Below are 113,718 nucleotides of genomic sequence, written 5' to 3' on the forward strand. Positions count from 1 at the left end.
CCAGCGACTGCTCGAACCCATCGGATATATACCGCCGGCAGAGGCTGAGGCAAACTACTATCGGCAACTAGCCAGTCAGGCTTCCAAGGTGGCGGCTTGACTTAAACCAAACAGCCTCCGCGAAACCCGGGGCGGTTCAAACCGCCTATGCCACCTAGATTCATGCCAATGACCTTGTGCTCGACCACGCCAGCGGCTCGCGCCACCCGCTCGGCCGCCTGCAGCTCGGCGCGGTGACGCTGACCATAATCAAAACTCATGGTGTAGCACCGCAGCCCCTGCGCCTGAGCCATTGCCAGCACCGTCGCCGAATCCAGGCCGCCGGACAACAGCACAACAGCGGCAGGCGCTTCTGACGCAGGATTGGCATTACTCATGAAACCTCCGGGCAGAAATGCAAAAGCGCCCACGGGGCGCTTTTGCACAGACATATCGACGGGCCAGCGACCGCATCATCAGTTGAGCGTATTCAGCTCACGACCGGCCAACTGGGCCGCCGACGAATCGGGGTACTTGCTGATGACCTGCTGAAACAGATCACGCGCCTTGTCGTTATTGCCAAGCCGACGCTCGACGTCGCCCAGCTTGTACATCGCATCCGACTCCTTGCGGTGATTCGGATAGCGGCTGATTACCTGGGCAAACGCCTTGCCGGCGGACTCCAGGTCAGACTGAACCAGATAGACCTCACCCAACCAGTACTGTGCATTGCCTGCATACTGACTGTTCGGATAACGCCTGAGGAAAGCATTGAAGGCCTGTGCAGCCTTGTCAAAATCCCGCGCCTTGACCAGGTCAAAGGACGCGTCATACAGCAGTTTTTCCTGCTCGGGATCAGCCGGAGCGGCGCTCGCCGCTGGCGCATCGGCAGGCGCTGCTGCGCTATCACGGTCAGTCGAGGCGCCACCAGCAGCGGCGGGAGCCGGAGCGGAGGTCATGCCGGACAGACGGCGATCAAGATCCTGGTAACGATCAAGCTGGTCCTGCTCCATCTGCTTGATCTTGTAATTCTGCTCTTCGAGCATGCCCCGCAGCAGAGTGACTTCCTGCTGGAGCTGATACAGCTGTTGAAACAGCTGGCCTTCACTTGAAAGGCCAGCCGGGGCCTGTTGGGCCACAGAGGAACCCCCGTAACTGGCAGACGACGCATTGCTCGAACTACCTTCCATTACCGGAACCTGGGCAACTGCCGCCAGCGGCGACAGTGCCAAGGCCATTACGATGCCTCTATAACCCTTCATAAGACCTCTTTTATTACTTGCGCAGCTCTACACGACGGTTCTGAGCCATGGCTTCTTCAGTAGAACCCATCGCTGCAGGCTTTTCTTCGCCGTAGGATACCAGTTCCAGCTGAGCCGGAGACACGCCCTGCAGAACCAGGTAACGCTGTACGGAGGCCGCACGACGCTCGCCCAGAGCCATGTTGTACTCGCGAGTACCACGCTCGTCAGTGTGGCCTTCCAGAACAACGCGGTTGCCAGCAGCTTTCAGGTCCTTGGCGTGAACGTCCAGAGCGCGCATGGCTTCCGGCTTCAGCTCGGAGCTGTCGTACTCGAAGTAGAAAGTGGTGATGGCGCGCAGAGCAGCTTCTTCGCTGTTCATGCCGTTGTCCATACCAGCGCCGTTGCTGCCTGCACCGTAGCCAGCGTTCGGATCAACTGCGCCAGAGGTGTCACCACCCTTGGAGGAACAGCCAACAACAACGCCGAAAGCAACAACCAGAGCAGCAGCTTTGCCAAACTTGATAACTTGCATCATGAACTCCTATTAACCCCATATGGTTTAGTGTTGGTGCGCCCTATGGCAGGTATGGGGACCATGATGGTACGCGCAGGTCGTTGAACTGAGTCGGTATCACCGACCGTGCACGCCCGTTTGTTGATACCAGCATGAGTACACCCCGCCCCTGTTGACGGGTAGCATAAATTAACATAACGCCGTTGGGTGAGACCGTCGGGGACTCATCCAGTGACGTTTCTGTTAAAACTCTCAGGTTGCCGCGCTCAAGATCCTGCGTGGCAATCTGAAAATTACGGTAGCCCTCCTGACGGTGCACCATCACCATGGTGCGGCCATCCACGGACAGCTTGGCGTTGGCGTTGTAGTTGCCAACGAAGGTCAAACGCTCGGTATTACCCGAACTCAAATTCTGCTTGTAAATCTGCGGGCGCCCGCCGCGATCGGAGGTAAACACCAGCGTATCGTTACCCATCCAGGTCGGCTCGGTATCGATCGCGAAGTGGTTGGTTACCCGACGCAGCTGCTTGCTCGCCAGATCCATCACATAGATTTCCGGATTGCCGTCACGCGACAGCACGAAAGCCAGACGCGAGCCATCCGGCGACCAGGACGGCGCCCCGTTCAAGCCTTCAAAGCTGCTGATCCGTTCACGACGACCGGTACGAATATAGTGGATATAAATCTCCGGGCGACGCGACTCGAACGATACATAGGCAATCCGTTCACCGTCGGGCGAATAGCTCGGGCTCAGAATCGGCTCGCGCGACTGCAACAGCGTCACCGCACGCGCGCCATCGTAATCGCTGCGCTGCAGGGTGTAACGGGTGTTGTCGACCGAGAATCGCTCGGCCGCCACGTACAGCAGCTTGGTGTTGAAAGCGCCCTGAATACCGGTCAGCTCCTTGAACACCTCATCACTGAGATGGTGAGCGATATCCCGCAGCTGCGTGCGAGTACCACTGATCGAACGCGTCAGCACGACCTGCTCACGCACCACATTGTACAAACTGTAGGTCAGCGAAAACGCATCTGCCCCTGTGGCAGACACCTGCCCCACCACCACGTAGTCAGCCCCGATCATGCGCCAGTCGCGGGCATTGATTTCGCTGTCGCGGGTTGGATAGCTGAGCATGTTGCCGCGCGGAATCGGCGCAAACATACCCGAGTTGCGCAAATCGTTGGCGGTGATGTCCGCCATGTCTTCCGGCAATGGCGCACTGCCCTGCCAGCCGAACGGCACCACGGCAATCGGGGTGGCCTTGTCAGTACCACGGGTAATCTCGATGGCGCCCTGGGCCAGCAGAAGCTGGGTAAAACACAGGGCAACCAGGCCCACCAGTACGTGCGTCAGTCTCTTCATCAGAATGCCAGATCCTCTGGTTTGAAGCGCAGCGTACGCTGTCGATACATGCGATCGAACGCTGCGGGATTGTCACGTGACAGTGTCTGCATTTCCGGGATGCGTCCCACATTTCTGACCGCCTGTACGGCGGACTGATCAAAACCGGCGTCCCCACTGGAACGCGTGACCACCACATCGGTGATCTGCCCTGTCGGCAGCATACTCAGCTGCACCTCAACAACCATGCCATTACGCGCGGTCGGCGGGCGGCGCCACTGCTGGCTGACATAGCGACGAATAACATCGTCGTAGCTGGCCGCAACCTGATCACCACTGCGATCAGCCTGGGCCATCTGGTACTGCGTATCTTCTGCCAGCAACTCGCTCAGGGCGCGGGCCTTGGCCTCTTCCTGGGCACGGCGCTCATTGGCCTGACGCTCCTGCTCGCGACGACGCTGCTCCGCTGCCTCCGCAGCCTTGCGCTCGGCTTCGGCTTCAGCCTTGCGACGAGCCTCTTCCTGCGCCTTGCGCCTTGCCTCTTCTTCGGCGCGCTTGCGCTCCGCCTCGGCACGCCGGGCTGCTTCAGCTTCTGCGGCCTTTTTCGCCTCTTCAACCTTGCGTCGCTCGGCGGCAGCAGCCGCCTCTGCCGCCTTGCGATCGGCCTCTGCCTGAGCCTGACGTTCCGCCGCTGCAGCGGCTGCCTGCGCTTGCTCCCTGGCCTTTTCGGCTGCGGCAGCGCGGGCAGCTTCGGCCGCTTGCTGCTGCTGACGCTGGGCTTCCATAGCCTCTTCTTCATGACGCGGTGCAGCTGTCTTCTGCGCCTCGCCGGCAATCTTCTGGTCAGTCTGCGTCACAGCCGGACTCATTGAATCCAGCTGCACCAGCGTGGCTTGCACAATCGGCTTGGCCGGCTCGAACTCAGGCGCACTGCTGAATGAAGCGAACAGCAGAATCGCCACCGCCAAATGCAGCCCTGCGGCCTTCAAAAACGGCGTCGAGTAGCGCTCGGACGCCGTAGGCCGATGTTGATATCGCGTGCTCACGGCGCCTCGGTAATCAGACCCACGTTGGGGACGCCTGCCTGCTGCAAGGCCCCCATGGCGGTCACAACCACGCCATAGTTGGCGTTCTTGTCACCCCGAATGTAGACCAGCGTGTCCGGTTTGGCGGTCATGATCTTGGTGACACCTTCGGTCATTTCGGCCAGCGATACGACGCTGTCGGAATGATTTTCGGTATCCACGCTCTCACCCAGGTTCCAGTAGTAGGTACCATCAGCCAGCACCGACAGAGTCAACACCTGCTGATTACTGTCAGACGGCAGAACCTCACTGGATACCTGCGGCAGATCGACCTTTACACCCTGGTTGAGCATGGGCGCGGTTACCATAAAGATGACCAGCAGCACCAGCATCACGTCGATGTACGGCACCACGTTCATTTCCGCGACGGGTTTGCGCTTCTGTCGCCGCCCCTGCATGTGCATGCCCATAACGACTCCGCTTACTCCTCGCGTGCGTGAACGCGACGGTGCAGAATGCTGGAAAACTCTTCTGCGAAGGTGTAGTAGCGGCCGATCAGCATTTCCGAACGGGCGGAGAAGCGGTTGTACGCAACCACCGCGGGGATCGCCGCAAACAGGCCGATGGCAGTCGCCACCAGCGCTTCGGCGATACCCGGAGCAACGGTCGCCAGTGTCGCCTGCTGCACGGTCGCCAGCCCGCGAAAGGAGTTCATGATCCCCCAAACGGTACCAAACAGGCCCACATACGGACTGGTTGAGCCGACGGTCGCGAGGAACGGCAGATGCTGCTCAAGCTTTTCCTCTTCGCGCGAAATGGCAACACGCATGGCGCGCTGCACTGCGTCCATCACCGCATCAGGATCTACTCCCGACTGCTGACGCATGCGTGAAAATTCCTTGAAGCCGGCACGAAAGATCTGCTCCAGACCCGAGTTCTCATCCGGGGAGCCGGTGACCTGACGGTACAGCTGGGACAAATCGACACCGGACCAGAAGCGGTCTTCAAAATCGTCCAGTGCACTCTTGGCGCCGCGCATGACGCTGCCGCGCTGAAAAATGAGCACCCACGACATCACCGATGCCGCCAGCAGCGACAACATTACCAGTTGCACCAGCACACTGGCGCCGGACACCAGGTGCCATATCGACATTTGGTCAGCCTGCACGCTCAGCTACTCCTCGCTTGTCCATCAAATTTCTGACTCATTACCCGTTGATCTCGGCCCGGGCGGTGTTCTCGAATGCCGTACGCATGGCTTCGGGAATCGCTCTCGGGCGATAGCGGTCGGCGCTGACGCAGGCGACCAGCACCTCACCTTCACACAACAACTCTCCCGCCCGAGTCACGCTCTGGCGGAAGCGAATACTTGCTCGCTTGGTTTCCAAGACAGTCGCAGTTACGACAAGTTCATCATCCAATCGTGCGGGCGCGTGATAACGCGCCGTGACAGAGTGCACAACAAAAATGACGTTTTCTCTCTGCAGAGCGCTTTGATCAAAGCCCAGAGTACGGACCAGCTCCGTCCGCGCACGCTCCATAAACTTCAGGTAATTGACGTAGTAGACGATGCCACCGGCATCGGTATCTTCAAAGTAGACGCGGGCTTTCAGCTCGAACGGCGGCCCAGAACGTTCAACGCGCATAATGTAGAGCCAAGCAAGGGTTTTGCATAGTGGGTCTCCTGGCAAAATGCAAAATATTTTTTCAGGACGCGTCCGGCGCCGCCGGATCGTCAAACAGATCGGCTGCCGCCCCGGCCATCCGGGGCGGCAGTCTCAGACCAAAGTGCTGATAGGCGTGCCGCGTGACGACTCGACCACGGGGCGTGCGCATGATGAACCCCTGCTGGATCAGGTAGGGCTCCAGCACATCCTCAATGGTGTGTCGTTCCTCGCCGATAGACGCCGACAGATTGTCCAGCCCGACCGGCCCGCCATCGAACTTGTCGATCATGGTGAGCAGCAGACGGCGGTCCATGTGATCAAAACCCTGCTCGTCCACATCCAGCAGGTTCAGAGCCTGATCCGCCACGTCCTGGCTGATGACACCGGCACCGCGCACTTCGGCAAAGTCCCGTACCCGGCGCAGCAGACGGTTGGCGATTCGGGGGGTACCGCGGGAGCGGCGGGCGATCTCACGCGCGCCGCCGTCATCCATCTGCAAACCAAGAATGGCGGCAGAACGCGCCACGATAGTTGCCAGGTCGGCAACCGAATAGAATTCCAGCCGCTGCACAATGCCGAAGCGGTCGCGCAGCGGGTTGGTCAGCATTCCGGCTCGGGTGGTGGCCCCGACCAGGGTAAAGGGCGGCAGATCCAGCTTGATCGAACGGGCAGCCGGGCCTTCGCCGATCATGATGTCGAGCTGATAATCTTCCATCGCCGGATACAGAATCTCTTCGACGACCGGAGACAGGCGATGAATCTCGTCAACAAAGAGCACATCGCCCGCTTCCAGATTGGTCAGCAGTGCAGCCAGGTCACCGGCGCGCTCCAGCACCGGTCCGGAGGTGCTCTTGATCTTGGCACCCATCTCCTGGGCGATGATATTGGCCAGCGTGGTCTTGCCGAGACCGGGCGGCCCGAAGATCAGCACATGATCCAGCGCCTCGCCACGGCCCTTGGCCGCCTTGATGAACAATTCCATCTGCTCACGCACGGTCGGCTGGCCGATATATTCCGCCAGCTTGAGCGGCCGAATCGCGCGGTCAATGACTTCTTCCTGCTGCCTGGGCGTTGCCGCGATCAGGCGATCTTCTTCCAGCATGTCTTATCCATTCAAAGGGAACGCAACCAGTTCTGCACCGGATCTGCGCTACACCATGCCCCTGAGCGCACGGCGAATCAACTCTTCACTGCTCAGCCCGTCTTCCTCGACCGCCGCAACCGCCTTGCTGGCCTCCTGCGGCTTGTAGCCCAGGGCAATCAGCGCACTGACCGCGTCGGCACTTGGCTTGACCGGCGCATTGGCGATACCCGACGGGGCCGCCAGAGACACTGCACCCGGCAGCGCGTCCCAGGCCTTGAAGCGATCACGCAACTCGATCAACAGTCGCTCGGCAGTCTTCTTGCCAACCCCCGGAACCCTCACCAGGGCACTGACATCCTGATGCTGCACGGCCATCACCAACTCATCAACTTCCATGCCCGACATCAGCGCCAGCGCCAGCTTCGGACCCACGCCATTGAGCCGGATCAGTTCGCGAAACAGCTCTCGCCCGCGCTTGTCAGCGAAGGCATAGAGCAACTGCGCATCCTCACGCACAACCATATGGGTATGCAGGGTTACCTTCTCGCCAAGCGCCGGCAATTGATAAAACGTGCTCATCGGCGCATCCAGCTCGTAACCAACCCCTTGCACATCCAGCAAAATATGTGGCGGCTGTTTTTCCAGCAAAATCCCGCTCAAACGCCCTATCACCAGTGCTACTCCCTGAAAGTCAGATCAACGACGGCGCACACGGCCGGCGTGCATCGCCAGCGCGGCATTGCCCAGCTGCTGCTGCACACCGCTCATGTGGGCATGACAGAGGGCAATCGCAAGCGCATCGGCAGCATCGGCCTGCGGTGTACCGCCCAGGCCCAGCAATTGGGTAACCATGTGCTGCACCTGCTTCTTGTCAGCCGCCCCGGTGCCGACTACCGCCTGCTTGACCTGGCGCGCACTGTACTCGTGCACCGCCAACCCGGCATTGACCGCAGCAACGATAGCCGCCCCCCGCGCCTGACCCAGCTTGAGGGCAGAATCCGGATTACGCGCCATGAACACCTGCTCGATGCTGACCACATCAGGCTGGTATTGACCAATCAGCTCCGACAGATAGTGAAAAATTTTCTGCAGGCGCTCCGGGAAGGCACCATCGCCCACCCGGATACAACCGGACGTCACATACTCCTGACGGCCAGCCGCGTGGCGGACAATACCGAAACCGGTTATCCGGGAGCCGGGGTCAATCCCCAGTATCAGCGCCATGTGTTATCCGTCAGCATGCGGGCCATAGAAAAAAGGGAGGCCCGCGCCTCCCTTACCTGCATCAGTATGCGCCGGCTCAACCCAGCTGTTCCATGATGTCATCGGAGATCGATGCATTGGAATAGACATTCTGCACATCGTCCAGATCTTCCAGCATATCGATCAGCCTGACCACCTTCTGCGCCGTATCCAGATCCAGCTCGGCCTGGGTCGACGGCACCATGGTGACCTCCGCCGATTCCGGGGCAAAGCCCGCCGCCTCAAGGGCATCGCGCACCGCACCAAACTCCTCGAAGCTGGTGAACACGTCAAAGGAGCCGTCATCGTTGGTGACGAAATCTTCCGCGCCCGACTCCAGCGCCGCTTCCATCAGCGACTCTTCATCCGCATCGGCAGAAAACGTCAACTGACCGCGCCGGGTAAACAGATACGCAACAGAGCCATCGGTTCCCAGATTGCCGCCGCACTTGCTGAACGCATGACGCACTTCGCTGACCGTGCGGTTGCGATTGTCCGTCATCGCCTCGACCAGCACTGCCACGCCACCGGCACCGTAACCCTCGTAAGTCAGCTCTTCCATGTTGTCGGCATCGTTGCTGCCGGCACCACGAGCAATGGCGCGATCGATGGTGTCACGGGTCATGTTGGCGCCCAGCGCCTTGTCGACCGCCGCGCGCAAACGCGGGTTGTCAGCCGGGTTACCGCCGCCGACCTTGGCGGAAACGGTCAGCTCACGAATCAGCTTGGTAAAGATCTTGCCCCGCTTGGCATCCTGAGCCGCCTTGCGGTGCTTGATATTGGCCCATTTTGAATGACCGGCCATAAAACCAACTCCAGATAGCAGAATCCCCGCCGAGCCAACGGCACTGCGGGGACAAGGAACTTACTCAGCCTTGGGCTGTTCACGCAGACGAATGTGCAGCTCACGCAGCGACTTGTTATCCACCTCACCCGGCGCCTGGGTCATGACACAGGCAGCGCTCTGGGTTTTCGGGAAGGCAATCACTTCACGAATCGACTGCGCGCCGGTCATCAGCATGACCAGACGATCCAGACCAAAGGCCAGACCACCGTGCGGCGGCGCGCCGTACTTCAGCGCATCCAGCAGGAAGCCGAACTTCTCCTGCTGCTCGTCTTCGCTGATGCCCAGCACACGGAATACGGTCTGCTGCATGGTCTTGTCGTGGATACGAATGGAACCACCGCCCAGCTCGGTACCGTTCAGCACCATGTCGTAGGCACGCGACAGCGCAGCAGCCGGATTGGCTTCCAGCTCGGCAGGTGTGCACTTGGGCGCGGTGAACGGGTGGTGCATCGCGGTCAGGCTGCCGTCGTCGTTCTCTTCGAACATCGGGAAGTCGACCACCCACAGCGGCGCCCATTCGCAGGTGAACAGATTCAGATCGTGACCGAGCTTGATACGCAGCGCGCCCAGTGCCTCGGATACGATACGCGCCTTGTCTGCGCCAAAGAACACGATGTCGCCATCAACCGCGCCAACGCGATCCAGAATCACATTGATGTTGTCCAGCGGGATGTTCTTGACGATCGGCGACTGCAAGCCTTCTACACCTGCTGCGCGCTCGTTGACCTTGATGTACGCCAGGCCCTTGGCACCATAGATGCCGACGAACTTGGTGTAGTCGTCGATCTGCTTGCGCGGCATGCTCGCACCGCCCGGAACGCGCAGCGCGGTCACGCGGCACTTGGGATCATTGGCCGGGCCTGCAAACACCTTGAACTCGACGTCCTTGAGCTGATCTTCAACATCCACCAGCTCCAGCGGGATACGCAGGTCGGGCTTGTCGGAGCCGAAACGGCGCATGGCTTCGGCCAGTGACATGTGCGGCAGCTCGCCAAACTCGACATCCAGCACTTCCTTGAACAGGTTGCGCACCATGGTCTCGGTGATATCCATGATGTCTTTTTCATCGAGGAAGCTGGTCTCGATGTCGATCTGGGTGAATTCCGGCTGACGGTCTGCGCGCAGATCTTCGTCGCGGAAGCACTTGGCGATCTGGTAGTAACGGTCGAACCCGGCAACCATCAGCAACTGCTTGAACAGCTGCGGCGACTGCGGCAGGGCGAAGAAGCTGCCCGCATGGGTGCGGCTCGGCACCAGGTAGTCACGCGCACCTTCCGGGGTGGCACGAGTCAGAATCGGGGTTTCCACATCGAGGAAACCATTGTCATCCAGGTAACGGCGAATGCTGGAGGTGATGCGCGAACGCAGCTTCAACTTCTCGGCCATTTCAGGGCGACGCAGGTCGATAAAGCGGTAGCGCAGGCGGGTTTCCTCGCCCACGTCGGTATATTCGTTGAGCGGGAACGGCGGCGTCTCGGCCTCGTTCAGCACCTCAAGCTCGTAGCCCAGTACCTCGATGGCGCCCGACGCCATGTTGGCGTTGCGTGCACCTTCCGGACGCAGGCGCACCTTGCCGGTTACCTTGACCACATATTCGCTGCGCACACGGTCAGCCTTGGCAAAGGTTTCAGCGCGGTCCGGATCAAACACCACCTGGGCCAGGCCTTCGCGATCACGGATATCAAGGAAGATGACCCCACCATGGTCACGGCGACGGTGAACCCAGCCGCAAAGAGTTACTTCCTGATCCGCCAGCGATTCGTTCAGCTGGCCGCAATAGTGGCTACGCATCATGGTATGGTGCTTCCTGTGGTCGGCAAATTCGTTGCGATAGGATGCGTTGCGGCGGTACACGCGCAAGGCACCCAAACAAAACGCCATACTATACCGGAAACTTGCCCCGCTAGGGAGTCCGCCCCGGCATGCTCACAGCACCGGGGAACCTCTGGCGATGGTGGACATCGGAGTAAAGAGATATACCGCAGCGACGACACATCCAGCAGCGCCGCAGCGGTACAAACAGCAATACAAGCAAGGAGCCAAAATGAAAATCGATATCGGCATTACCGAAACTGATCGCGCGCAAATCGCTGAAGGCCTGTCACGCCTGCTGGCAGACACCTACACCCTGTACCTGAAAACCCACAATTTTCACTGGAACGTCAAAGGCCCGATGTTCCAGACCCTGCACCTGATGTTCGAAACCCACTACACCGAACTGGCACTGGCAGTCGACGAAATTGCCGAGCGCATTCGCACACTGGGCTTCCCGGCGCCGGGTACCTATCGCCAGTTCGTCGAATTGAGCAGCATCAAGGAAGAAGAAGGAGTACCGGAAGCGAAGGAAATGATTCGCCTGCTGGTCGAAGGTCACGAAGCCTGCGTACGCACCGCGCGCAGTATTTTTCCGCAATGTGACGAGGCCCATGACGAACCCACGGCCGATCTGCTGACCCAGCGCATGCAAACCCACGAAAAAACTGCCTGGATGCTGCGCAGCCTGCTGGAAAGCTGATCAGGTCGACAGCCCCGGCAACCGGACGCCCGACTCCGTTTGGAGGCCGGGCGTTTTCAGGTTAGAGTGCCCCGGCGGCTCAAGCTATGAGCCGCACCAAGCAGCATGATCACAATACCAACAGCACTCTATTTACGGTGAGCCTCTTGAAGACCCTTCGTTATTTGCACCTTTTCATCGGTGCTGCCGCCCTGCTGGCCGGCCTGTTCGCCAGCGTCCCGTTCCTGACCCCGTCAGCACCGATCAGCTACCCTGGCCTGCAGGCCATTCTGACCGGCCTGATCAACCTGCAGCAATTCGCCCAGCAGCGAACAGCAGACCGCGGCATGGCCGGCGGCGTTGCCCTTGTCGGCTCGGCCCTGCTGATCGTCTCCGCGTGCATCCCGTTCGGCGCGTTGCTGATCCACCCGCTGTTTGCCGACTGGAGCATCTGGGCACTCAGCGCCGCCATTACCGGCGTCTGCCTGCATACCCTGATCGTACTGGTGCAGGAACTGGCTGCCATTCAACGCGCCCCGCGACCGGCCAAAAAGACAGCCAAGCCCAAAGCATCCAGCAACGGTGGCAGCGGACGAGAAAACGGCACTGTCAAATGGTTCAACACCAGCAAGGGTTTCGGCTTTATTACCCGCGATGACGGCGGCGATGTCTTTGTCCACTTCCGGTCGATTCAGGGCGAAGGTCATCGAGCCCTGCAGGAGGGCCAGCGCGTGTCCTACGTGGTTGCCAATCGCGACAAGGGCCTGCAGGCCGAGGATGTCACCATCCTCAACGAGCGCAAGCGCTGAACACTTCGCCTCAGTAATGGGGCGGCGGTGCTTCCTCCCCGGCGTCGCCGGGGATCTGCGCCGCCAGATCAGCCTGCCGCTTGGCCACCAGCTCCAGCGAGCGGCGCAGGCGATCCAGCTCAAACTGCTGCGCCGCCAGCGCATCGTTCAACGCCTGAATGGTGTCATCCTGAAACGCCAGTCGCGTTTCCAGCTCATCCACCCTTGCCACCAATTGATCCTGCGTCATTTTTCCTCCTCAACGAACCCGCATTCGCCGCGCAGAGCAATCCTCACCTTATCCAGAACTGCTTGCAGCGCCGCGGCTTCATAAGGCTTGGCAGGCAACTTGCCCCACACCGGGGCCGGCCATGCCGGATCCGTTTGATATCGCACAATGTGATGAACATGCAGCTGCGGCACCATATTACCCAAGGCAGCAATATTCAGTTTGTCTGCTGCAAAGTTATCCGCCAGCAATGCGGCAAACCGATCGGATTCCCGATGAAACTGAGCCCGATCATCGTCGGCAAGTTCAAAAACCTCACGCATCTGCGCCCGCCGCGGCACCAGAATAAACCAGGGATATTGACTGTCGTTCAACAGCAACACACGACAGAGCGTAAAGTCTCCAACAACCACACAGTCCTTCTGCAGCTGTGCATGCAATTCAAACATCCGAATCCGCCTCAGAATCAATAAACTTTAAAAACGTCTCAAACAGGGATAAATCAAACGCTTTTCCGGTATTTACGCACACTGCGTATAAAAAAATGCACACAAGGTATCGCCATTTGTGGCGCAATATTTTATAAACATTCCCCGACAAAACGCTGTTTTTTAAGGCGCTTGCTTTCGCCTTTGGCACATCGGTGCTTAAATATAGAGCGAAAACAAGAAACCAGGCCGCTAGAGCCTAAAGGATTTCTTTATATCAAAGGAGCACACCAATGAAGAACGCAGTTAAATAGAGTACGCTCGCACTGGCAGTTGCCGCTGGCAACGGCCTGATTGCAAGCCAGGCAATGGCAGAGGGCGAAGGCTTCGTGGAAGGCGCTTCCGCCACCCTGAGCAACCGCACTGTTTACTTCAACCGCGATTTTCGTGACAACACTGCCGGCCAGAGCAAGGCAGACGAGACCGCTACCGGCTTCCTGCTGAACTTCCAGTCCGGCTTCACCCAGGGCCCGATCGGCTTCGGTGCCGACGTTCTTGCCATGCAGGGCATCAAGCTGGACAGCGGTCGCGGCCGTTCCGGCACACGCCTGCTTGAGCTGGACGATGACGGTTCAGCCAAGGATGAATATTCGGAAATCCGCGGCGCTGTGAAAGTCGCCATTCTGGAAGACACCGTTGTACGCTATGGCGTCCATCTGCCGGAAAACCCGGTTGCCTACTACGACGACGCCCGTCTGCTGCCGAACCACTACCAAGGCTACAGCATCACCAACAGCTCCATCGACGGTCTGTTCGTCGAAGCCGGTCGCCTGACTGATCGCAGCGAGATGAACGACTCCAGCGAAACCGATGGCGCGCTGCGTGAAGACGAGAACCTGACCTACGCTGGCGGTACCTACAGCTTCAACGACAACCTCAGCGTCTCGCTGTACGGTGCAGAAGCCGAAGACTTCTATGATCGCTACTTCGTGGGCGCCGACTGGACCCTGCCGCTGAGCGAAGGCACCAGCCTGAGCACCAGCCTGGCGTACTATGACACCTGCGACGAAGACAGTACCGACGGCGATGAAGTAGACAACCAGGCCGCGTCCCTGTCGGTTACCCTGAACACCGGCTACCATGCGTTCGGCGTTGCCTACCAGCAGATGCGCGGTGATGCTGGCTACTACTGCACCGATGGCGACATCTATCTGGCCAACTCCATCCAGTACCTTGACTTCAACGCCAAGGACGAGAAGTCGTATCAGGCTCGCTATGACTACGACTTCGCCGGCATGGGCATCCCGGGCCTGAGCTTCATGACCCGTTACATCACCAGCAGCAGCATCGATACCGACTATGTCGGCATTGATCGCGACTCCCGCTGGGAGCGTAACACCGAGCTGCAATACACCGTACAGAACGGCTTCCTGGAAGGTCTGAATGTGCGCTGGCGTAACGCCACCATCCGTCAGGATGCCAACCTCGACGGCGGCGACGTCGACGAGAACCGCCTGATTGTTGGTTACACCTGGACTCTGCTGTAAGCCTCCAGGTACTTGGGAAAACCCGGCTCCGGCCGGGTTTTCTGTTTCTGCGTCTCTCACCCACCGCACTGCCGCGCGGGCTGTACGGCTTACCGGCACAATCGTACAATACCGCCCAAATTGCCCGTCACATCAGGACACCTGTTTCCCATGCGTACCAGTCAATATCTGATTTCTACCCTCAAGGAGACACCCTCCGACGCCACCGTCATCAGCCACCAGTTGATGCTGCGTGCAGGCATGATCCGCAAAATCGCCTCCGGCCTGTACACCTGGCTGCCGATGGGGCTGCGAGTGCTGCGCAAGGTAGAAGCTGTAGTGCGTGAGGAGATGGACAAGGCCGGCGCGCTGGAAGTGCTGATGCCAGCCATCCAGCCAGCAGAGCTGTGGCAGGAATCCGGTCGTTGGGAGCAATACGGCCCGGAGCTGCTGCGCCTGAAGGATCGCCACGACCGCGACTTTTGCGTAGGCCCGACCCACGAGGAAGTGATCACCGACCTGGCCCGTAACGAGATCACCAGCTACAAGCAGCTGCCGATCAACATGTACCAGATCCAGACCAAATTCCGTGACGAAATTCGTCCACGTTTTGGCCTGATGCGCGGCCGTGAATTTCTGATGAAGGATGCCTACTCCTTCCATCTGACCCAGGAGTCGCTGCAGCAGACTTACGACGGCATGTACCAGGCCTACTGCAACATCTTCAGCCGCCTGGGCCTGGAATTCCGCCCGGTAGTCGCCGACAACGGCTCTATCGGCGGTGAAGGCTCGCACGAATTCCACGTGCTGGCAGACTCTGGCGAAGACGCGATCATCTTCTCCGACACCGGCAGCTACGCCGCCAACATGGAGAAGGCCACCGCTCAACTGCCGCAGGGCGAACGCCCCGCCGCCAGCCAGCCGATGACACTGGTCGATACCCCGGACCAGCTGACCATCGCTGCGGTCAGCGAATTTCTCAAGGTGCCGGCCGAGCAGTCGGTCAAGACCCTGATCGTGCTTGGCAGCGAAGAGGAAGGCAAACCCCAGCCGCTGGTGGCGCTGGTACTGCGCGGCGATCACGAGCTGAACGAGATCAAGGCAGAACATCTGCCCGAAGTGCACGCGCCGCTGACCTTCGCCAGCGAAGCGCAAATTGTTTCTACCATTGGCTGCAAGCCCGGCTCCATTGGCCCGGTCAAGCTGCCGATCACCGTCATTGCCGACCACAGCGCAGCTCATCTGGCGGACTTCGTCTGCGGTGCCAACGTCGACGGCAAGCACTACACCGGCGTGAACTGGGAGCGTGATGCCCAGTACACCCGAGTTGCCGACCTGCGCAACGTCGTCGAGGGTGATATCAGCCCGGACGGCAACGGCACGCTGGTGATCAAGCGCGGCATCGAAGTGGGCCACATCTTCCAGCTGGGCCAGAAGTACAGCCAGGCAATGAACTGCACCGTGCTCAACGAGCAGGGCAAGAGCCAGACCCTGATCATGGGTTGCTACGGTATTGGCGTTTCCCGCGTGGTTGCCGCCGCTATCGAACAGAACTACGACGACCGCGGCATTCTCTGGCCGGACGCCCTGGCGCCGTTCCAGGTTGCCCTGATCCCGATGAAAATGGAAAGCTCCGAAGCCGTACAGCAGGCGACCATGGCGCTCTACGAAGGCCTGCAGGCCGCCGGCGTTGAGGTGCTGCTGGATGACCGCGACAAGAAAACCAGCCCCGGCGTCAAGTTTGCCGACATGGATTTGATCGGCATTCCGCACCGCGTGGTCATCAGCGACCGCGGCCTGGCTGAAGGCCAGCTAGAGTACAAGTATCGTCGCGATCAGGACGCCACCAGCGTGGCTGCCGATCAGATGCTGAACTATCTGCTGGAGCGCATTAAGGGAAAATGATGCCGCGCCGACTGGATGCCCTTACCGGCAGTCGCCTGCTGTGGGCCAGCGCCTTGCTGGCCACACTGCAAGCCTGCAGCGTAAACGAACCCCAAGAACCCGCGTCCGGCCATATCGAACGCGAGCTGCTCAGCCACACCCTGCATATCGAGACCGGCGAGCCCCGGGTACTCGACACGCCACATCGCAGCATTCGCATCAGCGAAAACCGGCTGTTCCGGGTCAGCCAGTACGATGCCGGTGGCACCCTGCTGGACCAGCACCGTCAGTATCAGAGTCTGCCCTGGGCGAACCGCACGGTGGATATCCAGCTCGGTGAGCTGCAGGTCCAGCGCGAGACAGACAGCGAAGGCACGTTCCGTCTCAACCTGCTTGATGAAGACATCGTACCCGTCGACTTCGATCAGCTCCGCACCATTGAGTTCGACGCGCGCGCCAGCGCAGAAGTCCACGCCGAAGCAGTGCTGCTGGTTGACCGCGAGTTACGCACGGTACTGCATGAAGCCTCGGAGCTGATCTACGACAACCTTGAGGAAGACGACGTAGAGCAGTGGGTCAAGCGCATTCACCGGTTAAGCGAGCTGGGACTCAAGGAAGAAGCCAGTCAGCTGGAGAACATGCTGATTCTGCTGACCACCGGCGACCCGCACCTTCAGGGCGAGTTCATCCAGGCCCTCGACAACAGTCTGCAGCATCAGGAGTAAGGCATGCGCCCAGGGATGGTGCTGTTTCTCCTGAGCTGGCTGGCGTGCAGTCAGCTCCAGGCGTCGACCGAACCGACACCGGTAGACCCCGAGCTGCGCGCCGAGCTGATGCGTACCATTGCCAGTGCCGACAGTTTCCAGGATCGCTTTGACGCCGAAGTCTGGCTACTCGACATGTCGACCCGCATGGCCCCCTTCATCCCCGACGAGCAGGCACGGCTGCGACTGCTGCGACTGGCTCACCAGGCCGCCAAGCGCGCCGGGCTAAAGCCGGATCTGGTGATTGCCGTGATGCACGCCGAAAGCCTGTTCGATCCCTATGCGCTGTCGTCCGTTGGGGCCCAGGGCGTCATGCAGGTCATGCCGTTCTGGAAAGCGGAGATTGGTCGGCCGGACGATAACCTGATTGATCTGGCGACCAATCTGCAATACGGCTGCACCATCCTCAAGTTCTATCTGGACAAGGAGAATGGCAACCTGCGTCGCGCGCTGGCGCGCTACAACGGCAGCCTGGGAAGCAACCGCTACCCCGACCGCGTACTCGATTACTGGTACAGCTACTGGTACGTCAAGGACTGAATCAGAGCTGAACAAAGCCGGCTATGTCCTGCCAGACGCAGGCTTCCAGCTCGACACGCTCAACCTCTGCGCGCGCCGGGCCGCGCTGCAGCCAGCCGGACATCGCTTCCAGCGCATCCTCGGCACCACACAGCAGCACCGCGACGCTGCCGTCCGACTGATTACGCACCCAGCCACTGATCCCCAGGCGTGAGGCCTCGCGCACCGTCGCCTGACGAAAGCCGACTCCCTGCACCTTGCCCACTACCCGCCCTTGCAGACAGATATCACTCATCGCTCACTCCCCCGCTTCGGTTGCCATCAACGGCTTCAAGTCATCGTAATGCTGCGGCCCCTGCAATGTAGCCAGGATCGCGCCCTCGCCATCCAGCAGGTAGGTTGTCGGCAGCACCTGTGGGCGCGGCAGACCGTAGGCACTGGCAAACTCGGCTCCCAGCACCGGAAAGCGAATATCCATTCGCGTGACAACCGCCTGCAACTGCTCACCAGTGGCGCCATCATAATCAATGCCGATAACCCCCCCGCGCGGCAACTCGGCGGCCAGACGATTTAGCTCCGGCAGTTCATCCCGGCATGGTGCACACCACTCGGCCCAGAAATTGACCAGCACGCGCTGGCCCTGCAGCTGCTCCCGGTCCAGCGCCACGCCCTGATGATCAAGCCAGCCAACCGAACGATCACAGCCGCTCAGCAGCAGCGCGGCGCTGAGCAACAGCATCAATCTGCACAGTGTCATGTGATCTCCTTCTTCGCCGAAACAGCGGCCGGCACAGCGGCCGAAAGGGAGTCGCCCAGCAGCCACTGCCGTACACTCCCCTGCAGCCGCGCCCTGCGCGCCTGATCCGCCTCCGCCAGCGCTTCACTGAAAGCCGGATACCAGTCCTCGCCAGCCGGCAGCGCCGCTGGCAGCTCCTCATGGGTAACCGGGGGCACCGGCATACGCTCCAGAAGCCGGTTCAGCTCCAGCGTGTCCGGATCCCGGCAGAGTACAAAGCTGCCATTCTGAGTTCGAGTCACGACCTGCTCACCCTCCAGCCAATCGGTCAGCTGCAGCCACAACTCCTCGTGCATCACCCAGCCGGCGGCGTTGACCCGTGCCTGGTCCACCTGCTCCCCGCGCTGCTGGGCGATGAGAAAAACCCGCAACAGCACCAGCAGATTGATCATCCACGGATACTCCGGGCGACGCCAGGCATGACCATTACCCAGATTACTGACCAGCTCGGCGCCCAGCAGGATGATCAGCCAGCTGACATAAATCCACAGCAGAAACAGTGGCACTGCGGCAAAGGCACCGTAAATCAGCTGATAACCGGGGAACAGTTTGACGTAGACCCCAAAGCAGGCCTTGGCCGCCTCGAACAGCAGCGCAACAAACACGCCACCGACCAGACCATAGCGCAGAGGCACGCGGGTGTTGGGCACCGCAACAAAGATCAGCGTAAAGGCAGCGATGCTGAGCAGGATTGGCAGCAACAGCAGGACCTGACTCCAGACCGACCCCAAGAGAGCGCCCTGCTGAAACAGCGAGATGGAAGCGATATAGGTACTGACGACAAAACCGGCACCGAGCAACAACGGCCCGATACTCAACACCGCCCAATAGAGCAGAAAGCTCGACAGGCCCCGGCGTGGCTGGCGAATCCGCCAGATGGCGTTAAACGCCTTTTCGATGTTCACCAGCATCAGCAACGCGGTAATCATCAACAGCGCAACACCCACACCGGTCAGCTGCCGGGCCTGGGTCGAAAACTCACTCAAATGGCGCTGCAACGCTTCGCCACTGGCAGGCAAAAAATTCTTGAAGATGAACGCTTCAACCTGCCCGCCCACCTGATCGAACGCCGGAATGGCCGCCAGCATGGCGTAGGCCACCGTCATGACCGGCACCACCGCAAACAGCGTGGTATAGGTCAACGCGGCCGCATTCTTGATGCAATTGTCTTCGAGAAAGCGGCGCACCAGATAACGAACGAAGTGCAGAAACAGATTCAGTTGGCGCGGCATTCCATCTCCCTGACAGCCCGAGGCATTAACGCTTAGAATACCCCCCAACCCTGACTCAGGCCACCGTCACACGGAGCACCTCCCGATGACCACTACCATCTTTCACAATCCGCGCTGTTCCAAATCCCGTCAGGCACTGGAACTGCTCGAGCAGCGTGGTACCGAGATCGACATTGTTCGCTATCTGGAAACCCCGCCGGACGCCGCCACCCTGGTTGACCTGCTCGAACGCCTGGGGCTCAGCGCCCGCGAACTGATGCGCAAGGGCGAAGATCCGTATAAGGAACTGAATCTGGACAACCCCGAGCTGAGCGAAGCGCAGCTTGTGCAGGCCATGGTCGACTACCCGAAGCTGATCGAACGTCCGATCGTCATCCATGACGGCAAGGCGGTTATCGGACGCCCGCCCGAGCGCGTGCTGGAGCTGTTCGCATGAGCCAGTCCGGGTACGTTCTAGTGCTGTATTACAGCCGTCATGGCGCAACCGCCGAGATGGCGCGACTGATTGCCGAGGGTGTCGAGCAGAGCGGTATCGAGGCGCGGGTTCGCACGGTGCCGCCGGTTGCGCCCGAGACCACAGCCAGCCTGCCACTGGTGCCGGAAGATGGCGCCATATATTGCACCAGCGACGACCTCAAGCACTGCTCGGCACTGATTCTTGGCAGCCCGACCCGCTTCGGCAACATGGCTGCCCCGCTCAAGCATTTTATTGATGGCACCAGCAGCCTGTGGCTGGCCGGCAACCTGAACGGCAAACCGGCTGCGGTATTCACCTCCACCGCCAGCCTGCATGGCGGCCAGGAAGCCACGCTGCTGTCGATGCAGTTGCCGTTGCTGCACCACGGCATGCTGCTGGTCGGATTGCCGTACAGCGAAAGTGCGCTGACCGAAACCCGCGGCGGCGGCACGCCCTACGGTGCCAGCCACCATGCCGGCGCACAGGGCGAACGCCGTCTGGACAACCACGAAAGCCAGCTGTGCCGCGCACTCGGCAAACGGGTCGGCAGCATCACCCGCCAGTTGGCAGCAGGAGCACAGATCGGTGGCTAGAGAGAAAAAACCCCTGCCGTCGCTGGCCTACCTGCAACCGCGCTGCCGCGTCAGCCGGCTGATCGCGCTGGTCGGCTATGCCGGACTGGTGCTTGGCATGCTCGGCTACAACCTGCTGGTGGCCGATCTGCACGGCGCCAATCCGGTGATTATCATTGGCGTTCAGCTGCTGCCACTGCTGATCTTCCTGCCCGGCATTATCACCGGCCACGTGCGCACCCACGCCTGGCTCAGTTTTGCCATCAACCTGTATTTCATTCAGGGCGTGCTGATCTGCTTTCAGCCCGGACGCCTGGGCTACGGGCTGTTCATGGCCGGGTTCAGCGTGCTGTATTTCGTTGCGGCGCTGTACTACATCCGCTGGAGCTTTCAGGCGCAACGCGTCGAGCGAGGGGAAACCTGAGCGGAGCCGCCCGGGCAGATACGCGGTAGCTGCGGCTACCAGCCCATCTCCCGCTTGACGAAGGGAATGGTCAGACGGTGCTGATCGCGCAGCGATGCCTGATCCAGCGTCTCTAGCGCAGCAAACAGCTCACCCATGCCGCGGGCACCCCGACTGAGAATGTAGCGAGCAACATCGTCGCCCAGTTGCAGGCCGCGCTGGGCCGCACGCAACTTGAGCACCTCCTGCTTGCCCTCATCGTCCAGCGGCTGCAGCTGGAATACCAGCCCCCACCCCAGTCGCGACTCGAGATCGGGCAGCTTCAGCCCCAGCGCTCTGGGTGCAGCCGCAGCAGCCACCAGCAGTCGACCGCCCTGCTCACGCAGGCGGTTGTAGAGATGGAACAGCGCCTCTTCCCAGTCAGGCCTGCCGACCACTGCCTCCAGCTTGTCCAGACACAGCAAGTCGACCGACTCCATCCCTTCCAGCAGCAGCGGACCTTCGTCAGCCAGCTCATCGAGCGGCAGATACATGGCCAATCCGCCCTCGTCTGCCAGCGCATGACACGCCGCCTGCAGCAAGTGGGTGCGACCGGTACCCTCGGTTCCCCAAAGAAACAGGCAACACTCAGGCACCGCCGACTGCAACGAAGCGAACGCGCGGGTTGCAGCCAGCACGGTGGCATTGGGCCCCGGGTAGTAGCTGGCGAAGGTCGCCTCGTCCCTCAGTTTAATCCCCAGGGGCAGTTGAACGGGTTGTCCTGCAGACATCAGCGCTGCTCTTCCTCATCTAGTTCGACACGCACGGTGTCGACTTCATAATTTTCCGCCAACGGTTCGCCATAGGCGGCCGAGGCGCGATAGTGCCGATAGGCATGGCGCAGCAGCACCATGACAACCGCCGCAATCGGCAGCGCCAGCAGGATACCGACAAAACCGAACAACTGCCCGCCGGCAAGGATGGCAAAGATAACGGCGACCGGGTGCAACCCAATACGATCACCCACCAGCAGCGGCGTCAGCACCATCCCTTCAATCATCTGGCCGACACTGAACACCGCTACCACTGCGACCAGATGGAACAGGTCACCAAACTGGAATACCGCAGCGATCAGCGCCGCACAAATACCGACAAAAAAGCCCAGGTAGGGCACGATACTGGCCAGACCGGCGAGCATCCCGATCAGCAGCGCCAGATCCAGACCGACCAGCCAGAGGCCAAGCCAGTAGATAACGCCCAGACAGGTCATAACCAGCAACTGGCCGCGAATGAACGCGCCGAGCACCTCGTCGCACTCTCCCAGCAGCTTGACGATCAGCGGCTCCTGACGACGGGGCAACATCTCCCGGCACCGGGCGACGATCACATCCCAGTCGCGCAGCAGGTAAAACCCGACGACCGGAATCATCACCAGATTGGCCGTCCAGATGACCAGCGCCATGGTCGAACGGGTGGCCTGCGCAATTACCGTCGCCAGCACGCCACCGGTTTTGCCGAGATTGTCGGCAAGACTCTCGCGCACGCTATCGAGCCTGAAGTCAGACACCTGCACACCAAGCCGTGCCTCAACCCAGGGCAAGGCGGCGCTGTGAAACCAGTCGATCATCGCTGGCACATTCGAGCGCAGGGTGGCGATCTGGTGCCCCAGCAGGGGAATCAGTATCAGCAGCGCCGCGATCAATATGCCCGTCACCACAGCAAAGACCACAACCACGCCGAGGGTGCGGGACAACCCGCGCGCTTCCAGTCGATCAACCAGCGGGTCACCCAGGTAGGCCAGCAGCATGCCAATCAGAAAGGGCGCCAGAATGGGCTGCAGAAAATAGATCAGTGCCAGCAGTGCCGCGAGGCCAGCGGCCCAGTACCAGCGATAGTCCGAGGTCATGGTGTCGTCCTTAAAAGCCTCTGGATAGGCCGACCAAGCGCGACCTGCGCTCAGCGCCAGCGATAATACAGGGTATCGCCCTGCTCTGCCGCCTCCGCTGAAGACGGCGCCGTTTCAGCCAGCGACTCCGTCGGCGCCGTTTCGACCTCGGGAGCATCAACCTCGACAAGGCGCTGGTCCAGCAGCAACATGCGCTCAAGCTGGGCACGGTCGCCGGCAAAGTCGACGCGGAAACGCACCTGATCGTCCTGCACCGACAACAGACTTGGCAGCGTCTCCATGCCCAACTGCTGCAAGGTGCGCTGCAGATCGGCAAAGGCATCAATACTGTTGATGCCGCTGACCTCCAGCACCCAGCCCGCTACCGGCGCAGCGCTGGCTAGGCCGCCCACCGCATACTGCTGATGTACCTCGGCGGCTACTGCCCGCATCAGTTCGTCGGCCACGGCCAGCGGATCCGGACTCTCAGCCTTGCCGGTCAGCTTGCGATCGTTGAGCCAGAAGGTCCAGCTCAGCGCCCAGCTGTCGTCCTCCCGAGCGACTGTCAGCGCCAGCACGCCCTCGCTGGCGTAACGCTGGCTGGCCTCTGCCAGCGCCGCCTGATCGGCATCAAGCACATCCTGTTCGCTGACACCGGTACGATCCTGCAGATCGGCCAGCGGTTGAGTCAGCACCACGCCCCGATACCGGGCCGCAGTCTTCAATGCCTGCCCCATTTCACCTGAGGCAGCCAAAAAATCCTGACTGTAAGCGTCGCCTTCTACCGCCCAGACCAGTATGCCGGGCCGATTGCGACCCAGTACCGGCACCTTCGCCTTGCCCAGCGCGTCGCGCAGCAGAAGCGGGTCAAACTCGACACGCAGCGCCCCATCCTCACCCAGCGAGCCAATCTGTCTGGTCACCTGGCCAGGCTGCGCCAGAATCTCGGCCAGCGGGCCGCTGTCGACTTTGGCGTTTGCACCGGCAAGCCGCTCCAGCATCACCTGCGCGGCCACCTGCAATTGGGCAGCCTGATCAGCCTCTGCGCGCGGCGGCACATCAACCTGGTACAAGGATTCAACGACTGCAGCCTGCGACAGCAGGGGCAGACAGAGAGAGAAAAGGCCAATACAGGCGTTGCGCAACAGAGGCATGAACACTTCCGTCAGGGTAGCTGGGCGTTCTCACAGCCATGACGCTGCGAAGGTTTTGACCCGCTACATTAAACAAGCCTTGCAGGCGCGGCAACCGGCTTGCCGCAGGCCAGCGCCGCGCAAGGCACGCAGCACGTCGGCAGACCGCGTTCGGCATGGCTCTGCCGGGCATGACTTGGTAGACTATGCCGCTATTCGAAAGCGCCTGCCCGCACAGCAACCAAGGCGTGTCGAGACCTATCCTTTTTTTCACAGTTCGAGATCCGCTCATGAGCAGCCAGACGCCTTCCAAACCCTCGATCAGCTACAAAGACGCCGGTGTGGACATCGCCGCCGGTAACGCCCTGGTCGACCGTATCAAGCACGTTGCCAAGCGCACCGCGCGTCCGGAAGTAATGGGCGGCCTGGGTGGTTTCGGCGCCCTGTGTGAAATTCCCGAAGGCTACCGCCAGCCGGTACTGGTTTCCGGCACAGACGGCGTCGGCACCAAGCTGCGTCTGGCCATGGACCTGAACATGCATGACCGGATCGGCATCGACCTGGTTGCCATGTGCGTCAATGACCTGGTGGTCTGTGGCGCCGAGCCGCTGTTCTTCCTCGACTACTACGCCACCGGCAAGTTGAACGTGGACGTTGCCGCCCAGGTTGTAACCGGCATCGGCGCCGGCTGCGAACTCGCCGGCTGTGCTCTGGTTGGCGGCGAAACCGCCGAGATGCCCGGCATGTACGAAGGCGAAGACTACGATCTGGCCGGTTTCTGCGTTGGTGTGGTCGAAAAGGCCGACATCATCGACGGCAGCAAGGTCATCGACGGCGACACCCTGATCGCCCTGCCGTCTTCCGGCCCGCACTCCAACGGTTACTCGCTGATCCGCAAGATCATCGAAGTCGCCGGTATCGACATCCACAGCACCCAGCTCGACGGCAAGCCACTGAGCGAACTGCTGATGGCGCCGACCCGCATCTACGTCAAGGCCCTGCTGCAACTGATCAAGCAGACTGGCGCCGTGAAAGCCATGGCCCACATCACCGGTGGTGGCCTGCTGGAGAACATTCCGCGCGTTCTGCCGGAAGGCTCGCAAGCAATCATTGATCTGGCCAGCTGGCAGCGTCCGGCCGTGTTCAACTGGCTGCAGGAGCAGGGCAATGTTGACGAAACCGAAATGCACCGCGTGCTGAACTGCGGCGTGGGCATGGTCATCTGTGTGGCTGCGGAACAGGCCCAAGCCGCTCTGCAAAGCCTGCGCGACGCTGGCGAGCAGCCCTGGGTGATTGGCCGTATCGCCAGTGGCGCGGACGGCGCCGAAGCGGTTGTTCTGCAGCACGGCAACTAATAGCGTGCGCAGCCGTATTGTTGTCCTGATCTCCGGGTCAGGCACCAACCTGCAGGCACTGATCGACGATCTCGCCGGCGCCGACGCGCCAGCCGAGATCGTCGCAGTCATTTCCAACAAGGCCGAGGCCTTTGGACTGGTACGCGCCAGCAACGCCGGTATCCAGACCCGTGCCCTCGACCACCGCGAGTTTGCCGATCGGGCAGCCTTTGATCGGGCGCTGATCGCTGAAATTGACGCCTTTCAGCCGGATCTGGTGCTGCTCGCCGGCTTCATGCGCATTCTCACTGCCGACTTTGTGACACATTACCGTGGCAGGCTGCTCAACATTCACCCCTCGCTACTGCCCCGCCACAAGGGCCTGCAGACCCATCAGCGGGCACTGGATGCGGGTGATGAAGAGCACGGGGCCAGTATTCATTTCGTCACCGAAGAACTTGATGGCGGTCCGGTAGTCATACAGGGACGCGTAACCGTTCATCCTGACGACGATGCCGCCAGTCTGGCGTCCCGCGTACAGGTAAAGGAACACGCTTTGTACCCGCTCGCGGCGCGCTGGTTTGCAACCGGGCGCCTGCGCCTGGAAGGGGATCAGGCATGCCTCGATGGCACGCCCATTCCGCCCAGCGGGTTAAGACTGGAAGACATCGAATCCGGCAGATGAGAAAAGACCAGATGCATGCCAACACGACTATTAAAAAGATAGCGCACAATCGATTCATCAAGCCCCTCGCGGCCCTGCTCCTCGGCTTGAGTGCCAGTGCCGCCGGCGCTATCGAGCTGCAGCCGTTCAGCGCCAGCTACGCCGCCGACATGAAAAACATTCCGGTCAACGGCGAAGCCATTCACAGCCTGCAAGCCAATGATGACGGCAGCTGGAACCTGTCTTTCAGTGCCAGCATGTTTGTTGCCCGGCTGACCGAGCAAAGCACGCTGCGGGTAGCCGACGACCGGATTCAACCACTGACGTATCACTACGAGCGTCGCGGCCTGGGCCGGGGCAAGGAAATCCTGCAGCACTTCGACTGGCCCCAGGCGCAGGTGACCGGCACCTACAAGGGTGAATCGTTCAGCCTGCCAACCGAACCCGGCCTGCTTGACAAGACTACCTACCAGCTTGCGCTGCAGGCGGATCTGGCCGCCGGCAAGACAGACATGACCTACCGCGTAGTCGACGGCGATGAAGTGGAAGAATACGCGTTCCGAGTGGTTGGCGAAGAACGGGTCACCACCAAAGCCGGACAGTTTGATGCGGTAGAGGTTGAACGGGTACGCGAGCCCGACGCCCGCCGCGAAACCACTCTGTGGTTTGCCAAGGACTGGAACTACCTGCTGGTGCGCCTGAGCCAGATCGAAACCGACGGCCAGCACTATCAGATCATGCTCAAGGAAGCGACCGTCAACGGCCAGACCGTGACCGGCATACCGGTGAGCCACAAGTAACAAGGCGACGCCTGATCGGCGGACACCTGTGTTGGCCTGATGCCGCTCTGATGGACACGCCTTCGGCTTAGTCCACCCTACGCTAGGGCGCCAGCCCGCAGGGCGAACCAAGCGCAGCGTGTCCGCCGTTGTCCCGCCAGCCCGCTCGACCTCTGTGAAAAATCAAAAAAAACCGCGACAGCGCAAGCTGCCGCGGTTTTTTTAATCAGCTCGATCAGGCCTTGGTGAAGCGACCACCAGCTTCGGCCAGCTTGACCAGACCGGCAGCGGGCTTCCAGAACTCGCCACGCTCGGCTTCCAGCGCGCGGATTTCGGCCAGCACCTTGTCCAGACCCAGGCTGTCGGCGTACGCCATCGGACCTACGCGGTCAGCCGGGAAGCCGTAACCAAAGCGGTAAACGCGGTCGATGTCTTCAGCGGATTCGGCGAAGCCTTCGTCCAGAATGCGCGCACCTTCGTTGACCAGCGCCAGGATGCAACGGGTCACGATTTCCTCGGCGGATACGTCACGGGCGGTGTAGCCGGCTTCTTCAGCCACTTCACGGGCCATCATGTCGGTTTCCGGATCGTGGATCGCCTGACGGCTGCCTGCTTCGTACTTGTAGAAGCCGTGGCCGCTCTTCTGACCGAAACGCTCCATTTCACACAGCTTGTTGTCCAGCCACACGATCGGCTCGCCGCGACCGATGCCAGCCAGCTGACGGGAACGCCAGCCCAGGTCAACACCCACAACGTCGTACATGCGGTAGGGGCCCATCGCCATGCCGAAGCCCTGCAGCGCCTGGTCGACTTCCCACGGGGTGGAACCTTCCAGTACCACTTCGCGGGACTGGCGGGAGTATTTTTCCAGCATGCGGTTGCCGATAAAGCCGTGGCAGTTGCCGGCCAGGACTGCTTCCTTGCCGATCTTCTTGCCAACAGCCAGGCAGGCGTCCATCACGTCCTGGGCAGTAGCCTTGCCACGAACGACTTCCAGCAGCTTCATGATGTGCGCCGGGCTGAAGAAGTGCAGACCCAGAACCTGGGTCGGACGCTGGGTCGCGGACGCGATTTCGTCGATATCCAGATAGGAGGTGTTGGTGGCCAGAATCGCGGACGGCTTAACCGCCTTGTCCAGCTCGGCGAAGATCTTCTTCTTCAGATCCATGTTTTCATAGACGGCTTCAACAACTAGGTCCATGTCGGCCAGATCTGCGTAGTCCTGGGTGGTGCTGATACGGGCAACACGCGCCTGCGCTTCGGCATCGTCAAAACGCTCCTGGGCAACCGAGCGCTTGTAGACCGCGGCGATCTCGACCAGGCCCTTCTCCAGCATCTCGCCATTGACGTCCAGCCAGGTGACCGGGTAACCGGCGTTGACGAAGTTCATCACGATGCCGCGACCCATGGTGCCAGCGCCGATAACGCCAACTTTCTTGATATCTTCAAACGCAGCCATGTCAGCTACCTCCGGATAATGTGAGCAAGATGAAGTGCAAAGACTGTTCGGTGTGCAAAGGCGGCCCACCGGCCGTTCTGCGGGGACCGATACAGTACGCAAATTGCGTCCGGATTGGACCCCCGCCAAACTGATAAAACTTATTCACGGCATGAATAAGACAACGATAGTGCTCAGAGTGAGGGCAGCGCCTCACCGACCGTCCATTCGGCGGCAGCACGCCGGGCCGTCTTGAGCTGGCTGGCGCTCAGTTCATCGGCCATCACGTCACGCGCCTCGCGCGCTCCCTCAAGCCCCTGCCCGGCACTGAGCGCAAACAGCATGTAGGCCATCGCATTGTTGGTAGGAATTCCCTCGCCGTTCATATACATGATGGCCAGATTGAACATGGCGCTTGCCTCGCCCTGACTGGCGGCAGCGGTGTACCACCTGATGGCCTGCGCATTGTCTTCCGGGGTGCCTTCACCCTCGTCGTACATGATCGCCAGATTGTACTGGGCATTACGCTCACCCTGCTCGGCGGCAGCGGTGTACCACCTGATAGCTGCCTGATTGTCCTCGGCGGTGCCTTCCCCTTCGTCGTACATCAGCGCCAGGTTGTACTGGGCCTTGGCATGCCCCTGCTCGGCGGCGAAGGTATACCAGTTGATGGCCTCGGCATCGTCCACCTTGGTGCCTTCACCCTCGTCGTACATCAGCGCCAGGTTGTACTGAGCATCCTTGTGCCCCTGTTCGGCGGCCTTGCGGTACCACCCGATAGCACGCCGATCATCCACCGGCACGCCTTCGCCCTCGTCGTACATGATCGCCAGGTTGTATTGCGCGGCGGCGTCGCCTTGCTCGGCGGCGGCGGTGTACCAGCGAATGGCCTCGCGGTCATCCAGCGGCACGCCCTCGCCAAGGTCGTACAGCAGCGCCAGATTGTACTGGGCATCGGCGTGACCCTGCTGCGCCGCCATCAGGTAATACTCGGCGGCCTTGCTGTCATTGACCGGCACACCTTCACCTTCGTCGTACATGAGTGCCAGATTGTATTGCGCGTCGGCGTGGCCCTGCTCTGCCGCGCGCAGGTACCACTCAATGGCGGCGAGGTCATCCACCGGCACACCCTCGCCCTCGTCGTACATCAGCGCCAGGTTGAACTGGGCAGCCGCGTTACCCTGCTCGGCGGCCAGGGTGTAGTACTCGATGGCCTTGAGGTCATCCAGCTCGACGCCCTCACCCATGTCGTACATGTAGGCTACGGAGAACTGGGCCTCGGCATCACCCTGGGCTGCAGCTTCGCTGTAGAGTTCGAAGGCCTTGGCATAATCCTGCTCGACGCCTTCACCATCGTAGTAACGCTGCGCCAGTTCCCGCTGGGCTTGGGCATCACCGTTGAGAGCCTGATTGATCCACTGGGTGATCTGCGTGCGCAGGTCGCCTTTCTTGTCGTACTCGGTTACCGCCTGCAACGGCGCAGACAGCAAGGCACCGGTCAGACCCAGCGCAAGCAGTGAGGTAGCTTTCATTGATTAACCATCCCTGTGACTGTGAGGTGGCCGCGCAGCACGCGGAGCTTTGGCAAATGATACCCAAGTAAACGCCGATGCCCACCCCGAACAGGCGAAATCGTGCGCCAGTCAGGCCTCGCCGACCAACTGACGCACATAGTCATCAGCGCCGGGCCCGGCCTGCACTTCGACCTCCCAGGCCTTGAGCGGGCGATTATCGGCCGATAATACCTCCGCTCCCCGAATGGGCTGACCGCTCGCCTTTTCCAGCAGCAACATGCGGTCACCCTTGCCGTTAGGGCGCCACTTCTCACCCCACTGCATCAGGCCAATAATGATCGGATAGAGGTCCATGCCAGCGGGCGTCAGACGGTACTCGAACGAGCGCCCGTCAGCCGCCGATGGCACTTTCTGCAGCACGCCCGCCTCGGTGAGCTTTTTCAACCGGGCGCTGAGTACGCTGCTGGAGATGTCCAGCTGGCGCTGGAAAGCATCGAAGGTACGCATGCCATGAAAGGCATTGCGCAGAATAAGCAGCGACCACCACTCGCCGATGATCTCGGCGGTTTTCACAACACTGCAGTCGATGTGGGTGGTCGGCATAGCAACGTCCTGACAGGGACGCCGCCCGGCACCATGCCAGGCGGCAATCCGATTACAGCATCGACACCAGACGGGCGCGAATGATGTCTTCGGCCTGCTTCATGATGCGTTCGATCAGGTCTTCACAGCTCGGAATGTCATGAATCAGACCGGCAACCATACCGCAGGACCAGGCGCCCAGATCCATTTCACCGTTCTGCATGATGCGCGGATAGACACCGGCAACTTCATCGATGATATCGGCGAAGGTCAGCTTGTCGCCCAGTGCCTTCTCTTTCTCGACGATACGCTCAACAGCCGCGTTGTTGAGAACGCGCTCGGTGTTGCGCAGCGGGCGCATGACCAGACGGGTATCCAGCTCGGAAGCGGCGACGATGGCCTGCTTGACGTTCTCGTGAACCGGCGCTTCCTTGGTGGCGATGAAACGTGTACCCATGTTCATGCCTTCAGCGCCCAGCGCCATGGCCGAAACCAGCGAGCGGCCGTCAGCCATACCGCCGGAAGCAACAAACGGGATTTCCAGCTCGTCGGCAGCGCGCGGCAGCAGGATCATATTCGGGATATCGTCTTCACCCGGGTGGCCGCCACACTCGAAGCCGTCAACCGAGACCGCGTCGCAGCCGATGGACTGGGCTTTGAGCGAATGGCGAACCGAGGTGCACTTGTGGATGACCTTGATGCCGGCGTCTTTCAGCAGCGGCATGTATTCCTGCGGGCTGCGGCCTGCGGTTTCAACGATCTTGACGCCGCCCTTGACGATGGCATCGATGTAGCCCGGGTAGTCCGGCGCATTGACGGTCGGCAGGAAGGTCAGGTTAACGGCGAACGGCTTGCTGGTCAGTTCCCGGCATTTGGCGATTTCGTTGGCCAGATCTGCCGGGGTCTTCTGGGTCAGACCAGTAATGGTACCCAGACCGCCAGCGTTGGAAACGGCAGCCGCCAGTTCGGCAAAACCAACCCAGTGCATGCCGCCCTGGAGGATCGGGTGCTGAATGCCGAACAGTTCTGTAATACGTGTTTTCACTTTATTCTCGCCTCTTGCTGGGACATGACGGGTCGGTCGCGCCGACCAGTGATTTAGCTTCGGATCCAGAAGCTAAATCCTTCACCAGCAAAAAGCAAGGCACCTCCTGCCCAACGGCAGACCTGAAATATCAGCCAACAAACCGGGTGAATAAAGCACCGCGATTACAGACCGAACCAGCTATGGGCATGGCAGTACATGCGCTGCCGCTCCCCTGCCACCCGGTTGCCGTTACCGCAACGCTCCCCCAGCCAGGCCTTCGCGCCCTTGCGACAGGTGCGGTAGTCAATCGAGCCGCGGCGATAGTTGCTGCAGAAGCTGGCCGTATCGATCAGGCTGTTGCGATAGCTGTAGGCGGTTTGCCAGCGGCTGCGCCGACCACGGGCATCCTCCCAGTAGAAGGTGGCAGTCCCCGTGCCGTTCAGACCACGCTGACGCGGCTGTTCAATGCGTCGCGGCTGTGATTGCGCATACTGGCGAACATGACTCGACTCCATCACATTCACCAGCGGCCGGGGCACATAGTTGTCGTCATTGAAGGACGTCTGGCGCCCGCCGGGTGCCTCGGCCCGGACGACCGGGGCAACCTGCTGCCCCGCAGCGGTCTGCGAGTCTGCCAGCGGCGGCGTCTCGGCGGGGGCCTGTTTGGCAGGAGCCTCCTCGGGAGTATGAGTTACCGACACCTGCGCAGGCACCAGCGAAAGCGCGGCGACAAGCTGGTCACGCGCAGCGGGCAGCCAGTCCGGGCGGCCAACATGCACCAGCAACAATACCACCCCAATCCACAACAGCCGGCTCGCCACCCGGCCAATCGACGCGCCCGCCCCGCCCGAACGACGCGGACGATCCTCCTGATCTGCTCGCATGCAACGCTCCCTGTTCTCTCACTGCTCATCCCGAGCCGGCCTGTTTACCGTTTATTCATGCTAGCGCCCGAGTACAGTGCTGCAGGCACCAGCCATCGCAGACGTGATCCAGCGCAAACATGCGGTGCCAATCAGCCATTAAACACCGGCCAGCGCTCGACGATCCGCCCGCCGCGCACCGCCAGCAGATCCCCAAATTGCAACAGTACCGCTTCGCTCTGGCGAGGTCGCAGGAATACCAGCTCATCAAGCTGCGGCGCCGCAGTGGTGGGTGCCAGCAACAACTGCTGATTGGAGCTGCTGCCATAAAGTGCACTCGGCGCCAGACCGCCAGGCGAGACCGGGTCGGCCAGCCAGTTGCCACCGTAGACAAACATCGCCTCGCGGCCCCGACCAGACATACGAGACAGCAGCCGGGGCAAACGACCAAGCCCGGGCAGGCTCAGCGAAGGCGCACGTTTGAGCACCGGCGTAGCGATAAACAGCGCCGGCAAGTGATCGGCCAGACTCGGCAGATCAAAATGCGCAGGCTTGAGCAGCCCGCTGCCGAGCGCCAGCTCGTTGCTGAGCTGCTCCTGATCGTGCAGTCGATAGGTAGGACTGCCCGCGGTGTTCAACGTCAGCGGCGGCTGTCCGCCCGCTGCCAACGCCCGAGCCCAGAGGGCCGGCGCCTCCCGCTGCACCTGCTCCACCCGCGCCTGATAGGTCGCCATCGCCTGCGCCAGCAACCGGGCCGGCGATCCGAACAGGCGCGGCACCATCGCCACATGCGGCTCGTAACCCATAAAACCGGTAAAGGCCAGGTGCTGCGGGTACTGTTCGATCGTCCGCAAAATCTCACCCAACATCCTTGCACCGACCTCCCCCTCGGGAATGCCGCCGCGATGCAGGCCCACATCCAGCTCGAGATTCACGTTCAGACGAATCCCGCGCCGCTGCGCCAGCGCCAGATACTGCTGCAGCCGCTCAGGCGCATCGATCAACCATTGCAGTTGCCGCTGCGGATCAAACCCACCCTGATGCAGCTGATAGAAACGTTCGGCCAGCGCCGCCGGCAGCGGCTTGCCAAGCAGGATGTCGGCATCCGGCCAGTGCTGCGCGTCGAGATTGAGAAAGGGTTGGTGAAACGACATTAACCGCCGGGTACCCGCTCGCCGGGCAATATAATCAAGCAGTTGGAACGACGGCAGCGACTTTTCCACCAGCCGCAACGCCTTGCCGGCCTGCGCGGCAAAGGCCACCGCCTGATCAATGTTGTGATCCAGCCGATCCAGATCGACGATCAGCCGCGGCAGCAGCTCACCCTCCGCCTGCAGCGCAGCCTGAAGCCTGCTGAAATAGGCATCATGCGTACTCATGGCAGCACCAGCAGCTTGCGCAAATGGGCGTTGAGCATACGACCTTGCGGGTCCAGACGCTCACGGACTCGCCTCGCGTCATCCCAACGCGGATACAGCTCGGCCAGTCGCACCGCATCCAGCGAATGCAGCTTGCCCCAGTGGGGACGCCCGCCGTACTTCCAGAAAATCGGCTCCACCAGGTTGAACAGTGGGCGGTAATCCGTGCAGACATGCTGGTGAATCGAGATGGACGCGCTGTCACGCCCGTAGAACGGCGAGAGCCAGGCCTCATCTGCCGCCACCGTGCGGTACTCCAGCGGAAACAACGTACGCAAGGATGAACGCTTGACCGTCGCCAGCACCTCTTCCACGCATTCCAGTCCGCGTGCCAACGGCAGCTCGTATTCCATTTCATTAAAGCGCGACGCCCGCGGGCTGGGGAAAATCTGGTAGGAGCGCCCGACTCGGCGCACCTCCGAGTGCAGCGCGGTCAACAGCCGCTGCATCAACGCATCTGCGCCTGCCACGCCATGGGCAATCCGTGAGGTGATATCGAGCACCCTGTCGACGGGCAGATTGAAACGGGGCTTTGCAGTCGGCGGCTCGGTTGACTCGTTCAGCACCTTCACAACAGCCCTGTCGGTGCGGAAAAACGCCCAAAACTCGGCGTGGCGGTTATCCTGCGCAAGCCCCTCAAAACAGCTCAGCACCTCAGTCAGCGGCAGCAGGTACTCACGCTCGGCCAGGTGATAACTGGAGCGGTTTTGCAGAGTAATCCGGGTGATCACGCCCAGCGCACCAAGCGAGGTTGCCCCCGCCTGCAGAATGTCCGCATTGTGCGAGGAGTCAGCGTCGATCACCTCACCGCTCGGCGTCACCAGCCGCAATCCACGCACCAGTGCAGAGAACGACCCCAGGCCCAACCCGGTACCGTGGGTAGAGGTGCCGCACGCCCCTGCCAACGACTGCGCATCAATATCGCCCTGATTGATCAGCCCCTGCCCGAGCGGCCAGAGCAAAGAGCCCAATTCATGCAACGGCGTGCCCGCCATCGCGGTGGCGGTCAGACGTTCAGCGTTGTGGGAGACCAGCCCGTTCAGATGCTCAAGGGAAACCAGATTCCCTGCCGTTTTGCACAGCGCACTGAACGAATGCCCCGCCCCGGTCACCCGAACCTCACCGCTCGAGCTCTGCAACAGCGCAACCAGCTGGTCCTCGCTGCCCGGACGCCACCAGCGCCCGGGCATCGCACGCTGCGACCCTGACCAGTTGCGCCATTCACCCTGCGAACTCACAACCGCCGCCATACCCACTCCTTGTCATTGGACCCGGATCAATCCGGGGGCGCGGTACACTGCCGCGCCAAGCTGATCATTACCCGAGATGGCAACGGGAACAAGGTTGGAAATCAGGACAGAAGCGTCGGTGAAGGTGGCTGACCTGATGCGCTGCAAAGGGGCGGCGAAGGGCAAACAGCACACAACGAACAGCGGCCTTGGCGCTAACCGACGCCTTCACTGCAGCGATGCGACGACAGGCTCGTCAGCCGATCCGCGTCCCGGCGCTGCCACGCAGAATGCCGGACGCATCCTCCAGCCGGCCGATGGCGGCGATCTTGCCGGTGCCGGCAAACTGCGCGGCAGCCTTTGCCTTCGGCAACATCGAGCCCGCCGGCAGGTTGATGCCGTCGAGGTCAGCTACGCTCAGCGCACTCACCCGCCGGGCCTGCGGAGTACCGAAATCGCGATAGATCGCATCAACATCGGTCAGCAAAAGCAGCGCATCGGCGTCTATCTGCTCTGCAAGCAAGGCACTGGCCGCGTCCTTGTCAATCACCGCCTCCACGCCAACAAGGCTGCCGTCGGGCCGGCGCACCACCGGAATACCACCGCCGCCCGCACAGATGACAATCACCTCGTTGCGCAGCAGGATTTTCAGCACCGACAGGTCGGGAATCTCAAGCGGCGCCGGCGACGGCACCACGCGGCGCCACTTGTCACCATCCTGCGCAATCGACCAGTTGGCAGCCGCCGCCCTGCGCTCGGCCTCGGCTTTGTCGTATACCGGCCCGACAAACTTGGTAGGCTTTTGAAATGCCGGGTCAGCCAGATCCACCACCACCTGGGTCAGCAGCGTCGCGACCGGCTTCTGATGGTCGATGGCATTTTCCAGCTCCTGCTCGATCATGTAGCCGATCATGCCTTCGGTCTCGGCGCCCAGCACATCCAGCGGGTCGGCACCATCGGGGCGGTAGGCTGCGCCCTGCAGGGCCAGCAGGCCAACCTGCGGCCCATTGCCATGGGTAATCACCAGTTGATGCCCCTCACTGACCAGTTCCGCCAGCGCGGCAGCAGCCGTGCTCACATTGGCCCGCTGAGTTTCGGCAGTCATGGCCTCCCCGCGCTTGAGCAGGGCATTGCCACCCAGGGCGACGACGATCAGCATGCTAGCCTCCGAGGGTGGCGACCAGAACCGCCTTGATGGTGTGCATGCGGTTTTCCGCCTGATCGAACACGATGGATGCCGGGCTCTCGAACACCTCCTCTGTCACCTCCATGCAATCGAGGCCGAATTCGCGCTGGATTTCAGCCCCGACAGTGGTTTCCGCGTTGTGAAAGGCAGGCAGACAATGCATAAAGCAGGCGCGCGGATTACCGGTCTTCTCCATCACCTCGCGGGTGACCTGATAGGGCTTGAGCAGCTTGATACGCTCTGCCCACTTCTCCTTGGCTTCGCCCATGGAGACCCAGACATCGGTATAGACAAAATCCACACCCCGCACCGCCTCGTCCACGCTTTCGGTCAGGGTCACCCGCGCGCCTGTCTGCTCCGCTATCTCCCGGGCCTCACGCTGAATGCTCTCCTCCGGCCAGCAGGCACGCGGGGCGCAGAGACGCACATCCATCCCCATCTTGGCGCCACCGATCAGCAGGCTGTCGCCCATGTTGTTGCCCGCGTCACCGAGAAAGGCATAGGCAACCTGATGCAACGGCTTGTCGACATGCTCCTGCATGGTCAGAAAGTCAGCCAGAATCTGGGTCGGGTGAAACTCGTCAGTCAGCCCGTTATACACCGGCACGCCGGCATAGGCGGCCAGCGTCTCCACCACCTCCTGACCAAAACCCCGGTATTCGATGGCGTCGTAGACTCGACCGAGCACGCGCGCGGTGTCCTTGACCGTTTCCTTGTGGCCGATATGGTTCCCGGACGGCCCAAGGTAGGTCACTCTGGCGCCCTGATCGTAGGCGGCCACTTCAAAACCGACACGGGTTCGGGTGGAGCTTTTCTCGAAAATAAGCGCAATATCCTTGCCCTGCAGAACCGGGCGTTCGGTGCCGGCGTACTTTGCCGCCTTGAGGTCGGCCGCCAGTTTGAGCAGAAAGGCGATTTCTTTCGGCGTGTAGTCGCGCAGCGTCAGAAAGCTGCGATTTTTCAGATTGAATGCCATGGTCTGTGGTCTCCTGTCCTGTTCAAACCGGGTCGCGCGCCGTTGGGCAGCTCATGCAGTGGCCGCCACCCCGACCGCGCCCCAGTTCGGCCCCCGGAATCTCCAGCACCTCGATGCCGGCTGCCTTCAGTTCGGCGTTGGTATCGTCATTGCGGTCATAGGCGATGACCACGCCGGGGCGAAGCGCCACCACGTTATTGCCATCGTTCCATTGCTCACGGGCTCGCTCCTCCTCGGTGTCACCACCGGTGGGCACGACATGCAGCTTGCTGAAGCCAAGCACCTCGGCCACGATCTCGAAGATCGGACGCGGATCCATACGAAAATCCAGCGCCCCCAGGGCGTCTCCCGGGCGAATGTCGTAACACACCAGCTCATCCGCCACTTCTTTGAAGGTGGTCACCACGTCGCCGCCGCACAGGGTAAACACGGTATCCAGGTGCATGGCCGAGCGGGATTTGGGGATGCGAAACGCCAGCACCCGCTCGACCACCTCCCCGGCAAACAGGGCCTGCGCCAGCTGGCCGACGGCCTGGGGCGAGGAACGCTCCCCCATTCCGACCAACACAGTCTTGTTGCCAACCGGCATGATATCGCCCCCTTCGAGGGTCGCCAGCCCGTGATCGACCGTCGGGTCGCCCCAGTGAATCTTGGTACGACCGGCAAAGTTCGGGTGGAACTTGTAAATCGCCGTATTCAGCAGCGTCTCAGGGCGGCGGGCATTCCAGAACATCGGGTTGACCACCACGCCGTCGTAGATCCAGGCGCTGTTGTCCCGGGTAAAGAGCGCATTCGGCAGTGGCGGCAACACAAATCCGTGATGGCCGATGTAACTGCCGAACAGCCCCGCAGGCTCAAAGGGCAGCTCCTCAACGGTCAGGCCGCCAAGCAGATGCCTGGCCAGCAGCTCACTCGGAATCTCTGTCATCCAGCTGACCAGTTCGGATTTTGCGCCTACCCCGACCTGATCCGCCGTAATCCGGTGGTCGAGTACCCAGCTGCGCGCCTCGGCGTTATCGAGGGTTTCGGCCAGCAGGGTGTTGACGTCCAGCACCTCCACGCCCTCGTCGCGCATCAGCTGGGTAAATACATCGTGATCCTTCTGCGCCTGCTTCACCCAAAAGACGTCATCAAACAGCAACTCCTGGCAATTGCCGGGGGTCAGACGCCGATGCGCCAGCCCCGGCCGGCAAACAACCACCTGACGCAACCGCCCTGTTTCGGAGTGAACGCCCAGCTCTTGAACAGACATATCCTTTCTCCCTATTGCATTGGCCAAACGCTCACAGCAGAACGGAAATACTCAGAACGGCAGTGATGAACAGCACCAGAATAACCAGCAGCGGCCAGACGAAAGCCAGCCAGCGGTCGTAGGACACCCGGCCGATGGCCAGCCCGCCAACCACCACCGCAAAGGTCGGGTTGATGAAGTTCACCAGACCGTTGGCCGACTGATAGGCAGTGACCACAAGGTCACGTCCGACCCCGGCGAAATCAGCCAGAGGGGCGAGAATCGGCATGGAGAGCACAGCCAGCCCCGAAGATGACGGCACCAGAAAACTCATCGCCGCCTCGATCCAGAACATCAGATTGATAAAGGCCAAGCCGCCCATGCCGTCCAGCGCCTGTGCTGCGCTGTGCAGCATGGTGTCTGCGATCAGGCCGTTTTCCATGATCACCACAATCCCGCGCGCCAACCCGACAACCAGTGCCACACCCAGCAACTCTCTGGCACCGTCGACAAAGTGACTGGTCAGACCCTTCTCGCCCAGACGTGCAATCACGCCGATCACGATTGCAGACCCGAGGAACAGCGCGCCCATCTGCGCCATCCACCAGCCCTGGGATGAAACGCCCCAGATCATCACCGCGAAGGTCAGTGCAAACAGCACCAGCACCACCGACTGAATGCCGGTCAGGTGATCACTATGCTCCTCAGCCGCCTGACGCTTGAGGAAAAAGGCCTTGTGCTCCTCAAGCTGCTTGGCCACCGCCGACCTGGACGGGTCCTGTTTAACGCGATGGGCATACACCATCACGTAGGCGATGCAGATCACCAGCCCGCCCAGCAGAATCACAAACCGGGGAATAATCCCGTCAGTAAACGGAATACCCGCCGCATTGGCCGCAATCACCGTCGCGAAGGGGTTGATTGTCGAGCCAAGCACACCAATGCCGGCCCCGATCAGAATGATCGCCACACCGGTAACCGAGTCATACCCCGCCGCCATCATCACGGGTATCAGCAAAGCATAGAACGCCAGCGTCTCCTCAGCCATGCCATAGGTCGTGCCACCGATGGCAAACAGGCTCATGAGTATCGGAATCATCCAGATCTCGTGACCCTTCAGATGCACCATCGCCGACCGGATGCCCGTATCAATGGCACCCGTGGCGTTCACCACACCGAGAAAGCCGCCCAGAAACAGCACGAACAGCGCCACATCAATCGCGTTGGCCGCATAACTGTCCGGATCATAGAAACCCGCGCCGGGCGCCAGCATCACCTCGACGATGCCCTGCGGATTCGGCTCAACTTCATGGTAAGTCCCGGCAACCGCCACCTCGCGTCCCACCGCCTCGTTCATCTCGCGGTCAAACTTGCCCGCCGGCATGATCCAGGTGAGACCGGCCATCAGAATGATCAGCAGGAACAGAATCGAATACGCAGTAGGGAAGCGGGAGGCCATATCCTGGCCCTTGCCTTTCTCACGATCAGGTGCGCTGTCCATTGGACACCTCCAGAGGAATGAAGCCTTATCCGTGTTCACCCCTGCAAAGACGCACAGGCAAGGGCAACTCCATCTACAAAACCTGTGAAACAGTCAGCCATCTGCATGGCGATGTGCTTGAACGTATCACCACCAAGACAAACCTTAGTTGATACAAATCATTTCGTGAGGAGTATTACAAATCCGGAGTTACAGGACATGCAGCGGTTTATGGCGCTCCGAGGCTCGGGAGTGGGAGCGGCAGCAGCGGGACGGGACGGAAAACAACATATTGATGCAGACATGCGTGCACTGCGACTCGCAACGCACTCGATGCAACGAAATCTGCGTTGACTGGATTGATTACCGAGTATGCAGGCGGGAATTTCGGCGCTGCGGAGGATGGCGGGTTTGAGATTGCTCGCCTCGCCTGTCAGGTGGTACCGGCGAACAAGCTGAGCTCTCAGGGTTCTAGGTCGTTGCTTGGCTGGCTGAGACAGATGGATTATTCAGCGCTTTGCGCCTCGCCCTCGGCTGAACCAGCCTCGGGCCGTCGTCGCTGCGCTCCGACGTTCCTGCGCCAGCGGTGCTGGCTCCGGTCGAACCGTGAGGGTTCTCGTCCGTCTGTTCACCGCACAAACGAAAAAGCCCCAGCTTGCGCCAAGGTCCTTCGTTGTCTGGTAGGGGGGGATTACTCGGCGCTTTGCGCCTCGCCCTCGGCTGAACCAGCCTCGGGCCGTCGTCGCTGCGCTCCGACGTTCCTGCGCCAGCGTTGCTGGCTCCGGTCGAACCGTGAGGGTTCTCGTCCGTCTGTTCACCGCACAAACGAAAAAGCCCCAGCTTGCGCTGGGGCTTTTTCGTTTGTCTGGCGGAGAGAGAGGGATTCGAACCCTCGATACGCTATTAACGTATACACACTTTCCAGGCGTGCTCCTTCAGCCACTCGGACACCTCTCCGGATCTCGGCGTGCGGGTTACCCTGCTACCGAGGCGCGCTAATGTATCGAAACGCGGGCGCTTTGGCAAACCCTTTTTCCATTGTTTTCAACCACTCGTGACTCCGGCTTTGGCGGACTCGCCAGTCATGAATTAGTTGGTAAACTGCCTGCTTTAATGCTGCGGCGCTGATGCCGTATGACTTTCTATGTGAGGACTTTCTGATGAGCGAGCTGGTCTCCTATCGTTTCGCTGACGGCGTTGCCCACCTGAGCCTGGATAATGGCAAGGTCAACGCCCTGTCGCCCGACATGATCGCTGCGATTAACGCTGCGCTGGATCAGGCGGAAAAGGACCGCGCCGTGGTGGTGCTGAGCGGCAAGCCGGGCATTTTCTCCGGCGGCTACGATCTGAAAGTCATGACCTCTGGCCCGGATGCGGCCAAGGCGCTGGTGGCGTCCGGTTCAACCCTGTCACGCCGCATGCTGTCTCACCCCTTCCCGATTGTTGCCGTGTGCACCGGCCACGCAATTGCCAAGGGCGCGTTCCTGCTGCTGTCGTCCGATTACCGACTGGGCGTTGAGGGTCCGTTCAAGATTGGCCTGAACGAAACCGCCATCGGCATGACCATGCACCACGCCGGCATCGAACTGGCGCGTGCCCGCCTGACGCCAGCCGCCTTTGGCCGTGCGGTGATCAACGCCGAAATGTTCAGCCCGGAAGAAGCCGTCATTGCCGGCTTCCTCGACAAGGTGGTCGCGGCCGAGGAGCTGGAAGCGGCAGCCATGGCCAAGGCCCGGGAGCTGGCTGCGCTGAATATGACTGCCTTCCGCCAGACCAAGGTCAAGAGCCGCAAGGCCTACCTGGAATTGCTGGATCAGTGCATCGAGCTGGATCGTCAGCACGACCTGAGCTGAAAAATCGGGAAACGTGACAGGACTGCGCGGGGCAACGAGATGCAGTAGGCTGTGCATCTCACCCTGCGGAGTCTTTCCATGGATTCAGTTACCCAGATCGTTCTCGGCGCCTCGATCCAGGGCGCAATGCTCGGCCGCTGGCAGGGCCGCAAGGCGCTGATCTACGGCGCAGCACTGGGTACGGTGCCCGATCTGGACGTGCTGATCGACTACGGCGATGCGGTCGCCGACATGACCTACCATCGCGGGTTCAGCCACTCCCTGTTCGTGCTGGCAACACTCGCCGCGCTGCTCACCTGGCTGATACGCAAACGCTGGCCGGACGCGGGCTACAGCAGCGGCAGGCTGTTCGCCACCCTGGCTTTGGTGCTCTGCACCCATCCGCTACTCGACAGTTTCACCACCTACGGTACCCAGCTGTTCTGGCCGCTGCCGATGCCGCCGGTGGCGATTTCCAGTATTTTCATCATTGACCCGCTCTACACCCTGCCCTTGCTGCTGGCGATGCTGGCAGGGCTGGTGATCGGGCTGGGCCGCAGCGGCCTGCGCTGGCAATACGCCGGGCTGCTGCTCAGTTCGTTGTATCTCGGCAGCACGCTGATCGGCAAGCAGATGGCCGACCATCACCTGCAAGCCGCACTGGCACAGCAGGGTATCCAGCCCCAGGCGACCTTCAGTACGCCGACCCCATTCAACACCCTGCTCTGGCGGGTTATGGCGGTCGACGGCGACAACTACTACGAAGGGCTGGTCGGCTGGCTGGACCATGAACCGCTGACCCTGATCAAGCTGCCGACCCGCGCCAGCGAGGCCCGACAGGCACTGCTCGAATCACCGCAGGACCAGCGTCTGCGCTGGTTTACCGGTGACCGCCTGCGCTACGACCTGATTGACGGGCAGTGGGTGGCGACCGATCTGCGCCTTGGCATGAGTGGCTACCATCCGTTCCGCTTTGCCCTGGCCACCGTGGACCCCGCCACCGGCGAGACTGCGTTGATCAGCGAGGTGGAGCAATGGCCGCAGCGGCGACCGGATGCGGCGGCGCTGCGCCTGATGGCAGAGCGGGCACTGGACGCCAGAACGCCGCTGTCGATTGCGGAGTTGTCGCGCTCACTCACCGAACCGGCACCCCATCAGCAACGGTGATGGCCGCACTGGCTGTCCGCTGGGGCGCTGAGTTTGCGATAATCTCGCTCTTTGTCCCCGGGGGAGCGTGAACATGTCAGGTCAATCGCCAGCCAGCAGCGCCGCGTCGAGTCGCCGTGTGGCGATGATCGCTGCCCTGATGGCGATTTTCACCACCATCTTCGCGAGCAACGTGCCCACCCCGCTGTACGCCGTCTGGCAGGCAAAGATGGGCTTTTCCTCCACGGCGCTGACCGCTGTCTTCTCGATCTATGTCCTCGGGGTGGTGACCACCCTGCTAACCCTGGGCTCACTGTCGGACAAGATTGGTCGTCGCCAGATGATGGTGCCGGGGCTGCTGTTCATTCTGGCCGGTGCGGTAATGTTTATCCTGGCGCGCGATATCTATGGGCTGGGTATCGCCCGGGTGCTGACCGGTATCGGCACCGGGATCGTGACCGGCGCCTCCTCGGCGGCACTGGTCGAACTGGAACCGGACGGCAACTGGACCCGCGCCGCCACCCTGTCGGCGCTGTTCTTTACCCTTGGCGCCTTTGCCGGCCCGACCGTCAGCTCGCTGATGCTCGGGCTGGGCGATGCAGCGCTGACCTGGCCGTTTGCGGTAACCCTGGCCCTTGGTGGCCTGACGGTCGCCCTGCTGCTGCTCGCCCCCTGGCCGGCCGATATCGGCCAGCGCCACCCGGACTTTCGGTGGCGCGCCTGGCGGCCGACCACTATCAAGGTGCCGCGGGAGATGCTCGGAGCGTTTATCTTCGCTGCCGCGGCGATCTGTCTGGCCTGGTCCACCGGCAGCCTGTATGCCTCGCTCGGCCCCTCACTGGCGACCAAGCTGGTCGGCATCGATGATCGCACCAAGGCCGGCCTGTTCGCCGCCGGCTGGCAACTGATGGCCGGGGTAAGCCAGTTTGCCTGCAAGCGTCAGCCACTGGATCGCCTGCTGCTGGTTGGCCCGTCCACACTGATCATCGGTCTCGGCGTGATGGCTGCGGCCGTGGTCTACAGCTCGCCCTGGATGTTTACCCTCGCCACACTGGCAACGGCCAGCGGCGCGGGCGCGACCGGCGTGGTGGGTATTGCCTCGATCAGCAACAGCGCACCGGCCGATCAGCGCGGCGGGATCAACTCGGCGTTTTACCTGATGGCCTACCTGACCATGGCGTCGGTGGTGCTGGGCGTTGGCTTTGTCAGCGACATGATCGGCTTCGCGCCGACGGTGCTGGGCTTTGCCAGCATCATTTCCTGCGCCGCGCTGGCGCTGATGCTGGTCGCCCTCAGCAGCCGTCGCGCCTCGCTGTGGTAATCAGCCCGCCAGCCACCAGCGCCAGAGGAAGAACACCAGCATGCTGCCGAAGATGGTCAGCAGCAGGTTGCGACTGAACGCGGCAATCAGCACGGCGACCACGCCACCGACCAGGTAGGCGTTATCCAGCGTCAGCTGCAGGCTGTTGCCGTCGGGCATGACGACAGCCGGAACAATGATCGCCGTCAGGACCGCGACCGGCACATAGCCGAGCGCCTGCTGCACCAGCGGGCTGAAGCGCACCCGATGACCCACCGCAAACAGGGTGTAGCGAATGGCGAAGGTGATCACGCCCATGCCCAGCAGCAGTACCGCTTCAAACTGACTCATTGCCCACCTCCCGTACGGAGGCTGCCGCGCTCCAGCGTTCGGCCAGCACGCCGGCGCTGACGCCGCAAAGCGCTGCCAGCATCAAGCCCAGCTTCCACGGCAGATCGCAGGCAACCAGCGCCACCAACCCTGCCACGACGGCGGCCAGCAGCATGGGCCGGGTGCGCAGCAGCGGCACAACGATCCCGGTGAAGGTCGCGACCATGGCAAAGTCCAGGCCCCAGCCGGCCATACCGGGCAGCGCGTTGCCCAGCAAAGCCCCCACCAGCGTGCACAGGAACCAGTTGCTGTACATCGCCAGACACGAGCCGAGGTAGTACCAGTGCTTGTTCTCCAGCGGGATCTGCGGATCCAGATAGTGCCGCTGGACCACGGCAAAACTCTCGTCGGTCAACCAGAACGCCAGCGGAATCTTCCAGCGCTGTGACAGGTGGCTGACATGGCTCATCAGGCTGGCGCTGTAGAGCATGTGCCGCAGATTGACGATAAAGGTCGTCAGCAGCAGCACAACCAGCCCGGCGCCGCTGGCGATCAGGCTCACGGCAATAAACTGGGCTGAGCCGGCGAAGACCAGCGCCGACATCAGCAGGGTGGCAGGCAGCGAGAGGCCGCTGGCAACAGCCAGCGTGCCGAAAATGACACCGAACGGCGTCGCGCCGATCAGCATGGGAACGGTATCGCGCGCGCCGCAGAGCAGCGCACTGGTTTTGGCAGACATGGGCGTAAAGACGGGCCGGGCAGTATCAGAATATATAGATGTGCAGCCTAGCCCGCCGCCGGGCGACAGGACAGATACAGCTAGAAAACAACATCCGGCAAACTGTTACGGTCGCATGCTAGGCAAGTGCAATGTGCCTGCTGATCAGCGCCCGCAGCGCCGCCGGCTTGACCGGCTTGGGCAGATACGACAGGCCTGCCAGCGAGATTTCACTGAGCACATCCTGACGGCCATCGGCACTGATCACTACCCCCGGCAAGTCGGCATCAAGCAAGTCACGCAGCCACAGCATCAGCTGAGTGCCGGTATCGCCATCATCGAGGTGGTAATCAACCAGCACCAGCTCCGGGACGAAGCCCTGATCGAGCAATTGCCGAACTTCCTGCCGGTCGCGCGCGACTGCGACGCGGCACTGCCAGCGCCCGAGCAGGCTCTGCATGCCGGCCAGAATGCTGCTCTCATTGTCGATACACAGTACCGGCGCGCCGTCGAACTGCGGTGGCAGCTCGGGCTTGGCCGTCCGACTGCGCACTGCCCGCGGCATGCTCGCCAGCGGCACGGTAACGCTGAACACACTGCCGTGCCCCGGCCAGGAACGCACGCTCAGCTCGTGCCCGAGTACCCGGCACAGACCGTCGGCAATGGCCAACCCCAGGCCCAGCCCCTTTTCGGCCTGAGTGCGGTGACTGTCGAGTCGCTGAAACTCTTCAAAGATCAGCTGCAATTTATCCTGCGGGATGCCCGGCCCCTGATCCCAGACCTCAATCCGTACCGCGCCGTGCAGATGGCGCACACCCAGCACCACCCGCGCAGCACTGGCATAGCGGAAGGCGTTGGTCAGGAAGTTCTGCAGCACCCGGCGCAGCAGGCGCATGTCGCTGCGCACCCGCAGCCGGCTGCTGTGAATGCGCAGATCAATACCCTGCTCGACCGCCAGCGCGCTGAACTCGATGCGCAGCGGGTCAAACAGCTCACTGAGGGCAAAATCACCCAGCTCCGGCACGATGCGCCCGGCTTCGAGACGGGAAATATCGAGCAGATCGGAAATCAGCTCCTCGGCGGACGCCAGCGAGCTGTCCAGATGGCGCACCAGCTCTTCCACCTCCGGCGGCATGTCGGACTGATGGGCCAGCGAGGCGGAGAACAGACGCGCGGCATTGAGCGGCTGCATCAGGTCATGGCTGACGGCAGTCAGGAATCGACTCTTGGACTGACTGGCCCGCTCGGTCTGGGCCTGCGCCTGCAGCAGTGCCTGGTTGAGCTGGGACAGCTCGCGGGTGCGCTCGTCCACCCGCCGCTCCAGACTCTCGTTCGCTTCCTGCAACGCCCGCTCGGCTTCGCGGAAGGCGGAGATGTCGGTGAAGCTCATGACGAAGCCGCCACCGGGCATCGGGTTGCCGATGATCTCGATGACGCTGCCGTCAGGGAACATGCGTTCGGAGCGATGCGGCGTACCCTGCTGCATCCAGGCGATGCGCTTGTCGACGTGCAGTTGCGGGTCACCGGGCCCGCACAACCCGCGCCGGGCATTGTGCAGAATGATGTCGGCAATCGGACGACCGATGGCAATCAACCCTTCCGGATACTGGAACATTTCCAGATAACGGCGATTCCAGGCCACCAGCCGCAGGGATTTATCAACCACGCTGATCCCCTGACTGATGTTCTCGATCGCGCCCTGCAGCAGGCCCCGGTTGAACTGCAGCACCTCGGAGGCTTCATCAACGATGCGCACCACATCGTCAAACTGCATGTCGCGCCCTTCAATCGCTGCCTTCACCACCTGCCGCGCCGACGAAGCGCCCAGTACGCCGGCCAGCAGGCGCTCGGTCAGGGTAATCCAGCCGGAGTGTGCAGTCTGGCTGCCATGCAGGCTGCCACCCTGGCGCTGGGCATAATGATTGAAGGCCGCCTCGGCGCGCTCCTCCCCAACAAAACGCGAGGCCAGCTCCAGCAGGTCGTCGACCCGCACCCGCAGCAGCACCTTGCCGGGCCCGTCAATCCAGGGCTCGCTGTCCTGGCTGACAAAGCGGCTGGCCTGCCAGTGTTCCAGCACACGCGTCCGGCTAAACAGCGAGCCGGCAACGAAGACCAGGAAGTTGCATACCAGTGACACCACGCTGGCCAGCGTCAGCGCATCCACGCCCCAGCTCGCGGCGGCGGTCCGCACCACTTCGATCATCGGCAGCTGGTCGGTATGCCAATGCAAGCCGGCCCCAACCAGCGGCAACACCAGCAGATACAGCCACAGCACGATCCCGACCAGCAGCCCCGCCAGCACGCCGGTGCGGTTGGCCTGCTTCCAGAACAGCGCGCCAAACATCGCCGGCGCCAACTGGCCGATAGCGGCAAACGCGACCTGGCCGATGCTGGCCAGACTGGTCTCGCTGCCGATCAAGCGGTAAACCACATAGGCCAGCAGCAGAATAATCAGAATGCTGGTGCGCCGGACGTTCAGCAACCAGCCACGAAAACGCTCGTAGGAATGCTCGGCGCCGACGCGGTTGCGCAACAGGATCGGCAATACCACATCGTTCGAGACCATGGTGCTGAGCGCGATCGCCGCCACGATCACCATGCCGGATGCCGCCGAGGCACCACCCAGGAAGGCAGCCATGGCCAACACCGGATTGCCCTGTAGTAACGGCAGACTGATGACGTAGGAATCGGGCGACATGCCGTCGCCAAGCAGCATCTGACCAGCCAAAGCGATGGGCACCACAAAGAGGCCGGCCAGCAGCAGGTAAACCGGAAAAACCCAGCGTGCCAGACGCAGATCACCCGGCTCGCTGTTTTCCACCACAGCGACCTGGAACTGTCGGGGCAGGCAGATGAAGGCGAAAATCGCGATGGAGGTTTGCAGCAGAATGCCGATGACCGGCGTATCGCGCTGCCAGTAGCTCTCCAGCACCGGCTCGGCGCGCGCCTGAGTTATCAGGTCTGCTGCGCCGCCGAACAGCCCGAACACCACAAACAGCCCGACCGCCAGAAACGCCAGCAGCTTGACCAGCGCCTCAAAGGCAATCGCCAGCATCATGCCTCGGTGGTGCTCCGTCACATCCAGGCTGCGGGTCCCGAACAGCACGGTAAACAATGCCAGAACCAGGGTGACGGCCAGCGCGGTATCTTCCGCGCCGAACGCATTCAATGGCGTTGCCGCTTCGGTTCCGCCGCCGGTAAGCAGGCTGTAGCCCAGCACGATCCCCTTGAGTTGCAGCGCGATATACGGCAGCACGGCAACCAGGCACAGCAGCGAGACGACAACACCCAGGCTTTGCGACTTGCCGTAGCGCGAGGCGATAAAATCGGCGATGGAGGTAATATTTTCCTGCTTGCTGATCGCAATCATGCGCGCATAAAGGCGCCAGCCAAACAGAAACAGCAGCAACGGCCCCAGGTAGATGGGCAAAAAGCCCCAGAGCTGGTCGGTCGCCATGCCGACCGAACCAAAAAAGGTCCAGCTGGTACACCAGACGGCCAGCGACAGGCTGTAGACCCAGACCCTCAGGCGCGGCTTGAGCACACTCGCGTTGCGATCACCCCAAAAGGCAATGACGAACAGCAAGGCCATGTACAGCAGAAATATGAAGGCTACCAGCCCACCGGAAAGCATCATGAGGCGCGCTCAACCCGCAACAGTGTCACAACCTTCAGTCTGACAGTGCCAAACGGCTTTGCCCAGCCGACTTCCGTCGTAGCCGGCATTCGGCGACGCTCTAGCTGGCCAGTTCCATCTGCTGCAGCACAAGCGCAGCCTGGGTGCGGGTACGGACGTTGAGTTTGCGGAAGATGGCGGTGACGTGGGCCTTGACGGTGGCCTCGGACACGTCCAGCTCGTAGGCGATCTGCTTGTTCAGCAGGCCATCACAGACCATGGTCAGCACGCGAAACTGTTGCGGGGTGAGGCTGGCGACCCGCTCGCTGATCTGCTGCTGCTCGTCGCTCATGCCGGGCGGATTGTCGATACCCGGCGGCCAGCACACGCTGCCATCGAGCACAGACTGCACCGCAGCCTGGATGGCTTCGAGACTGGCGGACTTGGGGATAAACCCGCTGGCACCGAAATCACGCGCACGGCGCGCAATCGTCGGTTCTTCCTGGGCTGAAATGAGGATCACAGGAATTTGCGGATACTGGCCACGCATCTGAGCCAGCCCGGAGAAGCCGTAGGCGCCGGGCATGTTGAGGTCCAGCAGTACAAGATCCCAGTCGGCTCGTTCGGCCAGACGCTGTTGCAGCTCGCTGATGCTGCCTACCTCGCTCAGGCTGACGGTCTCGCCCAGCCCATCGCGAAGGGCCTGACGCAGCGCACTGCGAAACAGGGGGTGATCATCGGCAATCAAGATGTCATAGGTGAGACCCATGCTAGGCGTCCTGGCAGTCATTTTTGTTATTGGCTGAGACAAGCACGCTGAGACTGCCAGTCACAGGCGTTTCAGTCAATGCCATGTTGTACCGGTACAGTCTGCGCAGGCAGCTGTATCTGGCAGCAGTTCCGCGGTCGCGGGGATAATGGCGGTTTTGTCTGCCGAGCTTGATAGCATGAACCTGCGCCATTACCGTGCCGATGTCCTGATGCTGATCACTGCCCTGATCTGGGGTAGTACCTTTGTGGCCCAGCGCCTGGGCATGGATCATATTGGTCCCTTCCTTTACACCGGCCTGCGTTTTCTGCTCGGTGCCGTAACCGTAATGCCGCTGATCTGGCTGTTGCGCAAGCCCGCCAAACCCGACACCCCCGAACGACTGAGCAAACCGATGCTGCTGGGCAGTATTGCGCTGGGCGCGGTACTGACGCTGGGTATCAACCTGCAGCAGATTGGTCTGATGTTCACCACCGTGACCAACTCGGGATTCATCACCGGACTGTACGTTATTCTGGTCCCGGTGTTTGGTCTGTTTATCGGCATGCGCACCCACCGCGGCACCTGGGCCGGCGCCGTGATGGCTCTGGTCGGGATGATGCTGCTGAGCGTGACCGCCGAATTTACCGTTGCCCCCGGTGACTGGCTGCAACTGGTCGGGGCTTGCTTCTGGGCCGTGCATGTGCTGCTGGTCGGCGCTCTGGCCAGCCGCTACGACCCCATTCTGGTGTCGTTTATCCAGTTTCTGGTTTGCGCAGTCGTCAGCCTGAGCCTGGCGCTGGTTTTTGAGCCCATCAGCTTTGCGGCCATCCATGACGCCCTGCCGGCCATCCTCTATGGCGGTATTCTCGCCGTTGGTGTGGCGTTTACCCTGCAAGTCGTCGCACAAAAGGATGCGATCACTTCGCACGCGGCCATTATCCTGAGTCTGGAAGCGGTGTTCGCCGCCCTCGCCGGCTGGCTGATCTTGGGAGAAACCCTGACTCCCCGCGGGCTGCTGGGTTGCGCATTGATGCTGGCGGGCATGCTCACCGCCCAGCTGGTGCCGATCTACCTGGATCGACGCAGGCAGGCGACCGTGGCGGTGCAGCAGGAACCCGCCGGCCATCACTGAGGCCGGCGGCGGCAGGAATCCATATAGCCCCGGCTGAACAGATCGAAATAGTCATCGAGCTGACGGGCGGCAACCTCCTCTGCGGCCAACGCCAGACAGGCGGCAGCTACTTCGACGGTGCATAGATGATCGTCGCGGCTGGAACGACGCAGCCGGTAGCGCGACAGCCGCTCAGTGTGCAGACTCAGTATCGGCAGATCGGCCAAATAAGGGCTCTTGCGAAACATCTTGCGCGCCTGGGTCCAGGTCGCATCCAGAATGATCAGCAACGGGCGACGGCCAGGCTCAGGCTCAATTGCGGCGCAGACCTGCTGGCCCGGCTGCGCATATTCGCCGGGGAAGACCACATAGGGCTGATACTGCGGGTCGGCCAGCAAGGCCAGCAACGCGGGATCAACCTCCGTCCGCGCCCACTCAAAGGCATGGGTGTCCGGCAGGCAGTCCGCAATCAGGCGGCCGGTGTTGGTCGGCTTGAGCGGCTCATAGGCATGCATGATCAGACAGAAGCTGATGGCGCAATCCAGCTGCGGACGCTCGGCACAGATACATGCCCAGCGCGCCAGCTGGCAGCCTGGGCAACGCTGCACCCGAGCCCCGCGGGCCTTGAATGGGCGGGTGGATCGCGCCACCGCCTCATCGCGCAGACGATTGACCGCATGGCCGGGCTTTTCCGACATCCTCATTTCCTCAGGCTGGACAGCTACTGCATCACAATGCCAGCATTCTACCCGATTCGCTGCCGTCGAAGGACGCACATGCCGCGCGCTAACCGCTGCGAACCAGTTGCCGGGGTCGTGGTCTGAAAGGGAAGTCGCAGCACCAAGATGATCTGATCTGGAGAAATATAATGCGCTGGTTACCCCTGCTTCTCGCCACCAGCCTGGCGGCCCCCATTCAGGCAGCCTCGCTGCGTGATATTCGCCTGACGGAAACCCTGCAACAGGTTGCCGCCCAGAGCAGCGAAAACACCCCGCGAGAAATCAACAGCAACATCACCGACTTGGGCTTCAGCGCCAAGGGCGATGAACTGATCAACCGTCTGGCGGTAGACCCGGAATACGCCCAGCGCATGCAGGAAGACCCGCTGCTTATCCGTAGCCAGCTGCAATCGAGCGTCTGCACAGACCTGCGTTTTCGCCGTCTGCTCGACATGGGCGCAACGCTGACCTATCACTTCGTGCTCAAGGAGAGTGCCCAACCGGTGCTGACCCAGAGCTTTATTGCCGACCACTGCCAGACCCTGTGAGGCCCCGCCCGATGCAAGACAACGACCCGGCGGACTATCTCAGCCGTCACTGGCAAACCGGCAGCAGCGAGATCCCGGCCAAGGTCGACGAACTCATTCAACTCTGCGCCGCCGAAAGCGAAAACGCACCGCTCTACCGGGACATGCTGCTCGACGTGATTCGCATGGCCCAGGCGGATCGTAACCGCTGGGACGCGAAGATCATGCTGCACACCATTCGCGAAATGGAGCAGGCCTTTTCGCGCATGGAAATCTTCAAGCGTCGCCGCAAGGTAACCGTTTTCGGCTCGGCGCGAACCCCGATTGATCATCCCCTGTATGCGCTTGCCAGAGCCATGGGCGAAGAGCTAGCCGCCAACGATTACATGGCCATCACCGGTGCCGGCGGCGGCATCATGACCGCCACCCACGAGGGCGCCGGCCTGGATCACAGCCTGGGCTTCAATATCACCCTGCCCTTCGAGCAACGCTCCAATAACATAGTGCATGGTACCAGCCACGACCTGTCATTCGGGTTCTTCTTCCTGCGCAAGCTGTTCTTCGTCAAGGAAGCGGACGCGCTGATTCTCTGTCCAGGCGGATTCGGCACACTGGATGAAGCGCTCGAGGTGCTGACGCTGGTGCAGACCGGCAAGAGCCCGATGGTGCCCATCATCCTGCTGGACCAGCCTGACGGGCAGTACTGGCAGGCCTTTTTACAGTTCGTTCGCAGCCAGCTGATCGACAATCACTACATCAAGCCTGACGACATCAACCTGCTGACACCCTGTTCATCCCCCGCACAGGCAATGCAGGTGGTGCTCGACTTCTACAGCAACTATCACTCGTCTCGACGTGTAGACGACCAGTACATGCTGCGCCTGAACCGACCACTGACCGCGCAGGCACTCGCCCAACTGGACGACCGGTTCGGCCATATCTGCAAATCAGGCGGTTTTGTGCAGCAGGGTGTCTGCGATCAGGAGAGCGATGAGCCGGAGCTGGGCGAGCTTACCCGTCTGTGCTTTGACTTCAACGAACGAGACCAGGGAGGTCTGAGGACACTGATCGACTTCGTCAATCAGCCTGAAAACTACCAAAGCCCCGGTACTGCATAAACCGAAGCTGTTTGCTGCGCTCGGCCGGGTCTGACGCCCGGCCTTCCGGAAAGCGCTTGGCAAACACCCGCCGAGCCAGTGCCGTCCAGTCCTGATCAAACTCTGCAAGGGTCCGTTCAACCAGCGCCTCGGCCACACCGCGCTGGCGCAGCTCTTCTTTCAGACGAGCAGGCCCGTAGCCGCGCTGGCTGCGAGCATACAGATAGGCTTCACAGAAACGCGCATCGCTGAGCAGGCCATCTTCGACCAGACGGTCCAGCTCAATCTCTGCCGCATCGGTTGCCGCACCTCGCTGGCGCAGCTTGCGCAACAACTCGCTGTAGCTGTGCTCACGCCGCGCCAGCAGGTCCATCGCGGAGCGACGGATCGCTGCCGGACTGTCCAGCGCGGTACGCGGGCGCATCAAACCAGGCTCTTAGCCTTCCAGCTCGGCATCGGCTTCAGCCTCCGCCTTGGCCTTGCCCGGCTTGGCCAGCAACTGGTCACGGATGGCCTTCTCAATTTCATCCGCGATCTGCTGGTTATCCTGCAGGAACTTGGCTGCATTGGCCTTGCCCTGACCGATCTTGTTGCCCTGATAGCTGTACCAGGCGCCGGATTTCTCAACCAGACCAATCTGCACGCCCAGATCGATGATCTCGGCGTTGTGGTAGATGCCGGTACCGTACAGAATCTGGAATTCAGCCTGACGGAACGGCGGAGCCACCTTGTTTTTCACGACTTTGACGCGGGTCTCGCTGCCGACAACCTCGTCGCCTTCCTTGACCGCGCCGGTACGGCGAATGTCCAGACGCACAGAAGAGTAGAACTTGAGCGCGTTACCACCGGTGGTGGTTTCCGGATTGCCGAACATGACGCCAATCTTCATGCGGATCTGGTTGATGAAGATCACCAGGCAGTTGGCGTTCTTGATGTTACCGGTGATCTTGCGCAGCGCCTGGGACATCAGACGGGCCTGCACACCGACGTGGTGATCACCCATTTCGCCTTCGATTTCGGCCTTGGGCACCAGCGCTGCCACCGAGTCGACGATGATCACGTCCACCGCATTGGAACGCACCAGCATGTCGGTGATTTCCAGTGCCTGCTCACCGGTATCGGGCTGCGACACCAGCAGGTCATCCACGTTGACACCCAGCTTGCCGGCATACTCCGGGTCCAGCGCGTGCTCGGCATCAACGAAGGCGCAGGTTGCACCGTGCTTCTGCGCCTGGGCAATAACCGACAGGGTCAGCGTGGTTTTACCGGAGGACTCCGGCCCGTAGATTTCAACAATACGGCCCTTGGGCAGGCCGCCGATACCGAGGGCGATATCCAGACCGAGCGAGCCGGTAGAGATGGCCGGAATGGCCTGGCGCTCGTGATCACCCATGCGCATTACCGCGCCCTTGCCAAACTGACGTTCAATCTGGCTCAAGGCAGCCGACAGCGCCTTCTTTTTGTTCTCGTCCATTTCGCATCCTCTTGGCTTGGGGCGGGCACCGCGGCGACCGACCGATCAACTACTGTATATTTGGTCAGTATTATTCCACAGAAAAAATGGCCCGCCTACCCCCGATTTCACTCAGACTGACAACCGGTTCGCAGGCTGCTTGTGCGCCTCTTTGACCAGCCGTTCCAGAGCGTGCAGCACCGTCTGGGCGCGCACCTCTCGGCGTCCGCCCTGGAAGCGCTTGCACTCGCTGACGACGCTGCCGTCGGCCAGGGCCCAGCCAAACCAGACGGTCCCGACCGGCTTCTCTGCACTGCCGCCATCAGGGCCGGCAATACCGCTGACCGCAACCGCCATCGCCGCCCCGGCAGCCTCCCTGGCTCCGGACGCCATCGCTCTGACCACCGGCTCGCTGACCGCGCCATGAGCCTCGATAACCTCTGCGTTCACCCCAAGCCAACGGCTTTTGCTGGCGTTGGCGTAGGTGACGAAGCCGGTCTCGAACCAGCGCGAACTGCCAGCCACCCGGGTTATTGCCTCGGCAATCCCTCCGCCCGTGCAGGACTCAGCGGTGCTGACCTGCAGCCCCTGCTGTTCCAACACTTTGCCAAGCCTCGCAGCGGCAGAGTCGATCAGCGGGTCATAATGCGACATGGTTCACTCCTGTACGAACGGATATCAGGCAACAGCATGCCAGTTGGCGCGCTGCCTGCGAATACCCTGCGACCACATTCAGCCGCCTCGGGTTCCTGCTGCCGGAGTCGCCGGCAGCACTGCAGCAGCCACCAGCGACGTGATACCCTTTGCGCCAACCTGAAACGGCGTCTCAGCCACCGCCCTCAGCGCATCCATCGCGCCCGGTGACACCGCCTTTGCCGCATATTTCGAGTCATTGATGAAAAAGAGCAAAACCGAATCCTCCGCCCACACGCCGATGATGCAGCAGTACTTCAGCATCAAGCAGCAGCATCCCGAACAGCTCCTGTTCTACCGCATGGGTGACTTTTACGAACTGTTCTACGACGACGCGAAAAAAGCCGCCCGTCTGCTCGATATCACCCTGACCGCACGGGGCCAGTCCGGCGGCCAACCGATTCCGATGGCCGGCATCCCGTTCCATGCCGCCGAGGGCTATCTGGCCAAGCTGGTCAAGCTGGGCGAGTCGGTTGTCATCTGTGAGCAGGTTGGCGATCCGGCCACCAGCAAGGGCCCGGTCGAGCGCCAGGTTGCCCGCATCATTACCCCCGGCACGGTCAGCGATGAAGCGCTGCTCGATGAGCGTCGCGACAACCTGCTGGCCGCGCTAGTGGGCGCCGAGCGCGGCTTTGGCCTGGCTACGCTCGACATCAACAGTGGCCGCTTTGTGGTCATGGAACTGCGCGGCTGGGAAACTCTGCTCGGGGAGCTGGAACGTCTGGCACCGGCCGAGCTGTTGATTCCCGATGACTGGGAAAGCAACACGCCAATCGAGCGCCGCCGCGCCGTGCGTCGTCGCGCCCCCTGGGAGTTCGATCAGGACAGCGCCTTCAAGGCCCTCACCCAGCAATTCGGCACCAAGGATCTGGTCGGCTTCGACTGTCAGGACCTGACCCTCGGCCTCGGCGCTGCCGGTGCGCTGCTGAGCTATGCCAAGGAAACCCAGCGCACCGCCCTGCCGCACATCCGCAGCATCGCTCAGGAGCGTTTTGAAGACAGCGTGATTATCGACAGCGCCAGCCGCCGTAATCTGGAAATCGACCAGAACCTGTCCGGTGGCCGCGACAACACCCTGCTCGACGTACTCGACCATACTGCAACGGCCATGGGCAGCCGCCTGATGGCGCGGTGGCTGAATCGCCCCCTGCGGGACCTCAAGGTCCTGGGTGCGCGCCAGGACAGCATCAGCGCCCTGCTCGACCAGCAGTTCTACCTCGACCTTCAGCCGCAGCTCAAGGGCATCGGCGACATCGAGCGCATCCTTGCCCGGGTTGCCCTGCGCTCTGCGCGGCCGCGCGATCTGGCACGCCTGCGCGACGCGCTGGCCGCCCTGCCCGCACTGCAGGATTGCATGCAGGCGCTGGAAACACCGCATCTGCGCAATCTGGCCGAGCAGGTACGCACCTACCCGGAGCTGGCCGAGCTGCTGGAACGCGCCGTGATCGACAACCCGCCCGCGGTGCTGCGCGACGGCGGCGTGATCAAGCCCGGTTTCGACGCCGAGCTGGATGAGCTGCAGAATATCAGCGAGAACGCAGGCCAGTATCTGATTGATCTGGAAACCCGCGAGCGCGAGCGTACCGGGCTGAGCACCCTCAAGGTCGGCTACAACCGGGTACACGGCTACTTTATCGAACTGTCGCGCAGCCAGGCCGATCAGGCGCCGGCAGATTACATTCGCCGCCAGACCCTGAAGGGCGCCGAGCGCTTCATTACCCCGGAACTGAAAGCCTTTGAAGACAAGGCGCTGTCGGCCCGCAGCCGCGCGCTGGCTCGTGAAAAGCAACTGTACGACGAGCTGATCGACCGTCTCAACGAGGACCTTGCCGCACTGCAGACCACTGCCGCCAGCCTGGCCGAAATTGATGTGCTCTGCACCCTCGCCGAACGGGCCGGCAGTCTCGATTACAGTCGCCCGCGCTTTATCGAGGGCAGCCAGTTGAAGATCAGTCAGGGCCGTCATCCGGTCGTCGAGCAGGTGCTGGAAACGCCCTTCGTGGCCAACGATCTGGACCTGGACATCGACACCCGCATGCTGGTGATTACCGGCCCCAACATGGGCGGTAAATCCACCTACATGCGCCAGACCGCGCTGATCGTGCTGCTGGCCCATATCGGCAGCTTTGTACCGGCGGCAGGCGTCGAGCTGTCCTGCGTCGACCGCATCTTCACCCGCATCGGTTCCAGTGACGATCTGGCCGGCGGCCGCTCAACCTTCATGGTCGAAATGAGCGAAACCGCCAACATCCTCAACAACGCCACCAGCGCCAGTCTGGTGCTGATGGACGAAGTCGGCCGCGGCACCAGCACCTTCGACGGCCTGTCACTGGCCTGGTCTGCTGCCGAGTATCTGGCCAAGGTTCGCGCCTTCACCCTGTTTGCCACGCACTACTTCGAGCTGACCGGCATGGCCGACACCGACGAAGGCGTGGCCAACGTGCACCTGAACGCCACCGAACATAATGAACGCATCGTATTCCTGCATAACGTCCAGCCCGGCCCTGCCAGCCAGAGCTACGGCCTGCAAGTCGCCCAGCTTGCCGGTGTACCGCGTCCGGTCATCCTGCGCGCCCGCGAACACCTCGCCCAACTGGAGCAGCAGAGCCTGGAGCAGCACGGCAGCAAGCCCGCAGGCAACACTGAGCAACCGTTCCAGACCGATCTGTTCGCCAGCGCACCTCACCCTCTGATCGAACAGATCAAGGCACTGGATCCGGACGATCTCAGCCCGCGCCAGGCGCTGGACCTGCTGTACAAGCTCAAACGCGAGTGGGCGTAAATTCAGCAAATGATATTCATTTGCATCAAACGTGATGGAACTACGCTTTAATCTGCGCAAAACCCGGCGGCGCTCTGTACCGCCGGAAAAAAACTGCTAGACTACGCGCCAGATTTTGCCAGCCTGATTCAATGGAGACCTCACCATGACCTTTGTTGTTACCGACAACTGCATCAAGTGCAAATACACCGATTGCGTTGAGGTCTGCCCGGTCGATTGCTTCTACGAAGGCCCGAACTTCCTGGTCATTCACCCGGACGAGTGCATCGACTGCGCCCTCTGCGAGCCCGAATGCCCGGCCAATGCCATCTTCTCGGAAGACGAAGTACCGGAGGATATGCAGGAGTTCACCGAACTGAACGCCGATCTGGCAGAAGTGTGGCCGAACATCACCGAGAAGAAAGACGCACTGCCCGACGCCGAAGAGTGGGATGGCGTACCGGACAAGCTGCAATATCTGGAGCGCTAAGCAGCTAGCTGCTATGCAAAAAAAACCGGCCATGTGCCGGTTTTTTTATTGCTGCAAGCCTGAAGCTACAAGCTCCAAGCCTCAAGCCTCAAGCTACAAGCGCACCAGTGTGGGCCTGTTATTCTGGCTTTGGTTTTGGTTTTGGTTTTGGCTTTGGTTTTGGTTTTGGTTTTGGCTTTGGTTTTGGTTTTGGCTTTGGCTTGAGGCTTGAGGCTTGGAGCTTGTAGCTTGCAGCTTGCGGCTTATGAGGCTTGCGGCTTGTGAGGCTGAGAGTTTGGAGTCAAATTTCAGGCAAAAAAAGGGGCGGGATAGCCCGCCCACTCTTTATTCCATATGTGCTTTCCGTGTCCAGCCATCCTGGCTTCATCATCCTGAAAATCCCTGACTCAGCTCCCTGCCGAGTAGCACCATCCTTTGCGCTTGGGTGAAGTTTAACGAATGCGGCATCGCCCGCAACCCCCCCTCCAGCAAGCACAACAGGCATATCACCAACAATAAAATCCTTAAATTTCATATATTTACTGTTTTTAGCACGGATAAAAACTCGTTCCGCCCACACCCTGTAGCGGCGAAGTCTCACACGTCTTGTAGGAAATCTCTTACAAGGCAAGCGCGCCTGCCCAGCCGGGTAACGGAGTAACAGGTTACTGCAACGCGGTGAAGTAAGCCTGCGGCGTCTCCACCCCATCGGCGCCAGGCCCGGAGCAGGCGGAAGCAAGGGTGTTCGTGAGCACAACGGCGGATACGCTGCGCCTGATCCGCACTACTCATGGCGCTGCGCTGAGACATAAAAAAACCCGGCTCTCTCGAGCCGGGTTTCGGATTAGCCGGGAGGCTGATTACATCATTCCGCCCATACCACCCATGCCACCCATGCCGCTCATGTCGGGCATGGCCGGCTTCTCTTCCGGCAGCTCGGCAATCATGGCCTCGGTGGTGATCATCAGGCTGGCGACCGAGGAAGCAGCCTGCAGCGCGCTGCGGGTTACCTTGGCCGGGTCCAGGATGCCCATGTCGATCATGTCGCCGTACTCGCCAGTCGCAGCGTTGTAACCGAAGTTACCTTCGCCGGCCTTGACGCGCTCCAGAACAACAGCAGCTTCTTCACCAGCGTTGGTGACGATCTGGCGCAGCGGTGCTTCAACAGCGCGGCGCAGCAGCTTGATACCGACGTTCTGGTCTTCGTTGTCGCCAGCCAGACCCTCGATAGCCGCCAGGGTGCGAACCAGGGCAACACCGCCGCCAGGTACCACACCTTCTTCAACAGCAGCGCGGGTAGCGTGCAGCGCGTCTTCAACGCGGTGCTTCTTCTCTTTCATTTCCACTTCGGTCGCAGCACCAACCTTGATCACTGCTACGCCGCCAGCCAGCTTGGCCAGACGCTCCTGCAGCTTCTCGCGATCGTAATCGGAGGTAGTTTCCTCGACCTGCTTGCGGATCTGGTTAACGCGGGCTTCGATATCAGCCTTGGCGCCAGCGCCATCAACGATGGTGGAGTTGTCCTTGTTGATCTGAACGCTCTTGGCTTGACCCAGGTGCTCCAGAGTAGCGGTTTCCAGGCTCAGGCCAACTTCTTCGCTGATCACGGTGCCACCGGTCAGGATAGCGATATCCTGCAGCATGGCCTTGCGACGATCGCCGAAGCCCGGTGCCTTGACCGCAGCAACCTTGACGATCCCGCGCATGTTGTTGACAACCAGAGTCGCCAGCGCTTCGCCTTCAACGTCCTCGGCAACGATCATCAGCGGACGACCAGCCTTGGCAACGGCTTCCAGAACCGGCAGCAGCTCGCGGATGTTGGAGATTTTCTTGTCAACCAGCAGGATGTACGGGTTGTCCAGATCAGCGGACATGGTTTCCGGCTTGTTGACGAAATAGGGAGACAGGTAGCCGCGGTCAAACTGCATGCCTTCAACAACAGACAGTTCGTTTTCCAGACCGGAACCTTCCTCAACGGTGATGACGCCTTCTTTACCAACGCGGTCCATGGCTTCGGCAATGATGTTGCCGACGGACTCGTCAGAGTTGGCGGAGATGGTGCCTACCTGGGCGATGGCCTTGGAGTCGGCACAGGGCTTGGCCAGATTCTTCAGCTCGGCAACGATGGCAGCAGTAGCCTTGTCGATACCACGCTTCAGATCCATCGGGTTCATGCCGGCAGCAACAGCCTTCAGACCTTCGGTAACGATGGCTTGAGCCAGTACGGTGGCAGTGGTGGTACCGTCACCAGCGTCATCGTTGGCACGGGAAGCAACGTCCTTGACCAGTTGCGCGCCCATGTTTTCGAACTTGTCTTTCAGCTCGATTTCCTTGGCAACGGAAACGCCGTCCTTGGTGATCAGCGGCGCGCCGAAGCTGCGCTCGATCAGCACGTTACGGCCCTTCGGACCCAGGGTAGCTTTAACCGCATTGGCCAGCGTGTTTACGCCGTCCAGCATCTTGTTGCGACCGGAAATACCGAATTTAACTTCTTTTGCAGCCATGTTTGCTTTCCTTCAAATGAATTCGTTAAGGGGTGTGAGGGTGGCTGATCAGCCTTCCAGTACACCGTAGATTTCGGATTCGCTCATGATCAGCAGGTCTTCACCATCGATCTTGATGGTGTTGTTGCCGGAGTAAGGACCGAAAACAACCTTGTCGCCTTCTTTGACGGCCAGCGGACGAACTTCGCCGTTGTCCTGCAGACGCCCGGTACCTACAGCAACGATAACCCCGGTGTTCGGCTTCTCGGCAGCCGAGCCGGGCAGAACGATACCACCAGCGGTCTTGGTTTCTTCTTCGCTGCGACGAACGACTACGCGATCGTGTAACGGACGAATTTTCATCGTTGTGTGTCTCCCAATAATTGATCTTCAATGCCGGAAACCCGGCGCTTTCACGTTGTAATCCGGACCCGCAATGCGAATCCGAAGGACGAGCCTGACGGCTCGTCGCTGTTCGAGGCTCCGCGCTTGCGCGGAGCCTGCCAAACCGGTGTCACCTAGATGGGGCTTGGTATTGCCATTTCAAGAGGCAAGTACACAATTTTTTTACTCGCGGTCGATGCGGCGATCCGGCGAAACCTGATCTGGATCGTCCGGACGCCATTCCCCTTCGATAATGGTGGTGCTGCCGCGCCGCCACACGTTCGGGCCGCCCGGTTCGCCCGGACCCGGCTTGCCGCGTGATACCAGTGCCAGCACCAGGCAAGGCAGCGCCAGCGCATCGGTGATCAGGCCAGGGATCATCAACAGTACCCCCGCAAGCAACCACCACATGCCGGTCTTCAACACGGCAAAGGGCGAGCGGTTTTCGGCCATGCGGATCTGCAGCTGCTGCAGCATGGACCAGCCCTGGCGCTGGATCAGCACCAGACCCAGCACACCGGAGCCAAGCACCCAAAGCAGGGTGTAGCCGACACCGATGCGCTGGCCCAGCAGGATCAGGGTGGCCAGTTCAAGCAACGGCAGCAGCAGGAGAAAGAATCGAAACAGGGGCATACGCACCTCGTATTGAGCAGGTCAGGGATATATGGGTACGACAACAGCAGCTTTCAACCGGGATGGCGACTAACGGCAACAACATGTCGCCAGGAAGGTCAGAAAGTGACTGAAGAGCCATGCAGGGTATTCAAAATATCGGCAATCTGGTGCATGCTTGCGCACCTCAAATCTATCACCCCTTTTGCGAGGAGAGCCCGATGCAATTGCAAGACAGCGTTATCATCATCACCGGCGGCGGACAGGGCCTGGGCCGTGCCATGGGCGAGTTCCTGGCAGCCAAGGGCGCCAAACTGGCACTGGTTGACCTTAACCAGGAAGCGCTGGACGCTGCCGTTGCCGCGTGCAAGGCCGCCGGCGGCGATGCCCGCTCGTACATCTGCAACGTGGCCAACGAAGAACAGGTCAGCCACATGGTCAACCAGGTAGCGGACGACTTCGGTGCCATCCACGGCCTGATCAACAACGCCGGCATTCTGCGCGACGGTCTGCTGCTGAAAGCCAAAGACGGTCAGATTCAGAAAATGAGTCTGGCGCAGTGGCAGTCGGTTATCGACGTCAACCTGACCGGCGTGTTCCTGGGTACCCGCGAAGTGGCCGCCAAGATGATCGAACTGGGCACCAAGGGCCTGATCATCAATATCTCGTCCATCTCCCGCGCCGGCAACATTGGTCAGTCCAACTACTCGGCCGCCAAGGCCGGTGTGGCTGCCATGACCGTTACCTGGGCGAAAGAGCTGTCACGTTACGGTATCCGCGTTGCCGGTATTGCTCCGGGCTTTATCGAAACCGAGATGACCGGCAGCATGAAGCCGGAAGCGCTGGAGAAAATGACTTCCGGCATTCCACTCAAGCGCATGGGCAAGCCGGCGGAAATCGCTCACTCGGCGGCCTACCTGTTCGAGAACGACTACTTCACCGGTCGCATCCTCGAACTGGACGGTGGTCTGCGCATCTAACCGTCACCTGCGAACTGGCGGCCACGCACCGCCAGTTCACGCTTGAACCACCCTCCTGCGCTACCAACCCACACCCAGCCCCAAGGTATAGCGGGTATCTCGATAGCCGCTGTCGTCGGTTGTATTGAGATAGTCCAACTCGCCCTTCAGGCTCAGTGACGCCCAGCTGGTCAGCCGATAGCGCACGCCCAGATCAGCATCCATCAAATAACGTACTTTCGGGTCATCCGGAACCTGCGTTTCCGCTGAATGGAACAGCTCAAACCGCTTGCCCAGCAGAAACCGCCGATAATCCCACTGCAGACCAAGAGCGTCATAGCGTGCACGACTGCCATCGCGCTCCTTGAGCCACGCCCGGTCCAGGCGCACGGACGTTTCAAACCGCCCCAGCGCCGTGTTCCACCACTCATAACCAGGGCCCATACCGAACTGGCGCTGCCTGGCGATCTCGTTGATATGGTCGCGCTTGTACTGCACGCTGCTGGCCCAGAACCATTGATCGGTAATAAAGCGGTTGAGATCGTAGGAGGCGTCAAGGGTGTGACTGGTTTTGACGTCGTTGCTGTAATCGCGGTCGTAGTCCAGCGCCCAGTCATGACGCCAGCGTCCATGGCGCAGGCGGGAGGTGACATCAATATCGATGTCTCGCTTCTCGTTACCCGACGTATCCTTGATATCGAGCGCAGCGCTGGCGTCGCCTTCCCATACCGAATCCTGCACCAGAGGCCGGGGCACCAGGAGCTGACGAATGGCACGGATATCGGTCGCGATGGGCCGCCGATTCGGCACCCGCAACAGCACCTGACCGTCGCGCTCAGACTCTGCCAGCTGCACGGTGTGCTGAATGCCGTCGCGCAGTTTGACCAGCACCGGCTCGTCACTGTTGAAGGTAGTGATACGCGCTACATCGATCGACAGCGTGCCGGCAAAATCAGTCTCCAGCACCAGCTTGCCGCCCTCCAGAAAGGCGACCTTGCCAGTCAGACGATCACCATTGTCGAGCCACAAGGTATCGGCGACACTGCGCCAGGACAGCACGCTAAGACAGCACAACAGGACAACACGGAACAACGGCATCGATCAGCATCCGGCAGACATCAGGTTAAACGGGCAATTATCCATGAAAGACCGGCGAATAGCGCCAGCGTTCAACACGCCAGCCGACGACGAGCGCAAGGCCGCCTTTTTTCAGGTACTGGCCAGTATTCCGCCTGGCCGCGTTACCAGCTACGGCCGTATTGCCGAGCTGGCCGGACTCGGCCGAGGCGCGCGCCTGGTCGGGCGCTGGCTTGGACAGCTGCCAGAAGGCACCCACCTGCCCTGGCACCGCGTTCTCAACAGCCAGGGAAAGCTGTCACTCGGAGCGGACACTCCAAGCGGCCGGGAACAACGCGAACGGCTGGCTGCCGAAGGCATACTGGTACGCAATGGTCGCGTGAATCTGCGACACTACGCCTGGCCAGAGCCCCCCGCGCCATCACAAGGACAAGCATGAGTTCCAGCCCCTCCGACTCCAGTACCACTCCCCTGCCAGCCGAAGGCCTGCGCGTTTACCTCAAGCCACGTGTCATCGGCATGCTGTTTCTGGGGTTTTCTGCCGGCCTTCCCCTGCTGCTGGTGGGTGGTACGTTCAGCGCCTGGCTGCGCGATATCGGCGTCGAGCTGGCCTCCATTGGCTTTCTCAGCTGGGTAGGTATGGCGCACTCGATCAAGGTCCTGTGGGCGCCACTGATCGACCGATTGCCGGTCCCGATACTCACCCGACTGCTCGGACGCAGGCGCAGCTGGATGCTGCTCGCTCAACTGGTGATTGCCGGCGCATTGCTTGGCATGTCGATGAGTAATCCGCTGGAGCATCTGGAATGGGTCGCGCTCTGGGCGGTACTGGCCGCTTTTGGTTCGGCCACCCAGGATGTCGCCATCGACGCCTACCGGGTCGAAGCCGAAGCCAAGCACCGCCAGGCCGCCATGGCTGCCACCTACGTCACCGGTTACCGGGTAGCCATCCTCGCCGCCGGCGCCGGAGCCCTGCACATCGCCGCCCTGCAGGACTGGAGCCTGGCCTACGGCCTGATGGCCGGCATGATGCTGATTGGCGTAGTGACCACGCTTGTCATTGCCGAACCAAGCGTAGAAATAACCGATGCGACCCGAGCGCAGGAAGCCCGCCTGACCCAGCACCTGAGCCAGTCGGTGCACAGTGGCTGGCGACTGCAGCTGTCCGGCTGGGTCTTCAACGCCTTTATTGCCCCATTCACCGAGTTCTTTGAGCGTTACGGCCGGGTTGCCTTCATCATTCTGCTGTTTATAGCAACCTTCCGGATCAGCGACATTTTCATGGGCACCATGGCCAATCCCTTCTATCTCGACATTGGCTTCAGCAAGGAGCAGATCGCCAATATCGCCGCCGCCTTCGGATTGGCCATGACCTTGGCCGGGGCTGCGCTGGGCGGCCTGATGGTGGCCCGTTTCGGCATTGCTCCGATCCTCATTCTGACCGCGTTCATGGCGCCAGCGACCAACCTGATCTTTGCCTGGCTGGCCTTCATCGGGCCGCAGCCCGATGGGCTGATCGTCGCCATTATTGCCGACAACATCACCGGTGGGCTCGCCATCTCGGTGTTTATTGCCTATCTGTCGAGCCTGACCAACACCGCCTATACCGCCACCCAGTACGCCCTGTTCAGCTCCCTGATGACCCTGCCGGGCCAGTTTGCTGCCGGTTTCACCGGGGTACTGGCAGCCAATCTGGGCTGGGTGAGCTTCTTCATGGTCACCGCAATGACCGGCCTGCCCGCCATCATCTTGGCCATTGCGCTGCTGCGGTTTGCCCACCCGGACCGCCTGCGCCGCCCCGGTATCGATTGAAGGGCACAAAAAAACCCGGCTAGCGCCGGGTTTGATGAACTCACATAAACCTGCAGCGGTTCAGGTTGACTGCTGAACCAGATGCACCGTGCGCTGCGGGAACGGAATGCTGATACCGGCCGCATCAAACTCCAGCTTGGCCTTTTCCTGCAGCTCGAAAAACACGCCCCAGTAGTCGTCGGTCTTGGTCCACATGCGCAGTGACAGGTTGACCGAGTTGTCGCCGAGCGACACCAGCCAGACCACCGGCTCCGGATCCTTCAGCACACGGCTGTCACCCTGGGCCAGGCCCATCAGGATGTCCTTGGCCAACTTGAGGTCATCGCTGTAATCAATACCGATATTCAGATCGACACGGCGGGTCGCCTGACGGGAATAGTTGATGATATTGCCGTTGGACAGGCTGCCATTGGGCACGATCACGGTCTTGTTGTCGGGCGTTTTCAGCACCGTATTGAAGATCTGGATGCTATCAACCGTGCCCGAGACGCCCTGCGCCTCAATGTATTCACCGGCACGGAACGGGCGCAGAAACAGAATAAGGGCACCGCCGGCGAAATTGGCCAGACTGCCCTGCAGGGCCAGACCTACCGCCAGACCGGCTGCACCCAGCACCGCGATAAACGACGTTGTCTCGATACCCACCATGCCGGCGACGCTGATCAGCAGCAGTACCTTGAGCGCGATAGAGGCCAGCGAGCCGATGAACCCGTGCAGTGTTGGCTCGACGTTGCGCTTGCGCATGACCCCGTTCATCGCCTTCATCAGACGACCAATCAGCCACCAGCCAACCAGCAGCGTCAACAGCGCCAGCGCTAGCTTGCTGCCGTATTCGATCAACAGCGGTAACCAGGCCTCCTCAAGCCCTCGCAGCGTGTTCATGACCTCATCCATTCCTGCCTCCTTTTCTCGGCGATAAATTCACGACCTCGGTCAGTCGCGGAAGTTGTTGTACTGCAGCGGCATCTCCAGTTCAGCCCCGCGCAACAGCGCCATGACATCCTGCAAATCGTCACGTTTCTTGCCTGTTACCCGTACCTGATCGCCCTGAATCGCGGCCTGCACCTTGAGCTTGGAATCCTTGATCAGGGCAACAATTTTTTTGGCAAGTTCCTTGTCGATACCCTCTTTGAAGGTGACATCCTGCTTGACCAGCTTGCCGGACGCAAATGGCTCACCCGCATCCAGACAGCGAATATCGATCTTGCGCTTGGTCAGACTGAGCTCGAGAATGCCGATCACCTGCTCCAGCTGGAACTCGGAATCGGCACTCAGGGCGATCGTCTTCTGCTTGTCGTTGAAATCGATCTCGCACTTGCCGCGAAGATCGTAACGCCGCTCCAGCTCTTTCTTGGCGTTATCGACCGCATTGGTTACTTCATGCTTGTCCAGTTCGGACACGACATCAAAAGATGGCATTGTGCTACCTCACAGAAAAACCCAAAATTATGATGTTCATTACAAAACGACGGTATAACCTCATGGCATTATACCCAGACCGGCCCACGTCCAGCAGGGAGCACCTACATGCCGAATCCGCAACTCAGCATTCTGGTAGTCGATGACACCAAGTTCAGCAGTGCTGTCATCGGTCACACACTGAGTCAGGCCGGCTACTCCAATATTCGCTTTGCCAGCTCCGCGATGGATGCCCTGCGCATGCACGAGGAACAGCCAGCCAGCGTGATGGTCGCCGACTGGCTGATGCCGGAAATGGACGGCCTTGAGCTGACCACCCGCATTCGTCAGACAGACGAGCAATCCGATCACTACACCTATGTGGTACTGCTGACAGCACGCGAGGGCGATAATGTGCTGGGGGAGGCCTTCGATCGCGGTGTCGATGACTTCATCAGCAAATCATCCATGAACGAACAGCTGCTGCCACGCATCTACGCTGCCGATCGCACATCGCAGCTGATCAACCGCCTGCTGGACGAGAACCGACTGCTGGCTACCAACAACGCCCAGCTCGAGGAACACAACCTGGTAGACCGGCTGACCGCGATCGGCAACCGTCGCTACCTGATCCAGCGCCTGGCCGACGTATTGCGCAACGTGGATTCGCGCGGTGGTGCCTGCTGCCTGGTTCTGCTCGGTGTCCAGAACCTGCCAACCCTTACCGAGCGCTTCGGCCCTGCCGTACAACAGGAAGTGCTGCGTGGAACCGCGCGCCGCCTGCAGCAACTGGTGCGGCCTACGGACGTCGTTGCACGGGTTGATGAAAACGCCTTCGCCATTGTCACCATTGCCGATGAGGCCGCAGACCTCAAGCCGGCCAGTTTCCGCCGTCTGCACGACGGCCTGAATCTGAAGGCGTTCAAAACCAGCGAGGGTTACCTGTCGATCCGTGCCGGGATGGTGCTATGTACGCTCACCAACCGTCAGGCGCTGCCGGACGCCGAGGCGATGCTTGAGCAGGTGGAAAGCCATCTGGGCGAAGCCTACGAAACCAATCTGATCACCGAAGCCAAACTCGGCTGACGTACTCGGATGCTGCATATTCTCGGCGCCGGAAGCCTGGGGTTGCTGTGGGCGGCCCGCCTGCAGCAGGCAGGTATCGACTACCGCCTGATTGTGCGGAACGAAAGCCAGCTAAGACAGTGGAACAGCAACGGTAACCGGCTGGTGTTTGATGATGGCGCTGCAAAACATACCCTTTCGCTTGCCATCGAGACGCCCGACACCCCGGCACCGATCGAGAATCTGATTGTGGCAACCAAGGCGCATGCCGCTTTGGCTGCAGTCGAATCGCTGCGCCCGCGCCTGCAGCAGGGTGCCGCGCTTTTTCTGCAGCAAAACGGCCTGGGCTCCCAACAGGCAATCGCCGATGCCTTTACGGACTGCCGAATTTACTGTGTCAGCGTCACAGATGGCGCCTGGCGACCAAGTGAGCATGAGTTGATCTGGGCCGGTCGCGGCCATAACATCGTCGGCCCGCTTCGCCCTGGAACAGCTCCCCCTGACTGGCTGAACGACCTCCCATCCAGCATCTCGACCACCTGGCAGCATGACATTCTACCGGTGCTGTGGCGCAAGCTGGCGGTGAACTGCGCCATCAATCCCTTTACCCTGATTTACGACTGCCGCAATGGCGAAGTGCCCGAGCGCGCAGGCGAGTGGCTTGGGCAATGCATCGCCGAATTGCAGCAGGTGCTTGCCTCTCACGGCGTCGACGCCAACCTCGCCGAGCAGGTGCATGCGGTCATTCTGGCCACGGCCAACAACAGCTCGTCCACACGCCAGGACCTGCACGCACGTCGACGCACGGAGCTGAGTTACTTCCTCGGTTATGCATGCCGCGCCGCGCAGAGTGCCGGGCTGTCGACGCCCGCCCTCGACCGGTTGCTGCTGAGCGCTCAGGACGCCCTGCGCCGGCATCAACTGCCGGCTGACTGAAACGCCGTCTGCCGCTAGACTAGGCGCCAGCTTTCAAAGGAGACAGCACCTCATGGGCTACCGCCTGAGCAAACTCTATACCCGCACTGGTGATGCCGGCGATACCGGACTTGCCAACGGTCAACGTATCCGCAAGGATCACCCACGCGTTGAGGCAATGGGTGACGTAGACGAGCTGAACAGCCAGCTTGGACTGCTGCTCTGCCAGATGGACAGCGACCGCCTCGCGCCACTGAAACAGGCCCTGAGCCCGATCCAGCATCGTCTGTTTGACCTCGGCGGGGAGCTGGCCATCCCCGGACATGACCTGATCGAAGCCGCCGACGTAACCGCGCTGGAGCAATTGATCGATCAATTCAATGCTGAGCTGGAGCCACTGAAAAACTTCATTTTGCCGGGTGGCTCGGTGCTGGTTGCCCAGGCTCACCTGACACGCAGCGTTTGCCGGCGTGCCGAGCGTCACTATCTGACACTGGCCATGGAAGAAGAGGTCAACAACCAGTCGGCGATCTACCTCAATCGTCTGTCCGATCTGCTGTTTGTGGCTGCACGAACCATCGCGCTGCTTGAAGGAATCGCAGAGGTGCTTTGGGCTGCCAAACCCAAGCCGGAGGCTTGATCGGCGGCGCCGGACGATTGAGCAGGCGCACTGCTCAATCGCCCAGACTCATCACACCTTGAAGGCGCTGATAATGCTCTGCAGCGACTGCACCAGGTGACCGAGGCGGCCACTGGCTTCCTCGGCTCGCTGTGCACCCTGCGCTGTCCGCTCACCCGCCTGATTGATCTGCACGATGTTCTGGTCAATATCATGGCTGACCACTGTCTGCTGCTCGGCGGCGGCGGCGATCTGCTGGCTTTGATCGACGATCTGGGTCACCGCCTTGAGGATGCTGTCAAGCCCCTGCTGCACCTGCAGCGAAGATTCCACAGTGGCAGCCGTCATGCCATGACTGCTGCCCATGGCCTTGACCGCGGCTGCGACCCCTTCCTGCAATCGGGCGATCATCTGCTCGATCTCTTCGGTGGACTGCTGGGTCCGGCGGGCCAGGGTCCGCACCTCATCAGCTACGACAGCAAAACCGCGACCCTGCTCACCGGCCCTGGCCGCCTCGATAGCCGCGTTCAGCGCCAGCAGGTTGGTCTGTTCGGCGACGCCCTTGATCACGTCAAGCACCCGGCTGATCGAGGAACTGTCGTCCGCCAGCTGGTTGATTACCCGCACCGAGTTTTCAATTTCCCCTGCCAGCTTTTCAATGCCGTCGACCGAGGATTCGACCATGCGCCGACCATTGAGGGTTTCCGTATTGACCTGCTCGGCATTGTTGACCGCCAGAGCGGCACTGCGCGCCACCTCCTGCGAAGTCGCCGCCATTTCATTCATGGCCGTGGCGACCTGCTCGATCTGGCTACGCTGCGATGCTACCGCCTGACTGCTTTCGCTGGCGATGTGCTCAACCTGACTGGATTGTTCCTGCACCTGACCGGAGGTATCGCTGACCTGTCGGATAAGCTCGCGCACGCGCTGCACGGTGTTGTTGAAGTCGGCAGCCAGGGCACCGAGCTCATCCTTGCTGTCGACCTCGACCTGCACTGTCATGTCGCCGCCGGCCACCTGCCCCATCTGCTGCGACAGGCGCTTGAGGGTTCGGCGGGTAGCGAAATAGAACCCGGCGTACAGGTAGATGATCAGCAACCCAACCAGCGATAGAGACACCACCAGCAACCACATTGTCTGCTGATTGCTGGCCAGGCGGCCGTCAAGCTGAGTGTCCAGATAATCGAAGATAGCCTCGTCAAGCAGGTAAGTGGACTCGATCTCGCGGGTAATACGGTCAAAGAAGGCATCCCAGGTACTGTCGAGCGAGGCAGCAATGATGACATCCTCTTCAAAGATCACACCGGCACTCTCGATGCTCTTGAGACTCTGCTCTGCAGCAGTCTGCAAGGCGGCGTTGCCGGTCCCGGCAACCGCCTGCTCCAGAACCTGCGAATAATCGGCGCCGAGCTTTTGCAGCCCGGTGACCAGATCATCCATTTCCCGGCTGGCGTCCGAGTCCAGAAAGCCCAGTCCCATCGAATAAGTCCCAGTCGCGCGGCCATGGCCCAACAAAGAGGTCACCTCAACGGTGGAACCGATAAGCAACTCCGTCAACTGACGGACATTGCGGTCAAAATCCTGCGGCAGGCCCGCGTAAGCGGCTGTCATGATCAGCAGGGTTGCCGTTTCATCCTTGGCACGCACCGACATCGGACCGCGCGAGATGATCGACTCGGCGGCAATCTCGTTATAGCTCTGTACCAGTTTGTCGCGCATGGCAATCAGGTCGGCGGCCGCCGGATCATCGGCCTCCAGCGGCAAACTGTTCAGTTGCTCGATCAGCCGCGCACGAGTCTGGGTCAGGCGCTCCTCAATACTGTCTGCCTGACCGCCCTGACCCAGGCGCGTGTTGACCGCATCCAGGTCACGCACCAGTTCGGCGCTGCGCAGCGCATCAGAGGTCGCACGCACCAATGCAAGACTGTCCAGCGCGTGCGACGTCACCTCGACACGCTCGTAGGCCTGCTGCACCAGCATGCTGCTGACGATACCCAAGGGAACAAAAAACAGGACACTGATCAGGCAAAACTTCATGCCGTAGGTCAGCCGGTTCATTAACGCGATGGCAGGGGAAAGCAGACTGTTCACCCGAGGTCTCTCCTAATAATAAGCTGCCCGGCGGCGAGGGCTCTGCGCAGGCTGAACCTGCGCTGTTCTTGTATAACAACCACCACAACGAGGCGCTGTCGCCCCAACACTGACTGTCTCACAGAAAGGCTATCGGCTCCAGCCAGCGCAACTTTAAGTCAAAGCCGGCGAATCTAGCCGAGTACGGCAAGCAGAGCCAGCGCCACTGCCCAAACGACCAGTGCGCGAACCAGCAGGGTTCGGGTATCGGCCAGCACCCCCTCAGCCCCAGCCCCGGCAAGCGATCCGGAGCTGCCGTTGAGGGCGGCCTCTGCCGCCCGATGAACCAGCACGTCCGATGGCAGCTCCCAGTGCAGCATGACATCGGCCAGCTCGGCACGCACATGATCAAAATGTCCGACCAGCGCAAAGCTGGCAGCAAGCAGGCGTGCGGGAATCCATTCCAGCGCATGGGCCAGCGCCGATGCGGGCGACGCGGCGGAGCTATTCTCCTGATCGGCCAGCAACCGCAGCAGCCGATAGCCCAGAGCGCCGGCAGGACCCAGCAGGGCGAACCAGAAAACCGTCACCATGTAGCCATGCAATACCTCACGCACCAGAGCCGATCTGACCTCGCTCAGCACGGAGTCCTGACCCTCGGCGACCACCCCAAGATCGCGCTCGGCCACTAGCGCGGCGGCAGCCCTGTCGCCCCTGTCCCAGGCCTGCTCGAAGCCGGTCGCCATCGCGCCCAACGGATCGCGCCTGCCAACACAGGCGAGCAGCACCAGGGCAAACAGCAACAGGCCGATCAAGCCAAGTCCGTTACGTTGCAACCACCATTGAAGCAATACCAGAATCAGTAAAGGCAGCAGCACCAGCAGCAGACCAGCAAGCGGCTGCCGCACGGGATAACGACGCACCACGCGGATGACCCAGGCTTTCGGCAGGTCCAGCGGCAAGCCGGTGCGCAGCGGGGTAAACCACATCAGTGCAACGACCAGCAACAAGGCAAGAAAATGCATCAATGCTCTCCCTGAACACGATGAGAACAAACCAGCGCCTGCAGATAGCGGCGCCAGTCAAAGGCAGGACCAGGATCCGTCTTGCGCCCCGGAGCAATAAACTCATGCCCGGTTATACGGTGATTGGTAATTGCCGGATAGGCCGTCTGCAACACCCCGGTCAAGCTTACCAGAGCATCGTACTGGGCGTCCGCGTAGGGAATTTCGTCAGTCCCTTCCAGCTCGATACCAATGGCGAAGTCGTTGCAGTTTTCCCGACCGCCGTAGCACGATGCACCCGCATGCCAGGCTCGCCGGTCACAGGAGACAAACTGGGTAACGGTACCGTCACGCTCGATCAGAAAGTGCGCAGACACGCGCAAATCCGCTATCTCGGCAAAGTAGGGATGAAGGGAAGGATCAAGCTGCCCGGTAAAAAAGGGCTGGACGAAGCCGCCGCCGAAACAGGCCGGCGGCAAACTGATGTTGTGAATCACCAGCAGCGAAACGTCACACCCGGCGGGTCGCTCGTTGCAGTGCTCGGAAGGGCAACGAACTGCGCCCTCCAGCCAACCCTCGCTGATCCGCATACAGGCTCCCCGACAGCAAAAGCCTCATGCTAGCAGGTGCCGACGCCAGCCGCATCCACCTCAGGTGCGCGCCTGAAGCTGACGCAGGTTGCCGATGACCGATTCCAGCGCACGATCAAACAACTGATTTTCGTCCAGCAGACTGACCTGCCCACGATCAAAGCACTGCGCCAGCTCATGGCCCGACAGTTCAGCAACCTTGACGCCGTTGCGGTTTACGAAGATGTATTTACCACTGAAGCTGATAATGGCGGCCAGTTTACAACGCTGGGGCGCCTTGCCTTCCGCTACGACCAGCTGCAGCCAGCAACCGGTGCCCAGACCCTCTACCCACCGCTGCGCACCTACGCTGGGCAGGTCATCGATGGTTTCAGGCGGAGCCTCGACCGGCTCCTGTTCCAGTACCGGCTGCTCCACCCGCACTGCCTCAACCGGCGGTTCCGAAACGACCTCAGATTCCGCGGATTCGACAGGCAGATCAGGCTCAACCGGGGAGCCTGCCGCCCTGACGGCCGCCAGCACAGCCCGCTGCGGAGCAACAATGGCCAGCACATGACGCTCGGTGGATGCAGCGTCCAGCCCCAGCAACTCAAGACCACCACGGATAGCCGCCTCAATCTGACGATTCTGCGCCAGTCGCTGCGGTACGCCCGCGCTATCAACCGGCTGCACACTGTGCACCACTGCCTTTGCCGTACCCAGCGCGTGCTTCCAGGCCCTGGACTCACCCCCTTCACGCAGGAAGATCATCTGCATGACCTGGCTCCAGGTATCGCGCAGCAAATCAACTACCGTCACCGGCAAGGTGCGGCCCAGCAACATCTTGTTGATTTCCTTTGCCACTTCGGCGCGCGCTGCCTTGATACGGGCGCGACCTTCCTCAGCATCGCGGGTACGCTGCTCGACCCGCTCGGCGCGGCGCTGCTCGGCACGCAGGAAATCGGTCAGGCGTTGATACAGGGTGTCGAACAGATCCGCACTCGGCTCGATTTCTACCAGCAACTGCTCAACAATCTCCTCCAGCAAAGCGTGCAACTGATCGCGCCGGAGATCATCGTGATCGTTCCAGCCCATGGTCGCACGGGACAGTTCGTTCAACAGACGACGAGCCGGGTGCGATGCCCGACTGAAGAAGCTCTTGTCGCTGATGGCCACCCGGAGTACCGGCAACTGCATGCGCGCGATCAATGCCTTCACCGCCGCCGGCAATTCACGGTCTTCGAGAATAAAATCAAACAACATGGACACCAGGCTGATGACATCGTCATCAACTCGCGCCACAGTCTTGGTACCGCCACTCTGCACCCGCTGCTGATGCAACAACTGCTGGACGTGACGGCGCAGACCATTCTGCCCAGCGTCGCCGGCAAAGCTCTCTGCGGTTACCTCGGACAGCACGCGCAGCAACTCACTGGTCCCCATCGGAATGCCACCCGATGAGTTGAGACCTGCCAGCGCCACATCGCCACTGGCAACCCGCCATTTGCCAATGAGCTCACTGAACATGCCGAGGATTTCCTGCTGCTCACTGCTGTCGCCTGAACGCCCGCCCTGCTGCCCGACGCCACGCCCCGAACCAGCACCGGCCCCTGGCACCGGCCTGCGCACGGAAACAGCCGAGGTCACGCGCAAGTCAGGCATAACCCCCGCGCTGACAAAAGCGTCATTCAAACTTTCATACAGCCCGTCAATGCCGTTGAACACATAGCGTTCAAAGAGCTTGAAAACGATCAGACGCACCTTGATGTCGAGACTGAGCGCCCTCAGGGACTCCGCAAAGTACTCGGCGATTGCGCCTGGAGCAAAGGGGTTGTCACTCTGCTCCACCGTCTTTTTCGCAAGGCTGTTGACCCGCATGAGCAAATGGCCAAGTGCCGCCTGATTGCGACTGATAACCCGATTGACCATCCCGTCGATCGCAACGGACTCTTCCAGCTCATCGGGTTGCACCAGACTCAGGGTATCCAGCTCGAATGAGACGGCCGGCACGCTCGAGTCGTACTGTGCATTGATTTGCTCTGTGGCCAGAATCAGCGAATCACAGGTTTTCTTGACGATATTGTGGCGCTGCAGGCGAAGAGTGCGCATGGCTTCGAAAAATAGCGCCTGGTCGGCATTATTGGCGGCTTTGTCAGCCATTTCGAAAAGGTTGTCATCCGCCTTGTCGAACATCTCGACCATCGCAGACTGCAGATACCCGGTCGCCAGATCCCGCACGCTGATCAAAGGCGCAGGCAGCACCGAGCCTCCGGCAGCAGCGCGCGCTGCCAGATTGGGCTTGATTGAAACTACTTTGGGGTCCTGGGACATTTCTACTCTCCAGACAAGTTGCACTTGTCATAGGGTGCTGCACGCCAGCGGAGAAACTCCTGCACGCTCAAAGCCATCCATATGCCGATAAATTGGCGTCAAGGTTTTATCAGCTTCAAGTATACCGGCTTGCGACGACAAAACCGCTACCCTTAACCGGATTCTTGATCAACATCACAGTTCCTTGCCACAGCATAGTCGAGACATATTCTGTAACCATGCCGGCGATCTCTGGTATAAGCTGGTTCGGTCAACATCTGCCTGACAGCAATAGTAACGATGTACCGCTAGATGCATCGAAAACACAACATCAGGAGCTGTATTCTATGGAAGCAATTATTGCCCTTATCGGGGACATCAACGGGATCGTATGGGGCCCGGCGATGCTCGCCCTGCTGGCCGGTACCGGCCTGTATCTTACACTTGGTCTCAAACTCACTCCCCAGCGCAAGCTGTTCTACGGCTTCGGCATGCTCTGGCGCGGCCGCAAGAGTAGCGAAGAAGGCGACATCAGTCCCTTCAACGCACTCATGACCGCCCTGTCCGCTACCGTGGGCACCGGTAATATCGCCGGCGTTGCCACAGCTGTATTCTTAGGCGGCCCGGGCGCGCTGTTCTGGATGTGGGTCATCGCGCTGGTCGGCATGGCAACCAAGTTCTGCGAAGCCGTGCTCGCCGTGCGCTACCGCGAAAAGGACGCGCTGGGCAACCACGTCGGCGGCCCGATGTACTACATCAAGAACGGCCTTGGCGAGAAATGGAAGTGGCTTGGCGTGCTGTTCGCCATCTTCGGCATGCTGGCCGGTTTCGGCATCGGCAACACCATCCAGTCCAACTCGGTTGCCGACGCCCTGAACAGCTCGTTCAACATCCCGCCGCTGGCCACCGGCATCATCATTGCCGTTCTGGTTGCCCTGGTACTGCTTGGCGGCATCAAGCGCATCGGTGAAGTAGCCGGCAAGCTGGTCCCGATCATGGCAATCTTCTATGTTGGTGGCGGCCTGATCATCCTGATCATGCATGCCGACAAGCTGCCGGAAGCCTTCGGCCAGATCTTCTACTATGCCTTCAACCCAAGCGCCGCAGCCGGCGGTTTCGCCGGTGCAACTGTCTGGATGGCCATGCGCTTCGGTATCGCCCGCGGCGTCTTCTCCAACGAGGCGGGCCTGGGCAGCGCGCCGATTGCACACGCCGCCGCGCAAACCAACAACCCGATCCGTCAGGGCACCGTGGCGATGCTCGGCACCTTTATCGACACCATCATCATCTGTTCCATCACCGGCCTGGTGATCATGGTGACCGGCGCCTGGCAGAGTGGCGAGAACGGCGCACCGCTGTCGGCACTGGCCTTCAGTCAGGGCCTGCCGGGTGGCTGGGGTCAGTACATTGTCAGTATCGGTCTGGCGGTATTCGCGTTCACCACCATCATTGGCTGGAGCTTCTATTCCGAGAAGTGTACCCAGTTCCTGTTCGGTGAACGCTCCAACCTGCCGTTCCGCCTGCTGTGGATCATCGCCATTCCGCTGGGCACCCTGCCCGGTATCGACCTGAACAGCCTGTGGCTGGTGGCCGACACCCTGAATGCGATGATGGCGATCCCCAACCTGATCGCTCTGCTGCTACTGAGCCCTGTAGTCTTCAAACTGACCAAGGACTACTTTGCAGATCCGGCCAACTACATGAACAAGTAAGTCGGCCCGCACAATGCCCGCCTCCCCGGCGGGCATTTTTTTTTGCCAATCGGTATACTCCCGGCACTTGCGATCAGACGCCGGAGTCTCTATGCCCAATCTCACACTCGACAGCCTGCAGAGCACCATCGTTGATGACGTCCGCCGCGCTCTGGCAGAGGACGTGGGCGACGGCGACATCACCGCCAGTCTGATTCCGGCGGAACGTCAGGCCGATGGCCGCATCATCACCCGCGAAGCCGCCGTCTTCTGTGGCCGTGCATGGGCGGATGAAGTTGCCCGCCAGGTCGATCCGCGCATCATCATTGAATGGCTGGTCAATGATGGCGACACCCTGCTCGCCGATCAGACGATCTGCCGCTTCAACGGTCCGGCCCGGGGCCTGCTGACCGCCGAGCGCTCGATGCTCAATTTCATCCAGTTGCTCTCGGCCACCGCCACCCGCAGCCGCCACTTTGCCGATCTGGTTGCCGGTACCAGCGTGAAACTGCTCGATACCCGCAAGACCATTCCCGGCCTGCGCCTGGCGCAAAAGTACGCGGTAACCTGCGGCGGTTGCCACAACCACCGTATTGGCCTGTACGACGCCTTCCTGATCAAGGAGAACCACATCGCCGCCTGTGGCGGTATTGCCCAGGCCATCAGCCGGGCGCACGAGATTGCGCCGGGCAAGCCGGTTGAGGTTGAAGTGGAGAGCCTCGAAGAGCTGAAGCAGGCACTGGAAGCCGGCGCTGACATCATCATGCTGGATGAACTCAGCGACGAGGACATGCGCACCGCCGTTGCCCTGAACGCCGGTCGCGCCAGGCTGGAGGCTTCCGGCGGGATTACCGAAACAACCCTGCGCAGCGTTGCTGAAACCGCCGTGGATTACATCTCGATCGGCAGCATGACCAAGGACATCAAGGCAGTCGATCTGTCGATGCGCCTGCGCTTTCAGGCGGCAGACTGACCAACCAGCCCTGCAGGCCAGTCACGGGCCCGACCTAGAGTCGGGCCAACAACGTGGCGCAATCCGGCACGTGCCAATCGGCCAGCTCCGGCCAGGGATTGTCAGGCAGGATCAGACAGGTATGACTGCCCGCTGCCCGCCCGGCCTCGAGGTCAAAGCGAAAGTCTCCGACCATTACCGCCTCCCGCGCCGACAGCTGCCAGCGATCCAGCAGGCGGTGAATACCATCTGGTGAGGGTTTGGGTTCAGCCTCTTCGCGCCCCAGCACATCTTCTGCGGCAAAGCAGTCGAGAATACCAAGACAGCGCAGCGTCGAACGGGCGACCGATTGCAGGTTGCGGGTCAGAATACCCAATCGACGCCCCCCTTCGTGCAATTGACGCACCAGGGCGACCGCGCCGGGCGCCGCTTCAACCTGCTCGGCCAGACGCAGCTCGATGGCATCAAGCTGCGCTTTCATGGCGAGGTATTCGGCCGCCGGCAAGCCCGACATGAACGTCAGTATGTCGGCCTCTGCCGGCACCCCCAGTTCGCGTCGGATTGCCGGAAAATCGTGCTGAGCAACCGTCAGCGTCCCGTCCAGATCGAATACCCAACCGCGCAGATGCTGCATATCAGCGCTGCACCCGGCGCATCAATGACTCCTGCGTCACCGAGGCAACCAGCTCACCGGCCCGATTGAAGATCTGACCACGCGACAGGCCGCGGGAGCCGCTGGCCGACGGGCTGTCCATGGCGTACAACAGCCAGTCATCCATGCGCAGCGGACGGTGATACCACAGCGAGTGGTCAAGACTGGCTACCTGCATGTCGGGCGACCAGCTGGAGATGGCGTGCGGCTGCATCGCCGTACCCAACAGATGAAAGTCCGAGGCATAGGCCAGCAGATAGCGGTGCACCTGGGGATCATCCGGCAGGGTACCGTCGGCGCGATACCACATGTAGCGCACCGGCTCACCGGCCACAGGCTCGAACGGATTGAACTCGCCAACCGGACGAATTTCAATTGGCTTGCCGCACAACACCTTGTCGCGGACCTTTTCGTGAATCAGATGCTGATAGCGGCGGGTCCATTCGGTCTCGTTGGGCAGGTCTTCCGGGCCGGGAACCTCAGGCATCGCCGCCTGGTGTTCAAAGCCTTCAACATCGCCCTGAAACGAGCTGATCATGGTAAAAATCGGCTTGCCCTTTTGAATCGCCTGAACCCGGCGGGTAGTAAAGCTGCCGCCGTCGCGCAGCGGATCAACCTGATAGACGATCGGCAGATCAGCGTCGCCCGGACGCAAAAAGTAGCCATGCACCGAATGCACATGGCGGTCAGGATCAACCGTCTGACTGGCCGCCGACAACGACTGACCCAGAACCTGCCCACCGAACAGCTGCTTGAAACCGAGATCCTGACTGCGGCCACGGAACAGGTTTTCCTCGATTTTCTCCAGTGCCAGCAGGTCTACCAGATCATCCAGCAATTCGCTCATAGCGGGTCCTCACATATTGCCCCTCCGCTAACGGACGGGTACGTCTTGACTGTAATGGCGGCCGGTTCGCCGCGGAAATGGCCGCCAGTTTAACCCGGATTGTCTCGCAGTAGCAGACTGCAGCGCACCCTGCATCAGCCCCGAGACTTGTTGAGTACCAGCGCAATGCGCATACTCGATGCGCCATACACTGCCGCGAGGAGTCGTCGTGGATCTGCCCCTGGTCTACCATCCCGACTACAGCTTCCCTTTCCCCGCGCCCCACCGGTTCCCGATGGACAAGTTCGTGCGTCTGCACGACCATCTTCGAACCAGTGGGTTGCTGCACGACGGCAATCTGCACAGTCCCGAACGCTGCAGCCGCGAGTTGCTGGCACTGGCCCACGACCCGGACTACGTCAACCGCTTCCATGACAACGCGCTAGATGCGACTGCCCTGCGCCGCATGGGCCTGCCGTGGAGCGAGGCACTGGTTGCGCGCACCACCCGCGCGGTCGGCGGCTCGCTGCTGACGGCCGAGCTGGCGCTGCGACACGGCCTGGCCTGCCATCTGGCAGGCGGCACTCACCACGCCCACCGGGATTTTGCCTCCGGCTTCTGCATCTTCAATGACCTGGCGATCATCAGTCTGTCACTGCTGGCCAGCGGACGGGTAGAGCGGGTGCTGATCATCGACTGCGATGTCCATCAGGGCGACGGCACTGCAACCATCCTTGCAGACGTTGACGCCGCGATTACGGTATCACTGCACTGCGAGAACAACTTTCCGGCGCGCAAGGCGACCAGTGATTGGGATATCCCCCTGCCACGCGGGCTGGATGACCGGGGCTACCTGCATACCCTGCAGCAGACGCTGGACTATCTGCTGCCCCTCTATCAACCGGATCTGGTGCTCTATGACGCCGGCGTTGACGTCCACCAGTCTGATGCACTCGGCTATCTGCAACTGACCGACCTGGGGATTGCCGCCCGCGACCGGCTGGTGATCGACAGCTGTCTTGGGCGCGACATCCCTGTCTGCGCCGTCATCGGCGGCGGTTACGACAACGACCGCGACGCCCTCGCCCGACGCCACGGCATCCTGCACCACAGTGCCGCGCAGATTTGGCAGCAGCGCGGATTGGGCTAAACTGCGCGCCCCGCTTTCAGGATCGCACCATGACCGACACCGCCAACACCGACACCCGCTCCATAGCCATTATCGGTGGCGGCCCGGCCGGCTTGATGGCGGCGGAGGTCTTGTCAGCGGCAGGTCTGCAGGTCGACCTGTACGACGCCATGCCCTCGGTCGGGCGCAAGTTTCTGCTGGCTGGCGTTGGCGGCATGAATATCACCCACTCGGAGGCGGCAGCCCCCTTCCTCTCGCGCTACCGAGAGGCCTCACCCTGGGTCGGCGAGTGGCTGGACGCGTTCGATGCGCAGGCGCTGCGCGACTGGATTCACGGCCTGGGCATCGACACCTTCGTCGGCAGCTCCGGACGCGTTTTCCCAACTGACATGAAAGCCGCGCCCTTGCTGCGCGCATGGCTCAAACGCCTGCGCGAACAGGGCGTCCGTTTGCACACCCGGCATCGCTGGCTAGGCTGGGATGACAGCGCAGCGCTGCGCTTCAACACCCCGGACGGTGAAATCAAAGCAAGGGCAGCGGCAACACTGCTGGCGCTGGGCGGCGGCAGCTGGGCGCGCCTCGGTTCAGACGGCAGTTGGGCGCCCCTGCTCAGTGCACGCGGCGTTGATGTACGCTCACTGCGCCCCAGCAACTGCGGTTTTATCAGCGCATGGAGCCCGTTTCTCAGCGAACGCTTCGCGGGGCAGCCACTCAAGCAGGTCATCGCCAGCACCCAAAGCCCCGGGGGCGAGACCATCAGCCGCCGCGGGGAGGCCATCCTCACCCACGACGGCATGGAAGGCAGCCTGATCTATGCCTTGTCCGCCGCGCTGCGCGAACAACTGGAAGCCAGGGGCCACGCTCAACTAAGCCTGGATCTTGCGCCGGATCACACCCGGGCCCAGCTGCAGCAGACCCTCAGCCAGCCACGCAAGGGCCAAAGCCTGAGCAACCTGCTGCGCAAGAAGGCGGGGCTGGACAGCGTCAAGGTGGCGCTGCTGCATGAATGCCTGAGCAAAGACGCGATTGCCGACGCAGACAAGCTTGCCGCCGGCATCAAGGCCCTGCCCATTACCCTGACCGCGACCCGCCCGCTGGATGAAGCCATCAGCAGCGCCGGCGGCGTCTGCCGAAGTGCACTGAATGACCACCTGATGCTCAAGGCGCTGCCGGGCATTTTCTGCGCCGGCGAGATGCTCGACTGGGAAGCCCCCACCGGCGGCTATCTGCTGACTGCCTGCTTTGCCAGCGGGCGACGCGCAGCAGAGGGCGTGATTGACTGGCTGCGGGTGACGTCTCGATGAGCGAACTAAAGACACTCGGGCTATTTCTACTGACTGCCCTCGCCGAGATAGTCGGCTGCTACCTGCCTTATCTGTGGCTGAGAGAAGGAAGATCGATCTGGCTGCTGGTGCCGGCAACGCTCAGTCTCGCTGCCTTCGCATGGCTGCTGTCGTTGCACCCTACCGCAGCGGGCAGGGTGTATGCCGCCTACGGCGGGGTCTATATCGCAGTCGCCATTCTCTGGTTGTGGTGGGTCGATGGCATCCGTCCGAGTAGCTGGGATATGCTCGGCTCAGCCATTGCACTGATCGGCATGGCCATCATCATGTTCGCGCCGAGACCCTAGTCTCGCGCCGGCTTGATTCCAGACAGCCTCGGCACCATCCAGCGCTCGAACAACCGCGGAAAAAAGCGCGCAAACAGCCGCGCCTGCCAGTCCACATTGGACAGAATCAACTGTCGCTTGCGCCGACAGGCGCCCTGATAGATCGCCTCGGCCACATCCGCTGGCGCGGCGACCTTGAACGGCAGGGCGGTATTGGCCTGGGCGACAGAGCCGTCACCAACCAGCGCGTTCTTGCGGATATCGGTGGCGGTGAACCCGGGTGAAACCAGCATGACGTTGACGCCCTGCTCGCGCACTTCCATGCGCAGGGTTTCAAACAGGCCATGCAGCGCATGCTTGCTGGCGTTATAGGCACTGCGGTTGAGCAACGGGGCGAAGCTGGACAGCGAGCTGAGAACGATCACCTGACCGCGGCGCTCAAGCAGGCTGGGCAGGGCATGCCGGGTACAGTTGACGGCTCCGAAGTAGTTCACCGCCATGATCCGCTGGAACACCGACAAGTCGGTATCGGCAAAGGCGCTGCGGTGGGTGATGCCGGCATTGTTGATCAGCAGGTCAATCCCCCCGAAACGCTCGACGACCTGGGCCATCGCCTCGGCGCAGGCCTGGTCGTCGGATACGTCGCAATTGATCGCCAATACATCGGCATTGAGTTTGTCATGCAGTTGCTGGCGGAAGGCGACCAGCGACTCGTCCTGCACATCGAGAATGGCCAGATGGGCTCCGGCCTGCGCGAAGCGCAAGGCCAGTGCCCGACCGATTCCGGCACAGCCGCCGGTAATCACTACAACCTTCTGCTGAAACACCCCTCTGCCCATGTCGCCTCCTGCTGTCGCGGTTGTCTGTCAGCGTAAAGCCGAAGCGCGGCAGCAGCAAGCAACGGGACCGAGAATGAGCGAATCAGGGCGCCAGTCGCTCCCTCACCCAGTTGCCCTCGGCCAGGCGATAGCAAAGCCGGTCATGCAGACGGCTGGGACGCCCCTGCCAGAACTCGATCAGGGTGGGCACCAGTCGGTAACCGCCCCAGTGCGGAGGACGCGGCGCAGCGGCATCAGCGTATTGCTCCTGCACAGCACCAAGGCGGTCTTCCAGCACCTCGCGCCCCGCAATCACCTGACTCTGCGGCGACGCCCAGGCGCCCAGACGGCTGCCCTCAGGGCGACTGTGGAAGTAGGCGTCCGACTCCTCGGCGCTGGTCTGCTCGACCTGACCTTCGATGCGCACCTGACGTTCAAGATCGTGCCACCAGAAGGTCATCGCGGCAGCCGGCTGACCCGACAGCTGCTGCCCCTTGGCGCTCTGGTAATTGGTAAAGAACACAAAGCCGCGCTCATCAAAGCCCTTGAGCAACAGGGTGCGCAGGTGCGGCTGACCTTCAGCGTCGACCGTAGCCAGCATCATGGCGTTGGCTTCGGTGCTTTCCACTTCAACCGCCTGCGCAAACCACTCACCAAACAGGGCAAGGGGCTCGGCAGGCGCCTGGGCTTCGGTCAGTCCGTCACGGGTATAGTCGCGACGCAGATCGGCAATACTGGGTTTCATCAGATCGATTTCCGGCAACAGTGAATGGTGACGACAGCAACGTATCCTATCCTAGCAGTCGGCCGGCGCCGCACATTGATACAGCGCAGGCTTTGCGCAGAGGTCAGTCGATCGACTGCAGACAGCGATACACCGCCTGGCTGAGCGCGACCGCACGCGGGTCCATCAGCACATAGGGCCCCATGGTATTGGTGACGTAGCCGAAGCCGACTTTGGCGTCCGGATCACAGAAGCCCAGAGAACCGCCTGCACCGGGGTGGCCGAAGGCGTTCTTGCCCATGCCGAAGCTGCCGCCAGGCCCTTCGTGCTCCAGCATCACACCCAGACCAAAGCGGGTCTGACACAGCAGCGTGCGGTCGTCACCGGCACTATGTTCCTGCTGCATCTGCTTGACCAGCTCGGCATCCAGCAGGCTGACGCCATCGAGCTGACCGTCGTGCGCCAGCAGTTGCCAGAAACGCGCCAGCGAGCGGGCGTTGCCGGTGCCGTTGGCCGACAGAATATCGGCTTGCTGCCACTCACGGCGGTTGGTGCTGGTCATCATGCTCGAAGGGTTGCCAAAGGCTTTGGCCGTCATGCTGTCGGGTTGCCCCATGGCCGCGAACAGGCGGCGTGCCCCATCGTCACCATACTGATTACGCAAACGCGATACCGAGGCGATGCGCTCCAGGTCCTGATCCGGCACCCCAATGAAGAAATCCATGCCCAGCGGCTGACAGATACTGCCGGCAATCGCCTGGCCGGGACGCAGGCCAGTCAGACGGCGCAGCGGCTCGCCCAGCAACCAGGCGTAGGTGACCGGCGCATAGCCGTGCTGTTCACCCGGCGTCCACCAAGGCTGCTGCGCGGCCAGCGCGGCGCTCATGGTGTCCCACTCGAACAGAGCTTCGGGCGGCAAGGTCTCGCTGACAGCCGACAGGCCGGAACGATGACTGAGGATCTGGCGCAGGGTGACTGACGCCTTGCCGGCCTGGGCAAACTCGGGCCAGACCGCCGCCAGCGGTGCGTCAAGCTCCAGCTTGCCAGCGGCCACCTGCTGCAGCAAAGCGACCGCACCGAGCGGCTTGGTGCAGGAGAACACGTTGACCAGAGTGTCCTGCTCCCAGACTGCCTGATTGTCCTTGTCACGCACGCCCTGCCAGAGATCCAGCACGGTTTCGCCGCCAACGGTGACGCATAGCGCGGCGCCACGGGCCTGCTCGTCCTGCTGCTGTTCGGCGAACAGCTCGCGTACCGACTCGAAACGGGGATCAAAGTAGCCCTGAATAGTGCTCATCATGCGGTCCTTGTTGTCTTGTTTTGCCCATTAAAGCGAAGCTGCCGACGCATGGCAGCCATCATCAGTTGCCCTGTCGATAGCCCATCGCTCAGGCTGATGACTCAATCGATCTCGCGACGGAACGGCGGCAGCGCATTGAGAATCGCCTTGCCATAGCGCTGGGTCACCAGCCGGCGGTCCAGCACGGTGACGGTACCGCTGTCGCTCTCGGTGCGCAGCAAACGACCGCAGGCCTGAATCAGCCGCAAGCTGGCGTCCGGCACGGCGATTTCCATAAACGGATTGCCGCCGTTCTTTTCGATCCACTCGGCCAGCGCGGCTTCAACCGGATCGTCCGGTACGGCAAAGGGAATCTTCGCTATCACCACGTGTTCGCAATACTTGCCCGGCAAATCGACTCCTTCGGCAAAACTCGCCAGACCGAAGATCACGCTCTGCTTGCCGTCATCGACCTGCTTGCGATGCTGGCGGATCAGCTCCTGCTTGGACAGATCGCCCTGCACCAGCACCCGCTGACGAAACTCGGCGGGCACCCCGGCAAACACCTCCAGCATCTGCTTGCGCGAAGAGAACAGCACCAAGCTGCCGCGCTCATCGGCCAGAATCTCCGGCAGGTGCTCAATGATCGCAGCCGTATGGGCGACGCTGTCGCGCGGGTCGGCTCCATAATTGGGCACACGCAACAGCCCGGCCTCACCATGCTTGAACGGGCTGGGGGCCAGCGCGCAGACCGCGCTGCGCGGCAAACCGGCGCGGTGACTGAAGCGGTCGAACTTGCCCAGCGCGGTCAGCGTTGCCGAGGTGGCCAGCGCCGCGAAGGCTGGATTCCAGAGGTACTGACGCAGGGTGTCAGCGGCCAGAATGGGGCTTACGTGGACTTCGATGTCGCCGCCTTCGGTCAGGGTCAGCCAGCGCGCGGTCGGCGGCTTGCCCTCCGGGTCCTGCAGGCAGAACTGGGTCCACAGCGTCCAATTGGCCTCGGCTCGCGCCTGCAGCGCGCCAAACAGCGGGTACCACTCCTCGGCCTGAGACTCGGAGACGCCGATGGTCGCTTCGCCATCCATCGCCTCCTTGAGCATATCGACGATGCGCTGTAACTGGTCGCTCAAGCGGCCAAAGCCGGCCTTCAGCTCCATGCCCATCTCGCACAGCTCGTCAGGCACTTCACCATTCTCGAAGCGGTATTGCGGGCGGATGTTGCCGCCCAGATCCTCAGCACTGGCAAAGTCGGCGACGCCGCCCAGTGCCTGCTGCATGAACTGCTGATGCGGTTTCAGATCACGGGCGGTAGTCGGCACCTGCTCCAGCACGCGGCCCAGATCGCCGGGCAGCGGATGCTGCGCGAGCAGCTTGCTGAGGTTCTTGTCGATCTGGTCGAGCCACTCGGCGGTCGCATGCAAGCGAGTATGGTGGGCGAAATGGCCAATCGCCTTGTCCGGCAGGTGGTGCGCCTCATCGAATACATAGAGGCAGTCACGCGGGTCGGGCAGAATCGCGCCGCCACCCAGCGCCAGATCCGCCAGCACCAGGTCGTGATTGGTGACGATGACATCGACCTTCTGCACGCCCTCGCGGGCCTTGTAGAACACGCATTGCTGAAAGTGCCCGCAGCGGCGGTTACTGCACTGGATATGGTCGGTGGTCAGCCGCGACCAGTCCTGATCCTCCAGCGCCTCGGGCCAGGAGTCGCGCTCACCGTCCCATTTGTTGCCACCGAGCGCCTCGACCATGCGAGTGTAGAGTTTGAGTCCGGCCTCATCCACGTCAATGCGGAAGCCGTCATCGGCAAAGATCTGCTGCTGATCAGCCATCGACTGGTTTTCGCGCAGCAGGTTGTCGAGCTTGGCCAGGCAGACATAGCGGCCGCGCCCCTTGGCCAGCGAGAAGCCAAACTTGAGACCGGAGTTGCGCAGAATATCCGGCAAGTCCTTGAGAACGATCTGCTCCTGCAGCGCCACGGTTGCCGTGGAAATCACCAGCGGTTTGCCCAGATGGCGGGCAATCGGAATCGCCGCCAGGCAATAGGCTACGGTCTTGCCGGTACCGGTACCCGCCTCAATCACCGCGACCGCCGGATCACCATCACGATGCCCCTCCTCGTCCAGCGCAACATTGCCGAAGACCTTGGCGACCTCGGCAATCATCACGCGCTGGCCGTAGCGCGGCTTCAGCGACTTGTTTTCCAGAAAGGTGCGATAGGCCGTCTGGATCTGGCCTTTGAGTTCATCGTTCAGCATGCGGGCTCCGGATCAGCCGGCGATCATACCATTCAACGCCGCCGAGCTGGACCGCCGGTGCTTGCATCAACACCGGCCAGCACCTACCCTGCTGCGCTGAATCCGTTCACAGTCGAGTCTTCCGATGAGCGCCACGCCAACGTCATCCCTGCTGGGCATCCTCCAGCACTATCGCCCCGCGAGCCTGCTCTGCGTCAGCCGCAGCGAGATCCCGGCCGTAAAGGCCTGGTTGCAGGAACACCCGGATTGTCGGGTCAGCAGCACAGATGACGTCCCGCTGAGCGACGACCTGCGCAATCAACGCTACGACCTGGCCATTGTCGCCGATCAGCTCGAGCACCTCGACAAACGCACCGCTACCGAACTGCTCGCCGGCCTGCGCAACCTCTCTGCCAGCCGGATTGCGGTGCTGGTCGACATGGAACGCACCGACGACTGGCAGGAGAACGACTTCTACGCCCTCGCCCTGCAGCGTCACGCGCGTTTCAGCCAGGATGGCCAGAGCCTGACGCTCTATGCCTACGATCTGGCCGAGTACAAGAGCGTACCGGACTGGTTGAACTCCAAGTACTGGGCCAACCCGGAGATGTTCGACAAATACTGGTGGTAACGCGATGACTCCAACCCTCACCGCCGCTGCGCCCTGCCCCTGCGGCAGCGGTCAACGTTATGGCGACTGCTGCCAGCCGCTTCATCAGGGCAAGGCTGCCCCGAGCGCCGAGCGCCTGATGCGCTCACGCTACTGCGCCTACACCCTCGGCCTGATCGATTACCTGGTCGCTACCACCATTCCCGCCCAGCAGGCGCAGCTGGATGTCGAGGCAATGCGCCAATGGAGCGAGCAGAGCCGCTGGCTCGGGCTGACGGTCGAAACAGCCACTGAGCTGCCGGGCGCAACCAGCGCACAGGTGACCTTTGTCGCCCGCTGGCAAGACCCGGACGGCAGCGCCCAGACCCACCGCGAATGCTCCGACTTCCGCCTGACTCAGGGTCGCTGGTACTTCCTTGATCCGAACCATCCGCTCAAGGCAGGACGCAACGAGCCCTGCCCGTGCGGGTCCGGACGCAAGTTCAAGCAGTGCTGCGCGCGGTAAGCCCCACAGCCCACCGAAGCGTCCACTCCCAAGCACTTCAGGCGTCGGAACCAGGCTCCTCACAGATAGCGCACAGTGGCTTTCCAACCATTAGCGCCTGGCGCTGCGCCGGCACCAGTAAACTGCCCGCCTGACTGCGATCGGCGGGCGCTGTATCGCCAGGCAAGCGCGGAGAAGCACCCGTACCCTGCCCCGGCTTGCCACCCGAGTTGATCCGCACCGTCGGGCCGCTGATGGTGACGCCGCTGGGATCGAGCCTGATAAAGCTGCCACCGGCCTTGATGGTCAGCTCCATGCCCGCTTCGATAACAATCTTTCGACCGCTGGCCAGGTGAATTTCCCGCCCGACGTCGGCCAGCAGGGATTGACCGATACGGCAATGTTGATTGCCGGCGATGCTGAGATGATCGCTGGATTTGAGTTCCGTCAGACGGTCGCCGTGGACGGTGCGATGCAGCTCGGCGAGGTGCTCGCTGTAATGATTGGCTGCGGTATGTTCGTGGCGCTCGTTGCCCACATGCAGCCGCTGATCATGTTCAATGCGCTGATCCCAGTCACGCTGGGCGTGGATGTAGACCTGTTCGGCCCCCTTGCGATCTTCAATGCGCAGCTCGTTGTAGCCCTCACCACCCGGTGAGCTGAGCGTTTTGAAAGAGCTGCGCGTCTTGTGCGCGGGCAGCTCGACCGGAGGTACGTGTTCGGCGTGATACAGGCAACCGGTAATCAGCGGCTGATCAGGGTCACCCTCAAGGAAGCTGACCAGCACCTCCATGCCGATGCGCGGAATGGCGATGGCGCCGTAACGATCTCCGGCCCAGCCGGACGCCACACGCAGCCAGCAGCTGGTGTGCTCGTCGGCCTGCGCTTCGCGGTCCCAGTGGAACTGGACCTTGACCCGGCCATGCTGGTCGCAGTGAATCTCTTCACCAGCGGGGCCGGTCACCACCGCGCTCTGGCTGCCGGCGATGCGCGGCTTGGGATGCTCCAGTGGCGGCCGCCAGATCGCCTGCCACGGGGTGGCCACAAAGCGGTTGCGATAGCCTTGAACAAATCCGTCGACGGCGCTTGTGTCACTGCTGATCGACTCTTCCAGCGCCTGCGGCTGCTTGCCATGGTGATGCACTTCCGTGAGCAACCAGAGATCGTTCCAGTCGTCGCGTAGATGCCCTGTCAGCGGCAGAAAGTGCCCACTGCGCAGGTCGGGCCGATCGCCTTCACCGCGCGCCTCCAACTGATGGCTGCGGTGGCGCTCCAATTGAATCTGGCTGAGCTGCCTGCCGCGGCCACGATCGCTGAAGCCACCGGGATAGTCATAATCTTCCAGCGCGGGCTGGGCTGGGGCGCTCTCCAGTCGTGCACCTGTTTCCAGCAGCAGATGCGGCGTTTCAAAGTTGTAGTCCCGACGACTGACCCGGTCGGGCCGAGTGGCAGCAGTCAGACTGAAGCGTTTTACCACTGGCTGGTCGGCGACCATACCGGAGCCCTGGCTGAAGCCGATCGACTCCAGTTGAGGAAAGCTGGTCTGATCATCACCGAACACCAGCACATGACCCTGCCAACTGTGCTCAAAGTGAAAATGCAGCCCCTCTTCCTCACACAAGCGCTGAATAAAGTGCAGATCGGTTTCGTCGTACTGGGTGCAGTAGCGTCGCTCGCCGAGGTCGGCACTAAGACTGAAGCGCCAGGCATCGCTGTGGATGGCATTTTCCCGCAGCACGCAGCTGATGATCTGCTCAACTGACTGATGTTGAAAGATGCGCTGGTTGGTTCGGTATTCAAGGTAACCGAGCTGAGGACTCAGCCTCAGTTGGTAACGGGTCAGCCGGCGGCCAGACTCGCCTTGGGTAAACCGGGTAATAAAGCCGTGCAACCCACCACCGGGGCTGATTTCCAGCCAGGCCGGCAGATGCAGCAGGCTGGCGGGGTCGATATCGGCGCGCTCGCTGACCAGCGTCAGCTCGATGGCATACGGCTGATTAAGCCGCTCCACACCAGTGAACTCAAGCACGCTGAAATCATGCTCGACAGCGTCGATATGCAACGCAAAATGGGCTTCGTTTGCTGGAGAGAACATCCGTGTTCCTTGCTGTGCGATCCATGCCGCGCCGACGACTTTTGCCGACGGCGCTGATGCACAGCTTAAGGACAGAAAAGTGGCAGAGCAGGTGTATAAACCCGGGAAATCGAAGGAGTCGACATTTTGCAAACAAAACAGCGGGCCAAATGCGCCGAAGCCAGGCCGTGAGCAGACCGGCCCGGCAGAGACTCATCAGTCATCAACGAGCTTGAGATGATCCACATTGGGAACCTGCACTGCATCGTCGCGCTTGATCTCGCCCATGTCACTGCCAACCGGCGCCAGGGTCAGTGCCGACAGATCGATAGGCAGCGCCGTATGCGGGTTGTACTCGTCCTGCAGATCGGCACCCAACGGCGCGATACCGAAGTCAGGAGCCTCCACATCACTGAACGCGGCCATGTATTCGTCTCGAGGCACGACGCGCGAGGACCGCTCCGGTTCAGCCTCAACCGGCTGCGACACAGGCTTGGCTGGCTCAGAGGGCGCTGAAGATTCCGAAGCGGACGGAGCTACGGATGTCGGCTCATCCATCGCCACGATGCTGCACTGCGCCCCCGCACGCTCGAGCGCAATGCGGTATTTCTCGGCGGCAACCTGATCAAGCCCCTGTTTGATCACGATGCGACGACCGGAAAACAGCGTATCCAGCTGGGCTCCGGAGACCTGAAACAGCTTGCCTACATTGGCCCGTACCTGCTCAGGCGCGGCGCCTTGTTGCACCTGGCCTTGAAAAACCACCTCGAAACGCGTCATCTTGTCACTCCCTGTACGCAAAACAGGGTTAAAGTATGGTCCAGGCTGCGCAACAACTCCATACACAAAGCAGCCTGCACGGGGAGAGGGGACGCGATGAGAGCGCGGTTACTGGGGATCATGACGCTGATTGGCTGCATGCTGCTGCATGGCTGTGCCGTATTCAGCCCGTCCTACACCAAGCCGGAGGTCAGTCTGGCGAATGTCGAGATGCTCAAGTCCAATCTCTGGGAGCAATCTTTTCGCCTCAAGCTGCGGGTCGACAACCCCAACGACCGGGTACTGCCGATTCGCGGCATGCACTATCAGGTCTATCTCAACAACATGAAACTGGCCACCGGGGTCAGCAACAACCGCTTTGACGTGCCGGCTTACGGCTCCTCCTATTTCGAGCTGGATGTACGCTCCAACCTGTGGCGTCATATCGCCGGCGTGATCAAGCTGGTAGATAAACAGAAACCGGTCGATTACCGTATCGATGGCAACATCCGCACCGGCATGTTGCTGGCGCCCAGCATCAATCTGCACGAGGAAGGGACGCTGGATCCCTCACAACTGAGCTTCTGACACCCATGCAAACTCACTACTGGCTGATTGCCGCCGGCATTCTCATCATTCTGGCGCTGGCGACCTACGCCTGGACCCTATGGCGCAAGGTATGGCAGCAGGACGAAGCCCGTGCCAAGGCACTGGAAGCGCGCAACGACCGGCTAAGCGGCGACATTCGCATCATCGCCCAGAGCCTGCTTGACGGCCAGGTGCCCACTATTGAAGGCGCCATTCGCATCAAGGTGCTGCTGGATAACTATCAGGGGGAGCGCCGCGAGGGGCTGGACGTGGCCGTCTTTGATCTGATCTACGAGCAGACCGCACATATTCCGACCCATCAGGCCTGGAAGGATCTCAGCCGCGCCGAGCGCAAGCTGCATCTGCGCCTGATGGACACGCTGGAACGCGACCATCGCCCTGCCGTCGAAGCAGCGGCACGGGCACTGAGCAAAGGCGTCAACTGACCTGCACGGGGCCCGCCATGCGCCGTGTCAACGCGCGCGGACGCAGCATGCTGCGTCCCTACGCAAGGTCGTGGTGCCTACCCGTTCGTAGGGACGCGACATGTCGCGTCCGCACCGGTCAGCGAATACGCCTGTTCAGACGACCGAATTGCCGCCGTCGACAGCCAGTGCCTGACCGGTCACGTGACGGGACATTTCAGTCGCAAAGAACACCGCAGCGCCCTTGATGTCCTCATCACCACCGATGCGACCCAGTGGCGTGCCTTCCTTGATCATCTCGCTGACCTTGTCCAGGCCTTTTGCCAGCTTGGTCGGGAAGTAGCCCGGGCAGATCGCGTTGACGTTGATGTTGTAACGACCCCACTCGCCAGCCAGTGCGCGAGTCAGGTTGATTGCCGCGGCCTTGGAGGTGTTGTAGGCAGACGTGAACACGCCGGAGTTGGCACGATTGCCCTTGAAGCCGGCGATGGAGGCGATGTTGATGATCTTGCCGGACTTGCGCGGGATCATAAAACGGCGCGCCACTTCCTGAGCCACCAGGAAGCAGACGTCCACGTTCAGAGTCATGACTTTCTGCCAGCCTTCGTAGCTGTGTTCTTCTGCCGGCTGCCCCCAGGTAGTGCCCGCATTGTTGACCAGCACGTCAACGGTGCCGAAGGCCGCTTCACAGGCGTCTACCAGGGTCTTGACCGGGTTGCTGTCCAGTTTGCCCAGATCACAGGCGATACCGGCGGCTTCGACGCCCTGGCTTTTCAGTTCAGCGACGACGGCTTCAATCTCGGCAGCATTACGCGCACTGATGAACACCTTGGCACCCAGTTCGCCGAACGCTTCTGCCATCTGCAGACCCAGACCTTTGGTACCACCGGTGATCAGGGCGACCTTGCCGCTCAGATCGAACATTTGCTTGACGCTCATGTGAACTCCTCGTTGTGAATACGTAAAAGACCGCGCCATGATAATCACTGCCCCGTCCCGGACCGACCATCAGTGATGCGGGTGATATGCCGCTACACTCCGGTGTTATCATGCGCGCCCCACCGACCAGCGAGCCCCTACCATGGCAGAACACGATTTTCGCCGCACGGCACTGAATCCGTCACACACCCTGATTGAATGTCGCACCCTGAGCGCCGGGCTGTTTCAGGTCACCGGTCAGGGCGGCGGCGTGCAGCCCGGCGACCAGCTGATCTGCACGATCAAGGGTAGTCGCGATCTGCCCATGCGCCTGGTGGTCGACAAGATTCGCTATCTGATCAACCCGCCGGGCCAGTGGACCGCGTCGGCGCGCGGGCCGGACCTGCGCGGCCAAAGTGTACTGGGCTGGTCGATTACCTGTGATGAGTGCGGCCGCGAGCAACCGTTCGAGTTTCTTGTTGCCGACCGGGACGATCTGAACGCCCGCACCGCCAAGGCGGTCACGCGTATCAGTGAGCTTGGCTGGCAGCCGCGCGGCGACAACCACCTGTGCCCCAAGTGCGCCAGAGAGGCGCGCTAGAACAGCTTGAGCTGTTCTCCCAGCTGGGCTTGACTGCTGTCCAGCCGCACGCCCACGCCGATCAGCCGCACCGCGCAGTTGCCACGGGCAAACGCCTGAGCACACAGTTCAGCGTAGCCGGCCGGGGTAATCGGTGCCCCGGCCTGCTCCAATGTGGTCTGGGTGAAGTCGTGAAACTTGAGTTTGATGAACGGCTTGCTGACCCGGTAACTGCCCTCCAGCCGGCCGATGCGCTCGGCCAGCTTGTCCAGCAGCGGCGGCAAGGCCGCCAGGCAGGCGTCCAGATCGGGCAGATCGTGCTCATAGGTATTCTCGACACTGACCGACTGACGGCGGCTTTCGACCACCACCGGGCGCTCGTCAATTCCGCGCGCAAGCTCCCACAGGCGCTCGCCGAAACTGCCGAACTCGCGGGCCAGATCCTGCTTGCGCCACGGCAGCAGTTCACTGCACACATCAACGCCAAGGCGCTGCAGCCGCTCGGCAGTCTTGCGGCCGACGCCATGCAGACGTGACACCGGCAGGTCGCGCAGAAAGTCCTCGACTTGATCCGGCAGGATCACCTTCAGCCCGTCCGGCTTGTTCCAGTCACTGGCGATTTTGGCAAGAAACTTGTTTGGCGCTACCCCGGCCGACACCGTGATGCCTTGCGTGTCACGCACCCGCTGACGGATTTCCTTGGCGATCAGGGTCGCGCTACCGCGGCAGGCCGGGCTGTCGGAGACATCCAGGTAGGCTTCGTCCAGTGACAGGGGCTGAATCAGCGGCGTGTAATCGGCAAAGATGGCCTGAATGGCCTGGGATACCTCACGGTAGACCGACATCCGGCCCGGTACGATCAGCAGTTCCGGACACAGCTTCTTGGCGTAGGCCGAGGCCATCGCCGACCGCACCCCATAGGCACGCGCCTCGTAGTTGCAGGTGGCGATGACGCCACGCTTGCCCGGATCGCCGCCGACCGCCAGCGGCCGACCGCGCAGGCGCGGGTCGTCGCGCATTTCTATCGCAGCGTAGAAGCAATCACAGTCGATATGGAGAATCTTGCGCACGGACCACCGACACAGCGGGTAGACAGGACGCCAGTGTAACCGATCAGGCGGTCATAACCCGATTACGCCCTGCGCCCTTGCCTTCATACAATGCCCGGTCGGCTCGCCGAACGATGGATTCCAGATCGCTGTCGTCCTGCCGTACCGTTGTGACACCAAAGGTCGCGCTGACCGGCAACAGTTGTCCCCGTACCGGTACCGGCGTTTCGGCCAGCTCCTCGCGCAGCCTATTCAGCACCGCAACCGCCTGTTCAAGTCCGGTGTCGGGCAGGATAAGAACAAACTCCTCCCCGCCAAATCGACCGACCACATCAGAGTGCCGCAGAGAGCAACACAAATGCTGTGCCACATGCCTGAGCACCGCGTCGCCGGCATCATGACCATGCTGATCATTGATCCGTTTGAAGTGATCGAGGTCCATCACACACAGGGTCATCTCCTGCCCCAGTCGATTACAGCGTTGCCGCTCGCGCTGGAACAGCATTTCGTACTGGCGCCGATTGAACAGACCGGTCAACGGATCGGTTGTAGCCTGACGCTTCAGCTCCGCCTCCAGAGCCTCGCGCCGCTTGATTTCATCCTGCAGATCCCGGTTGCTGCTGATCACCTGCATCAGCAGGGCATACTGCTGCCGCTGAGCGAGCTGCCAGCGCAAGGCAGTAAAAAAGCCAACGGCAATCGGCAGCACCAGAATGAAACCCAGACCAATCACCTTTTCGGCGCCCATTCCACGCGCAGCAACGCAAGCCATCAGACCAATGCTGAGAAAGGCGGACGCCAGCAGCGACAGATACACACGATTGGGGATGAACATGAACAGCGCCAGCAATGAAATCGCAACTACCGCGATCACCCAGCTGACCATATCGTGACGCAGGAAGTAGAGCATGAAGAACAGCACACTGCCGAAAATCTCGACGGCAGTTACGGCATAGCCATCGCTGACCAGTGACGGCTTGCGTCGCACCTGCCAGTAGAGCAGCAAGAGCACCGCGGCCGTTGCCAGGCGCCAGCCAAACAGCACCTGAAAATCGTAGCCGTGCCCCAGAACCGGATAATCCAGCAGTCCGAAAAGCACGACCAGAGCGGCCCAAACAAGCAATGCACGCCGCAGGGAGCGGGACGCGTCTGCTTCACTGTGCTTGCGAAAAGCCTGTTCGGTCGCCGCGTCAACAAATTCGCCGCGCCAGTTGCTCAAGCGGTAATTGGTCGTAACAGTATGCACCCGTGAGATCCTTCTTATTATTCTGCCCGCCGCAAAAGCACGACCAGTTCATCTCAACCAGTGATGTCATTATGACGCCATTTTTCTAACTGTCACGTTCCTTGATAGCTAAACCCTATCCCTGGGCATCATGACACCCGCAAATCCCGAAGTGGCTGCAGAGTAAAGGGATCGATTACTCCCAACCCCACCAGCATTCCAACCAGCGCCGGCAGGCTGTCGGCCTGCATGCGCTTCATCACCCGCGAACGGTACAGATCAACCGTTTTTACGCTGACACCCAGTTGCTCGGCAATCTCGCGGTTACTGAAACCCTGCACCAACGGTAGCACTATATCCCGCTCCCGCGGGGTCAGGCGCGCCAATCGGTGTTGCACTTCCTGAGCACAGGACGCGGGGTGGACTGGCCCCTGGTTTAGCGCCCGCTGAACACTGTCCAGCAGCAACTGCTCGTTGTAGGGCTTCTCGATAAAGTCGACAGCACCACCGCGGAAGGCACGCACCACAATCGGCACATCGGCATGGGCGCTGACAAATATCACCGGCAGCCCTATCCCTCGCTCGCGCATGGCGTCCTGAACGGCCAGCCCACCCATTCCGGGCATACGCACATCAAGCAGGACACAGGCCGCTGCGGCGGGATCGCAGGCATCAAGAAACGTCTGACCATTGGTAAATGGCAGCGCCTTGAGCCCCATCGATTCAAACAGCCAGACGGTGGAGTCCAGCATGCCCTGATCGTCGTCTACGACATAAACCAGTTGTTGTGTGTGTTCCGGCATTGCAGCCCCTAAGTGGAAACGGCCGGTAGCAGGCATCGCAGGCACAGGCCACCGGTATCGGCGGGCAGCGCGTCGAGGCTGCCGCCAAAGCCCTCTACAATACCCTGACTCATCGACAGCCCCAAGCCCAGACCATCAACCTTGCTGGTATAGAACGGAACAAACAGCTGCTCACGGGCCTCGGCACTGACACCAGCGCCCTGATCAATCACCTCGATACACACCTGCCCGTCCCGCTCCTCAATATTCAGCTGCACCTGTGAGCCGTGCTGCGGATGTTGCTCGCGGTTGGCATCAATCGCATTGCGCAACAGGTTCAGCAACACCTGCTGCAGGAGGATCGGGTCGACCCTCAGCAGGGGCAGACCAGGCGCGGCTTTCTCAACGATCTGCACCTGGTGCTGCGACGCCTCCCAGGCGCAAAGCCCCACCGCTTCATGCGCCAGCACCGCAGCGTCCACCTGCTGCAACCGGCGCGAGCCCTTGCGCAGAAAACCGCGCAAGCGGCGAATGACCGCCGCCGCATGCTCGGCCTGCTCACTGATGCGTGCCAGCCCATGCTCAACGCGTTCAGCTTCTGGCTCGTCACTGCCAAGCTGACTCAGATAGCGCTGACTGGCTCCGGCATAGTTGAGGATGGCGGCGAGCGGCTGGTTCAGTTCATGGGCGATGCCGGAGGCCAGCTCACCCAGCGTTGCCAGTCGCGCTGCATGGGCCAGTTCATCCTGCAGCCGGCGGTTGTGCTCCTCGCTCTGCAGGCGCTCGGTGATGTCGCGAGACACGCTGATGACTTCCACAACTTCACCGGTGTAGGTCTCGCGAATCGCGCGGCTGGCTGTTTCAAACCAGCGGTATTCCCCACTGGCATGACGAATACGGTAGCTGTAGGTCAGGTAACCATCCTGCTCGAGCGCACTGCGAAAACGCGTTATCAGCGCTTCGCGCTCCTGCGGATGAAACAGGCTATCGAGGCGCTCGCCCCGCAACTGCTCAGGCCAAACGCCGAGCATGTTCCAGGACGCCGGGGATGCATCGATAAACCGGCCATCAGGGCGGTGGCGCGAGATCAGATCAGTGGTGTTCTCGATGATCAGGTGATACAGCCGCCGGGCAACCGTCGCCTCCTGCTGATGCTGCAGCCAGCGTGTCGCATCACGCCCGCGCACCCAAACCTGTGCGGTCTGCGCCAGCGGGATATAGCTCCAGAGCAGATGGCGATTACCGCAGCGGGTATGCACATCCTCTATCGCCCGCTGCTGCCGGGCAGCTGCCATCACCAGCTCGGCATGATTGTGCGGCAGCCAGGCAGACAGCTCCGCGTTATCGGCCTGCAGCTGCAGCAGGGCGGTATTGCGAAACATCGGCTCGCCCGCCGCGTTGACCAGCATCATGGGCAGCGGGTCAGACTGCAGCAGCTCGTGCAATGTGGGAAGCAGATCAGCCATGCATCACCATATAGTAGATTAACCATAATACCTTGGTGGATATTCCATAATTCCGTAAAAAGCTATATAAAACGCCCTGATGAGAATACGCCGGCTACGCCCAGGCCGGCCAGATGAATATTCCGAGGTGCCCTGCTCTGCCCATGGCACCATCGATAACTACAAGAAGGTTTTCGTCATGACGATCTATCAGGAAGGTCTGGCTCCCGCTGCCGTCAACCATATGGCTCTCTCACCGCTGTCGTTCATTGAACGAACCGCTGCGGTCTACCCGAACTACCCGGCCGTCATCCACGGCAGTCTGCGCCGTAACTGGCAGGAAACCTATCAGCGTTGCCGCCGTCTGGCGTCTGCGCTGTACGGTCGGGGTATTCGCCAGGGCGATACCGTTGCCGCCATGTTGCCGAATATTCCGGCCATGCTGGAAGCCCACTTTGGTGTACCCATGATCGGCGCGGTGCTCAACACCCTCAACGTACGTCTGGACGCCGAAGCCATCGCCTTCATGCTTGAGCATGGCGAAGCCCGTGTACTGATTACCGACCGCGAGTTCCACACGGTCATTCGTCAGGCTCTGGAACTGATCAAACGGCCGATTCTGGTGATCGATGTGGATGACCCGGAGTACGGCGAAGGTGAAGCCCTGAGCGATCTCGATTACGAAGCCTTCCTCGCCGAGGGTGATCCCGAGTTCGAATGGCACTGGCCCGAGGACGAATGGCAGGCCATTACCCTGAACTACACCTCCGGCACCACCGGCAACCCGAAAGGTGTTGTGTACCATCACCGCGGCGCCTACCTGAACGCCCTGGGCAACCAGGTAACCTGGTGCATCGGCATGCACCCTGTCTATCTGTGGACCCTGCCGATGTTCCACTGCAACGGCTGGTGCTATCCCTGGACTATCACCGCAATGGCCGGCGTGCATGTATTCCTGCGTCGGGTCGATCCGCAAAAGATTCTGCATCTGATCCACGAGCATCAGGTCACCCACCTGTGCGGTGCACCGATTGTCCTAAACGCCCTGGCCAGCATGCCGGATTCGGCCAAGGCGGCCATCAGCCATCCGGTCAAGGCCATGGTTGCCGGTGCAGCGCCGCCAGCCAAGGTCATCGGTGCGGTCGAGAACATGGGTATCCAGATCACCCACACCTACGGCCTGACAGAAGTCTACGGCCCTGTCACTGTCTGCGCCTGGCACAGCGAGTGGGATGAGCTGACGCTGGAAGAACGGGCAGAACTCAAGTCCCACCAGGGCGTGCGCTACACCACACTCGAAGGCGTCATGGTTGCCAACCCGGATACCCTCAAGCCGGTACCGAAGGATGGCAAGACCATCGGTGAAATCTTCATGCGCGGCAACACCGTGATGAAGGGCTACCTGAAAAACCCGGAAGCGACTGCCGAGGCCTTTGCCGGCGGCTGGTTCCACACCGGTGATCTGGCCGTCTGCCACCCCAACGGTTACGTGCAGATCAAGGATCGTTTGAAGGACATTATCATCTCCGGTGGCGAGAACATCTCCACCATCGAAGTTGAAGACACCCTCTACAAGCACCCTGCCGTCATGGAAGCAGCCGTGGTTGCCCGGCCGGACGAGAAGTGGGGCGAAACGCCCTGCGCCTTCATCACCCGACGCCGCGATCACGATGTCAGCCACGAGGACATCATCGCCTTCTGCCGCCAGCACCTGGCCGGCTTCAAGGTGCCCAAGACGGTGATCTTCACCGAGTTGCCGAAAACCTCGACCGGCAAGATCCAGAAGTTCGTGCTGCGTGACTGGGCCAAGGCGCTCTGATCAACAGCACAACCCGGGGTTAAGCGCCTGCCCCCCAGGCCTCCGCGCTCCGTGCGCGTAGGTCTGGGCGGATAACAGGCAAGCCCCGCGAGCAACAAAGCCGTTTCACAAAAACAACAAGCAGCCCGGTTCTACCCGGCTGGCGGAGCTACTCATGCAAATCTTCAAGCGCGCCGATGGCGCTGAACAACCTTTCTGGGCCTGCGGCCCGTTCAAGATTCGACTGCCGTTTGTGCACTACCGGTGGGAAACCGCCGAGATGCTGCAGGCGTTGATCATGTTTGTGGTCAGCCTCGGCATGATTCCCCTGCTGGAAAAATACCTCGGTCTGCCCTACGACGTGGCTCTGGCCTACGTCGTGGTCTGCGGTGTCGGTTTCATGCTGCCGGCCCTGCTTGGTGTGCCCATGGTGCCGGGCTGGATTACCCCGGCCATTCCGGTCGTACTGCTGTTTCTCGGTGACTTCGAGCCGGGCCCACAGGCCATTCAGGCGTTGTTTGCCTTGCAACTGCTGGTCTGCCTGATCTTCTTCGTCCTCGGCATTACCCGTCTGGGCAGCGCCATGGTGCGCATCGTGCCCAACTCGATGAAGGGCGGCATCATCATCGGCGCCGGTATCGCGGCGCTGATGGGTGAGATTTCCGCCGGCGGGCGCCTGGCCAACACCCCGATCTCGCTGACCCTGGGCACCCTGATCTGCCTGTATCTGATGTTTTCTGCATCGTTCAAGGGCCTGACCGACCGCCTGCCGCTGATGCGCAAGATCGTCAACTACGGCATGGTGCCGGGCATGCTGATCGCCATCGTAGTCGGTATTGGCGTTGGCGAATACAAGATGCCCGACGTGCGCTGGGGCATCACCGCACCGGCCTTCGGCGAAATGTGGAACTACCTGCCGTTCACCGTCGGCATCCCCGACGCCAAGGTCTTCATGCTGGCGGTACCGACTGCCGTGATTGCCTACATCATCGCCTTCGGCGACATCATCGTCGGCCAATCGCTGATGCAGCGTGCCGATGAGCTGCGTCCCGACGAAGTGATCGAGAACAACGTCGATCGCGTGCATCTGGTCACCGCCATCCGCAACGCGCTGCACGCCTTCTTTGCACCCTACCCCGGTCTGGCCGGCCCGATCTGGACCGCCGTCGCCGCCACCATGGCCGAGCGCTACAAGTACGGCCGCAAGGCAATGGATTCGATCTACAGCGGCGCAGGCACCTTCTGGATCACAGGCTTTATCGCCCTGTTCATGCTGCCACTGGTGAGCTTCTTCCAGCCAGTGCTGCCGATTGCGCTGTCACTGACGCTGGTGCTGACCGGTTACATCTGCCTGATGGTCGGTTTCGAACAGCTGAGCAACAACGCCGAGCGCGGCGTCGCCGGCACCATGGGTGTGGTACTGGCCGTCTACGGCGCAGGCTGGGGCCTGGCCACCGGCGCGGTGCTGTATCTGCTGATTGAACGCACCCACCTCTTGAGCTTCCGCAGCGCCCATCCGGATCAGAAAACCGACGCCGAAACCACTGACTGACCAATAAAAACAAGAGACATCAAACAATGAAAAAGACCCAAGCCTTTATGCTGACCGCCCTTGCCGCCCTGATGGCGGCTCCGGCCAGCGCTGCCTTTGTTGATGACGCCCAGAGCCGCATCGAGCTGCGCAATTTCTACTTCAACCGCGACTTTCGCCAGAGCGATGCAGCCCAGAGCAAGGCCGATGAATGGGCCCAGGGCGTGCGCGCCTATTGGCAGTCCGGTTACACCGAAGGTCGTCTGGGCTTCGGTCTGGACGCCATCGGCCTGCTGGGCATCAAGCTGGACTCCAGCCCGGATCGCACCGGCACCGGTATTCTCAAGCGCGATACCAGTGAAAACCGCGCGATGGACGAATACAGCGAGCTGGGGCTGACCGCCAAACTCAGGCTGGATGAACACGTTCTGCGCCTCGGCACTCTGATTCCGACCCTGCCGGTCGCCATGCATAACGACAGCCGCCTGCTGCCGCAGAGCTTTCGCGGCGGCTGGCTGCAGGCTCAGGGCAGCGACAGTCTGCAACTGGAGCTGGGCCGCTTCGACGCGATCAACCTGCGTGATTCCTCCGATTACCAGGACATGCGCCCGGTGCAGGGCGGAGCACGCAACGTAATAGTTTCCGGCAAACAGGACAGCGATGCCTTCGACTTTGCCGGCGCCACCTGGGCTATCAGCGACGCGAGCAAGCTCAGCTACCACTACGGCGAGCTGCAGTCGATCTACCGTCAGCACTATCTGGTGTTCAACCACAGCCAGCCGCTCGGCAACGGCACACTGGCGCTGAACCTGCGTCATGCCGACAGCAGCGACGCCGGCCGCAGCAACATCGACAACCGCATGAGCAGCGCCACCCTGTCGTGGCAGGCCGGCATGCACAAGTTCACCGGCAGCTATCAGCAGATGGAGGGCGAAACCGGTTTTGCCTATCTGAACGGGACCGATCCCTTCCTGACCCACCTGGTACAGATCAACGACTTTGCCAACCGCGATGAGCGCAGCTGGCAACTGCGCCACGACTACAGCTTTGCCGATCTCGGCCTGCCCGGCCTCAAGCTGATGAATCGCTATACCCACGGTAGCAATATCGAGCTGGCGAATAGTCGCGGCCGCGAGTGGGAACGCAACAGCGATCTGATGTATACCGTGCAGAGCGGTCCGCTGCAGAACCTCTCGCTGCACTGGCGCAACGCGACCTATCGCAGCACCTTCGGCAGCGACATTGACGAAAACCGCGTGATCATCGGCTACACCTTCAGCCTTTGATCCTTTTCAAAAAAGGCGGCCACTGCGCCGCCTTTTTGCATAAACACCCAACACAGGATTGATCAGCCATGCGCACAATCACGACACTGGAAGGCAACAGTCAACGCCTGGATGGCGGCGCCATGTTCGGCAACGCGCCCAAGGCCCTCTGGTCCCGCTGGGTCGAAACCGATGACCAGAATCGGATCGCGTTGAGCTGCCGGGCCATGCTGGTGCAGGAAGAGGGCCGCAACATTCTGGTCGAAACCGGCATTGGCGCCTTTTTTGCGCCCAACCTGAAATCCCGCTACGGGGTGGTTGAAGACCGCCACGTACTGCTCGACAGCCTGGCCGAGATTGGCCTGACCGACGCCGATATCGACGTGGTGGTACTCACCCACCTGCACTTCGACCATGCCGGCGGCCTGCTCAGCGCCTGGCAGGAAGGTCAGCCGGCGCAGTTGCTGTTCCCCAACGCGACCTTCGTCACCGGCCAGCGCCACTGGCAACGGGCACGTCGCCCGCACCCGCGCGACCAGGCCTCATTCATTCCCGAGTTGCTGAGCCTGCTCGAGAACAGCGGCCGTCTGGAGCTGGTTGAAGACGGCAAGAAATCGAAAGCCCTTGGCCCGGACTGGCGCCTGCGCTTCAGTGACGGCCACACTCCCGGTCTGATGATCCCGATCATCGACATGCCCGACGGTCCGGTCGTATTTCCGGGCGACCTGATCCCCGGCGCCCCCTGGGTGCACCTGCCGATCACCATGGGCTACGACCGCTTTCCGGAAACCCTGATCGAGGAAAAGGAAGCGCTACTCGACAGTCTGATCGCGGTCAACGGCAGGCTGGTTTTCACCCATGATCCGGACGTCGCCATGGCCTATGTCAGCCGCGATGCCGACAACGGACGCTATACCGTCAGCAACCCACAGCCGCGGGTGAAGGGTCTTGCAAACTGATTCGACGAAAATAAAAAATTCTTTTTCGTTCAATCGCTTGACAGCCATTCTTAAAACAGTAGAATAGCGACCTCTGACGCGGGGTGGAGCAGTCTGGTAGCTCGTCGGGCTCATAACCCGAAGGTCGTAGGTTCAAATCCTGCCCCCGCAACCAGGTTCAAAACCGCTGATTGGTTAACGCCGATCAGCGGTTTTTTTATTGCCTGATATTCATGCTTTCAGGCTATGCCTCTCGCGCATTTTTCTCCCCCGACCACTCCCCTATACTGCGACACGCCCTAACGCCGCACGCGCACGCCTGCCTGCCGTGCGACCCGCTTCTGTCGTCCCGAGGACGGCCTGATGGAGATGTTCATGTCGGAGACAGCCACACAACTGGTATTGATCGAACGCCGCGGCCATATCGGCCAGCTCACCCTCAATCGCCCGGCCGGGCTCAATGCGCTCAACCTGGAGATGGTTCGTGTGCTGCACCGCCAGCTGGAGCACTGGGAAAGCGACGCACAGATTGAGGCTGTTGTGCTGCGCGGCACCGGCGAGCGGGCTTTCTGCGCTGGTGGCGACATCCGTTATATGTACGACAACTATCTGGCCGGCCGCCACCACGAGCCGGAAACCTTCTTCACTGAGGAATATGACCTTGATGCCTACATTCATGCCTACCCCAAGCCGATCCTGGCGTTGATGGATGGCTTTGTACTGGGCGGCGGTATGGGACTGGCGCAGGGGGCGAGCATCCGCCTGCTGACCGAACGCTCGCGGCTCGGCATGCCGGAAACCGCGATCGGCTACTTCCCCGATGTAGGCGGCAGTTATTTCCTGTCGCGCCTGCCGGGGCAGATCGGTCTGTATCTGGGTATCACCGGCAATCACGTTGGCAGCAGTGACGCCCTCTTTGCCGGCCTTGGCGATCTGTGCATCGATAGCGCCAGGCTGGGCGAGCTGGAAGCCCTGATCGACAGCTTCAACCCGGCGGACGGCAGCCTGCGTGATCAGGTCGCCGCACTGGCGAACGCCGAGCTGCCCGCGTCCGAGCTGAAGGCGCTGCAACCGGCCATCGATCTGCACTTTGCGCAACCCGACATCGCTGCGATCCGCGCGTCACTGGCCAGCGAGCAGCGCCCCGAGTACCGCGACTGGGCCCAGCGCACTCTCGAGATCATCGACAACCGCTCGCCGCTGGCAATGGCCGTCACCCAGGCCATGCTGCTGCGCGGTCGCACGCTGGCGCTGGCCGACTGCTTTGCCATGGAACTGCACATCGGTCGCCAGTGGTTCGAGAAAGGCAACATCATGGAAGGCGTGCGCGCGCTGATCGTCGACAAGGACAAACAGCCACGCTGGCAGCCGGCGCATATCGACCAGCTTGATGCGGCAATGGTCGAGGCCTTCTTCGACGGTTTTCAGCGGTAATCCCGGCTGCGCACATCGAGCTTGTGCAATAGCCCGGTCTGGTCGTGCAGCTGCCGGGCGATCACATGGCGCACCCCGTCGCGCGCCTCGAACTGCCCGCGCACTTCCAGCAGTCTTGAGCCACGCAGCACCGAGCGCTGGCGCTCGGCCAGATCGCTCCAGACGATCACATTGATCATGCCGAACTCGTCTTCCAGGGTGACAAAGGTCACCCCGGTGGCGGTCTGCGGGCGCTGGCGACCGATAACCAGCCCGGCCACCCGCACCGGCTGATCCGGCGCCAGGGCCAGCAGCTCACGCGAGCTGCGGCAACCCAGCTCACGCAGCTGTTCGCGCAGCAGCCCCAGCGGATGCGGCCCCATGCTGGTGCCGAGACTGGCGTAATCGGCCTCCATATTCTCAACCACCGAAGGCTGCGGAATCAGCGCAGGGCTTTCAACCTGATCGTGCTGCGCCTGCAGCAACGGCAGCTGCGGCTCGACTCCCGCCACCGCCCAGCGCGCACGAAAACGATTGCCCGCCAGCCCGCGCAGCGCGCCAGCATCGGCCAGTTGCGCGCGGCCACGGCTGCTTATACCACCGCGCTGGACCAGATCCGCCACATCGACAAAAGCCCGTTGCGCGCGCGCCTGCAGCAATCGCTCAGCATCGTCACGGTTCAGACCTTTCACCTGCCGCAGCCCAAGGCGAATGGCCGGTTGCGCGCCCTCCCGCTCGACCGCTTCCAGTGAACAGTCCCAATCGCTGCAGCGCACATCCACCGGCCGGATCTCGATCTGGTGACGGCGTGCGTCCTGCAGCAACTGGTCAGGACTGTAAAACCCCATCGGCCAGCTGTTGATCAAGGCGCAGGCAAAGGCCGCCGGCTCGTGGCATTTCAGCCAACTGCTGGCATAGCTCAACAACGCAAAACTGGCGGCATGGGATTCGGGAAAGCCGTAGCTGCCAAACCCCTTGATCTGCTCAAAAATACGCTCGGCAAAGGCTTGACTGTAACCGCGCGCCAGCATGCCTGCGGTCAATCGCTGGCGGTGATGCTCCAGCCCACCATGACGCTTCCAGGCGGCCATCGAGCGACGCAGTTCATCCGCCTCGCCCGGCGTGTAGCCGGCGGCCACAATTGCCAGCGCCATTACCTGCTCCTGAAACAGCGGCACGCCGAGTGTACGTTCGAATACCTGGCGCAATTCCGGTGAGGGATAGTCGACGGCTTCCTCGCCGTTACGGCGGCGCAGAAACGGATGCACCATGTCGCCCTGAATCGGTCCGGGCCGCACAATCGACACCTGAATCACCAGATCATAGAAACAGCGCGGGCGCAGCCGCGGCAGCATCGCCATCTGCGCCCGTGACTCGATCTGAAACACGCCGACGGTATCGCCGCGGCTGATCATCTCGTAGGTCGGCGCGTCATCGGCTGGGATGCTCGCCAGCGTCAGATCGCGGCCACGGTGGCGCCGCAATAGATCAAAGGTACGACGCAGCGCGCTGAGCATCCCCAGCGCCAGTACATCCACCTTGAGCATGCCGACCGCATCCAGGTCATCCTTGTCCCACTGGATTACCGTGCGCTCGGCCATGCTGGCATTCTCGACCGGCACCAGAGTATCGAGCGGCGCGTCCGATATGACAAAACCGCCCGGATGCTGCGACAGGTGCCGCGGAAAGCCGATCAGCTCGCCCGCCAGCGTCAGCACCCGGTGCAGCCAGGGATTGTTCACATCAAACCCGGCCTCGGCCAGCCGCTCGGCGCTGGGCAATTGCTTGCTCCAGCGGCTGCAGCAACGGCCAAGCTGATCGACCTGCTCCTGCGCCAGACCCATTGCCCGCGCTACATCACGTACTGCGCCCGCCGACAGATAACGGGTAACCACAGCGGTCAGTGCCGCCCGCTCACGACCGTAACGGCGGAAGATGTACTGAATGACCTCTTCGCGCCGCTCGTGCTCAAAATCCACATCGATATCCGGCGGCTCATCGCGCTCGCGGGAGATAAAGCGCTCGAACAGCAGATTGCTGCGATCCGGGTCGATCTCGGTAATCCCCAGCGCAAAACACACCGCCGAATTGGCGGCCGAGCCGCGGCCCTGACAGAGAATCTGTTGCTCGCGGGCGAAGGCAACGATGTCCTGCACGGTGAGAAAGTAGCTGTCGTAGGCCTTCTCCGCGATCAGCTCCAATTCATACTCCAGCTGCGAACGCACCTTGTCGCTGACCCCGTTTGGCCAACGCCAGGCCGCACCGCGCCAAGTCAGTTCACGCAACCAGCTGGACGGGGTATGCCCCTCAGGCACCAGCTCGCGCGGATACTGGTAGCGCAGCTCACCCATGTCGAACTGACAGCGTGCGGCAATACGGCGGCTTTCGGCCAGCAGCGCCGGCGGGTAGATCGCGGCCAACGCCGATAAACTGCGCAAGTGGCGCTCACCATTGGCAAACAGCCGACTGCCCGCCTCCATCACCGTACAGTGGTGGCGCAGCGCGGTCAGGGTATCCTGCAGCGCCCGCCGCCCGCGCACATGCATGTGTACGTCACCACTGGCAACACAGGGCAGACCGAGCCGTGCGGCCAGCCCCTGCAGTTGATCCAGCTTGCGCGCATCATCCGGCCCGCGGTGCAGTTCGACTGCCAGCCACAGGCGCCCCGGCAGCAGCGGCTGCAGCTGCCGGCCGTGCTCCTCATCCTGACCGTGGCGCGGCAGCCACAGGCCCAGCAAGCCATCCAGCGCGTCAATCAGGTCCTCAAGCCGCAAACAGTACTGACCCTTTCCGGCACGACGGCGGGCAAGGGTCAGCAGCCGGCACAGGCTCTGGTAGCCGGTCAGGTTCTCGACCAGCAACACCAGCTTGGGCCCGCTTTCAAGCTGAACCTCGCTGCCGACGATCAACTTCATACCGGACTCCTGCGCTGCCTGCCAGGCACGCACTATGCCGGCCAGGCTGGCCTCGTCCGTAATCGCCAGGGCGTCGTAGCCATGCTGCCTGGCGCGGGCAAACAGCTCCTGCGCGCTTGACGCCCCGCGCTGAAAGCTGAAGTTCGACAGGCAGTGCAGCTCGGCATAACCCACACTCATGCGAACCATCCGTGCACCCAGAATGGTCCGGGGCGTCCGGCGGCATGAAAGGCCCAGGCCCGGCGTCCGTCGCGGGTTTCGATCAGGTAGTAGTCACGCCGCACGTCCTCGCCATCCCACCAGCCGGATTCGATCCGCTCCGGCCCGGCCAGCACCCGCGGAAACAGGTCATTGAGCAACTCCGGCTCGGCCAGCAGCCAGCCCGGCCGCGGCCCGGGCGGTCGCGAAGCTGCGTCGCCCCGCTCCTGCGCCAGCCAGCTGCGCTCGGGCCGGTGTTCATCCACCGCTGCCAAAGGCTGCACTACCTTGTCGCCCAGGCGTGAGCGCAGCCGTTCACAGACCTGCAGCCAGCTCTGTGACTGCTGCGGCCGATTACTGAACAGCTCTGCTGCGGCCGGTACAAAGCGCGGCAGATCTTCGGCGAGCAGGGTCAGCGCCTGTACCGGCGCGGCCAGTTCGATACGCTCCAGCCGCCCCCGCGCCAACTCGAACAGCCGCTCGGGGTCACGCTCGGCCCCCAGCAAGCCGACCGGCAGCTCGCTGGCGGGCTGGCGGCGGTGCTCCAGAATCAGTGCAAAGCGCTGAACCCCGCAGTCTCGCCCGGCCAGAAAGGTCGCCAGATCACTGATCAGGCGCCGCAGCGGAAACAGCAGCGAGGTGTTCGACTCAACGTCAAAGTTGAATTCGATGCGCTGACGAAACCGATCCGGCGGCTGATAGCAGCTCAGCGCCAGCGGATGATGCCCCTGCAACTGATCAAGATGCGCCAGCAACTGGGGCTGGAAGCGTTTGGCCAGCCCGTCACGGGGCAATTCCAGCACCTGCTGCAGGCGGCGCAGGCCCATGCGCTGCAGGCTCTCAACCAGCTCGCCCGGCAGGCCGCTGCGCGCCACCGGCAGACGCTGCAGCTCGGCTTGCAGCGCCTGCTCGTCTACCGCCAGCCCGTCTGCCACGTTGGTCAGCACCCGGGCCGCCAACGGGTTGGGCGCCAGCACCAGCCGATGCTGAAAGCCCAGCGCCTGCAGCTCGGCGCGCAGACGCTGCTCAAGTTCAGGCCAGGGACCGAACAAACGCAAACTGGAGGCCACCTCCAGCAACAGGGTGCGGGGGAAATCCAGACTCACATGACCACTGAAGCCGTACGCCCAGCTGGCCAGAAACTGTTGCCAATGCTCGATCTGTGCCGGGTCGTGCTCGACCGTATCAAAGCGCTCCAGCAACATGCGCGCGTGGGTCAGACTTTGTCCTGATCGCAGCCCATGAGCACGGGCCGACTCGTTAACTGCCTGCAAGACCCGCCGCTGTGGCGGCCCGCTGAGCAAAGCCAATGGCGCGTCGGCGTCCTCCCGGCTGCGCAGTACCGCATCCAGAGCCAGCTGGGGAAAGAGAATGCAAAGCCAGCGCATGATGACCTCAGAATGCTACCGGGACTGGCCGTACCGGAGGCACGCCACCGCGGCACTTGAGAACCCGCCACTGCCGAGGCTGGTTATCCAGCAGCAGACGCAGCGCTGCCGGTGAGGGGTTATCGGCAGCACGCCGATGGCGCAACACAAAAGCCAGCGTCTGGCCGCTGTCAGCCGCTACCTGCAGCCGTCGCAACGCCCGGTCATCGGCCTGCTCCGGCCAGCACAGTACGGCACCACAACTACCCGAGCGCAGGCACTGCTCAGCCGCCCAGAGCCGCTCGGCGCCGCTGACCTGCAACAACGAGACCTGCGCCAGCACTACACCCGCCGCCTGCCAGGCCGGGGCAAAGGGAACCGCTGGGGCGCCTACGAGTACGACCCGCTCACCCGCCTGCGTCAGCCGCGCCAGCAGCGGCCACAGCAGTTGCAGTTCGCCACTGCCGGGTGACCCCAGCAAAATCTCGTTCAGCGCAGCCAGTTGCCAGCCACCACCGGGCAATAGCGCATCCAGTTGCGCGTGCCCGGTTGGCTGCTCGGCAAGCGGCTCGCCCTGCTGTCGTCCGCGCCAGACACGGCGCGTTTCCAGCAACCGATCAAGTGCGACCACTGCGCCCATGGAAACCTCAGAAATATACTGTATATGCGTACAGCATATTTATTCGCATGGCGGTGGTCAATTGCAAACACGCAGGCACGACAAACGGCGCTTGAGGCAGCGCAGAAAAGTCAGGGAAGACATTCAGAACAGACACCCTGACAATGGCGTGGAAAGCCACCGCCAGGGCACAAGAGAAGCAGAGCGCAGGGCACCCTGATGAACCCGCTCCGGGTGGAGCAAGGCGAGCACAAACAGCCGCGGAGGCAGAACCCGGCTGCTGTGCTAATCCGGGCTAATCAGCCTTCGCCACGCTCGCGAATCTTTTCAACAATGGCCGTGGTCGAACAGCTTTCAACAAAGTTGAGCACCTTTACCTCACCGCCGTAGGCCTGCACGATCGGCGCACCAACGACCTGATCAACGCTGTAGTCTCCACCCTTGACCAGCACATCCGGCTTGACCTGTTCAAGCAGCCGCTCAGGAGTGTCTTCGCTGAAGCTGATGACCCAATCGACCGCCCCAAGCCCCGCCAAAACAGTCATGCGGCGCTCGACACTGTTGATCGGCCGGCCCGGCCCCTTGAGGCGTGTCACCGAGGCATCATCATTGATCGCCACAATCAGCCGGTCGCCCAGCGCGCGCGCCTCTTCCAGATAGCCAACGTGACCGGCATGGATAATGTCGAAGCAGCCATTGGTAAAGACCACCTTCTCCCCGTGGGCACGGGCATCATCCAATGCCTGCAGCAATTGCTCGACACCCAGTACTCCGCGACCGCTGCCCTGCGCCTGCTGCACGGCACGACGCAGCTCCGGCGCACTGATCGCCGCCGTGCCAAGCTTGCCGACCACAATACCCGCCGCCAGGTTGGCCAGCGCGACGGCCAGGGGCAGATCCTCGCCCGCCGCCAGCGCCGCCGCCAGGGTAGAGATCACGGTATCGCCCGCGCCGGTCACATCAAACACTTCGCGCGCCCGCGCGGGCAGGTGCAATGCACCCTCACCCTTGCGCAGCAGCGTCATGCCCTGTTCGCTGCGGGTGACCAGCAACGCGCCCAGGTCCAGCTCCTCAATCAGCGCCAGGCCCTTGTCGACCAGCTCCTGCTCACTCGCGCAGTGACCGACCACCGCTTCAAACTCGGACAGATTCGGGGTAATCAGGCTGGCGCCACGGTAAATGGAGAAATCACTGCCCTTGGGGTCAGCCAGCACCGGAATACCGCGCTCGCGGGCTGCAGCAATCAGCGCCTGATGATTGACCAGCGCGCCCTTGCCGTAGTCCGACAGGATCATCACCTTGACCTTGTCCAGCAGACCGCGAACCGAGGCCAGCAAGGCATCGGCGTCGGTGTCAAAGCGCTCTTCAAAATCAAGCCGAATCAGTTGCTGGTGGCGGCTCATGACCCGCAGCTTGGTGATGGTCGGCTGCGCCTCGTGTTGCTGAAAATCACAGTAGACGCCTGCAGCATTCAGCCGTTGCTGAAGGCTGTGTGCCGCCTCATCCTTTCCGGTAACGCCCACCAGCCAGGCCGGAGCGCCGAGCGCTGCAATATTCAGCGCGACGTTACCCGCCCCACCAGGGCGATCCTCGATCTGATCGACCTTGACCACCGGCACCGGTGCTTCCGGCGAAATACGATTGGTCGGCCCATGCCAGTAACGATCCAGCATCACGTCCCCCACCACCAGAACCGGCGCGGAATCGAATCGGGGCATGCTCAGTTTCATTGTCTCGGTTACCTGTTTCAGCACCACGCACCCATGCGCATGGTGATATTAATGTTGTACGTCGCTCTCTTCCTCGAACTGCATGCTGTGCAGTCGGGCGTAATAGCCATTGAGCGCCAGCAGCTCCGCGTGCGTGCCGCGCTCAACGATCTGGCCCTGATCCATCACCATGATCACGTCAGCCTTTTCGATGGTGGACAGGCGATGGGCAATAACCAGCGTAGTACGCCCCTGCATTACCCGATCCAGCGCGGCCTGGATATGACGCTCCGACTCGGTGTCCAGCGCTGAGGTCGCCTCATCGAGAATCAGCAAAGGCGCGTCCTTGAGCAGCGCGCGGGCAATCGCCAGACGCTGACGCTGGCCACCCGACAACAGCACCCCGTTCTCGCCAACCAGGGTATCGAAACCTTGCGGCATCAGCTCGATAAACTCCTTGGCATAGGCCGCCTCAGCCGCTGCTATCACATCCTCACGCGGCGCACCCGCCAGATCACCATAGGCAATGTTGTTGGCAACCGTATCGTTAAAGAGGGTCACATTCTGGCTGACCAGCGCGACCTGACGGCGCAGACTGCGCAGCGTCAACTCCTGGATCGGCACGCCATCAAGCAGAATGTCACCTTCGCTATGGTGATAGAACCGCGGAATCAGATTCGCCAGAGTCGACTTGCCGCTGCCCGAGCGGCCAACCAGCGCGACCATTTGGCCGGGTTCGACACTGAAGCTGATATCCTTGAGCACCTGTTTGTCGGTATCGGGGTAACTGAATGACAGGTTACGCACCTCAATGCGGCCCTGTGCGCGGCCAATATCCTGATGCCCCGTATCCACTTCCGGCTCTTCGTCAAGCTGCTCGAACACGCTCTCGGCGGCGGCAATCCCCTTCTGGATATTGGCGCTGACCTCCGATAGCTGACGGATCGGCTTTGGCAGCAGGCCAGCTGCCGTGATGTAGGCCACCAGATCACCGGCCGTTGCATCACCACGCAGAAACAGCACGAGGAACATCACTATGGCCATCGCACTGTAAGTCACCAGTTGCAGTGACGGCGTAAAGACCGCGCCAGTGCGCACCATCTTCAGCCCGCGCTGACGGTTCTCCGTACTGGCCTTGAGAAAGCGGTCAGACTCATAGCGCTCGCCACCGAAACTGCGCACCACCCGGAAGCCGGAGATCGTTTCGGACGTCACGTGGGTCACATCCCCCATCGCGGTCTGAATCTTTTTGCTCTGCTTGCGAAACTTCTTGCTCGCGCTGGTCACCATCAGGCCGATGACCGGCAGAATCGCAATCAGCACCAGCGTCAGCATCCAGTTCATCCACAGCAGATAGAGGAACAGGAAAATCACTGTCATACCTTCGCGAAACACCACCTTGATTGCGTCAGTAGCCGCGCCCGTCACCATGGTGACATTGAAGGTAATTCGCGAAACCAGGTGCCCAGAGTTGTGCTTGTCGAAATAACGGTTTGGCAGGGTCAGAAGATTGTTGAACAGCGCGGTACGCAGGTCGTGCACCACGCCCAGCGAC

109 protein-coding genes, 2 tRNA genes and 1 pseudogene (1 of these 112 only partly in view) are annotated in these 113,718 nt (G+C 61.4%); 42 read left to right on the forward strand and 70 right to left on the reverse strand.

The genetic code is table 11. From position 1 onward, the window contains the following. Window positions 1-140 precede the first annotated feature (140 nt). The 13 genes and pseudogenes from AC13EY_RS12780 to aspS all read right to left on the reverse strand — a co-directional run. A pseudogene (locus tag AC13EY_RS12780) lies at window positions 141-377 on the reverse strand (7-cyano-7-deazaguanine synthase); the annotation flags it as partial. A 78-nt stretch (window positions 378-455) separates the two neighbouring features. Continuing rightward, entirely contained in the window at window positions 456-1,241 is a 786-nt protein-coding gene (gene ybgF, locus AC13EY_RS12785) for a tol-pal system protein YbgF (protein ID WP_228246384.1), read from the reverse strand. 13 nt (window positions 1,242-1,254) lie between these two features. Then, a complete protein-coding gene (gene pal / locus AC13EY_RS12790; protein WP_228246385.1) occupies window positions 1,255-1,755 on the reverse strand; it encodes a peptidoglycan-associated lipoprotein Pal in 501 nt (166 codons plus the stop codon). Window positions 1,756-1,798: 43 nt separating this feature from the next. Then, window positions 1,799-3,100 (reverse strand): Tol-Pal system beta propeller repeat protein TolB, encoded by a 1,302-nt coding sequence (gene tolB / locus AC13EY_RS12795; protein ID WP_269687791.1) that lies wholly within the window; start codon window positions 3,098-3,100, stop codon window positions 1,799-1,801. After that, window positions 3,100-4,125 carry a cell envelope integrity protein TolA gene (tolA, locus tag AC13EY_RS12800; protein WP_285677963.1) on the reverse strand — a complete coding sequence of 342 codons (1,026 nt, stop codon included), beginning with the start codon at window positions 4,123-4,125 and terminating at the stop codon, window positions 3,100-3,102. The genes tolB and tolA overlap by 1 nt, the downstream gene beginning before the upstream one ends. Further along, entirely contained in the window at window positions 4,122-4,562 is a 441-nt protein-coding gene (tolR, locus tag AC13EY_RS12805) for a protein TolR (RefSeq protein ID WP_088275732.1), read from the reverse strand. Before tolR ends, tolA begins: the two co-directional genes overlap by 4 nt. 23 nt (window positions 4,563-4,585) lie before the next feature. Further along, window positions 4,586-5,257, reverse strand: a complete 672-nt coding sequence (gene tolQ, locus AC13EY_RS12810; RefSeq protein ID WP_233049252.1) for a protein TolQ — start codon at window positions 5,255-5,257, stop codon at window positions 4,586-4,588. A 55-nt stretch (window positions 5,258-5,312) separates the two neighbouring features. Beyond that, window positions 5,313-5,750 carry a tol-pal system-associated acyl-CoA thioesterase gene (ybgC, locus tag AC13EY_RS12815; RefSeq protein WP_088275538.1) on the reverse strand — a complete coding sequence of 146 codons (438 nt, stop codon included), beginning with the start codon at window positions 5,748-5,750 and terminating at the stop codon, window positions 5,313-5,315. A gap of 61 nt (window positions 5,751-5,811) precedes the next feature. Next, window positions 5,812-6,873, reverse strand: coding sequence for a Holliday junction branch migration DNA helicase RuvB (ruvB, locus tag AC13EY_RS12820; RefSeq protein WP_088275540.1), 1,062 nt, complete (start codon window positions 6,871-6,873; stop codon window positions 5,812-5,814). Between the two features lie 48 nt (window positions 6,874-6,921). Then, window positions 6,922-7,527, reverse strand: a complete 606-nt coding sequence (gene ruvA / locus AC13EY_RS12825) for a Holliday junction branch migration protein RuvA (protein WP_088275542.1) — start codon at window positions 7,525-7,527, stop codon at window positions 6,922-6,924. Between the two features lie 24 nt (window positions 7,528-7,551). Further along, window positions 7,552-8,079, reverse strand: a complete 528-nt coding sequence (gene ruvC / locus AC13EY_RS12830) for a crossover junction endodeoxyribonuclease RuvC (RefSeq protein WP_482877291.1) — start codon at window positions 8,077-8,079, stop codon at window positions 7,552-7,554. A gap of 76 nt (window positions 8,080-8,155) precedes the next feature. Next, the gene (locus AC13EY_RS12835; RefSeq protein ID WP_228246392.1) at window positions 8,156-8,902 is read right to left on the reverse strand and encodes a YebC/PmpR family DNA-binding transcriptional regulator; all 747 of its coding nucleotides are present in this window, start codon (window positions 8,900-8,902) and stop codon (window positions 8,156-8,158) included. 60 nt (window positions 8,903-8,962) lie between these two features. Further along, the gene (gene aspS / locus AC13EY_RS12840) at window positions 8,963-10,738 is read right to left on the reverse strand and encodes an aspartate--tRNA ligase (protein WP_228246393.1); all 1,776 of its coding nucleotides are present in this window, start codon (window positions 10,736-10,738) and stop codon (window positions 8,963-8,965) included. A 250-nt stretch (window positions 10,739-10,988) separates the two neighbouring features. Here aspS and AC13EY_RS12845 point away from each other — a divergent pair, with 250 nt between their 5' ends. Next, window positions 10,989-11,459: a Dps family protein gene (locus AC13EY_RS12845; protein WP_088275548.1), complete on the forward strand. Its 471-nt coding sequence runs from the start codon at window positions 10,989-10,991 to the stop codon at window positions 11,457-11,459. A gap of 146 nt (window positions 11,460-11,605) precedes the next feature. After that, a complete protein-coding gene (locus AC13EY_RS12850; protein WP_482877294.1) occupies window positions 11,606-12,247 on the forward strand; it encodes a cold-shock protein in 642 nt (213 codons plus the stop codon). A gap of 10 nt (window positions 12,248-12,257) precedes the next feature. Here the strand turns inward: AC13EY_RS12850 and AC13EY_RS12855 are convergent, their stop codons facing one another. Together AC13EY_RS12855 and AC13EY_RS12860 are read right to left on the reverse strand one after the other, a co-directional pair. Then, the gene (locus AC13EY_RS12855) at window positions 12,258-12,476 is read right to left on the reverse strand and encodes a SlyX family protein (RefSeq protein WP_088275553.1); all 219 of its coding nucleotides are present in this window, start codon (window positions 12,474-12,476) and stop codon (window positions 12,258-12,260) included. Beyond that, complete coding sequence (locus AC13EY_RS12860; RefSeq protein ID WP_335600074.1) at window positions 12,473-12,904, reverse strand: HIT domain-containing protein; 432 nt, start codon at window positions 12,902-12,904, stop codon at window positions 12,473-12,475. The genes AC13EY_RS12855 and AC13EY_RS12860 overlap by 4 nt, the downstream gene beginning before the upstream one ends. A gap of 347 nt (window positions 12,905-13,251) precedes the next feature. On the opposite strand from AC13EY_RS12860, the gene AC13EY_RS12865 reads away from it, so the two are divergent. The 4 genes from AC13EY_RS12865 (at window position 13,252) to AC13EY_RS12880 (ending at window position 17,597) form a co-directional block, all read left to right on the forward strand. Further along, window positions 13,252-14,430 (forward strand): OprD family porin, encoded by a 1,179-nt coding sequence (locus tag AC13EY_RS12865; RefSeq protein ID WP_335600075.1) that lies wholly within the window; start codon window positions 13,252-13,254, stop codon window positions 14,428-14,430. Between the two features lie 150 nt (window positions 14,431-14,580). After that, a complete protein-coding gene (locus tag AC13EY_RS12870) occupies window positions 14,581-16,314 on the forward strand; it encodes a proline--tRNA ligase (protein ID WP_233049246.1) in 1,734 nt (577 codons plus the stop codon). After that, a complete protein-coding gene (locus AC13EY_RS12875) occupies window positions 16,311-17,018 on the forward strand; it encodes a hypothetical protein (protein ID WP_233049245.1) in 708 nt (235 codons plus the stop codon). Before AC13EY_RS12870 ends, AC13EY_RS12875 begins: the two co-directional genes overlap by 4 nt. 3 nt (window positions 17,019-17,021) lie before the next feature. Beyond that, complete coding sequence (locus tag AC13EY_RS12880; protein WP_088275563.1) at window positions 17,022-17,597, forward strand: lytic transglycosylase domain-containing protein; 576 nt, start codon at window positions 17,022-17,024, stop codon at window positions 17,595-17,597. 1 nt (window position 17,598) lies between these two features. Here the strand turns inward: AC13EY_RS12880 and AC13EY_RS12885 are convergent, their stop codons facing one another. Genes AC13EY_RS12885 through AC13EY_RS12895 form a run of 3 tightly spaced genes read right to left on the reverse strand, consistent with a single transcriptional unit; the run spans window position 17,599 to window position 19,604 of the window. Next, entirely contained in the window at window positions 17,599-17,871 is a 273-nt protein-coding gene (locus AC13EY_RS12885) for an acylphosphatase (protein ID WP_088275567.1), read from the reverse strand. Between the two features lie 3 nt (window positions 17,872-17,874). Continuing rightward, complete coding sequence (locus tag AC13EY_RS12890; RefSeq protein WP_335599541.1) at window positions 17,875-18,333, reverse strand: TlpA family protein disulfide reductase; 459 nt, start codon at window positions 18,331-18,333, stop codon at window positions 17,875-17,877. Continuing rightward, on the reverse strand, window positions 18,330-19,604 hold the full coding sequence (locus tag AC13EY_RS12895) for a YihY family inner membrane protein (protein ID WP_335600077.1): 1,275 nt from the start codon (window positions 19,602-19,604) through the stop codon (window positions 18,330-18,332). The genes AC13EY_RS12890 and AC13EY_RS12895 overlap by 4 nt, the downstream gene beginning before the upstream one ends. An 85-nt stretch (window positions 19,605-19,689) precedes the next feature. On the opposite strand from AC13EY_RS12895, the gene arsC reads away from it, so the two are divergent. The 3 genes from arsC to AC13EY_RS12910 are packed head-to-tail and all read left to right on the forward strand — an operon-like array spanning window position 19,690 to window position 21,057. After that, entirely contained in the window at window positions 19,690-20,040 is a 351-nt protein-coding gene (arsC, locus tag AC13EY_RS12900) for an arsenate reductase (glutaredoxin) (protein ID WP_088275573.1), read from the forward strand. Further along, window positions 20,037-20,654, forward strand: coding sequence for an NAD(P)H:quinone oxidoreductase (gene wrbA / locus AC13EY_RS12905; protein ID WP_338212904.1), 618 nt, complete (start codon window positions 20,037-20,039; stop codon window positions 20,652-20,654). The genes arsC and wrbA overlap by 4 nt, the downstream gene beginning before the upstream one ends. Continuing rightward, window positions 20,647-21,057 (forward strand): DUF2069 domain-containing protein, encoded by a 411-nt coding sequence (locus tag AC13EY_RS12910; RefSeq protein ID WP_088275577.1) that lies wholly within the window; start codon window positions 20,647-20,649, stop codon window positions 21,055-21,057. Before wrbA ends, AC13EY_RS12910 begins: the two co-directional genes overlap by 8 nt. Window positions 21,058-21,092: 35 nt before the next feature. Here AC13EY_RS12910 and hda read toward each other — a convergent pair whose 3' ends face one another. The 3 genes from hda to AC13EY_RS12925 are packed head-to-tail and all read right to left on the reverse strand — an operon-like array spanning window position 21,093 to window position 24,054. Next, complete coding sequence (hda, locus tag AC13EY_RS12915; RefSeq protein ID WP_088275579.1) at window positions 21,093-21,806, reverse strand: DnaA regulatory inactivator Hda; 714 nt, start codon at window positions 21,804-21,806, stop codon at window positions 21,093-21,095. Beyond that, window positions 21,806-22,921 (reverse strand): AI-2E family transporter, encoded by a 1,116-nt coding sequence (locus AC13EY_RS12920; protein WP_482877299.1) that lies wholly within the window; start codon window positions 22,919-22,921, stop codon window positions 21,806-21,808. Before AC13EY_RS12920 ends, hda begins: the two co-directional genes overlap by 1 nt. Window positions 22,922-22,971: 50 nt before the next feature. Further along, window positions 22,972-24,054, reverse strand: coding sequence for a DUF2066 domain-containing protein (locus AC13EY_RS12925; protein ID WP_482877301.1), 1,083 nt, complete (start codon window positions 24,052-24,054; stop codon window positions 22,972-22,974). A gap of 269 nt (window positions 24,055-24,323) precedes the next feature. On the opposite strand from AC13EY_RS12925, the gene purM reads away from it, so the two are divergent. Genes purM through AC13EY_RS12940 form a run of 3 tightly spaced genes read left to right on the forward strand, consistent with a single transcriptional unit; the run spans window position 24,324 to window position 26,831 of the window. Continuing rightward, window positions 24,324-25,388 carry a phosphoribosylformylglycinamidine cyclo-ligase gene (gene purM, locus AC13EY_RS12930; RefSeq protein WP_233049240.1) on the forward strand — a complete coding sequence of 355 codons (1,065 nt, stop codon included), beginning with the start codon at window positions 24,324-24,326 and terminating at the stop codon, window positions 25,386-25,388. 4 nt (window positions 25,389-25,392) lie between these two features. Continuing rightward, complete coding sequence (purN, locus tag AC13EY_RS12935) at window positions 25,393-26,052, forward strand: phosphoribosylglycinamide formyltransferase (protein ID WP_228247348.1); 660 nt, start codon at window positions 25,393-25,395, stop codon at window positions 26,050-26,052. Window positions 26,053-26,063: 11 nt separating this feature from the next. After that, window positions 26,064-26,831: a DUF3108 domain-containing protein gene (locus AC13EY_RS12940; protein WP_482877488.1), complete on the forward strand. Its 768-nt coding sequence runs from the start codon at window positions 26,064-26,066 to the stop codon at window positions 26,829-26,831. A 214-nt stretch (window positions 26,832-27,045) separates the two neighbouring features. Here AC13EY_RS12940 and AC13EY_RS12945 read toward each other — a convergent pair whose 3' ends face one another. From AC13EY_RS12945 to AC13EY_RS13000, 12 genes are all read right to left on the reverse strand, one after another. Further along, on the reverse strand, window positions 27,046-28,269 hold the full coding sequence (locus AC13EY_RS12945) for a 3-hydroxyacyl-CoA dehydrogenase (RefSeq protein WP_088275591.1): 1,224 nt from the start codon (window positions 28,267-28,269) through the stop codon (window positions 27,046-27,048). Between the two features lie 173 nt (window positions 28,270-28,442). Then, complete coding sequence (locus AC13EY_RS12950; protein WP_285677976.1) at window positions 28,443-29,780, reverse strand: tetratricopeptide repeat protein; 1,338 nt, start codon at window positions 29,778-29,780, stop codon at window positions 28,443-28,445. Window positions 29,781-29,891: 111 nt separating this feature from the next. Next, window positions 29,892-30,365 carry a winged helix-turn-helix transcriptional regulator gene (locus tag AC13EY_RS12955; protein WP_088275595.1) on the reverse strand — a complete coding sequence of 158 codons (474 nt, stop codon included), beginning with the start codon at window positions 30,363-30,365 and terminating at the stop codon, window positions 29,892-29,894. Between the two features lie 52 nt (window positions 30,366-30,417). Further along, complete coding sequence (locus tag AC13EY_RS12960; RefSeq protein ID WP_088275597.1) at window positions 30,418-31,389, reverse strand: NAD(P)H-dependent flavin oxidoreductase; 972 nt, start codon at window positions 31,387-31,389, stop codon at window positions 30,418-30,420. A 164-nt stretch (window positions 31,390-31,553) separates the two neighbouring features. Further along, window positions 31,554-32,255, reverse strand: a complete 702-nt coding sequence (locus AC13EY_RS12965) for a hypothetical protein (protein ID WP_482877303.1) — start codon at window positions 32,253-32,255, stop codon at window positions 31,554-31,556. 131 nt (window positions 32,256-32,386) lie between these two features. Further along, entirely contained in the window at window positions 32,387-33,613 is a 1,227-nt protein-coding gene (locus tag AC13EY_RS12970) for an alanine racemase (protein WP_482877304.1), read from the reverse strand. Then, complete coding sequence (locus AC13EY_RS12975) at window positions 33,610-34,902, reverse strand: D-arabinono-1,4-lactone oxidase (RefSeq protein ID WP_482877306.1); 1,293 nt, start codon at window positions 34,900-34,902, stop codon at window positions 33,610-33,612. The genes AC13EY_RS12970 and AC13EY_RS12975 overlap by 4 nt, the downstream gene beginning before the upstream one ends. Window positions 34,903-35,137: 235 nt before the next feature. Next, window positions 35,138-36,040, reverse strand: a complete 903-nt coding sequence (gene arcC / locus AC13EY_RS12980; RefSeq protein ID WP_482877308.1) for a carbamate kinase — start codon at window positions 36,038-36,040, stop codon at window positions 35,138-35,140. Window position 36,041: 1 nt separating this feature from the next. After that, window positions 36,042-37,043, reverse strand: a complete 1,002-nt coding sequence (argF, locus tag AC13EY_RS12985; RefSeq protein WP_482877310.1) for an ornithine carbamoyltransferase — start codon at window positions 37,041-37,043, stop codon at window positions 36,042-36,044. A gap of 22 nt (window positions 37,044-37,065) precedes the next feature. Next, window positions 37,066-38,295, reverse strand: coding sequence for an arginine deiminase (locus AC13EY_RS12990; RefSeq protein WP_228247341.1), 1,230 nt, complete (start codon window positions 38,293-38,295; stop codon window positions 37,066-37,068). A 31-nt stretch (window positions 38,296-38,326) separates the two neighbouring features. Beyond that, the gene (locus AC13EY_RS12995) at window positions 38,327-39,775 is read right to left on the reverse strand and encodes a YfcC family protein (protein WP_285677982.1); all 1,449 of its coding nucleotides are present in this window, start codon (window positions 39,773-39,775) and stop codon (window positions 38,327-38,329) included. Between the two features lie 845 nt (window positions 39,776-40,620). Continuing rightward, a tRNA-Ser gene (locus AC13EY_RS13000) sits at window positions 40,621-40,711 on the reverse strand. A 203-nt stretch (window positions 40,712-40,914) separates the two neighbouring features. Here AC13EY_RS13000 and AC13EY_RS13005 point away from each other — a divergent pair. The 3 genes from AC13EY_RS13005 (at window position 40,915) to AC13EY_RS13015 (ending at window position 44,053) form a co-directional block, all read left to right on the forward strand. Beyond that, the gene (locus AC13EY_RS13005; RefSeq protein ID WP_233049207.1) at window positions 40,915-41,607 is read left to right on the forward strand and encodes a crotonase/enoyl-CoA hydratase family protein; all 693 of its coding nucleotides are present in this window, start codon (window positions 40,915-40,917) and stop codon (window positions 41,605-41,607) included. A 78-nt stretch (window positions 41,608-41,685) separates the two neighbouring features. Continuing rightward, a complete protein-coding gene (locus AC13EY_RS13010) occupies window positions 41,686-42,753 on the forward strand; it encodes a metal-dependent hydrolase (RefSeq protein WP_228247338.1) in 1,068 nt (355 codons plus the stop codon). A 73-nt stretch (window positions 42,754-42,826) separates the two neighbouring features. Next, the gene (locus AC13EY_RS13015; protein ID WP_088275613.1) at window positions 42,827-44,053 is read left to right on the forward strand and encodes an MFS transporter; all 1,227 of its coding nucleotides are present in this window, start codon (window positions 42,827-42,829) and stop codon (window positions 44,051-44,053) included. Here AC13EY_RS13015 and AC13EY_RS13020 read toward each other — a convergent pair whose 3' ends face one another. From AC13EY_RS13020 to AC13EY_RS13035, 4 genes are all read right to left on the reverse strand, one after another. Next, on the reverse strand, window positions 44,054-44,383 hold the full coding sequence (locus tag AC13EY_RS13020; RefSeq protein ID WP_228247337.1) for an AzlD domain-containing protein: 330 nt from the start codon (window positions 44,381-44,383) through the stop codon (window positions 44,054-44,056). Then, a complete protein-coding gene (locus AC13EY_RS13025) occupies window positions 44,370-45,101 on the reverse strand; it encodes an AzlC family ABC transporter permease (RefSeq protein WP_482877312.1) in 732 nt (243 codons plus the stop codon). The genes AC13EY_RS13020 and AC13EY_RS13025 overlap by 14 nt, the downstream gene beginning before the upstream one ends. 118 nt (window positions 45,102-45,219) lie before the next feature. Continuing rightward, entirely contained in the window at window positions 45,220-48,717 is a 3,498-nt protein-coding gene (locus tag AC13EY_RS13030; RefSeq protein WP_482890419.1) for a hybrid sensor histidine kinase/response regulator, read from the reverse strand. 100 nt (window positions 48,718-48,817) lie between these two features. Next, the gene (locus AC13EY_RS13035; protein ID WP_088275618.1) at window positions 48,818-49,465 is read right to left on the reverse strand and encodes a response regulator transcription factor; all 648 of its coding nucleotides are present in this window, start codon (window positions 49,463-49,465) and stop codon (window positions 48,818-48,820) included. Window positions 49,466-49,643: 178 nt separating this feature from the next. Here AC13EY_RS13035 and AC13EY_RS13040 point away from each other — a divergent pair, with 178 nt between their 5' ends. Continuing rightward, the gene (locus tag AC13EY_RS13040; protein WP_464383674.1) at window positions 49,644-50,579 is read left to right on the forward strand and encodes a DMT family transporter; all 936 of its coding nucleotides are present in this window, start codon (window positions 49,644-49,646) and stop codon (window positions 50,577-50,579) included. Here AC13EY_RS13040 and AC13EY_RS13045 read toward each other — a convergent pair. After that, window positions 50,573-51,256 (reverse strand): tRNA-uridine aminocarboxypropyltransferase, encoded by a 684-nt coding sequence (locus AC13EY_RS13045; protein ID WP_088275619.1) that lies wholly within the window; start codon window positions 51,254-51,256, stop codon window positions 50,573-50,575. The two genes, AC13EY_RS13040 and AC13EY_RS13045, sit on opposite strands and share 7 nt — an antisense overlap. Window positions 51,257-51,426: 170 nt before the next feature. Between AC13EY_RS13045 and AC13EY_RS13050 the strand changes: the two genes are divergently transcribed. Next, complete coding sequence (locus tag AC13EY_RS13050) at window positions 51,427-51,825, forward strand: PA3611 family quorum-sensing-regulated virulence factor (protein ID WP_285677883.1); 399 nt, start codon at window positions 51,427-51,429, stop codon at window positions 51,823-51,825. Window positions 51,826-51,836: 11 nt separating this feature from the next. Beyond that, entirely contained in the window at window positions 51,837-52,922 is a 1,086-nt protein-coding gene (locus AC13EY_RS13055) for an LOG family protein (RefSeq protein ID WP_228247331.1), read from the forward strand. On the opposite strand, the gene AC13EY_RS13060 is transcribed toward AC13EY_RS13055, so the two are convergent. From AC13EY_RS13060 to AC13EY_RS13075, 4 genes are all read right to left on the reverse strand, one after another. Then, window positions 52,882-53,325 (reverse strand): regulatory protein RecX, encoded by a 444-nt coding sequence (locus AC13EY_RS13060; RefSeq protein ID WP_482877316.1) that lies wholly within the window; start codon window positions 53,323-53,325, stop codon window positions 52,882-52,884. The two genes, AC13EY_RS13055 and AC13EY_RS13060, sit on opposite strands and share 41 nt — an antisense overlap. A gap of 12 nt (window positions 53,326-53,337) precedes the next feature. Continuing rightward, window positions 53,338-54,375 carry a recombinase RecA gene (gene recA, locus AC13EY_RS13065; RefSeq protein ID WP_088275623.1) on the reverse strand — a complete coding sequence of 346 codons (1,038 nt, stop codon included), beginning with the start codon at window positions 54,373-54,375 and terminating at the stop codon, window positions 53,338-53,340. Window positions 54,376-54,486: 111 nt separating this feature from the next. Further along, complete coding sequence (locus AC13EY_RS13070) at window positions 54,487-55,008, reverse strand: CinA family protein (RefSeq protein WP_269687822.1); 522 nt, start codon at window positions 55,006-55,008, stop codon at window positions 54,487-54,489. Window positions 55,009-55,086: 78 nt separating this feature from the next. Continuing rightward, on the reverse strand, window positions 55,087-55,263 hold the full coding sequence (locus tag AC13EY_RS13075; RefSeq protein WP_228247329.1) for a hypothetical protein: 177 nt from the start codon (window positions 55,261-55,263) through the stop codon (window positions 55,087-55,089). Here AC13EY_RS13075 and mutS point away from each other — a divergent pair. Together mutS and fdxA are read left to right on the forward strand one after the other, a co-directional pair. Continuing rightward, complete coding sequence (gene mutS, locus AC13EY_RS13080; RefSeq protein WP_482877317.1) at window positions 55,250-57,829, forward strand: DNA mismatch repair protein MutS; 2,580 nt, start codon at window positions 55,250-55,252, stop codon at window positions 57,827-57,829. The genes AC13EY_RS13075 and mutS overlap by 14 nt on opposite strands. Window positions 57,830-57,974: 145 nt before the next feature. Next, window positions 57,975-58,298 (forward strand): ferredoxin FdxA, encoded by a 324-nt coding sequence (gene fdxA, locus AC13EY_RS13085; RefSeq protein WP_088275627.1) that lies wholly within the window; start codon window positions 57,975-57,977, stop codon window positions 58,296-58,298. 839 nt (window positions 58,299-59,137) lie between these two features. Here fdxA and groL read toward each other — a convergent pair. From groL to AC13EY_RS13100, 3 genes are all read right to left on the reverse strand, one after another. Then, window positions 59,138-60,781 (reverse strand): chaperonin GroEL, encoded by a 1,644-nt coding sequence (groL, locus tag AC13EY_RS13090; protein ID WP_228247326.1) that lies wholly within the window; start codon window positions 60,779-60,781, stop codon window positions 59,138-59,140. 48 nt (window positions 60,782-60,829) lie between these two features. Then, on the reverse strand, window positions 60,830-61,123 hold the full coding sequence (locus AC13EY_RS13095; RefSeq protein WP_088275629.1) for a co-chaperone GroES: 294 nt from the start codon (window positions 61,121-61,123) through the stop codon (window positions 60,830-60,832). Between the two features lie 204 nt (window positions 61,124-61,327). After that, window positions 61,328-61,777, reverse strand: a complete 450-nt coding sequence (locus tag AC13EY_RS13100; RefSeq protein ID WP_088275630.1) for an FxsA family protein — start codon at window positions 61,775-61,777, stop codon at window positions 61,328-61,330. A gap of 200 nt (window positions 61,778-61,977) precedes the next feature. Between AC13EY_RS13100 and AC13EY_RS13105 the strand changes: the two genes are divergently transcribed. Then, window positions 61,978-62,736, forward strand: coding sequence for an SDR family oxidoreductase (locus tag AC13EY_RS13105; RefSeq protein WP_088275736.1), 759 nt, complete (start codon window positions 61,978-61,980; stop codon window positions 62,734-62,736). Between the two features lie 60 nt (window positions 62,737-62,796). On the opposite strand, the gene AC13EY_RS13110 is transcribed toward AC13EY_RS13105, so the two are convergent. Beyond that, window positions 62,797-63,813 carry a DUF481 domain-containing protein gene (locus AC13EY_RS13110; protein ID WP_335598791.1) on the reverse strand — a complete coding sequence of 339 codons (1,017 nt, stop codon included), beginning with the start codon at window positions 63,811-63,813 and terminating at the stop codon, window positions 62,797-62,799. Window positions 63,814-63,856: 43 nt separating this feature from the next. Here AC13EY_RS13110 and AC13EY_RS13115 point away from each other — a divergent pair, with 43 nt between their 5' ends. Together AC13EY_RS13115 and AC13EY_RS13120 are read left to right on the forward strand one after the other, a co-directional pair. Beyond that, window positions 63,857-64,231 (forward strand): MGMT family protein, encoded by a 375-nt coding sequence (locus tag AC13EY_RS13115; protein WP_335598790.1) that lies wholly within the window; start codon window positions 63,857-63,859, stop codon window positions 64,229-64,231. Continuing rightward, entirely contained in the window at window positions 64,228-65,604 is a 1,377-nt protein-coding gene (locus AC13EY_RS13120; protein ID WP_285676707.1) for an AmpG family muropeptide MFS transporter, read from the forward strand. Before AC13EY_RS13115 ends, AC13EY_RS13120 begins: the two co-directional genes overlap by 4 nt. Window positions 65,605-65,664: 60 nt before the next feature. Here AC13EY_RS13120 and AC13EY_RS13125 read toward each other — a convergent pair whose 3' ends face one another. Further along, window positions 65,665-66,498 (reverse strand): mechanosensitive ion channel family protein, encoded by an 834-nt coding sequence (locus AC13EY_RS13125; RefSeq protein WP_464382878.1) that lies wholly within the window; start codon window positions 66,496-66,498, stop codon window positions 65,665-65,667. Window positions 66,499-66,537: 39 nt separating this feature from the next. Next, entirely contained in the window at window positions 66,538-67,023 is a 486-nt protein-coding gene (locus tag AC13EY_RS13130; protein ID WP_088275636.1) for a YajQ family cyclic di-GMP-binding protein, read from the reverse strand. Window positions 67,024-67,131: 108 nt separating this feature from the next. Here AC13EY_RS13130 and AC13EY_RS13135 point away from each other — a divergent pair, with 108 nt between their 5' ends. From AC13EY_RS13135 to AC13EY_RS13145, 3 genes are read left to right on the forward strand one after another with little or no spacing between them, the layout of a single operon-like run. Next, the gene (locus AC13EY_RS13135) at window positions 67,132-68,088 is read left to right on the forward strand and encodes a GGDEF domain-containing response regulator (RefSeq protein WP_482877320.1); all 957 of its coding nucleotides are present in this window, start codon (window positions 67,132-67,134) and stop codon (window positions 68,086-68,088) included. A gap of 9 nt (window positions 68,089-68,097) precedes the next feature. Beyond that, window positions 68,098-69,003, forward strand: a complete 906-nt coding sequence (locus AC13EY_RS13140; protein WP_482877321.1) for a 2-dehydropantoate 2-reductase — start codon at window positions 68,098-68,100, stop codon at window positions 69,001-69,003. 52 nt (window positions 69,004-69,055) lie between these two features. Continuing rightward, window positions 69,056-69,622, forward strand: coding sequence for a cob(I)yrinic acid a,c-diamide adenosyltransferase (locus AC13EY_RS13145; protein ID WP_228245910.1), 567 nt, complete (start codon window positions 69,056-69,058; stop codon window positions 69,620-69,622). A 51-nt stretch (window positions 69,623-69,673) separates the two neighbouring features. Here AC13EY_RS13145 and AC13EY_RS13150 read toward each other — a convergent pair whose 3' ends face one another. The 4 genes from AC13EY_RS13150 to AC13EY_RS13165 form a co-directional block, all read right to left on the reverse strand. Next, window positions 69,674-71,692 (reverse strand): methyl-accepting chemotaxis protein, encoded by a 2,019-nt coding sequence (locus AC13EY_RS13150; RefSeq protein ID WP_482877323.1) that lies wholly within the window; start codon window positions 71,690-71,692, stop codon window positions 69,674-69,676. Between the two features lie 173 nt (window positions 71,693-71,865). Beyond that, a complete protein-coding gene (gene ampE / locus AC13EY_RS13155) occupies window positions 71,866-72,696 on the reverse strand; it encodes a regulatory signaling modulator protein AmpE (protein WP_482877325.1) in 831 nt (276 codons plus the stop codon). After that, window positions 72,696-73,265: a 1,6-anhydro-N-acetylmuramyl-L-alanine amidase AmpD gene (gene ampD, locus AC13EY_RS13160; RefSeq protein ID WP_482877327.1), complete on the reverse strand. Its 570-nt coding sequence runs from the start codon at window positions 73,263-73,265 to the stop codon at window positions 72,696-72,698. The genes ampE and ampD overlap by 1 nt, the downstream gene beginning before the upstream one ends. A 60-nt stretch (window positions 73,266-73,325) precedes the next feature. Continuing rightward, window positions 73,326-75,575, reverse strand: a complete 2,250-nt coding sequence (locus AC13EY_RS13165) for a DUF1631 domain-containing protein (protein WP_464382873.1) — start codon at window positions 75,573-75,575, stop codon at window positions 73,326-73,328. A 326-nt stretch (window positions 75,576-75,901) separates the two neighbouring features. Here AC13EY_RS13165 and AC13EY_RS13170 point away from each other — a divergent pair, with 326 nt between their 5' ends. Further along, window positions 75,902-77,266, forward strand: coding sequence for an alanine/glycine:cation symporter family protein (locus tag AC13EY_RS13170; RefSeq protein ID WP_088275645.1), 1,365 nt, complete (start codon window positions 75,902-75,904; stop codon window positions 77,264-77,266). Between the two features lie 91 nt (window positions 77,267-77,357). After that, a complete protein-coding gene (nadC, locus tag AC13EY_RS13175) occupies window positions 77,358-78,218 on the forward strand; it encodes a carboxylating nicotinate-nucleotide diphosphorylase (RefSeq protein ID WP_482877329.1) in 861 nt (286 codons plus the stop codon). A 34-nt stretch (window positions 78,219-78,252) separates the two neighbouring features. On the opposite strand, the gene AC13EY_RS13180 is transcribed toward nadC, so the two are convergent. Together AC13EY_RS13180 and tesB are read right to left on the reverse strand one after the other, a co-directional pair. Then, complete coding sequence (locus tag AC13EY_RS13180; RefSeq protein ID WP_228245903.1) at window positions 78,253-78,831, reverse strand: HAD family hydrolase; 579 nt, start codon at window positions 78,829-78,831, stop codon at window positions 78,253-78,255. A gap of 1 nt (window position 78,832) precedes the next feature. Beyond that, on the reverse strand, window positions 78,833-79,696 hold the full coding sequence (tesB, locus tag AC13EY_RS13185) for an acyl-CoA thioesterase II (protein WP_228245902.1): 864 nt from the start codon (window positions 79,694-79,696) through the stop codon (window positions 78,833-78,835). A gap of 208 nt (window positions 79,697-79,904) precedes the next feature. Here tesB and AC13EY_RS13190 point away from each other — a divergent pair, with 208 nt between their 5' ends. From AC13EY_RS13190 to AC13EY_RS13200, 3 genes are read left to right on the forward strand one after another with little or no spacing between them, the layout of a single operon-like run. After that, window positions 79,905-80,825, forward strand: a complete 921-nt coding sequence (locus AC13EY_RS13190; RefSeq protein WP_228245901.1) for a histone deacetylase family protein — start codon at window positions 79,905-79,907, stop codon at window positions 80,823-80,825. Window positions 80,826-80,854: 29 nt separating this feature from the next. Then, window positions 80,855-82,108: a TIGR03862 family flavoprotein gene (locus AC13EY_RS13195; protein WP_482877332.1), complete on the forward strand. Its 1,254-nt coding sequence runs from the start codon at window positions 80,855-80,857 to the stop codon at window positions 82,106-82,108. Next, window positions 82,105-82,434 (forward strand): YnfA family protein, encoded by a 330-nt coding sequence (locus AC13EY_RS13200; RefSeq protein WP_482877334.1) that lies wholly within the window; start codon window positions 82,105-82,107, stop codon window positions 82,432-82,434. The genes AC13EY_RS13195 and AC13EY_RS13200 overlap by 4 nt, the downstream gene beginning before the upstream one ends. On the opposite strand, the gene AC13EY_RS13205 is transcribed toward AC13EY_RS13200, so the two are convergent. The 4 genes from AC13EY_RS13205 to dinG form a co-directional block, all read right to left on the reverse strand. Next, complete coding sequence (locus AC13EY_RS13205) at window positions 82,431-83,252, reverse strand: SDR family oxidoreductase (protein ID WP_482877336.1); 822 nt, start codon at window positions 83,250-83,252, stop codon at window positions 82,431-82,433. The two genes, AC13EY_RS13200 and AC13EY_RS13205, sit on opposite strands and share 4 nt — an antisense overlap. Window positions 83,253-83,334: 82 nt before the next feature. Further along, window positions 83,335-83,976 carry a pyridoxamine 5'-phosphate oxidase gene (gene pdxH, locus AC13EY_RS13210; protein ID WP_285676720.1) on the reverse strand — a complete coding sequence of 214 codons (642 nt, stop codon included), beginning with the start codon at window positions 83,974-83,976 and terminating at the stop codon, window positions 83,335-83,337. Window positions 83,977-84,079: 103 nt separating this feature from the next. Further along, window positions 84,080-85,252, reverse strand: coding sequence for a serine hydrolase domain-containing protein (locus AC13EY_RS13215; protein WP_464382871.1), 1,173 nt, complete (start codon window positions 85,250-85,252; stop codon window positions 84,080-84,082). Between the two features lie 104 nt (window positions 85,253-85,356). Then, entirely contained in the window at window positions 85,357-87,492 is a 2,136-nt protein-coding gene (dinG, locus tag AC13EY_RS13220) for an ATP-dependent DNA helicase DinG (protein WP_464382870.1), read from the reverse strand. A 124-nt stretch (window positions 87,493-87,616) separates the two neighbouring features. Here dinG and AC13EY_RS13225 point away from each other — a divergent pair, with 124 nt between their 5' ends. Together AC13EY_RS13225 and AC13EY_RS13230 are read left to right on the forward strand one after the other, a co-directional pair. Continuing rightward, window positions 87,617-88,102 carry a DUF6231 family protein gene (locus AC13EY_RS13225; RefSeq protein ID WP_228245892.1) on the forward strand — a complete coding sequence of 162 codons (486 nt, stop codon included), beginning with the start codon at window positions 87,617-87,619 and terminating at the stop codon, window positions 88,100-88,102. Window positions 88,103-88,106: 4 nt separating this feature from the next. Beyond that, window positions 88,107-88,586 (forward strand): YchJ family protein, encoded by a 480-nt coding sequence (locus tag AC13EY_RS13230; RefSeq protein WP_338212873.1) that lies wholly within the window; start codon window positions 88,107-88,109, stop codon window positions 88,584-88,586. 37 nt (window positions 88,587-88,623) lie between these two features. Here the strand turns inward: AC13EY_RS13230 and AC13EY_RS13235 are convergent, their stop codons facing one another. Together AC13EY_RS13235 and AC13EY_RS13240 are read right to left on the reverse strand one after the other, a co-directional pair. Next, window positions 88,624-90,660 carry a type VI secretion system Vgr family protein gene (locus tag AC13EY_RS13235; RefSeq protein ID WP_482877339.1) on the reverse strand — a complete coding sequence of 679 codons (2,037 nt, stop codon included), beginning with the start codon at window positions 90,658-90,660 and terminating at the stop codon, window positions 88,624-88,626. Between the two features lie 195 nt (window positions 90,661-90,855). Next, window positions 90,856-91,419 (reverse strand): P-loop NTPase family protein, encoded by a 564-nt coding sequence (locus AC13EY_RS13240; RefSeq protein ID WP_335598781.1) that lies wholly within the window; start codon window positions 91,417-91,419, stop codon window positions 90,856-90,858. Window positions 91,420-91,515: 96 nt separating this feature from the next. On the opposite strand from AC13EY_RS13240, the gene AC13EY_RS13245 reads away from it, so the two are divergent. After that, window positions 91,516-91,986, forward strand: a complete 471-nt coding sequence (locus AC13EY_RS13245) for an LEA/WHy family protein (protein WP_482877341.1) — start codon at window positions 91,516-91,518, stop codon at window positions 91,984-91,986. Between the two features lie 5 nt (window positions 91,987-91,991). Beyond that, window positions 91,992-92,432 (forward strand): DUF2489 domain-containing protein, encoded by a 441-nt coding sequence (locus AC13EY_RS13250; protein ID WP_228245887.1) that lies wholly within the window; start codon window positions 91,992-91,994, stop codon window positions 92,430-92,432. 135 nt (window positions 92,433-92,567) lie between these two features. Here AC13EY_RS13250 and AC13EY_RS13255 read toward each other — a convergent pair whose 3' ends face one another. Next, entirely contained in the window at window positions 92,568-93,350 is a 783-nt protein-coding gene (locus tag AC13EY_RS13255) for an SDR family oxidoreductase (RefSeq protein ID WP_088275669.1), read from the reverse strand. A gap of 142 nt (window positions 93,351-93,492) precedes the next feature. Here AC13EY_RS13255 and AC13EY_RS13260 point away from each other — a divergent pair, with 142 nt between their 5' ends. After that, window positions 93,493-93,930, forward strand: coding sequence for a hypothetical protein (locus AC13EY_RS13260; RefSeq protein ID WP_269687843.1), 438 nt, complete (start codon window positions 93,493-93,495; stop codon window positions 93,928-93,930). On the opposite strand, the gene dinB is transcribed toward AC13EY_RS13260, so the two are convergent. The 4 genes from dinB to AC13EY_RS13280 all read right to left on the reverse strand — a co-directional run bounded on the left by dinB (window position 93,927) and on the right by AC13EY_RS13280 (window position 98,431). Then, complete coding sequence (gene dinB / locus AC13EY_RS13265; RefSeq protein ID WP_335598779.1) at window positions 93,927-94,979, reverse strand: DNA polymerase IV; 1,053 nt, start codon at window positions 94,977-94,979, stop codon at window positions 93,927-93,929. The genes AC13EY_RS13260 and dinB overlap by 4 nt on opposite strands. Window positions 94,980-95,022: 43 nt before the next feature. After that, window positions 95,023-96,204 carry a GGDEF domain-containing protein gene (locus tag AC13EY_RS13270; RefSeq protein ID WP_482877344.1) on the reverse strand — a complete coding sequence of 394 codons (1,182 nt, stop codon included), beginning with the start codon at window positions 96,202-96,204 and terminating at the stop codon, window positions 95,023-95,025. A 128-nt stretch (window positions 96,205-96,332) separates the two neighbouring features. Then, the gene (locus AC13EY_RS13275) at window positions 96,333-96,986 is read right to left on the reverse strand and encodes a response regulator transcription factor (protein WP_088275676.1); all 654 of its coding nucleotides are present in this window, start codon (window positions 96,984-96,986) and stop codon (window positions 96,333-96,335) included. 8 nt (window positions 96,987-96,994) lie between these two features. Beyond that, window positions 96,995-98,431, reverse strand: coding sequence for a sensor histidine kinase (locus AC13EY_RS13280; RefSeq protein WP_442908865.1), 1,437 nt, complete (start codon window positions 98,429-98,431; stop codon window positions 96,995-96,997). Between the two features lie 178 nt (window positions 98,432-98,609). On the opposite strand from AC13EY_RS13280, the gene AC13EY_RS13285 reads away from it, so the two are divergent. The 6 genes from AC13EY_RS13285 (at window position 98,610) to AC13EY_RS13310 (ending at window position 105,376) form a co-directional block, all read left to right on the forward strand. Further along, complete coding sequence (locus AC13EY_RS13285; protein ID WP_269687847.1) at window positions 98,610-100,229, forward strand: acyl-CoA synthetase; 1,620 nt, start codon at window positions 98,610-98,612, stop codon at window positions 100,227-100,229. 154 nt (window positions 100,230-100,383) lie between these two features. Then, entirely contained in the window at window positions 100,384-101,760 is a 1,377-nt protein-coding gene (locus AC13EY_RS13290) for a solute carrier family 23 protein (RefSeq protein WP_285676730.1), read from the forward strand. Between the two features lie 26 nt (window positions 101,761-101,786). Further along, window positions 101,787-103,025 (forward strand): OprD family porin, encoded by a 1,239-nt coding sequence (locus AC13EY_RS13295; protein WP_285676731.1) that lies wholly within the window; start codon window positions 101,787-101,789, stop codon window positions 103,023-103,025. A 68-nt stretch (window positions 103,026-103,093) separates the two neighbouring features. After that, window positions 103,094-103,963 carry an MBL fold metallo-hydrolase gene (locus AC13EY_RS13300; RefSeq protein WP_228245881.1) on the forward strand — a complete coding sequence of 290 codons (870 nt, stop codon included), beginning with the start codon at window positions 103,094-103,096 and terminating at the stop codon, window positions 103,961-103,963. Window positions 103,964-104,040: 77 nt separating this feature from the next. After that, window positions 104,041-104,117 (forward strand) — tRNA-Met (locus AC13EY_RS13305). A 200-nt stretch (window positions 104,118-104,317) separates the two neighbouring features. Beyond that, a complete protein-coding gene (locus AC13EY_RS13310; RefSeq protein WP_269687850.1) occupies window positions 104,318-105,376 on the forward strand; it encodes an enoyl-CoA hydratase/isomerase family protein in 1,059 nt (352 codons plus the stop codon). Here the strand turns inward: AC13EY_RS13310 and AC13EY_RS13315 are convergent. From AC13EY_RS13315 to msbA, 5 genes are all read right to left on the reverse strand, one after another. Beyond that, complete coding sequence (locus AC13EY_RS13315; protein ID WP_482877491.1) at window positions 105,367-108,471, reverse strand: error-prone DNA polymerase; 3,105 nt, start codon at window positions 108,469-108,471, stop codon at window positions 105,367-105,369. The two genes, AC13EY_RS13310 and AC13EY_RS13315, sit on opposite strands and share 10 nt — an antisense overlap. Further along, window positions 108,447-109,856 (reverse strand): Y-family DNA polymerase, encoded by a 1,410-nt coding sequence (locus AC13EY_RS13320; protein WP_482877347.1) that lies wholly within the window; start codon window positions 109,854-109,856, stop codon window positions 108,447-108,449. The genes AC13EY_RS13315 and AC13EY_RS13320 overlap by 25 nt, the downstream gene beginning before the upstream one ends. A gap of 7 nt (window positions 109,857-109,863) precedes the next feature. Beyond that, window positions 109,864-110,475 carry a translesion DNA synthesis-associated protein ImuA gene (gene imuA, locus AC13EY_RS13325; RefSeq protein WP_088275682.1) on the reverse strand — a complete coding sequence of 204 codons (612 nt, stop codon included), beginning with the start codon at window positions 110,473-110,475 and terminating at the stop codon, window positions 109,864-109,866. Window positions 110,476-110,753: 278 nt separating this feature from the next. Further along, on the reverse strand, window positions 110,754-112,184 hold the full coding sequence (gene hldE / locus AC13EY_RS13330) for a bifunctional D-glycero-beta-D-manno-heptose-7-phosphate kinase/D-glycero-beta-D-manno-heptose 1-phosphate adenylyltransferase HldE (protein ID WP_482877349.1): 1,431 nt from the start codon (window positions 112,182-112,184) through the stop codon (window positions 110,754-110,756). Between the two features lie 48 nt (window positions 112,185-112,232). Then, a protein-coding gene (gene msbA, locus AC13EY_RS13335; protein WP_482877351.1) for a lipid A export permease/ATP-binding protein MsbA crosses the window boundary here: on the reverse strand, window positions 112,233-113,718 show its 3' portion. It continues 302 nt past the right edge of the window; the window shows 1,486 of its 1,788 coding nt (coding positions 303-1,788); its start codon lies off the right edge, out of view — the gene reads right to left on this strand; the stop codon is at window positions 112,233-112,235.

Source organism: Halopseudomonas sp. L-58, from assembly GCF_056859475.1.

Coding starts and splice junctions, on each gene's coding strand:
- ybgF (WP_228246384.1), bottom strand. CDS start 1,241: ATGAAGGGTTATAGAGGCATCGTAATGGCCTTGGCACTGTCGCCGCTG.
- pal (WP_228246385.1), bottom strand. CDS start 1,755: ATGCAAGTTATCAAGTTTGGCAAAGCTGCTGCTCTGGTTGTTGCTTTC.
- tolB (WP_269687791.1), bottom strand. CDS start 3,100: ATGAAGAGACTGACGCACGTACTGGTGGGCCTGGTTGCCCTGTGTTTT.
- tolR (WP_088275732.1), bottom strand. CDS start 4,562: ATGCAGGGGCGGCGACAGAAGCGCAAACCCGTCGCGGAAATGAACGTG.
- tolQ (WP_233049252.1), bottom strand. CDS start 5,257: ATGTCGATATGGCACCTGGTGTCCGGCGCCAGTGTGCTGGTGCAACTG.
- ybgC (WP_088275538.1), bottom strand. CDS start 5,750: ATGCGCGTTGAACGTTCTGGGCCGCCGTTCGAGCTGAAAGCCCGCGTC.
- ruvB (WP_088275540.1), bottom strand. CDS start 6,873: ATGCTGGAAGAAGATCGCCTGATCGCGGCAACGCCCAGGCAGCAGGAA.
- ruvC (WP_482877291.1), bottom strand. CDS start 8,079: ATGGCGCTGATACTGGGGATTGACCCCGGCTCCCGGATAACCGGTTTC.
- AC13EY_RS12835 (WP_228246392.1), bottom strand. CDS start 8,902: ATGGCCGGTCATTCAAAATGGGCCAATATCAAGCACCGCAAGGCGGCT.
- aspS (WP_228246393.1), bottom strand. CDS start 10,738: ATGATGCGTAGCCACTATTGCGGCCAGCTGAACGAATCGCTGGCGGAT.
- AC13EY_RS12845 (WP_088275548.1), top strand. CDS start 10,989: ATGAAAATCGATATCGGCATTACCGAAACTGATCGCGCGCAAATCGCT.
- AC13EY_RS12855 (WP_088275553.1), bottom strand. CDS start 12,476: ATGACGCAGGATCAATTGGTGGCAAGGGTGGATGAGCTGGAAACGCGA.
- AC13EY_RS12860 (WP_335600074.1), bottom strand. CDS start 12,904: ATGTTTGAATTGCATGCACAGCTGCAGAAGGACTGTGTGGTTGTTGGA.
- AC13EY_RS12865 (WP_335600075.1), top strand. CDS start 13,252: ATGGCAGAGGGCGAAGGCTTCGTGGAAGGCGCTTCCGCCACCCTGAGC.
- AC13EY_RS12870 (WP_233049246.1), top strand. CDS start 14,581: ATGCGTACCAGTCAATATCTGATTTCTACCCTCAAGGAGACACCCTCC.
- AC13EY_RS12875 (WP_233049245.1), top strand. CDS start 16,311: ATGATGCCGCGCCGACTGGATGCCCTTACCGGCAGTCGCCTGCTGTGG.
- AC13EY_RS12880 (WP_088275563.1), top strand. CDS start 17,022: ATGCGCCCAGGGATGGTGCTGTTTCTCCTGAGCTGGCTGGCGTGCAGT.
- AC13EY_RS12885 (WP_088275567.1), bottom strand. CDS start 17,871: ATGAGTGATATCTGTCTGCAAGGGCGGGTAGTGGGCAAGGTGCAGGGA.
- AC13EY_RS12890 (WP_335599541.1), bottom strand. CDS start 18,333: ATGACACTGTGCAGATTGATGCTGTTGCTCAGCGCCGCGCTGCTGCTG.
- AC13EY_RS12895 (WP_335600077.1), bottom strand. CDS start 19,604: ATGCCGCGCCAACTGAATCTGTTTCTGCACTTCGTTCGTTATCTGGTG.
- arsC (WP_088275573.1), top strand. CDS start 19,690: ATGACCACTACCATCTTTCACAATCCGCGCTGTTCCAAATCCCGTCAG.
- wrbA (WP_338212904.1), top strand. CDS start 20,037: ATGAGCCAGTCCGGGTACGTTCTAGTGCTGTATTACAGCCGTCATGGC.
- hda (WP_088275579.1), bottom strand. CDS start 21,806: ATGTCTGCAGGACAACCCGTTCAACTGCCCCTGGGGATTAAACTGAGG.
- AC13EY_RS12920 (WP_482877299.1), bottom strand. CDS start 22,921: ATGACCTCGGACTATCGCTGGTACTGGGCCGCTGGCCTCGCGGCACTG.
- AC13EY_RS12925 (WP_482877301.1), bottom strand. CDS start 24,054: ATGCCTCTGTTGCGCAACGCCTGTATTGGCCTTTTCTCTCTCTGTCTG.
- purM (WP_233049240.1), top strand. CDS start 24,324: ATGAGCAGCCAGACGCCTTCCAAACCCTCGATCAGCTACAAAGACGCC.
- AC13EY_RS12940 (WP_482877488.1), top strand. CDS start 26,064: ATGCATGCCAACACGACTATTAAAAAGATAGCGCACAATCGATTCATC.
- AC13EY_RS12945 (WP_088275591.1), bottom strand. CDS start 28,269: ATGGCTGCGTTTGAAGATATCAAGAAAGTTGGCGTTATCGGCGCTGGC.
- AC13EY_RS12950 (WP_285677976.1), bottom strand. CDS start 29,780: ATGAAAGCTACCTCACTGCTTGCGCTGGGTCTGACCGGTGCCTTGCTG.
- AC13EY_RS12955 (WP_088275595.1), bottom strand. CDS start 30,365: ATGCCGACCACCCACATCGACTGCAGTGTTGTGAAAACCGCCGAGATC.
- AC13EY_RS12965 (WP_482877303.1), bottom strand. CDS start 32,255: ATGCGAGCAGATCAGGAGGATCGTCCGCGTCGTTCGGGCGGGGCGGGC.
- AC13EY_RS12970 (WP_482877304.1), bottom strand. CDS start 33,613: ATGAGTACGCATGATGCCTATTTCAGCAGGCTTCAGGCTGCGCTGCAG.
- AC13EY_RS12975 (WP_482877306.1), bottom strand. CDS start 34,902: ATGGCGGCGGTTGTGAGTTCGCAGGGTGAATGGCGCAACTGGTCAGGG.
- arcC (WP_482877308.1), bottom strand. CDS start 36,040: ATGCTGATCGTCGTCGCCCTGGGTGGCAATGCCCTGCTCAAGCGCGGG.
- argF (WP_482877310.1), bottom strand. CDS start 37,043: ATGGCATTCAATCTGAAAAATCGCAGCTTTCTGACGCTGCGCGACTAC.
- AC13EY_RS12990 (WP_228247341.1), bottom strand. CDS start 38,295: ATGTCTGTTCAAGAGCTGGGCGTTCACTCCGAAACAGGGCGGTTGCGT.
- AC13EY_RS12995 (WP_285677982.1), bottom strand. CDS start 39,775: ATGGACAGCGCACCTGATCGTGAGAAAGGCAAGGGCCAGGATATGGCC.
- AC13EY_RS13005 (WP_233049207.1), top strand. CDS start 40,915: ATGAGCGAGCTGGTCTCCTATCGTTTCGCTGACGGCGTTGCCCACCTG.
- AC13EY_RS13010 (WP_228247338.1), top strand. CDS start 41,686: ATGGATTCAGTTACCCAGATCGTTCTCGGCGCCTCGATCCAGGGCGCA.
- AC13EY_RS13015 (WP_088275613.1), top strand. CDS start 42,827: ATGTCAGGTCAATCGCCAGCCAGCAGCGCCGCGTCGAGTCGCCGTGTG.
- AC13EY_RS13020 (WP_228247337.1), bottom strand. CDS start 44,383: ATGAGTCAGTTTGAAGCGGTACTGCTGCTGGGCATGGGCGTGATCACC.
- AC13EY_RS13025 (WP_482877312.1), bottom strand. CDS start 45,101: ATGTCTGCCAAAACCAGTGCGCTGCTCTGCGGCGCGCGCGATACCGTT.
- AC13EY_RS13030 (WP_482890419.1), bottom strand. CDS start 48,717: ATGATGCTTTCCGGTGGGCTGGTAGCCTTCATATTTCTGCTGTACATG.
- AC13EY_RS13035 (WP_088275618.1), bottom strand. CDS start 49,465: ATGGGTCTCACCTATGACATCTTGATTGCCGATGATCACCCCCTGTTT.
- AC13EY_RS13040 (WP_464383674.1), top strand. CDS start 49,644: ATGAACCTGCGCCATTACCGTGCCGATGTCCTGATGCTGATCACTGCC.
- AC13EY_RS13045 (WP_088275619.1), bottom strand. CDS start 51,256: ATGTCGGAAAAGCCCGGCCATGCGGTCAATCGTCTGCGCGATGAGGCG.
- AC13EY_RS13050 (WP_285677883.1), top strand. CDS start 51,427: ATGCGCTGGTTACCCCTGCTTCTCGCCACCAGCCTGGCGGCCCCCATT.
- AC13EY_RS13055 (WP_228247331.1), top strand. CDS start 51,837: ATGCAAGACAACGACCCGGCGGACTATCTCAGCCGTCACTGGCAAACC.
- AC13EY_RS13060 (WP_482877316.1), bottom strand. CDS start 53,325: ATGCGCCCGCGTACCGCGCTGGACAGTCCGGCAGCGATCCGTCGCTCC.
- recA (WP_088275623.1), bottom strand. CDS start 54,375: ATGGACGAGAACAAAAAGAAGGCGCTGTCGGCTGCCTTGAGCCAGATT.
- AC13EY_RS13070 (WP_269687822.1), bottom strand. CDS start 55,008: ATGTCGCATTATGACCCGCTGATCGACTCTGCCGCTGCGAGGCTTGGC.
- mutS (WP_482877317.1), top strand. CDS start 55,250: ATGAAAAAGAGCAAAACCGAATCCTCCGCCCACACGCCGATGATGCAG.
- fdxA (WP_088275627.1), top strand. CDS start 57,975: ATGACCTTTGTTGTTACCGACAACTGCATCAAGTGCAAATACACCGAT.
- groL (WP_228247326.1), bottom strand. CDS start 60,781: ATGGCTGCAAAAGAAGTTAAATTCGGTATTTCCGGTCGCAACAAGATG.
- AC13EY_RS13095 (WP_088275629.1), bottom strand. CDS start 61,123: ATGAAAATTCGTCCGTTACACGATCGCGTAGTCGTTCGTCGCAGCGAA.
- AC13EY_RS13100 (WP_088275630.1), bottom strand. CDS start 61,777: ATGCCCCTGTTTCGATTCTTTCTCCTGCTGCTGCCGTTGCTTGAACTG.
- AC13EY_RS13105 (WP_088275736.1), top strand. CDS start 61,978: ATGCAATTGCAAGACAGCGTTATCATCATCACCGGCGGCGGACAGGGC.
- AC13EY_RS13110 (WP_335598791.1), bottom strand. CDS start 63,813: ATGCCGTTGTTCCGTGTTGTCCTGTTGTGCTGTCTTAGCGTGCTGTCC.
- AC13EY_RS13115 (WP_335598790.1), top strand. CDS start 63,857: ATGAAAGACCGGCGAATAGCGCCAGCGTTCAACACGCCAGCCGACGAC.
- AC13EY_RS13120 (WP_285676707.1), top strand. CDS start 64,228: ATGAGTTCCAGCCCCTCCGACTCCAGTACCACTCCCCTGCCAGCCGAA.
- AC13EY_RS13125 (WP_464382878.1), bottom strand. CDS start 66,498: ATGGATGAGGTCATGAACACGCTGCGAGGGCTTGAGGAGGCCTGGTTA.
- AC13EY_RS13130 (WP_088275636.1), bottom strand. CDS start 67,023: ATGCCATCTTTTGATGTCGTGTCCGAACTGGACAAGCATGAAGTAACC.
- AC13EY_RS13135 (WP_482877320.1), top strand. CDS start 67,132: ATGCCGAATCCGCAACTCAGCATTCTGGTAGTCGATGACACCAAGTTC.
- AC13EY_RS13140 (WP_482877321.1), top strand. CDS start 68,098: ATGCTGCATATTCTCGGCGCCGGAAGCCTGGGGTTGCTGTGGGCGGCC.
- AC13EY_RS13145 (WP_228245910.1), top strand. CDS start 69,056: ATGGGCTACCGCCTGAGCAAACTCTATACCCGCACTGGTGATGCCGGC.
- ampE (WP_482877325.1), bottom strand. CDS start 72,696: ATGCATTTTCTTGCCTTGTTGCTGGTCGTTGCACTGATGTGGTTTACC.
- ampD (WP_482877327.1), bottom strand. CDS start 73,265: ATGCGGATCAGCGAGGGTTGGCTGGAGGGCGCAGTTCGTTGCCCTTCC.
- AC13EY_RS13165 (WP_464382873.1), bottom strand. CDS start 75,575: ATGTCCCAGGACCCCAAAGTAGTTTCAATCAAGCCCAATCTGGCAGCG.
- AC13EY_RS13170 (WP_088275645.1), top strand. CDS start 75,902: ATGGAAGCAATTATTGCCCTTATCGGGGACATCAACGGGATCGTATGG.
- nadC (WP_482877329.1), top strand. CDS start 77,358: ATGCCCAATCTCACACTCGACAGCCTGCAGAGCACCATCGTTGATGAC.
- AC13EY_RS13180 (WP_228245903.1), bottom strand. CDS start 78,831: ATGCAGCATCTGCGCGGTTGGGTATTCGATCTGGACGGGACGCTGACG.
- tesB (WP_228245902.1), bottom strand. CDS start 79,696: ATGAGCGAATTGCTGGATGATCTGGTAGACCTGCTGGCACTGGAGAAA.
- AC13EY_RS13195 (WP_482877332.1), top strand. CDS start 80,855: ATGACCGACACCGCCAACACCGACACCCGCTCCATAGCCATTATCGGT.
- AC13EY_RS13200 (WP_482877334.1), top strand. CDS start 82,105: ATGAGCGAACTAAAGACACTCGGGCTATTTCTACTGACTGCCCTCGCC.
- AC13EY_RS13205 (WP_482877336.1), bottom strand. CDS start 83,252: ATGGGCAGAGGGGTGTTTCAGCAGAAGGTTGTAGTGATTACCGGCGGC.
- pdxH (WP_285676720.1), bottom strand. CDS start 83,976: ATGAAACCCAGTATTGCCGATCTGCGTCGCGACTATACCCGTGACGGA.
- AC13EY_RS13215 (WP_464382871.1), bottom strand. CDS start 85,252: ATGAGCACTATTCAGGGCTACTTTGATCCCCGTTTCGAGTCGGTACGC.
- dinG (WP_464382870.1), bottom strand. CDS start 87,492: ATGCTGAACGATGAACTCAAAGGCCAGATCCAGACGGCCTATCGCACC.
- AC13EY_RS13225 (WP_228245892.1), top strand. CDS start 87,617: ATGAGCGCCACGCCAACGTCATCCCTGCTGGGCATCCTCCAGCACTAT.
- AC13EY_RS13230 (WP_338212873.1), top strand. CDS start 88,107: ATGACTCCAACCCTCACCGCCGCTGCGCCCTGCCCCTGCGGCAGCGGT.
- AC13EY_RS13235 (WP_482877339.1), bottom strand. CDS start 90,660: ATGTTCTCTCCAGCAAACGAAGCCCATTTTGCGTTGCATATCGACGCT.
- AC13EY_RS13240 (WP_335598781.1), bottom strand. CDS start 91,419: ATGACGCGTTTCGAGGTGGTTTTTCAAGGCCAGGTGCAACAAGGCGCC.
- AC13EY_RS13245 (WP_482877341.1), top strand. CDS start 91,516: ATGAGAGCGCGGTTACTGGGGATCATGACGCTGATTGGCTGCATGCTG.
- AC13EY_RS13250 (WP_228245887.1), top strand. CDS start 91,992: ATGCAAACTCACTACTGGCTGATTGCCGCCGGCATTCTCATCATTCTG.
- AC13EY_RS13255 (WP_088275669.1), bottom strand. CDS start 93,350: ATGAGCGTCAAGCAAATGTTCGATCTGAGCGGCAAGGTCGCCCTGATC.
- AC13EY_RS13260 (WP_269687843.1), top strand. CDS start 93,493: ATGGCAGAACACGATTTTCGCCGCACGGCACTGAATCCGTCACACACC.
- AC13EY_RS13275 (WP_088275676.1), bottom strand. CDS start 96,986: ATGCCGGAACACACACAACAACTGGTTTATGTCGTAGACGACGATCAG.
- AC13EY_RS13280 (WP_442908865.1), bottom strand. CDS start 98,431: ATGGCTGATCTGCTTCCCACATTGCACGAGCTGCTGCAGTCTGACCCG.
- AC13EY_RS13285 (WP_269687847.1), top strand. CDS start 98,610: ATGACGATCTATCAGGAAGGTCTGGCTCCCGCTGCCGTCAACCATATG.
- AC13EY_RS13290 (WP_285676730.1), top strand. CDS start 100,384: ATGCAAATCTTCAAGCGCGCCGATGGCGCTGAACAACCTTTCTGGGCC.
- AC13EY_RS13295 (WP_285676731.1), top strand. CDS start 101,787: ATGAAAAAGACCCAAGCCTTTATGCTGACCGCCCTTGCCGCCCTGATG.
- AC13EY_RS13300 (WP_228245881.1), top strand. CDS start 103,094: ATGCGCACAATCACGACACTGGAAGGCAACAGTCAACGCCTGGATGGC.
- AC13EY_RS13310 (WP_269687850.1), top strand. CDS start 104,318: ATGTCGGAGACAGCCACACAACTGGTATTGATCGAACGCCGCGGCCAT.
- AC13EY_RS13320 (WP_482877347.1), bottom strand. CDS start 109,856: ATGCGCTGGCTTTGCATTCTCTTTCCCCAGCTGGCTCTGGATGCGGTA.
- imuA (WP_088275682.1), bottom strand. CDS start 110,475: ATGGGCGCAGTGGTCGCACTTGATCGGTTGCTGGAAACGCGCCGTGTC.
- hldE (WP_482877349.1), bottom strand. CDS start 112,184: ATGAAACTGAGCATGCCCCGATTCGATTCCGCGCCGGTTCTGGTGGTG.